This window comes from Pseudomonas sp. W22_MBD1_FP4, from assembly GCF_052113765.1.
Classification (GTDB): Bacteria; Pseudomonadota; Gammaproteobacteria; order Pseudomonadales; family Pseudomonadaceae; genus Aquipseudomonas; species Aquipseudomonas sivasensis.
The window spans coordinates 114485-229827 of record NZ_JBGQOI010000005.1 but is presented as its reverse complement, the minus strand read 5'-3'; the positions used below and the strand labels follow the sequence as shown (position 1 = coordinate 229827).

Genomic DNA, 115343 nt, shown 5'->3' with positions numbered 1-115343 from the left:
TACCAATGCCCGAACTCACGAGATCATTGCCGCGAACCTCGACCGTTCGCCGATGTATTCCGGTGTGATTGAGGGGATTGGCCCGCGCTATTGCCCATCGATCGAAGACAAGATCCACCGCTTTGCCGACAAGGAGAGCCATCAGGTCTTCATCGAACCCGAAGGCCTGACTACTCACGAGCTGTACCCGAACGGGATATCTACTTCCCTGCCGTTCGACGTGCAAATCCAGATCGTGCAATCGATTCGCGGCATGGAAAACGCACATATCGTGCGACCTGGCTATGCCATCGAGTATGACTACTTCGATCCTCGTGATCTGAAGTACAGCCTGGAGACCAAAGTGATCGGCGGGCTGTTCTTCGCCGGCCAAATCAATGGCACAACCGGTTACGAAGAAGCCGGCGCCCAAGGTTTGCTGGCTGGGACCAACGCCGCATTGCGTGCACAAGGCAAAGACAGTTGGTGCCCGCGTCGCGATGAAGCGTACATCGGTGTGTTGGTGGACGACCTGATTACCCTGGGTACCCAGGAACCGTACCGGATGTTCACTTCTCGGGCGGAATACCGTCTGATCCTGCGCGAAGACAACGCCGACCTGCGGCTGACCGAAAAAGGCCGCGAACTGGGGCTGGTCGATGACGTGCGCTGGGAAGCCTTCTGCAAAAAACGTGAAAGCATTGCGTTGGAAGAGCAGCGCCTGAAAAGCACTTGGGTTCGCCCCGGTACCGAACAAGGTGATGCAATTGCCGAGAAATTCGGCACGCCGCTGACCCACGAGTACAACTTGCTGAACCTGCTGTCACGTCCGGAAATCGACTACGCTGGCTTGGTCGAAGTGACGGGCGGCGGCGCAGAAGATCCACAGGTTGCCGAGCAGGTCGAAATCAAGACGAAGTACGCCGGTTACATTGACCGCCAGCAGGACGAGATTGCTCGTCTGCGCGCCAGTGAAGACACCAAGCTGCCTGTGGATATCGACTACACCGGGATTTCCGGGCTTTCGAAAGAAATTCAGAGCAAGCTGGGGATAACTCGACCAGAAACCCTGGGCCAGGCTTCACGTATTCCCGGCGTCACCCCGGCAGCCATTTCGCTGTTGATGATTCATTTGAAAAAACGCGGCGCGGGCCGTCAGTTGGAGCAAAGCGCTTGAGTTCGTTGGTCACCCTGCAACACGCCGAAGAGTTATCCACAGGTGCACGCCAATTGGGCGTCGATCTGACGTCCGCCCAGCATGAGTTGCTGTTGGGCTACCTAGCACTGTTGATCAAATGGAACAAGGCTTACAACCTCACGGCAGTGCGCAATCCCGATGAGATGGTGTCCCGGCATTTGCTCGACAGCTTGAGCGTGATGCCATTTATTCAAAACGGTCGCTGGTTGGATGTGGGCAGTGGTGGCGGCATGCCAGGTATCCCCTTGGCCATCCTGTTTCCCGAGTCCCAAGTGACTTGCCTGGACAGCAATGGCAAGAAAACCCGCTTCCTGACTCAGGTCAAACTCGAACTCAAGCTGGATAACCTTCACGTTATCCACAGCCGTGTCGAAGAATTCACGCCTGAACTGCCTTTCAACGGAATTGTTTCCCGGGCGTTCAGCAGCATGGAGAACTTCAGCAACTGGACACGCCACCTGGGTGACCGCGATACCCGCTGGCTGGCAATGAAGGGCGTCCATCCGAGTGATGAGCTGTTAGCATTGCCGGCAGACTTCCACCTCGATAGCGAACACGCCTTGGCCGTACCCGGTTGCCAAGGCCAACGCCATCTGCTGATACTGCGCCGCACGGCATGATTGGGAACACAAGCAAGAATGGCTAAGGTATTCGCGATAGCGAACCAGAAAGGTGGCGTGGGCAAAACCACCACCTGCATCAACCTCGCAGCATCCTTGGTCGCTACCAAGCGACGGGTGCTGTTGATCGATCTCGATCCACAGGGCAACGCCACCATGGGTAGCGGTGTGGATAAACATGGCCTGGAAAACTCGGTCTACGACTTGCTGATCGGCGAGTGTGACCTGGCCCAGGCCATGCACTATTCCGAGCATGGCGGTTATCAATTGCTGCCGGCCAACCGCGATCTGACTGCGGCGGAAGTGGTGTTGCTGGAAATGCAGATGAAAGAAAGCCGTCTGCGCAGCGCCTTGGCGCCGATCCGCGAGAACTATGATTACATTTTGATCGATTGCCCACCGTCGCTGTCGATGCTGACGCTCAATGCGTTGGTGGCTGCCGATGGGGTGATTATCCCCATGCAGTGTGAGTACTACGCACTGGAAGGTTTGAGCGACCTCGTGGATAACATCAAGCGTATCGCCGAATTGCTCAACCCAAACCTGCAGATCGAAGGCCTACTGCGGACCATGTTCGATCCGCGCCTGAGCCTGATGAACGATGTGTCGGCACAGCTCAAGGAACACTTCGGCGAGCAGCTTTACGACACCGTTATTCCGCGCAATATCCGTTTGGCCGAAGCGCCAAGCTATGGCATGCCTGCGTTGGCTTATGACAAATCGTCCCGTGGCGCCATCGCCTACCTGGCTCTGGCTGGCGAGATGGTTCGCCGCCAACGCCGCAACTCCCGCACCGCTGCAGCCCAGCCAACTTAAGGAATCCCCATGGCCGTCAAGAAACGAGGTCTCGGACGTGGACTGGATGCACTGTTGAGTGGTCCGACCGTCACATCGCTTGAAGAACAAGCGGTGCAGGCCGACGAGCGCGAGCTGCAGCACCTGCCTCTGGACTTGATCCAGCGCGGCAAATACCAGCCACGCCGTGACATGGATCCCCAGGCGTTGGAGGAACTGGCCAATTCGATCAAAGCTCAAGGCGTGATGCAGCCGATCGTGGTGCGCCCGATTGGTGGCGGTCGTTTTGAAATCATCGCCGGTGAACGCCGCTGGCGCGCCAGTCAGCAGGCCGGCAAAGAGACCATTCCCGCGATGGTGCGCGATGTGCCTGATGAAACGGCGATCGCCATGGCGTTGATCGAGAATATTCAGCGCGAAGACCTCAATCCGATCGAAGAAGCGATCGCCTTGCAGCGCCTGCAGCAAGAATTCCAGCTGACGCAGCAACAAGTGGCCGAAGCGGTGGGTAAGTCCCGCGTCACCGTGTCCAACTTGCTGCGCCTGATCGCTTTGCCGGAAGTCATCAAGACCATGTTGTCCCATGGCGATCTGGAAATGGGCCACGCCCGAGCTTTGCTCGGTTTGCCGGAAAATCAACAGGTTGAAGGGGCGCGACACGTTGTCGCACGAGGGCTTACCGTTCGTCAGACTGAGGCCTTGGTTCGCCAGTGGCTCAGCGGCAAACCTGCACCGGTCGAAACGGCCAAACCCGATCCGGATATCGCGCGTCTCGAGCAGCGCCTGGCCGAGCGCCTGGGCTCTGCGGTACAAATTCGCCACGGCAAGAAAGGCAAAGGGCAATTGGTCATCGGATATAACTCCCTTGATGAGCTTCAGGGTGTCCTTGCCCACATCCGCTGAAACATTTGCTTATGTAGCGTGTGATCGGAAATCACTACCCGGCAGTTGAATAGGGGCAGAACCGCCCCTATACTCTGCGCGCATTTTGTCGGCACAAATTATGCCAAGTTATTGATTTCCGGCAGCCGACTATTGAGGAGCAAGAGTGATGGAAACCCGCACGCCAAACACGTTGCCCTTCCATCGCTTGGCTGTTTTTCCGGTTTTATTGGCTCAATTTGTCATTTTGCTAATCGCCGCATTGGCGCTTTGGTACTGGCATGGAGTCGTAGCCGGATATTCGGGACTTTGCGGAGGCCTGATAGCCTTGCTGCCCAATATGTATTTTGCTCACAGGGCCTTTCGGTTTTCCGGCGCCCGAGCAGCCCAGGCTATCGTCCGGTCTTTTTATGCCGGCGAGGCGGGGAAACTGATTTTGACGGCAGTGCTGTTTGCACTGACCTTTGCAGGTGTGAAGCCATTGGCGCCGCTGGCTGTATTCGGCGTCTTCGTGTTGACCCAACTGGTCAGCTGGTTCGCTCCCCTGCTAATGAAAACAAGACTTTCGAAACCTTAGGGCGTTTGAGGCAACCATGGCAGAAACAACCGCTTCGGGCTATATCCAGCACCACTTGCAGAACTTGACCTTCGGTCAGCTTCCCAACGGCGGCTGGGGCTTTGCCCACTCCGCAGCAGAAGCCAAAGAAATGGGCTTCTGGGCTTTCCACCTGGATACTCTGGGCTGGTCGGTCGCTTTGGGTCTGATCTTCGTCCTAATTTTCCGCATGGCGGCGAAGAAGGCGACTTCCGGTCAGCCAGGTGCTTTGCAGAACTTCGTTGAAGTATTGGTCGAATTCGTCGATGGCAGCGTGAAAGACAGCTTCCATGGCCGTAGCCCGGTGATTGCACCGTTGGCACTGACCATCTTCGTCTGGGTGTTCCTGATGAACGCCGTCGACTTGATCCCGGTTGACTGGATTCCTCAGTTGGCCATGGCGATTTCCGGCGACCCGCACATTCCATTCCGTGCCGTATCGACTACTGACCCGAACGCTACCCTGGGCATGGCCCTGTCGGTATTCGCGCTGATCATTTTCTACAGCATCAAGATCAAGGGCATCGGCGGCTTCATCGGCGAATTGACCCTGCACCCGTTCGGCAGCAAGAACATCTTTGTTCAAGCCCTGCTGATCCCGGTGAACTTCCTGCTGGAATTCGTGACCCTGATCGCCAAGCCGATCTCCCTGGCCCTGCGACTGTTCGGCAACATGTATGCCGGCGAGCTGGTGTTCATTCTGATCGCTGTGATGTTCGGCAGCGGCCTGCTCTGGCTTAGCGGCCTGGGCATTGTTCTGCAGTGGGCGTGGGCTGTGTTCCACATCCTGATCATCACCCTGCAGGCCTTCATCTTCATGATGCTGACCATCGTCTACCTGTCGATGGCGCACGAAGAGAACCATTAAGACCAGTCTCGACTAGTCTGATGTCCTTCCCGGTGAAACGGGAAGGTGGCCCACCAGGGCTATGAAACGATTTGTTTTACCGCTTTAAAATCTAAAAAACCTAAACCATACGACGTAAAAGTCGGGAGGAAAGATGGAAACTGTAGTTGGTCTAACCGCTATCGCTGTTGCACTGTTGATCGGCCTGGGCGCCCTGGGTACTGCCATTGGTTTCGGCCTGCTGGGCGGCAAATTCCTGGAAGGCGCAGCGCGTCAGCCAGAAATGGTTCCAATGCTGCAAGTTAAAATGTTCATCGTCGCCGGCCTGCTCGACGCCGTGACCATGATCGGTGTTGGTATCGCTCTGTTCTTCACCTTCGCGAACCCTTTCGTTGGTCAACTCGCCGGTTAATCACTCGTCTTTTCGAGTGATTGGTGTGTTGTGCAACGAATGAGCGAGGTATTGGCGTGAACATTAATGCAACCATTATTGGTCAGTCCTTAGCGTTCTTGATTTTTGTCGTTTTCTGCATGAAGTTCGTATGGCCTCCGGTCATCGCAGCTCTGCACGAACGTCAGAAGAAGATCGCGGATGGACTGGACGCTGCAGCACGAGCAGCTCGCGACCTGGAGTTGGCCCAAGATAAAGCGGGTCAACAACTGCGCGAAGCGAAAGCTCAAGCAGCCGAAATCATTGAGCAAGCCAAGAAACGCGGTAACCAGATCGTTGAAGAGGCTGTTGAAAAAGCCCGTATCGACGCTGACCGTGTGAAGGTTCAGGCTCAGGCCGAGATCGAGCAGGAACTGAACGGTGTCAAAGACGCGTTGCGTGCCCAACTGGGTGCTCTGGCCGTCGGCGGTGCTGAGAAGATCCTGGGTGCCACAATCGATCAAAACGCGCACGCGGAGCTGGTTAACAAACTGGCTGCTGAAATTTAAGCGAGGGCGATCATGGCAGAATTGACCACGTTGGCCCGACCTTACGCTAAGGCAGCCTTCGAGCACGCCCAGGCCCACCAGCAGCTGGCCTCTTGGTCAGCCATGCTCGGCCTGGCTGCAGCAGTGTCGCAAGACGACACCATGCAGCGCGTGCTCAAGGCCCCGCGACTGACGAGCGCAGACAAGGCCGCCACTTTTATTGAAGTGTGCGGCGACAAGTTTGATGTGAAAGTGCAGAACTTCTTGCACGTCGTTGCCGAAAACGACCGTCTCCTGCTTCTGCCGGAGATTGCCGCTCTGTTCGACCTGTACAAGGCCGAGCAAGAGAAATCGGTAGACGTTGAAGTCACCAGTGCTTTTGCATTGAACCAAGAACAGCAAGACAAACTCGCCAAGGTTCTCAGTGCACGACTCGACCGGGAAGTGCGCCTGCAAGTTGCGGAGGATGCCACCCTTATTGGTGGTGTCATCATTCGCGCCGGCGACCTGGTTATCGATGGCTCGATTCGCGGCAAACTCGCGAATCTTGCCGAAGCATTGAAATCTTGAGTTTGAAGGGGCAGCAGAGCAATGCAGCAACTCAATCCTTCCGAAATAAGTGAAATTATCAAGGGCCGCATCGACAAGCTCGATGTGACCTCCCAAGCCCGTAACGAAGGCACTGTCGTCAGCGTATCTGACGGCATCGTGCGGATTCACGGTCTGGCCGACGTTATGTACGGCGAGATGATCGAGTTTCCGGGCGGCGTCTACGGTATGGCCCTCAACCTGGAGCAAGACTCCGTAGGTGCCGTTGTATTGGGCGCATACACCAGTCTGGCTGAAGGCATGAGCGCCAAGTGCACAGGCCGCATCCTGGAAGTTCCGGTTGGTAAGGAACTGCTGGGTCGCGTAGTCGACGCACTGGGTAACCCTGTTGACGGTAAAGGTCCACTGGGCAACACCGAGACCGACGCGGTCGAGAAAGTTGCTCCAGGCGTGATCTGGCGTAAGTCGGTAGACCAGCCTGTACAGACTGGCTACAAGGCTGTCGATGCCATGATCCCTGTCGGCCGTGGCCAGCGTGAGCTGATCATCGGTGACCGTCAGATCGGTAAAACCGCTCTGGCGATCGACGCGATCATCAACCAGAAGAACAGCGGCATTTTCTGCGTCTACGTAGCTATTGGTCAGAAGCAATCGACCATCGCCAACGTGGTTCGCAAGCTGGAAGAAAACGGCGCCCTGGCCAACACGATCATCGTGGCTGCCAGTGCTTCGGAATCTCCTGCGCTGCAATTCCTGGCACCGTACTCCGGTTGCACCATGGGTGAATTCTTCCGCGACCGCGGTGAAGACGCGCTGATCGTTTATGACGATCTGTCCAAGCAAGCAGTGGCTTACCGCCAGATTTCCCTGCTGCTGCGCCGTCCACCAGGCCGTGAAGCTTACCCAGGCGACGTGTTCTATCTCCACTCCCGTCTGCTGGAGCGTGCATCCCGCGTTTCCGAAGAGTACGTAGAGAAGTTCACCAACGGCGCAGTGACCGGCAAAACCGGCTCCCTGACCGCTCTGCCGATCATCGAAACCCAGGCTGGCGACGTTTCCGCGTTCGTTCCGACCAACGTGATTTCCATCACCGACGGTCAGATCTTCCTGGAATCGGCCATGTTCAACTCGGGCATCCGCCCTGCAGTGAACGCCGGTGTTTCGGTATCCCGTGTGGGTGGTGCCGCTCAGACCAAGATCATCAAGAAGCTCTCCGGTGGTATCCGTACCGCTCTGGCTCAGTACCGTGAATTGGCGGCATTCGCCCAGTTCGCTTCTGACCTGGACGAAGCGACCCGTAAGCAACTTGAGCATGGTCAGCGCGTTACCGAGCTGATGAAGCAGAAGCAATACGCCCCAATGTCGATCGCTGACATGGCGTTGTCGCTGTATGCCGCTGAGCGTGGGTTCCTGACCGACGTTGAAATCGCCAAGGTCGGCAGCTTTGAACAAGCGCTGATTGCTTACTTCAACCGCGATCACGCCGAATTGATGGCGAAGATCAACGTGAAGGGTGACTTCAATGACGATATCGACGCTGGCATGAAAGCCGGTATCGAGAAGTTCAAGGCCACCCAAACCTGGTAAGCCGCAGCGGGAGCCGCAAGGCTCCCGCTTGCTAACCTGATAGGTGTTACATGGCAGGCGCAAAAGAGATTCGCAGTAAGATTGCGAGCATCAAAAGCACGCAAAAAATTACCAGCGCCATGGAAAAAGTGGCGGTAAGCAAAATGCGCAAGGCACAAATGCGCATGGCTGCTAGCCGTCCTTATGCGGAGCGTATCCGCCAGGTAATTGGGCATCTGGCCAACGCCAACCCGGAATACCGCCACCCGTTCATGATCGACCGCGAAGTTAAGCGTGTGGGTTATGTGGTAGTGAGCAGTGACCGTGGTTTGTGCGGTGGTTTGAATACCAACCTGTTCAAGGCCCTGGTCAAGGACATGGCGGTAAACCGCGAAAACGGCGTCGAGATCGATCTGTGTGTTGTTGGTAGCAAGGGTGCGGCCTTTTTCCGTAACTTCGGCGGTAACGTCGTTGCAGCTATCAGCCACCTGGGTGAAGAGCCGTCGATCAATGATTTGATCGGCAGTGTGAAGGTGATGCTGGATGCGTACCTGGAAGGCCGGATTGACCGCCTCTCCGTGGTATCCAACAAGTTCATCAACACCATGACCCAGCAGCCAACCGTGGAGCAATTGATTCCACTGGTGGCGACTCCGGATCAGGAACTCAAGCACCACTGGGACTACCTCTACGAACCAGACGCCAAAGAGCTGCTTGACGGCTTGATGGTGCGCTACGTGGAGTCGCAGGTGTACCAGGCGGTGGTCGAGAACAACGCAGCTGAACAAGCGGCGCGGATGATCGCGATGAAAAACGCTACCGATAACGCCGGTGATCTGATCAGCGATTTGCAGCTGATCTACAACAAGGCGCGTCAGGCTGCGATCACCCAAGAGATCTCGGAAATCGTCGGCGGCGCTGCCGCGGTTTAACGGTTCAAATATTCAGAGGATCCAGCTATGAGTAGCGGACGTATCGTTCAAATCATCGGCGCCGTTATCGACGTGGAATTTCCACGCGACAGCGTACCGAGCATCTACAACGCGCTGAAAGTACAAGGCGCGGAAACTACTCTGGAAGTTCAGCAGCAGCTGGGCGACGGCGTAGTTCGTACCATTGCGATGGGTTCCACCGAAGGCTTGAAGCGCGGTCTGGACGTAATCGACTCTGGCGCAGCCATCTCCGTACCGGTCGGTAAAGCGACTCTGGGCCGGATCATGGACGTACTGGGCAACCCGATTGACGAAGCTGGTCCGATCGACACCGAAGAGCGCTGGGGCATTCACCGTCCAGCACCTTCGTTCGCGGAACAAGCTGGCGGCAACGACCTGCTGGAAACCGGCATCAAGGTTATCGACCTGGTTTGCCCGTTCGCCAAGGGCGGTAAAGTCGGTCTGTTCGGTGGTGCCGGTGTAGGCAAGACCGTAAACATGATGGAACTGATCCGTAACATCGCCATCGAGCACAGCGGTTATTCCGTGTTCGCCGGTGTGGGTGAGCGTACTCGTGAGGGTAACGACTTCTACCACGAGATGAAGGACTCCAACGTTCTGGACAAAGTGGCACTGGTTTACGGTCAGATGAACGAGCCGCCGGGAAACCGTCTGCGCGTAGCACTGACTGGCCTGACCATGGCCGAGAAGTTCCGTGACGAAGGTAACGACGTTCTGCTGTTCGTCGACAACATCTACCGTTACACCCTGGCCGGTACTGAAGTATCCGCACTGCTGGGCCGTATGCCTTCCGCAGTAGGTTACCAGCCGACCCTGGCTGAAGAGATGGGCGTTCTGCAAGAACGTATCACTTCGACCAAGGAAGGTTCGATCACTTCGATCCAAGCGGTATACGTACCTGCGGATGACTTGACCGACCCATCGCCTGCGACCACCTTCGCCCACTTGGACGCCACCGTCGTTTTGTCCCGTGACATCGCTTCCCTGGGTATCTACCCAGCGGTCGATCCACTCGACTCGACTTCGCGCCAGCTGGACCCGAACGTGATCGGCCAGGAGCACTACGATACCGCTCGCGGCGTTCAGTACGTGCTGCAGCGTTACAAAGAACTGAAGGACATCATTGCGATCCTGGGTATGGACGAGCTGTCGGAAGCCGACAAGCAGTTGGTAAACCGTGCTCGTAAGATCCAGCGCTTCTTGTCGCAGCCGTTCTTCGTGGCTGAAGTCTTCACCGGTGCTTCGGGTAAATACGTTTCCCTGAAAGACACCATTGCTGGCTTCAAAGGCATCCTCAACGGTGACTACGACCACCTGCCAGAACAAGCGTTCTACATGGTCGGCGGCATCGAAGAAGCGATCGAGAAAGCCAAGAAACTGTAATCCAGGCGCCCGGAAACGGGCGCTCATCAGGTTGAGGCAATCAGATGGCTATGACAGTCCATTGCGATATCGTCAGCGCGGAAGGGGAAATCTTCTCCGGTCTGGTAGAAATGGTGATTGCACACGGCGAACTCGGTGACCTGGGTATTGCCATGGGCCACGCGCCGTTGATCACCAGCTTGAAGCCAGGTCCGATCACTCTGACCAAGCAAGGCGGGGAACGTGAGGTGTTTTACATCTCCGGTGGTTTCCTTGAGGTTCAGCCGAACATGGTCAAGGTACTTGCCGACACCGTGCAACGTGCTGGCGATCTGGATGAAGCCTCCGCTCAGGAAGCCGTCAAGGCTGCTGAGAAGGCCCTGAACGAAAAGGGTGCGGACTTCGACTACAGCGCTGCTGCTGTACGTCTGGCCGAGGCTGCAGCCCAGCTGCGCACGCTCCAGCAGATCCGCAAGAAGTAAGCGGCTACGCCGTGATGCTTATGCGCGATTGATTAAAAAGGGTAGCCTCGGCTACCCTTTTTCTTTTTTAGCAAAACACATCTTTGGTCTGAAGCCGGACCGTCCAGGATTGGTAGCCATTCATGTCTCTTGAAATCGTCATTCTCGCCGCAGGCCAGGGCACCCGCATGCGCTCGGCCCTGCCCAAGGTGCTGCACCCGGTGGCCGGCAACTCCATGCTTGGTCATGTTATCCACAGCGCCCGGCAGTTGGACCCAAAACGCATCCACGTAGTGATCGGCCACGGTGCCGATGCAGTGCGTGAGCGCTTGGCTGCGGATGACCTGAATTTCGTATTGCAGGACAAACAACTGGGGACCGGCCACGCCACCGCGCAAGCTGTGCCGTTCATTACCGCTGACACCGTGCTGATCCTCTACGGCGACGTGCCGCTGATCGAAGTGGAAACCCTGCAACGCCTGCTTAAGCACGTAGTGCCTGGTCAGATGGGCCTGCTCACCGTGGAGCTGGAAGACCCCACCGGCTACGGACGCATCGTGCGCAATGCCGATGGCAAGGTCGCGGCCATCGTTGAGCACAAGGACGCCAGCGAGGCCCAACGTGCCATCACTGAAGGCAATACCGGTATTCTCGCCGTCCCTGGCAACAAGCTCGCCGACTGGATGAGCCGTCTGTCCAACAACAACGCTCAGGGTGAGTACTACCTCACCGACGTGATTGAGATGGCCGTGAGCGATGGCCTGCGGGTAGCTACCGAGCAGCCCCACGACCCTATGGAAGTGCAGGGCGCCAACGACCGCAAGCAGTTGGCCGAACTGGAGCGTCACTACCAACTGCGAGAAGGTCGCCGCCTGATGGCTGAGGGCGTGACCCTGCGCGACCCTGCGCGTTTTGACGTACGCGGTGAGGTCACCGTGGGGCGCGACGTGCTAATCGACATCAACGTGATCCTCGAAGGTCGCGTAATCATCGAAGACGACGTAGTCATCGGCCCGAACTGCGTGATCAAGGACAGCACCCTGCGCAAGGGCGTGGTGATCAAGGCCAACAGCCATATCGACGGCGCGGTGATGGGCGAGGGCAGCGATGCTGGCCCGTTTGCTCGGTTGCGTCCGGGCACTGTGATGGGGGCCAGGGCGCATGTCGGCAACTTCGTCGAACTGAAAAATGCACGAATGGGCGACGACGCAAAGGCCGGCCACCTTGCCTACCTCGGCGATGCGGTGATCGGTGCTCGCAGCAACATCGGCGCTGGCGCAATCACCTGCAACTACGACGGCGCCAACAAGTACCAGACCACTATTGGCGAGGACGTATTCATTGGCTCGAATAACTCGCTGATTGCGCCAGTGACGATCGGTGATGGTTCGAATACTGCCGCAGGCTCAACCATCAACCAGGATGTGGATAAATCCCAACTGGCCGTAGCTCGGGCCCGCCAACGCAATATCGACGGCTGGAAACGCCCGGTCAAAATCAAAAAGACCTGAGTTATCCACAGCCTCATCAGCAGTGCTATCCAAATGTGGGAGGGGGCTTGTCCCCGATGGCGGATTTTCAGTCAATGTTCTAGTCGACTGATCTACTGCAATCGGGGGCAAGCCCCCTTCCACATTTAGCCTGCGTTGTTTGAAGAATCTGTTCCAGACGCTTGACGATATAGTCCTAATAGGTTTTGATTGCCTTCGTTATCTTTCGAAACGAAACTTATCAATACCATGTCGAAACGAAATACACCCCAACGACGCCACAACATCCTGACCTTGCTCAACGAACAGGGCGAAGTCAGCGTGGACGAATTGGCCAAGCGTTTCGAAACCTCCGAAGTCACTATCCGCAAGGACTTGGCCGCCCTAGAAAGTAACGGCCTGTTGCTGCGCCGCTACGGTGGTGCGATCACCATGCCTCAGGAACTGGTAGGCGATCCTGCCCAACCGATCTCGGCCTACAAGCGTGCGATCGCCCGTGCTGCCGTGATGCGTTTGCGGGAACACGCCCGCATCATCATCGACAGCGGCAGCACCACCGCCGCCATGATCCCGGAACTGGGCCACCAGCCCGGACTCGTGGTCATGACCAACTCCCTGCACGTAGCCAGCGCCTTGAGCGAATTGGAACACGAGCCGGTGCTGTTGATGACCGGTGGCACCTGGGACCCGCATTCGGACTCGTTCCAGGGCCAGGTCGCCGAGCAGGTGTTGCGTTCCTACGACTTTGATCAATTGTTCATCGGCGCCGACGGCATCGATCTGCAGCGTGGCACCACCACCTTCAACGAATTACTGGGTCTGAGCCGTGTGATGGCCGAGGTCGCCCGTGAAGTGGTGGTGATGGTCGAATCCGACAAGATCGGCCGCAAAATTCCCAACCTGGAACTGCCCTGGAGCAGCGTCCATACCCTTATCACCGATGATCGCCTGCCGCTTGAGGCCCGCGACCAGATCCAAGCCCGCGGCATTACGCTGATATGCGCGGCAATCATCTAGGAGAAGCACCATGTGTGGAATTGTTGGCGCAGTCGCCGAACGTAACGTTACCGCCATTCTGATCGAAGGCCTCAAGCGCCTTGAATACCGTGGCTACGACAGCGCCGGCGTGGCCGTCTTCACCAACGCCGGCAAGCTTGAGCGCATGCGTCGCCCGGGCAAGGTCAGTGAGTTGGAACAGGCCCTGGCCGGCGAACCGCTGGTAGGTCGCCTGGGGATTGCCCACACCCGCTGGGCCACTCACGGCGCACCGTGCGAACGCAACGCCCACCCGCACTTCTCCGGTGACCTGGCCGTGGTGCACAACGGCATCATCGAAAACCACGAAGTGCTGCGCGAACAGCTCAAGAGCCTGGGGTACGTGTTCACCTCAGACACCGACACTGAAGTCATCGCCCACCTGCTCAATCACAAGCTCAAGGACCACAGCGACCTGACCACCGCCCTCAAGGCCACGGTCAAGGAACTGCACGGCGCCTATGGCCTGGCCGTCGTCAGTGCCAGCCAACCGGACCGTGTGGTAGCCGCCCGCAGTGGCAGCCCGCTGGTGATCGGCCTGGGCCTGGGCGAGAACTTTCTCGCTTCCGACCAACTGGCCCTGCGTCAGGTCACCGACCGATTCATGTACTTGGAAGAAGGCGATATCGCCGACATACGCCGTGAAAGCGTGGCGATCTGGGACGTTAACGGTAATTCCGTCGAACGCGAAGCCGTGCAATACCGCGACGGCGCCGAAGCGGCCGATAAAGGCGAATACCGCCATTTCATGCTCAAAGAGATCCACGAGCAACCTGCCGTGGTCCAGCGCACGTTGGAAGGTCGACTGAGCCAGAGCCAAGTGCTGGTCAACGCGTTCGGCCCCCAGGCCGCCGAGCTGTTCGCCAAAGTGCGCAATGTGCAGATCGTCGCTTGTGGTACCAGCTACCACGCCGGCATGGTTGCCCGTTATTGGCTGGAAGACCTGGCTGGCATCCCGTGCCAGGTCGAAGTCGCCAGTGAGTTCCGCTACCGCAAGGTGGTGGTGCAGCCTGATACCCTGTTCGTGACTATCTCCCAGTCCGGCGAAACCGCCGACACCCTGGCCGCGCTGCGCAACGCCAAAGAGTTGGGCTTCCTCGCCAGCCTGGCGATCTGCAACGTCAGTATCAGCTCCTTGGTACGTGAGTCCGACCTGACCCTGCTGACCCAGGCGGGTCGCGAAATCGGCGTAGCTTCCACCAAAGCCTTCACCACCCAACTGGTTGGTTTGTTGCTACTGACCCTGTCCCTGGGCCAAGTGCGAGGCACCCTGGCCGAAGGTGTTGAAGCTACCTTGGTGGAAGAATTGCGCCGCCTGCCGACTCGCCTGGGCGAAGCACTGGCCATGGACAGCGTCGTGGAAAAAGTCGCCGAGCTGTTCGCCGACAAGAACCACACCCTGTTCCTTGGCCGTGGCGCGCAGTACCCGGTGGCGATGGAAGGTGCCCTCAAGCTCAAGGAAATCTCGTACATCCACGCCGAAGCCTACCCGGCCGGCGAGCTGAAACACGGCCCGTTGGCCCTGGTGGATGACGACATGCCGGTGGTCACTGTGGCGCCGAACAACGAACTGCTGGAAAAGCTCAAATCCAACCTGCAGGAAGTACGCGCCCGTGGCGGCCAACTGGTGGTATTCGCCGACGAGAAGGCGAGCATGATCAATGGCGAAGGCACCCACGTCATCAACATGCCGCACATCAACGACACCTTGTCGCCGATCCTCTACACCATCCCGCTGCAGCTGCTGTCGTACTACGTGGCCGTGCTCAAGGGCACTGACGTAGACCAGCCGCGTAATTTGGCCAAGTCGGTGACAGTCGAGTAATACCTCGCTCACCTGGAGGCCCATCGGGTCTCCAGGTTTCAACGCAAGGACGCCACGTTGATGCCATCTTCCTTTCCCCACCTCGGCGAGCGTTTGCACAATCGCCGATTTGTGGTCGCGAATAACACCCATGGGCTTTCCGGTACCGGCACGGTGTTTCATTACCGTGTCGACGGTGATGCCCTATCCAGCACCTACCAAGGCGGCCGAATCCGCACGGGGACGCAAGTCGGTCGCGTGACCGGCGCCGATACCATTGAGCTGCTTTTTCAGTGCCTGACGCTGGACGGTGAGCTGCTGTCCGGTTGGTCGCGAGGCACAGTGAGTGTGGATACGTCTGGGCGTACCAGCCTGAGCTTTGTATGGGGTTGGTTATCGGGTGCGACCGGAGGCGGGGAATCGAATTATGTTGAGCTTGCTGAGGGTGACAACTGCTCCTAAGGCACAAACTCCACCCGCAACCCCCGACTCGTGCTGCGCCCTTGATCATCACTCACCCGCAACCGATATTCCCCTGACTTACCCGGCCTCCAGTTCAGCGTGGCTTGCGGCGGGCCTTGGCCGATCAAGGTTTGATCAGCGAACCAGTACAGCGTCGCCGCATCGCTGGCCGCATTCGCGTTCAGCGGGATGCTTTCCTGGGGTTGAGACAAGCGCAGTTGGTAGCTCACCTGAGTCAGTGGCGAGCGAATCTGCGGCGCTTCGCTCTGGTCGGTGATGCGGTTGGGTTGGCAGTTTTTCATCACGTTGGGCGGGGTTCGGCGGGGCAGGCCGGCTGCTCGGTACAGGCGTTGAACGTCGCTGGGCCAGAACTCGAAGATGTCCTCTCGTGTGTATTGCGGATCGAACGGCGGGCACGCGGCTTTGCCGGTGCGGGTGTCGATCAGCACCGGGCGGTGCAGGTTGGAAACGCGGATCGGCGAGACGCCGGGGATGTACCAGGTCTTGCGGGTTTGCGGGCACCAGCGGTTGGGCAGCTCACCGGAGGCAGCGCAGACATCAATGCGCACCAGCCCCGCGGGCGGCTTGTCGGCTTTGATCGCGACGTTGGGTAATGCCAGGGGCAAAGCGTCAGCAATGCGGAAGAATAGCGGCGCGGCGGTCTTGGCACCAATAAACGCTGGATTTGGCCGACCATCGAAGTTACCCACCCACACCACCAACACATACGGTCCGACCAGTCCGGCGCTCCACGCATCGTGAAAACCCCATGACGTACCGGTTTTCCAGGCGGTTCGCCAATGGCGGCCGGGCAGGCCATCTGGGCGTGGGTTGCGGCGCAGCATGTCGCGCACCATAAACGCGGCCTGCGGGCTGAGCAGTTGTACGCCGGTGGTTTGCGGCTGTTGCTGCAAGTAGCGCAACGGCCGTAAATGCCCGTCTCCCGCCAACATCACATACAGCCGCGCCAGCTCCTCCGGGGTCATCTCGCCGCCACCCAGTGCCAGGGCCAGGCCGTAATGGCTTTCGTCGCGCAGGCCTTTGATGCCGGCGCGTTGCAGCAAGCCGTATAGAGAAGGCGACTTGACCTGGCTGGCCAGCCACACGGCGGGGATATTGCGACTACGGATCAACGCATCCCGGGCCGTCAGTGGGCCGACAAAACTGCCGTCGAAGTTTTCCGGTTGGAAGTAGCCGAAGTTACTCGGTAAGTCCTTGAGGATGCTCATGGGGTGGATCACCCCTTGGTCCAGCGCCAGCCCATAGAGAAACGGTTTGAGCGTAGACCCCGGCGAGCGCCGTGATAGCACACCATTCACCTGTCCATGGATGTCTGTGGATAAGTAGTCCGCTGAGCCCACCAGCGCCTTGACGCTCTGATCGCGGCTGTCGACCAGGATCGCGGTGGCGTTCTCCACCCCGGTGCTGCGCCGTTCGGCGATAAACCCGGTGATCAGACGTTCCAGCAATTGTTGCAAAGGCAGATTGAGCGTGCTGTTCAACTCGTTACCGGCTTGAGCTGCCAGCAATTGCTCGCTCAAGTGTGGCGCCAAAAAAGGAATCTCCTGGCGGTTGCGCGCTTCCAAGGGCAAGTCCAGCAAACTGTCATTACGCGGGTCTTGTGGATAAGTCTCGCGCCAATCAGCCATCAAGCGCAGCCGGGCGTTTTGCAGCGAAGGCCCGAAGCGTGCTCGACGGCCGGGCTGTTGGGGGATTACCGCCAATGCCAACGCTTCGGACAGCGACAAGTGCGCCGCCGCCTTGCCAAAGTAGATGCGACTGGCCGCTTCGGCGCCTTCGATATTGCCGCCCATGGGCGCCAGGTTCAGGTAGGCCTCAAGGATGTCGTGCTTGCTGTAGCGCGCTTCCAGCCACAGCGCCAACGCCATCTGCTGCAATTTGCCGGGCACTTGGCGGGTGTTGAGATCCCACAGGCGCCGCGCCAGTTGCATGCTCAACGTCGAGCCGCCTTGGCGCTGGCCTCCGCTGTAGGTGGCCATGGCCGCCCGCAGCAACGCCGGGGGATTGATCCCCGGGTGCCAGTAGAAATTGCGGTCTTCCTTGAGCAGCAGTGCCTCAATCAATGAAGGTGAAATGCGCTCCAGTGGTAGCCATAGGCGATATTGACCGTCCTGGGCCAGCGTCATACGCAACAGCGAGCCGTCATCGGCCAATACGACCCTGGAGGAGGTAATGGCCTGTTCCAGCGGCGCATGGGGCCAAAGCCGCACGCCGGCCAGTAACGCCGCAGCTGCCAGCAGCGGCGTCAGACGTTTAAGGCTTGGTAATTTCAAGCTGGCCTACTTTGCCGCGTCCCTGCAGGGTGGTTTCGTACATGCCTTCGGCGTAGGCCGGTGGCGTATTGAACGTCCCTGCGTTGGTGGCGCGTACGCGGTAAACGAAAGTGCCTACATCACGTAGCGCAGTGCCGTACAACACCACCCGATCATCCCGCACATCCACGTAGTCTGGCTGCCAGTTGCTCAGCTCGGTTTCGCCGATGGGGGCTTGCCAGGTGTCAGCTTCCTCTTCGCTGGCTTCTACGTACTCGGATTCTTCGCCTTCGCCTTCGCTTTCCTCGCTGCTCGCGGCTTCCGGCTCTGGAGGCAAGTTATACACAGGCTCGACACCGCCGGGCAGCAAGTCGACCACGGCCACTTGCTGCACTTGGTCACGGTCGGTAGCCCGCAGGCGCAAGCGCACCAGGAACTCATCACCCACGGCTACCTTACTCACCGGCTCGCCTTTGAGGTCGAGGTATTCGTGGATGATTTCCAGGCCGTTGTTGATGGCTTTGAGCTTGGCGCCTTTATCAAAACCGGCTTCGCTGAGCATGTAGAACGCTGCCGGGCCATCGGATTTTTCCATGACCAGCTTCTGCGTGGCGCGCGGTACGGCGGCGCGCGGTGGCTGGCCGGCCATTTCCAGCAGTTGTTGCTGCTTATCGCCCAACCAGGCGGTGGTCTTGAGGGTCATGTCGCTTTGCGCGCGCTGGCCATAGTTGTCCAGGGCGCGCAGCAACAATGCCGCCGACAGCGAATTGTAGCGCTGCTCGTTGAGGCGTTTGCCGAGCTTATCCAGTAGCGCCGTGGGCACGTCATCCATCAGTTCAGGGAAATGGCGCGCCAGCAGGTGCAAGTGTTCGGCGTCGTGCACCAGCGGGTCGTAGTACAGGCCGTCGCTGTCCCACTTATCCACAAGCGAACGCCACGGGATTTTGCGGAACAGCGTATCGGCCTGCCGATCCTGCTTGAGCAGTTTGTAGCTGGCAGCCAGGTAGGCGGCGCCCAGGTCGTTCTGCCAGCTGTCCTTGAAGTAACTCTCGTAGCGTTCGCGTATATCGCTCAAGGCGCCGCTCACCAGAATCCCCTGACGGCTCAGCAGGTAACTGGCGTAGGCACGGTTGCGCAATTCCGACAGGCCTTCGCTCGGGCCGTTGGCGAGGTCTGTCAGATACGCGTTGGAACGCACCAGCAGGTCTTCCGGCACCGGCAGCCCGCGCTCCTTGGCTTCGATCAGGAAATCAGTGGCGTACAGGCTGGCGTACGGCGCCACGTCAGGGTTGGCTGCCCACAATCCAAAGCCACCGGCCTGGTTTTGACGCTGGCGCAACATGCGGACCGCGCTGCTGAAGGCTTGTTCAGCCTCGGGTGCGGTGCCGCCCCAGATCAATGCCGGCATGGCCTTGGACACCAATTGCTCGGTGCACGCATAGCCGTAGTCATCCAGGTAATGCTTGAGGCCGTTGGCCCATACCAGCGGCGAGGCGGCCACGCCCAACTGCACATCACGCAGCTGGCTGAACAGTTCACGTGTGGGCTTGAGTTCTTTGCTGGCGCTCTCGAAACGGCCCAGGCTCAGAGCGACGCGGTGTTCGCTCAAGGGGCGGATTGACGTGGTTTCCGCCACCTGGATCCGCTTGCCATCCGGCAGCACCGCGACAAAGCGCAGGTCTGCCGAACCGAGGGTGTCGCCGACCTTGATCTTGAATTCGGCAGTGCCTTCTTTGCGCGGTTGCAGTGACAAGGTGCTGCCCTTGTTGCCCTGCACCACGAGGCCTGCGCTGGTCTGCACTTCAAATTTCACATCCGCTGCCGCGTCGAGGTTGCTGAACACCCCGGCGCTGACGTTGAACACATCCCCCGGCGCCACGAAGGCCGGCACGTTGGGCGTGATCACGATCGGCCCGCGCACGTCGGTAGTGGTCTCGCTGACGCCCACGCTGTCGGTATCCACCGCGACGGCAAACAGGTGCAACTTGCCGTTGAAGCTGTCGGGTACCTGGTAATGCAGCACGGTTTCACCGACCGGCAAATCCACCAGCCCGGACCACCACGCCACTGGCGGCTGATGTTTGCGTTTGAACGGGTTGAGGAGATTGGCCAGGGCGCCTTCCGTATCGCCTCCAGGCGCCGCCCCACTGAGCAGGCGGCTGAACTCCGGCAGGATCAGGTCAAGAATCTGACTGGTGCCGACTTCCAGCGCACGCTTCTGGAAGAAGAAACCCAGCGGATCAGGCGTTTGATAGCGCGCTACTTGCAGGATGCCTTCGTCCACCGCGTAGATCACGGCGCGACCCGGGCGGTCGGTGTTGACCTTAATGTCGAGGGTCTGCCCCGGCTCGATCTTCGCCGGGCCGTCGACCTTCAGTGCCATGCGCCGCGCGTCCAGGTTGATGCTGAAGGGCACCACACCGTAGGAAAGCGGGCTCATATAAACCTCGGACGAACCGATGTCCCGCACGAACTGCACGTTGACGTAGGCATTGCCCTCAAGGCCCGCAGGCACGCGGATATGTTGCACGCTGTTGGTGCTGTCTGCCTTGAACCACTGCTGGGTGTAGACCTTGTCGCGCTCGATGGTGATCAAGCCCGCGCCGGTGTACGGCGCGCGAATGCTGATGGCGATCTCATCACCGGTGGCGTAGCTGCGTTTATCCAGGCGCAGTTGCAGCTCGGCGTTACGCTCCAGGGAGCGCGAGGTGTTGCCGCGCCCGGCCACGCTGTAGTCGATCTGGTTGAGCAGGTTGCCGTTGGCGTCCTTGAGTTGCAGAGTGAAATCCCCTGGCGTGCCGGTGTTCAGGGTCTGCTTGGCGCCGTCTTTGGTCATCACCAGCGGTGAGGCCGGTTGGCTGATGTTCTTGATACGTGACTCGTACTTGTAGGTGCCGTTGGATTGCTTCACCAGCACCGACACATAACGGTGCTCGACCACTTCGCTGGTCAAGCCATCCACCGCAAGCGGTGTGAGGTCTGGCGCGACGGCCAGCCATTGCACCTGGCGCGGGGCGTCCTTAGCGACGTATGACAGCGAATCCTGACTTTTCACACCCACCAGGTACGGCGCGGACGACACCAGCAGTGCACTTTGCGCCGCCACGTTGCGGCCACCTTCAGCCTCGAACACCTGGGTCATCACTTGCAAACGATAGGTGCTGTTGGCGAAACGTTGCAGGTTGAGGTCGAGCACGGCCTGGCCGTTATCGTCGACGGTTGTTTCGGCCAGGTCTTCGGTGCTGGCGTCTTCCAGGGAATCATTGAGGCGGAAGCGGTAATCGGGGTAACGGTCGAATGCCGCGAGCGTCGGGCTCAGTGACATTTTTGCAGTAACGCGACGGCCCGAGGCCGGGGCGCCGAACAGGTGCATGGCGGTGACTTTAGCCACCACTTGGTCCGGGGGAATCCAGCCCTGCACCGGCGTGTCGTGCAGGCTCAAACTGACCTTCATGCGGTCCGGCTCGAAATCGCGGACTTTGAAGCTGACACTGCCCAGGTCTGTGCGCGTTTGCTTCTGGCCAATCAACTGCAAGGTCGCGGTGTATTCCCCGGCTGGGGCCACTTCGCTGCTGGGGAAATCAAAGGTTTCAAACCCGCTGGCGGAGAGCTTCAGTGGCTGGCGAATCACTTCCAGACCGCGCGGGTCGGTGATTTGCAGCTCCACCGGCAGACCTTGCAAGGCGCCTTTCCAGTTGCCGCTGCGCACGATCATGCCCAGGTGGGCGGTTTCGCCGGGTCGGTACAGGCCGCGGTCGGTAAACAGGTAGGCGCTGAGGCGATCAATCGCACCGTCTTCTTCCAAACCGCCTACATCAAAGCGCGACAAATCCAGCTGCTGGGACTGACGGGCGATTGGCAGGAACGATTGGTCATTGCCGCGACTGACCACATACATAAGCGGCGTTTTCTCACGGCGCAGTTCATCCAGCTTGGCGAAATGCACATGGCCTTCGCCGTCCGTGTGACCGCTGCTCACCGGCAAGCCATTGCGACCGATGATGTCGACTTGCGCGTCGGCCACCGGCGAACCATTACCGATGGACTGCACATACACGTCGTGACTGCCGTCGCTGGAGCGTTTGGCGATGATGCCGAGGTCGGTCACTACGATAAACCGCAGGTCGCTGGTACTGCTGCGTTCATATTCGAACGTACGCTCGGCCGGTTCATCCTGTGGGCTCAGCTTGAGCACGAAAATGCCGCGACGGCCGCCGTTGGCGGTGAGGTAGTGGCTCAAATCTACGTTGTCGTAGACGGTTTTGGCCGGGTCATTGGATGACAGAGGAATGTCCAGAGACTGACGCTCGACCATACGATCGAAGTACTCATTGCCAAAGTTCGGCCGCGCAAAACTGCCGCTGCTCTGGTCCACCAAGTGTTGCAACTGGTTGGGCAACAGGCGGGCGATTTCCACGTGGGCGCCGGGCACTCCCCTGGCCATGAAGCCCAGGCGTTTCTCGCCAGTGAGGCTGAGCAGGGCGCCGTCAGACAGGAACTGCAAGGTGCGCGGATACGCCGGCATGCTGACCAGCGACGCCGTAGGATCCTTCGCCAGATAGCCGCCGATGGCCTCCAGGTTAGCGGGCACGCGTACATACAGCGCACGTCCGGCAGGGGCCTTGAACTTGAAGGCGTGCAGGGTGTTCAGCGGTTCGACGCTGGGCACGTGGGTCAGGTTGACCTTGGTGCTGCGGGCGAGCAGGGCGTCGTCGATCTCATTGGTGTTATAGGGGCGGGTGTCGTCCTGGGCTTTTTCCGGCAACAGCCAGGCTTGGACTTTACCGGCGATGGTGTCATCGGCTACAGCGCTGGAACTGCTGAACATCAGCACAGGCTCTGGCTCTGCGCGTTCGTTATCCACAAAGCTGATTTCGGCGCCCGTAAATGTCAGGCGATAGCGACCGGGTACGGTGACTTTGGCCACCAACGATGCGGCGCTGGCGTTGCCGCCATCGCGGGCCTTGATGCCTTCGTCGAGTTTGGCGCTGACCGGGGTGCTTTCCAGCGGGGTGGCCAGGGCTGCGGAGCGTACGTAGGCGTTGAGTTTTTTCTCGTCGAAGGTGATCTCCGGGCGATTTGGCAATTGGGCGTCGCGGTAGGTCAGGCCTTTGTCGAGGGTCACCGTTACGTGCTTGCGCAGGCTGTCTTCATCCACAGGGTGGGAAAAATGGAAGGTCGCCACCAGCTGCTTCAGCGTCGGGTTGGATGGATCCTGGTACAACTCGTTGGCGGCCAGGGTGGCGCGGAACGGTTGGGTGGAGAACTGGGTGCTGTACTGATCCAGCAATACGCCATCTGCCAACAGGTTTTTCTTGGCCAGATCAAGGGTGTAATGGGCGTCGATAGGCCAGTCTTTCTCCGGCACGAACAACAGGCTACGGTCATCCGCCCAGCGCCAGGTGCCTGCGACCTCGGGCTTTAGGGTAATGCCCTCGGTGACGGGTTTGCCGATGGCCGCAAGGGGCGCCACGGACTCGGCGAAGCGCACTTGCAAGTTATCCACAACTGGCGTTGGCTGGGTGTAGTCAGTCAGGTTGGGCTTGTGCAGCGAGTAGCTCGCGGTATGCGGCTGCGGCAGATTGGAATACCAGTGCCAGCCGTAGAAGCCAGCGGCCACGAGCAGTGCTAGCCCGAGCACTCCGGCACCCGTTTGACGCGGGTAAGCACGGGCTTTACTCCCAAGTTTTTCCACGCCACGGCCGATAGCACGCAGCCATAGCGGAGGATGCCATTGGCCGAAAACGGCCCCCACCACGGTCAGAAACACGCCGACAACACGACGGCTGATGGCTTTGAGCGAATCGAACATGGTGAGCATCCCTGGCTAAGTGCGGCGTATCTTACAGCGTCTTTGATACAAAAGATGACGCCGATACGCCGTATGGCGGGATGTTTATGGGGGGGTTAGTGAGCGCCCATGCATGCCAGCGAGCGGTCGACCATGAGGTTGGCCATGTCCTTCAGGTGTCCGGCGGCTTTTGTGGGAGTGGGCGAGCTCCCGATGACGGTGGATCAGTCAACATCTTCAGCGACTGACACACCGCCATCGGGAGCAAGCCCCCTCCCACATTTAGCGCTCCATTGAGCTGAGAATGCTGGTGGTCAGGTCCACCAGTAGCGTACGAGGTGGAAGAAAATCGGCGCGGCGAAGCACACCGAATCCAGCCTATCCAGCATCCCGCCGTGGCCTTCGATCATATGCCCCCAATCCTTAACGCCCCGATCCCGCTTGATGGCTGACATGACGATCCCTCCGGCAAAGCCGAGCAGGTTGATCAGCAAGGCGATCAGGAACGACTGCCACGGGTTGAACGGCGTGGTCCACCACAGCGCGGCGCCGATCAGGGAGGACAGCAGAATCCCGCCGACAAAACCTTCCACGGTTTTGGACGGTGACAGGTTGGGCGCGATCTTGTGTTTGCCGAACAGCTTGCCGCACACGTACTGCAACACGTCCGAGAGTTGCACGACGATCACTAGATAGGCGATCAGCAGCAGGTTGCGGCCTTCGTAGCCGGGGATGTCCAACGTCAGCAGGGCCGGGACGAAAGACACGCAGAACACCGCGATCATCAAGCCCCATTGCACTTTCGAGGCACGTTCGAGGAAGTGTGTGGTGTCGCCGCCCAATGAGGCGAGGATCGGCAGCAGCAAAAACACGTACACAGGGATGAAGATCGAGAACAGCCCGTACCAGTCCGAATAAATCAGCAGGTATTGCAGCGGCAGGGCGAGGTAGAACGCGGCCACCAGCGCCGGGTAGTCGCTGCGTCGGGTCGGGGTGAGGGTGAGGAACTCGCGCAGGGCGTAGAAGGACACCGCGTAGAACAACAGAATCACCGCACCGGTGCCGAGCCAGAAGGCGATACCGATCACCACCACCATCACCCACCAGGCATTGATACGGGCGTTGAGGTTGTCGATCACCGCGTTCGGCGTGCCACGGATGCGCAGTTTGAGGATCAGGCCGATCAGCGAGGCGAGTACCAGGATCGCGCCGATTCCGCCGAACAGCATCAGGGTTTGGCTATCCATGTCAGACATGCTCCGGGGCGAGGGCGAGCAGGGCGTCGCGTGTGCGGGCTAGAAATAGCGCCTTGTCTTCACCGTCTTCCAGTTGCAGCGGTGCACCGAAGCTGGTTGTGCATAACAACGGCAGCGGCAAAACGCGCCCCTTGGGCATGACCCGGTTGAGGTTGGCGATCCACACGGGGATCAATTCGGCCTGTGGGTAACTTTTTGCCAGGTGGTACAGGCCGCTTTTGAACGGCAGTAAGCCGTCCTCCGGATTGCGCGTGCCTTCAGGGAAGATGATCAGCGAATCGCCACCCTCCAGGGCAGCGAGCATAGGCTGTAGAGGGTTATCCACAGGGTCCTTGCGTTCGCGGTCGATCAGCACACCATTAAACACGCGGTTGATGATGTAACGACGCAGCGCGCTTTTATTCCAGTAATCACTGCCGGCCACCGGGCGCGTGAATTTGCGCAGGTTTTGCGGTAACGAGGCCCACAGCAGCACAAAGTCGCCGTGGCTGCTGTGGTTGGCGAAGTAGATGCGTTGCACCGGCACGGGCGCGCAACCCAGCCACAGGCTGCGGGCGCCGGTGACGGTGCGGGCCATGGAGGTAATCAGCGTGGCGACCACAGGTTCGAACATGGGGATTCCTTATCCGGCGAAAGGCAGCCAAGGGCTGGCGAGGATCACGCCCAGGGTCAGCAGCGCTTGCGCGCCCAGCAGCCAGGCTTGTTTGCGCAACAATTTGAGGGCGCCGCGACGGCGCTCGGCCCAAGGTCGGCCGGCCCGATTGGGCGATTGCAGGCCGAGGGTCTGCAGGGCTTGGTCGAGGTCGGCGGTGCGCTCAGTATCGCGGGCCAGCAGGGCGAACAGGTCGGCGTCGAAGGCCACGCGCAGCGCCCAGTACTTTTGCAGCAGGCCGAGGATAATCATCCACAGGCTGAGCAGCAGGCAGATGATCGAAATACTCGCCATCAGCAATTGGGCCAGGCCGAATAGCACACCGGCCACGGTCAGTCCTGTGGATAACTGATCCAGCGAACGGCCACGGCGCAGCAGGCTGGCCACCACCTGGAGTTCCATATCAGCGGGCATGGGGCAAACCCTCCAATGCTTCACGGTGAGCGGGGTGCAGGACCACATCGGTCCGTGCTGCACGAATAATAGTCAGCGCTTCGTCCACCGTCGTGGCGCGCCCGCTGTGCAACAGCCAGGCGGCGACGGCGGTAGCGCTGCGTGAGTAGCCGAGGGCGCAGCACACCAATAGCGGGCCGCGTGCGCGGAGGCGTTCGATGGCTTCAGCAGCTTGCCGGCATTCGGTGGGTGTCGGCGCTATCAGATCGAGCACCGGGATGCATTGATACGCGCGGCCCTGTGGATTAATCGGCAGTTCGGCGCATAGATCCACAATGGCGCTGAATGAACTCTGCTCCTTTGAGGTAGGAATCCGCCCCAGCCAAACGTTATCCACAATCACGTTGGGCTGTGGATGGTTGCGTGTCCACAGCCGGGAATTGATCCAGGCAGCCACTAGATAGGGCGCATATAACCAGCGCGCGGCGGGTGTGAGCTGACCATCAGCGCGCTTCTGGAAACCCGCCGCGCCCAGCACGAAGTAATTCGCCTTGATCAGCCCAAGGGAAACCGCTGGCCACAGCAGCCACAGCCACCAACCGCCCAGGCTTAACGCCACGATGATCAGCGCCAGGGCGCCCAAGCCGTAGCGCACGCCCAGCTGCCAGCGCTTGCGGTCTTGGGTAAGCCGCGTATTGAGCAGCGGGCTCGAATGTTCGAGCGGCCACAACCACACGCAAATCCAACCCGCGAGGGCGCCTGTGGGTAAGTCGATAAAGTGATGTTGATAAGTGGTCAGCACCGAAATTCCGATCAATGCGAACCAGCCATGCACCAGCCAGCGCCAGAAACCTTGGGTATGACGTTGGAACATGACCCACAGGATCACCAGCAGCGCGATGTGCAGCGACGGTGCCTGGTTGAATGGCTTGTCGAAGCCCGCCAACACCGCAAACAACCAGCCAAACACGCCATCCAGCTCGGGCCGCTCGAAGGTGAAACGCAGTGGCCAGATCAGGAAGCAGCTCACCGCGATCACCTGGGCACTCAGCAGGCGCAGTGCGTGTTGCTTGAGTTCATGACGGGTGCTGGGCAGCAGCAGGGAGAAACCGTAGAGCAGGTCGATGGACCAGTAAGGCACGATGGTCCAAGCCCAGAACGGCATATGGGTTTCCCAGCCGAACACCAGCGTGCCCACGTCGCTGCGCTGGCTGGTGACCCAGGTGGCAAAGCCGTAGGTGCTGAAGAACAACGGCGCTAATAGCAGCAGCCACAGGACGGCTGGTTTCAACAAACCGGGTTCGCGCATGCTCAGATCTTCTGTGCCAGGGACACGGTAAAGATGCCCCACTCATCCACACGCTGGGTGATTTTGCGGAAACCGGCGGCTTCCACCAGTTGGTCCATTTCCGCCTGGCTGCGACGGCGCATCACCCAGGCCTGGCCTTGGCGATGGCTGGTCAATGCGCGGGCAATCAGCTCCAGTTGCGGGTGCCATGGCTGGCCGGTGTACACCAAGTAGCCACCGGGTTCGACCGCTTCGGCGAGGCCGGCCAGCGAACCGCCGACCATGCTGTTATCGGCAAACAATTCATACAGCCCAGACACCACCGCCAACGTCGGCTTGGGTTCCAGCGCCGCCAGGTCCGCGCGATCAAACGCATCGCCTTTGACGAACTGCGCGATATCCCCCAGGCCTTTCTCGCGGATCAGCGCGCCACCGTCGCGCACGTTGATGTCGCTGTAGTCGCGCAACAGGATCGATTCCGGCAGCGGCGTCACGCCCTGCAAGGCCTCCAGAATGTAACGCCCGTGGCCGGCTGCGATGTCGACGATACGTACTTCACGCTGTTCATCCCGCAACTTGGCCATGGCCAGGCGCAGCAGTTCCTCGACGTTCAGCTTGCGCTGACGGATGCCGCGCCAGCCGATGGAGTTGAGGTAGTTGGTGTCGATCATCCGCCCCAGCCCGCCCTTGCCGGTGGGTTTGTTGCGGTAGACGTAGTCCAGGGTACTGCCGGAGTCGAAACCGGTGTCGAAGCCCAGTTTCACCCCATCTGACAGGTTCTTGCCCAAGCCCATGCTGGCGCGGGTCATGCGCCAGTACAGGTCACGCAGGGAGTTGCGCGGCAGCGGCGCGGCGAGGGATTCGGACTCGGCGCAGGTGGCGCCCAGTTTGTCGGCGTCGAGCAGGGAGGCGCGGTCCAGCGGGTGAGCAAAGTTTTGCAGGATAAAGCGCCTGGCACTGCTCACCGCCACGGTGCGGTCACGTTCGCCGAGGGTGTCGTGGAAAAAACCGGGCAGGATATGCAGCTCTTTTTTCAGGCTGCCTAGGCGGTCGAAAAATTGCTGCTGGGGTTTGCGATGCACCACGAAGTCGGAGCCGGAGATGAGCAACTGAGTCGGCACTTGGATGGCCTGGGCATCCGCTACAACCCGGTCGGCTGCTTCGTACAGACCCAGCAGCACATTCACTGAAATCGCCTTGGTGATCAGCGGATCGCTGTCGTAGGACGCCACCCGCTCCGGGTCATGGCTGAGGAACTTGGCCTTGACGTAGCTGTTGACGAAAAAGTTGCCGCGAAACTTGCGCATCAGCGCCAAGCCTGGACGAGCGAACGGCACGTACAGCTTGACCTTGAACGCTGGCGAGGCGAGCACCAACGCGCGGATTTTCGGCGCGTAATCGTGCACCCATGTGGCCGCGATTACCGCACCGACGCTTTGGGCGATGACAGCGAAGTTTTCCTCTTCGATGCCGTAGGTGGCGCCGATATGGTCACAAAAGGTTTGCACGTCGCGGGCGCTGGTGGCGAAGCTGGGGCTGTCACCGCGCTCGCCGGGGGATTGGCCGTGGCCGCGGGCGTCCCAGGCGAAGAAGTCGAACTGGGGCAGGTTCAGCTCATCGACCAGATGGGCGATGCGGCCCGAATGCTCGTGGCCGCGATGGAACAGCACGATCGCCTGGCGTGGCTCGCCATCCGCAGGGGAAGTGGCCGGCCAGTGTCGGTAAAAAAGCTCGACGCCATCATGGGTACTGAAGGTGTGTGCTTGCTGTTCGCGCATCGCAAAATCCTTATGCAGAAGGGGAAGGGGTTTCTTTCAGGCCTTGGCGTACGCGGTTGACCAGGGTGTAGGCGAGCAGGGCGGCGACCAGCCACATCACCGTGTCGACCCAACCTGCGCCGAGCCAGCCCAGCGCTACACCGGTGGCCAGCACGCCGAGTACAAACGCCCGATCACTTTTGCCCATCGGCCCGTCGTAGCGCCGTGAAGCGCCGACCATGGGCCCGAGCACACCGGCGTATTCGCTGAATACCGCCAGCAATGCCACCAAGAGCACCGGCGCCAGGCTCACGCCCGGGATCAGTGCAAAGGGCAGGATCAGCGCGCTGTCCGCGATCAGGTCACACAATTCATTGAGGTAGGCGCCCAAGCGCGACTGCTGGCCGAATTCACGGGCGAGCATGCCGTCGATGGCATTAAGGGCCATGCGCGCAATCATCCACAGCGGGATCAACGCAAACAGCCACAGGTGTTGGGCGAAGCTGGCAATCAGCAGGCCCACCAGCAGGGAAATCACTCCGGCCAGAACGGTGATTTGATTGGCGGTGGTGCCGTTGTCGTAGAGGCGCTGCACGAGAGGACGCAGCAGGTTTTGAAAACGCGGTTTGAGCTGATAGATCGAAATCATGGGGGGTGACGCTTCCTTGTCCGTGAGCCCGCGAAAAACTGGCTTGGAGTGTGCCGATTAATCATGAGATCTACCAGTGATGGCTCGTGTTTATGGGGGTTTAGTCACGCTCTGGAGAGCACTGAGAAACAAATGTAGGAGGGGGCTTGCTCCCGATGGCGGCGGATCAGCCAGCACAGGCACCAACTGACAGGTCGTTATCGGGAGCAAGCCCCCTTTCACAGGGGATGTGTGTCGTGTTCAAAAGCGCTTTTTGACGAACAAAAATTTCACGTCGCGTGTTATATCGTAACGAATTGTGTACAGACGGGCGTGTTGGGATGCAAGTGGATCTAGAAGCTGACGGCGCTTCTGTAGAAGGCCTCGCGCGCTTTCAACAGGGGCAGTTCCATGCCCGTCGATTGCGTCAGGCCGGTATCAGCCTGACAGTGCTGGCCGTCGCCGGTTGGGTGCTGGCGCTGTTTGTCGCCTTGTTTGCGCCGCTGTCGATCTGGCCGGTGGTATTGATCAACAGCGCCTGCGCGTTGCTGGTGCTGGTGGCGGGTTTACAGTCGGCGTGGTGGGTGGCCGATTGGCGCGCCCAGGCGCTGGAGGAACCCGCGGTTGAAGTACCGGTTGAGCAAACGGGCCGGTACGCGCGGCTGGTTGGGCGCTTTGGCAAGCAGATTGGCGCGCCGGTGTTGTGGCTTGGCGGCTGGTCGCTGCTCGCGCTGGTTAGCGTTATCGAATTCTGGAACCTGGCGTTGCCGGCTGCGGCTGTAGGTCAGTCCGCCAGTATTGGCGCCGCGTTGGCCTTGGCCCTGGCGTTTGGCTTGCTGGTGTTCGAACGTCGCCTGGCCCAGGAAACCGCCGCGCAATGGCCGGAAGCTTCGCAACTGGCGCAGTTGAGCCGAGTGGCGATCAGTTGCCTGGTGATCAGCGCGATTTGCCTGCTGTTTGCCGGTGCCGAGTCCGTGTGGCCGTTGCGTCTGGCGGTGTTGATTGGCCTGCTGCCGGCACTGGTGGCGGCGGAGTTTCTGCTCAGGGGTGCGTTGTCATTGTTCAGCCCGCGCCAACCGCATCTTGAACCCCGCCTGATGGCGCAAAGTTTTATCGCTGGTTTGCTGCGCTGGCCGCCACAACCGTTGCTGGCGTTGCAGCACGAGTTGCACAACCGCTTCGGCATTGACCTGCGTCAGATCTGGGCCTTTACCTACATGCGCCGCGCATTTTTTCCGGTGCTGCTGGTGGTGCTGGCGATCGGTTGGGCGCTGACCGGTGTGCATGAAGTGCCCCTGCAAGGCCGTGGGATCTATGAACGCTTCGGCAAACCGGTGCAAGTCTTCGGCCCCGGCCTGCATGCCGGGTTGCCTTGGCCATTGGGTCGCGTCATTAAAGTGGAAAACGGCGTGGTGCATGAATTGGCCACCAGCGTCAGCGAAACTGCTTCGCCCGAGCTGACACCTGCGGAAGGTCCGGCGCCGTTGATAGCCAATCGACTGTGGGACGCCAGCCATGTGAATGACAAATCCCAAGTCATCGCCAGCAGCAGCGGCGATAAGCAGGGCTTCCAGATCGTCAATATGGATGTGCGCTTCGTCTACCGCATTGGCCTTACCGACGAGGCCGCGCTGGCGGCGACGTATAACAGCGCGGATGTACCGACCCTGATCCGCAGCACCGCCAGCCGCATCCTCGTGCACGACTTTGCTTCGCGCACTCTCGACGAATTGCTCGGCGAACAACGCACCAGCCTGGCTGACGAAGTGGGGCGCGCGGTGCAGGCGGATCTGCAGAAACTCCACAGCGGTGTGGAAATCCTCGCCACCGTTGTGGAAGCCATCCACCCACCGGCCGGTGCCGCCAACGCCTATCACGGCGTGCAAGCTGCGCAGATCGGTGCTCAGGCCCTGATCTCCCGCGAGCGCGGAGCCGCCAGTGAGCAGACCAACCAGGCCCTGTTGCAAGCCAGCATTGCCCGCGATCAAGCCACGGCCACGGCCCATGAAGTGAATGCTGGCGCACAGGCGGCCGACCTGCGTTTCGCCGCCGAACAAAAGGCCTATGCCAGTGCAGGCCAGGCCTTCGTGTTGGAGCAGTACCTTGGCCAACTCAGCCAGGGTCTGGCCCACACCAAACTGCTGATTCTGGATCATCGCCTGGGCGCCGATGGCGCACCGACGATCGATCTGCGTTCTTTTACCTTGCCGGCCGATCCCTCGGTGCCGCGTAAAGCCGTTCAATAAGGAGTCTGTCTGTTGAGCGCTCATTCTCACGATCACGGTCATCACCATCATCACGGCCACCACCATCACGGTGATGAGCACGCTGCTGGCCCATTCCCTTGGCGGCGCATGGGCTGGGCCGTGTTGCTCGTATTGTTTGCGGTCGCTGCGGCAAGCCTGGTGCAAGTGCGGTCCGGCGAAGCCACGGTGATTACACGGTTCGGCAACCCGTCGCGGGTGTTGCTGGAGCCGGGCCTTGGTTGGCGCTGGCCGGCGCCGTTCGAAGCGGCGATCCCGGTGGACCTGCGCCTGCGCACCACCTCCAGCGGCTTGCAGGACGTGGGCACCCGCGATGGCTTGCGCATCATCGTGCAGGCCTATGTGGCGTGGCAGGTGCAGGGCGATGCCGACAATGTGCAGCGCTTTATGCGTGCGGTGCAGAACCAGCCGGATGAGGCGGCGCGGCAGATTCGCACCTTCGTCGGCTCGGCACTGGAAACCACGGCGGCCAGTTTTGACCTGTCCAGCCTGATCAACACCGACGCCAGCCAGGTACGTATCGCCGATTTCGAGGCGCAGTTGCGCCAGCAAATTGATCAACAATTGCTCACTACCTACGGCGTACGCGTGGCCCAAGTCGGTATCGAGCGGCTGACGTTGCCCTCGGTGACGCTGACCGCCACCGTCGACCGCATGCGTGCCGAGCGCGAAACCATCGCCACCGAACGCACTGCCGTGGGTAAGCGCGAAGCGGCCCAAATCCGTTCCGCCGCCGAGCGCGACGCGCGCATCGTGCAGGCCGACGCCACGGTGAAAGCCGCCGATATCGAAGCGCAATCGCGTGTCGAGGCCGCACAGATTTACGGGCGGGCCTACGCGGGTAATCCCCAGCTGTACAACTTGCTGCGCTCGCTGGATACCTTGGGCACGGTGGTGACGCCGGGCACCAAGATCATCCTGCGCACCGACGCCGCACCATTCCGTGCGCTGGTGGACGGACCGAAGGACGTCCAGCCATGACCGAGCGTGACAGCCCGGACAGCCCATGGATTCAGGCCGGGCGCCTGACGTTCATGGCGCTGTACGCGGTGACTGTGTTGGCGGCGTTGGCCTGGGCATTTTCCAATGTGCGCCAGATCGACCCGCAGAACCGCGCCGTGGTGCTGCACTTCGGCGCCCTCGACCGTATCCAGAATGCTGGCTTGCTATTGGCCTGGCCGCAGCCATTTGAGCAGGTGGTGTTGCTGCCGGCCGCCGATCGGGTGATCGAGCGGCGGGTGGAAAACCTGCTGCGTTCGGAGGCGGCGGTGCAGGCTGACCGCGTGGCCAGTTTCGCCACGCCCTTGAGCGATGCCATGGCCGGCTCCGGCTACCTGCTGACCGGGGATGCCGGAGTGGTGCAGCTGGATGTGCGGGTGTTCTACAAGGTCACCGAACCGTATTCCTTTGTATTGCAGGGCGAGCATGTGTTGCCGGCCTTGGATCGCCTGGTCACGCGCAGCGCCGTGGCCCTGACGGCGGCGCGGGACCTGGACACGATTCTGGTGGCGCGCCCGGAACTGATCGGCGCCGACAATAGCGCCGCTGAGCGTCGTGAACGGTTGCGCGGTGACCTGGTGCAAGGCATCAATAAGCGGCTGGCGGAGTTGACCTCAAGCGGCTTGGGCTTGGGGATCGAAGTCACCCGTGTCGATGTGCAGTCGAGCCTGCCGGGCCCGGCGGTGAATGCGTTCAATGCGGTGCTGACGGCCAGTCAGCAAGCCGATAAAGCGGTGGCCAATGCGCGCACCGAAGCGGAAAAGCTCACCCAAACCGCCAATCAGCAAGCTGACCGTGTGGTGCAGGTTGCCCACGCCCAGGCCAGCGAACGCTTGGCCAACGCCCAGGCGCAAACCGCCACCGTCGCCAGCCTCGCCCAGGTCAAAGACCCGGGTTTGCTTCTGCGTCTATACCGCGAGCGCTTGCCGAAGATTCTCGGCCAGGCGGGCTCCGTGACCACGGTCGACCCTAAAGACGACTCCCGCTTGATCATCCAGGGAGCCGAGCAATGAGCGCACCTATGTTGACGTCCGCCGAGCAGCGCAGCGCTGCCCGGCAATTGACCCTGGCCATGCTGGCCTTGGGATTACTCGTGCTGGGTCTGGTGTGGCGCTGGCTGGCGCCGGACCAGACTGGCGTCAGTCAGCTATTACTGGGTGTGGCATCACTGCTGGTGGCCGTGCCGGTGATGCGTTCGGCGTGGTACAGCCTGCGGTTTCCCAGCCTGCATGGCATTACCGATCAACTTATCGCCTTGGCCATGCTTGGCGCCTGGGCTACGGGGGATCTGCTGACGGCGGCGTTGCTGCCGATCATCATGATCTTTGGGCATGTGCTGGAAGAGCGCAGCGTGATCGGTTCCCAGGAAGCGATCCATGCTTTGGGCAAACTGACCCGCAGCCATGCGCGGTTGGTGCAGGCCGACGGCAGCATTGTTGAAGTGGACAACGGCACGCTGAACACCGGCGATATCGTGGAAGTGCGCGCCGGCGACCGTGTGCCCGCCGATGGTGTGGTGTTGTCGGGCCAAGCGAGTCTGGACACGGCGCCGATCACCGGTGAGTCGGTGCCGTTGGAAGCCAGCGTCGGCGTGCAGGTGTTTGGCGGGGCGATCAACCTCGACGGTCTGCTGCGTCTTGAAGTGACGCGCACCGGCAACGAGTCGACCTTGGGCAAGGTCATCGCGCTGATGCAGAACGCCGAGCGGTCCAAGCCGCCGATCACGCGACTGCTGGAGCGCTATGCGGGCAGTTATATGGTGTTGGTGCTGCTGCTGGCGGCGGTCACCTGGTTTGTGACCAATGACGCCCAGGCGATGCTCGCCGTGCTGGTGGCGGCGTGCCCCTGTGCGTTGGTGTTGTCGGCACCTGCCACGGCGATTGCCGGGATCGCCGTGGCGGCGCGCCATGGGATTCTGATTCGCAGCTCGGCGTTCCTGGAAGAGCTGGCGGACTTGACCTCGCTGGTGGTCGACAAGACCGGCACCCTGACCTTTGGCACGCTGCGATTACAGTCCATCGAAACCCTTGAGCCGGACCGGCAGGCGTTGCTGAATCTGGCGGCCAGCCTGGGCTCGGCGAGCAGTCACCCAGTCAGCCGCGCGCTGGCGGGGTTGGCTACCCAGCAACAACTGTTGATGCTGACCGACATCCGCGAACGCCAGGGCCTCGGCGTGGTGGCGCAGACCGAGCAGGGCGAAGCGGCCCTTGGGCGTCCGGAGTTGTTCGAGCAGTTGGGCATTGCCACCACGGGCGTGCCCAACCATGACGGCCCGATTGCCGGGCTGGCCCTGAACGGGCGATTTCTCGCCTGGCTGTTGCTGGCTGACAGCGTCAAGCCGGAAGCCCGCCAGGCGCTGCAAGAATTGCGTGAGCTGGGCCTGGGCCGCCAATTGCTGCTGACCGGCGACCGTCAAAGCGTGGCCGACAGCTTGGCCTTGGACGTGGGCATCAGCGATGTCGAAGCCCAGGCGTTGCCTGAGGACAAGCTCAACCGCGTGCTGGGCGAAATCGGCAGCGGCTTTCGGCCAATGGTGGTCGGCGACGGGATCAATGACTCCCTGGCGCTCAAGGCCGGCGTGGTGGGCGTGGCAATGGGGGCGGGCGGGGCGGACATCGCGCTGGCTTCGGCGGACGTGGTGCTGATCGGCAGCGACCTGCGCCGCCTCGGCACCTGTGTGCGCTTGAGTCGCCAGTGTCGGCACACGTTGCAGGTCAATGTGATCATCGGTCTGGGCTGGACGCTGGCGATTGTGGTGTTCGCCGCATTTGGCTGGTTGGGGGCCGCAGGGGCAATGATCGCGGCAGTGTTGCACAACCTCAGCACGTTGCTGGTGCTGGGTAACGCCGGGCGTTTGCTACGCTTCCACGAGCCGCTTTTGAAACTCGACGAATAATTTTCAGCAATATTTGCGCACCGCTGTAACGCCGGTGGGGGGCCTCACTCTAGTGGTGTGTCGAGACTGAACAATCCGTTCAGACCGACGCCACTACTGATCATGAGGAATACAACAATGAACATTAAATCCGCTGCTGCTGGTGCCGCTTTCGCGATGGCCGCCGCTACCATGTTTGCTGGTGTCGCCACCCAGGTACAAGCCGCAGACGCGCCAGTGCATTGCTACGGCGTAACCTCCTGCAAGGGCATGAACGACTGCAAGACCGCTGAAAACGCCTGCAAAGGCCAGGCAGAGTGCAAGGGCCACGGCTTCAAGGCTATGACCAAGGCAGCCTGTGACGCGGCTGGTGGCAAAGTCGGCGAATAACCGGCAAACGAGTGCAACCGCAGCGGCAGCCCCCCTCCGCTGCGGACACACTTTCCCCAGGAGTCAGCCATGTCCGCTTCCCTTCCAAGTCTGGGTTACGGCCTGGGTTTACGCAGTGAGTACTACCAGCAGATCCTTGAACAATCGCCGGCCGTGGATTGGTTCGAAGTGATCTCCGAGAATTATCTGGTGCAGGGCGGTAAAGCCTTGTACTTCCTGGACGCGATAGCCGAGCGCTATCCCCTGGTGATGCACGGGGTGTCCCTGTCCATCGGCGGGCCCCACGCCATCGATATCGATTACCTCAAACAGATCAAACAGCTCGCCGAGCGTATTCAACCGGCGTGGGTTTCCGATCATCTGTGCTGGAGCCGCGGCAGTGCGCACCAGTTGCACGACCTGCTGCCTCTGCCTTACACCGAAGAAAGCCTCTATCACGTCGCCAGCCGCGTTCGCCAAGTGCAGGACGTATTGCAGCGTCCGCTGGTGCTGGAAAACGTCTCCAGTTACGTGCGTTCCAAGGCGGATGAATTCACCGAGTGGGAATTCCTCAACGCCTTGGCTCATCTGTCGGGGTGCCAGTTGTTGCTGGACGTCAATAATGTGTACGTCAGCTCTCGCAACCATGGCTTTGATGCCTGGACCTTTATCCGCAACCTGCCGCCCGACAGCATTCGTCAGCTGCATTTGGCGGGGCATATGGACTATGGCGACTACGTGGTCGATACCCACGACCATCCGGTCTGTGATCCGGTGTGGGCGCTGTACCAACAGACCCTGGAGCACGTGGGGCCTGTGTCGACGCTGTTGGAGCGCGATGACCATTTTCCGCCGTTCGAAGAGCTGCTCACCGAGTTGAGCAAGGCCCGCGAACTGGGCGCCACCGCCTTGGCCAGGAGAGCGGTATGCGCCTGACCGATTGGCAGTTGGCCTTTGAACAGCATTTATTAGCCCAAACCCCCGACGCCAACAGTGGCTTTGCCGCCACTTTATTGGGCGGGCCGACGCTGGACGTAGACACGGGCCTGGCGATCTATCACAACGCCTATATCGCGCGGTTGCAGGAAGTACTGCGGCACGACTTCAGCGCCATCCTCTATTGGCTGGGGGATGATGAGTTTGCGGCGCTGACCCACGCTTATGTACGCCGTTATCCGTCGGCCCATTACAGCTTGCGCTGGTTTGGCGAACGGTTGCCGGCGTTTATCCACGAGCACCTCGTGGCCGAACAAAGTGCACCGCTGGCAGAGCTGGCTAAGTTGGAGTGGGCTTTTACCCTGGCCTTCGATGCGCCGCAGGGTCAGCCGCTGTCCCTGAATGACATGGCGCTCCTGCCGCCCGAAGATTGGCCGGGTTTGCAGGTTGCCCTGACGCCGTCCGTGCAGCAGCGACTGTGTCACTTCAACAGCGTGGGCATCTGGCGTGCCAGCAAAGATGGGGCGGATTTCCCAGGCAGCTACACCTTGGACCTGGCGCAGATCTGCCTGGTATGGCGCCTTCATCAGGTGTGCCATTACCGCAGCCTGGAACCTGCGGAAGCCTTAGCATTGGCCGGTATGGTGACGACCGGTTGGACCTTCGCAGAACTGTGTGAGCAGCTAGCAGTCACTTATGCAGAGGGTGCGCCGCTGCAGGCTGTTACATGGCTGAAACAGTGGGTCCAGGACGGTTTGCTCCAACGCCGAGCTCTATAGAAGAGGGCTATCAAATCGATAGCCTCCTACTTTTATTGGGATGGTCTACCCTCATTTCAGACGTCTGAAACAAGGGGGGACTACTCATGCTCGCGCAACTTCCACCGGCCTTACAGAATCTTCAGCTACCGCTGCGTCTGCGACTCTGGGACGGCCATGAATTCAACTTGGGCCCAGAGCCCAGTGTGACCATCGTGGTGAAGGACCCCACGGTCGTCTCGCAACTGACCCATCCCACACTCGACTCACTGGGCGAAGCCTTCGTCGAGGGCAAACTGGAGCTGGAAGGTTCCATCAGCGAAGTGATCCGTGTCTGTGATGAGCTGAGTCATGCCTTGATCGAGGGCGACGGCGACAGTCATCCAGTGCGCTCGATCCACGACAAGGCCACGGATGCAGCGGCGATTTCCTACCATTACGACCTGTCCAATGAGTTCTATCAGCTGTGGCTGGATCAGGACATGGCGTACTCCTGCGGCTATTTCGAAACCGGCAGCGAATCCATCGACCAGGCCCAACAAGACAAATTCCGCCACCTGTGCCGCAAGCTACGCTTGCAGGCGGGGGAGTATTTGCTCGACGTCGGTTGCGGATGGGGCGGGCTGGCGCGGTTTGCGGCGCGGGAGTTCGGGGTGAAAGTGTATGGCATCACCCTGAGCAAAGAGCAGTTGGTATTGGCTCGCGAGCGAGTCAAAGCCGAGGGACTGGAAGACCAGATCGACCTGCAACTGCTGGACTACCGTGATCTACCCCAGGACGGCCGATTCGACAAAGTCGTAAGCGTGGGCATGTTCGAACACGTCGGCCACGCCAACCTGGCGCAGTACTGCCAGACCCTGTTCGGTGCGGTGCGTGAAGGCGGCCTGGTGATGAACCATGGCATCACCGCCAAGCACACCGATGGCCGCCCGGTGGGCCGTGGCGCCGGGGAGTTTATCGAGCGGTACGTGTTCCCGAACGGTGAGTTGCCACACTTGGCAATGATGACCGCCGAGATCAGCGAAGTCGGGCTGGAAGTCGTCGACGTCGAAAGCCTGCGCCTGCACTACGCCCGAACCCTGGACCATTGGAGTGAGCGGCTGGAGGACAACCTGGAAGCGGCGGCCAAGATGGTGCCAGAACAGGCGTTGCGTATCTGGCGTTTGTACCTGGCCGGTTGCGCCTATGCGTTTGCACGGGGTTGGATCAACCTGCACCAGATCCTCGCGGTGAAGCCTCACGCGGATGGCAGCCATGAACTGCCGTGGACGCGGGAAGACATCTATCGCTGAGCTGATGTTCCAGAAAGGTGGAGATCCAACTGTGGGAGGGGGCTTGCTCCCGATAGCGGTATATCAGTCGCCACCCGTTGACTGACCCCCCGCTATCGGGAGCAAGCCCCCTCCCACATTTTGTTTTGTGTTGTCTGGTTAAAGGATTGGTGAGATCAAGCGCGCCACACGCATCCCAAGTTGTTGCAGGCGCCGTGTTTCGCGGCTTTCTTCCTGGCTGACTTCATGGGCCTGCGCGAAGTCATCGAGCAGCATATGCTCCACCTCCTGGGCGAAGGCTTCATCGACGGTCAGCAGCATCACTTCAAAATTCAGCCGGAACGAACGGTTGTCCATGTTGGCACTGCCAATGGCGCTGATCTCGCTGTCCACCAACACCACCTTCTGATGCAGAAAGCCCGGCGTGTAGCGGAACACCCGCACTCCGGCGCGCACGGCTTCGATGGCGTAGAGGCTGGAGGCGGCATACACAATGCGGTGATCCGGCCGCGACGGCAGCAGCAGGCGCACATCCACTCCGCGTAGTACCGCCAGGCGCAGGGCGGCAAACACCGCTTCATCGGGGACGAAATACGGGCTGGTGATCCATACCCGCTCGGTCGCTGCGTGGATGGCCTCGACGAAAAACAGCGAGCAGGTTTCATACGGATCGGCCGGACCGCTGGCGAGCAATTGGCAGAGCACGCCATCTTCGGGATAGGTGTCCGGCAAGATCAGCGGCGGTAGTTCGCGCGCGGCCCAGAACCAGTCTTCGGCAAACGACTCCTGCAGGCACGCCACCACGGGACCTGTGACCTGTACATGGGTATCGCGCCATGGCGCCAATGGCGGTTTTTTGCCCAGGTATTCATCACCCACGTTATGCCCGCCGACAAACCCGGTGATGCCATCCACCACCACGATTTTGCGATGGTTGCGAAAGTTGACCTGGAAGCGGTTGAGCCATCCACTGCGGGTGGCGAAGGCCTTGACCTGCACGCCGGCGTCGCGCAGTGATTGCACGTAGCGATGGGGCAGGGCGTGACTGCCAATGCGGTCGTAGAGCACGTAGATGGCCACGCCTTGGGCAGCCTTTTCTTTCAGCAGCGTATGTAATTGGCGGCCAAGTTCATCGTCATGAATGATGAAAAACTGAAACAACACAGCGGTTTTGGCGTTGCGAATGGCTTCAAAGATCGCGCTGAAGGTGGCGTCGCCATTGATCAGCAGGCGTACTTCATTGTTGGCCAGGCACGGCATGCGACCCAGTTTGGGCATGGCGCGCAACGAGGCGTAAGCACTGGAGTTGCGCGCAGCGAGCGCCTCCTCAACCCAAGGACGCCAGTTCAGCGCGGTGATGGCGGTGTGCATTTCCTGATTGGCCTGGCGCCGCGCCTGGATATACGCGTCGAAGGTGCTGCGGCCAAAAATCAGGTAGGGGATCAACGTGAGATAGGGCATGAACATCAGCGACAAGGCCCAGGCTATCGAGCCTTGAGCGGTCCTGACGGTCAGCACCGCGTGGATCGCGGCGAGAGTCCCGAGAAAGTGCAGCGTGGCGATGAAGTAGGCGAGCAGGTGCGGGCCAAAGAAATCCATGGACGACAGTACTCCAGACAATCCAATGCCTAACAGACCATGTTCGGCTGCGAATGTCGCTATTTTATTTGGCGTGCAACACTGGCGCCTTTGCAGCGTCTAAAGCCCACAATTGCCCAGGAGTTACCCGATGAATGCTCGTCTGCTCTGTTTATCCATGGTTGTTGGTTTGTCGTTGCCGGTGGCAGCGCAGGCGCAGATGCTGGCGCCGGGCTTGTGGGAATTGACCACCAGCAATATGAAAGTCGATAACCAGGACCTGCCGGACCTGTCGCTGATCCTCGGTCAGCTCAAGCAACAGATGACCCCCGAACAGCGCGCGATGCTCGAAAAGCAGGGCATCACCATGGCAGGTAAAGGCGTGCAGGTGTGCCTCACTCCAGCCCAGGTCGCCTCGGACTCAATCCCTTTGACCGACCCGCAATCTGGCTGCAAACAGGAAGTGACCGACAAAACCGGCAACCAGTGGAAATTCCGTTTCAGCTGCCCGAAAGCTCAGGGCACCGGAGTCGCCACTTTCCAAAGCCAGAAAGAATTCACCACGACCGTCAACGGCACCTTCAATGCCACCGGCATTCAGCAGAAGGGCAGCCTGGACACTCACGCCCAGTGGCTGGGCAACGATTGCGGTACGGTCAAACCACGCGCTTAACGCAGAAAGTGCAGCGGCAAACCCTGGCAGCTGTCGACCACCTTGCCGTTGTGCCAGGCCAGGTGGCCGGAGACCAGGGTGGTGCTGACGCTGTGGCGAAAGCTGCGCTCTGCAAAGGGCGTCCAGCCGCAGCGGGCAAGAATCGGCTCATCCCTGACCGGCTTACCTTCGGGCTCGGGTTTGATCAGCACCAGGTCGGCCCAATACCCTTCACGCAGATAACCACGGTCCGGGATAGCAAACAGGTCGGCGACCCGGTGGCTGGTCTTCGCGACCAGCGTGGCCAGCGGCAGCAGCCCGTCTGCCACCAGCTCCAGTAACGCCGGCAGCGCATGTTGCACCAGGGGCAATCCCGACGGCGCTTCGCGATAAGCCAGTTGTTTTTGCGCCCAGGTATGCGGCGCGTGGTCTGTGCCAATCACATCCAAACGATCATTCAATAACGCCTGGCGCAACGCGTCGCGGTCGGCGCGGGTCTTGATCGCCGGGTTGCATTTGATCTGATGGCCGAGGCGGTGATAGTCCCGGTCATCGAACAGCAAGTGGTGCACACAGACTTCAGCGGTGATGCGTTTTTGTGCCAGGGGCTTGTCTTCAAACAGAGCCAATTCGCGCGCGCTGGTGAGGTGCAGCACATGCAGGCGCGTGCCGTGGCGCTGGGCTAACTCCACCGCGAAAGAGGACGAGCGATAGCAGGCCTCGGCGTCGCGGATCAGGGGGTGCGCGACGGCGGGGATGTCATCGCCGAAACGCTCGCGCAAGCGCCGTTCGTTGGCCTGGATACTGGGCGTGTGTTCGCAGTGAGCCAGGAGGATGGTCGGGACTTCGGCAAACAGACGCTCCAGGATCCGTGGGTCGTCCACCAGCATATTACCGGTGGACGCACCCATGAACACTTTGACTCCCGCCACCTCGCAGGGGTCGAGGGCGGCGACGATGTCGAGATTGTCGTTACTTACCCCGAAGTGAAAGCCGTAGTTGACCACCGAGTGCAGGGCCGCGCGGCGTTTTTTATCGGCCAGCGCCTCCAGGTTCAAGGTGGCCGGGTTGGTGTTGGGCATGTCCATCACACTGGTGATGCCGCCAGCCGCGGCCGCGCGGGACTCACTGTAGAAACTGCCTTTGTCCGGCGCGCCGGGGTCACGAAAGTGCACCTGGTCGTCGATCATGCCCGGCAGTAGCCATTGCCCATTGGCGTCGATGGCCAGTGGCGCGTTACAGCCGGTGATGCTGCTGGCGATCTTTTCGATGCGGCCATTGGCGACCAGCACGTCGGCGTCGAAAATCTGGCCCTCGTTGACCAGGCGGGCGTTGCGGATCAGCAGGCGGCTCATGGCTTAGAACTCGTTTTGCAGGGCTTTGTAACCGCGCACCAAGTCGACGTTGGTAAGTGCCACGTCTTCGGAAAACTCCGAGGCGCTGACGCTCACCGGTGGGAATTGCGACAGGTCGGTATTCGGTCCGATGCGGGTGGTGGAGGGCACGTAGAACGCGGCGGGTAAATCACGACCGTCGACCACCGAGTTATGGCGCACCACGCACCCATCGCCCACGGCGCAGTTGAACAGCACGCTGTTGAAACCGATGAATACGCGGTCGCCAACTGAGCACGGGCCGTGGACGATGGAGCGGTGGGCGATGGAGGTGAACTCACCGATGGTCACTGCCGCGCCGGATTTGGAGTGGATGACCACGCCGTCCTGAATATTGGAATTGGCGCCGATGGTGATCGGATCCATGGCGCCGCTGGCGTCGACTTCGTCTGCGCGGATCACCGCATACGGGCCGACGAAGACGTTCTCGCCAATGATGACCTTGCCGCAGATGATGGCGGTCTTGTCGACGTAGGCCGATTCGGCAATCACTGGCAGATCGCCGGAAGGGTTCTTGCGGATCATGCGCTGGGCTCCGTGATGATGTGGACGTAGTCGCCATCAATGGCGTTGTAGAAACAGGTGGGCCGGCCTGTGTGGCAAGCCGGGCCGAGTTGGTTGACGATCAGCAGCACCGCGTCGCCGTCGCAATCCAGGCGTGCTTCCACCAACTGCTGCCAGTGACCGGAGCGTTCACCTTTGCGCCACAGTTGCTGGCGCGAGCGTGACCAGTAGCAAACTTGCCCGGTAGTGAGGGTTTCGGTGAGGGCCCGGCGGTTCATCCAGGCCAGCATCAACACCTCGCCGCTGCTGTGTTGCTGGGCGATGGCGGCAATCAGGCCATCGCTGTTCCATGGCAGGGCATCGAGCACCGGTTTGAGTGGGAAGCGACTGCCGTTGGCAGCCCCTTCCAGTTCGAGCATGCTCAGGTTCATGGCTTGCTCAGGGCGGCGCACAAGGTGTTGAGGTTGTATTCGAACAGCCCTGTAAACGTGCTGGCCGGGCCTTCGGCGGCGAGGGCGTCGGAGTACAGCGTGCCGCCGATCTGCGCGCCGCTTTCGTCGGCAATTTGCTTGAGCAGGCGCGAGTCTTTGATGTTTTCCATGAACACGGCTTTGACCTTGTCTTTGCGGATCTGTGTGATCAGCGCAGCGACTTCAGCGGCAGAGGGTTCACGTTCGGTAGACAGGCCTTGGGGGGCGAGGAACTGAATGCCATAGGCCTGGCCCAGGTAACCGAAAGCGTCATGGGAGGTGACGATGCGGCGGTTGCCTGGGGGCAGAGCACTGAACTTGGTCTTGGCTTCGGCCAGCAGGCGGTAGATTTCTTTCAGGTAGGTTTGGCTGTTGCGCAGGTAGTCGGCCTTGTTGGCCGGGTCGGCAGCCACCAGCGCCTTGGTGATGTTGTTCACATAGATTTCAGCGTTGGCCAGGTTATGCCAAGCGTGCGGGTCGGGGATGGTTTCGCCATCCTCTTCTATGGTGTGGGAGATCACGCCTTTGCTGGCGGTGACCACCGTGGCTTTGGTTTCGGTGCTGGTGACTAAGCGGTCCAGCCAGGGTTCGAAACCGAGGCCGTTCTTGATGATCAGCTTGGCCTTGAGCAGCGCCTTGGCATCGTCCGGTGTGGGCTCGTAGGTGTGGGCGTCGGCATCCGGGCCGACCATGTTGCTGATCTGAATGTGGTCGCCACCGATCTGGTGCGTAATGTCATTGAGAATACTGAAGCTGGTGACCACCTGGAGTTTGTCGGCGGCCTGGGCTATCGACAGCGGCAGCAGCAGGCTGAACAGCACGAGTAGAGCGCGCATCGGGAGACACCTCATTGGGATGTAAGCAGGGGCGGGCGGCGCATCAAACCGTGCACCGGACCGAAGACCACGGACAGCAGGTACCCAGCGCCAGCCACCAGCACAATCGCCGGGCCGCTGGGCAGTGAGTAGTAGAACGACAACAACAAACCAAGCCATACCGACAGGCATCCCAGCACCGCCGACACCGCAATCAACACCGGCAGGCGCCGGCTCCAGAAACGTGAAGCGATGGCGGGTAACATCATCAGACCCACCACCATCAACGCGCCGATGGCCTGGAAACCGATCACCAGATTCAGCACCACCAGGGTTAAAAACAGCCCATGGGCCAGCGGGCCAAGGCGGCTGACGGTTTGCAGGAACAGCGGGTCGAGGGTGTCCAGCAGCAGTGGTTTGTAGATCAGTCCCATGGCGATCAGGCTGAACCCGGACACCCAGAGCATTCCGGTAAGGGTGGTTGCGTCGACGGCCAAGGCAGAGCCGAACAGCAAGTGCAAAAGATCCAGGCGTTTACCGGCGAGGCCGAGGATCAGTACGCCAGCGGCAAGGGAAATGGGGTAGATAGCGGCGAGGCTGGCGTCTTCGCGCAGGCCGGTACGGCGAGTGATCCAAGCGGAGAGGCCAGCCATGCTCAGGCCGGCGCCGAGGCCGCCGATGGTCAGCGCCGGCAGGCTGAGCCCGGCGAACCAGAAACCCAGCGCAGCGCCGGGCAGGATGCCGTGGGCCACGGCGTCACCGATCAGGCTCATGCGGCGCAGGATCAGGAAGACACCCAGCGGGGCAGTGCTGCACGCGAGTACAAGTCCGCCGATCAATGCGCGGCGCATAAAGACGAAGTCGAGGAAGGGCATCCATAAGTGGGCGGCGAAGTGCATCAGGCCACCTGCATCTGGGGCTGCGGGCGGATCAGCTCTTTGCTATCGCCGAACACACAACCTGTGTTTTTGATTTGCAGCACTTGCTCGGTGTGGTGGCGTACGGACGCCAAATCGTGGCAAACGATGACCAGCGTGCGGCCTTCGGCATGCCAGGCGTGGATATGTTTCCAGCACAGCGTCTGGCCGTCCTCATCGAGGGCTGCGTGGGGTTCATCGAGCAGCAACACCGGCGAGTCGGCCAAACTCATGCGGGCGAGCAGGGCGCGTTGCAATTGGCCGCCGGACAACGCCATCAGCGGGCGCTGTTCCAGGCCACTGAGGCACCAGTCTTCCAGCACTGCTTGCAGGCGCTGATTGCGTTGTTGCGGGGGGAGTCGGGTGCCCCAGAAACCGGCGGCGACCAGTTCTTGCAGGCTAATGGGGAATTGGCGGTCAAGGTGTTGCTGCTGAGGCAGGAACGCTAGGCCGCCACGGCGTGGAACATCGACGACCACCTTGCCAGCCAGCGGCTTTTGCAGGCCAGCGATGACTTTGAGCAGGCTACTTTTGCCGCAGCCATTGGGACCAATTACGCCGGTGAGGCTACCTTTTTCCAGGATGAGATCTATGGCGGGTGTGAGTGGTTGTCCGGGGGCGCCCCAGCGCAAAGCGTTGCAGGTGATCATTCAGGGTGTCTCGTCCAGCGGCTTTCAGCCACGGCATCGTGCGCGTGCAGGCTTTCGGCGTGGATCACTTTGAGGTGGAAGGCGTTGACGGCATCCGAGCGTTTCAAGGCGAGGTTCAGGCGGCGGGCGGCGTCTTCGCAGAACATTAGGTTCTGTCCGTTGGCCAGGGCGAAGGCTTGTTCGTCTGCACGTTTCACAGCGGTTTGTACGGCGGTGCCGAGTGCAGCTTCAGCGTCGTTGATGATGTCGGTCAGCGCCAGTTGCTCGCCTCGCAGGTGTACGTGCAACTGCGCGCTGCTGCGCTGGCTGTGGGGTGTGGCGACGATGCCGTCTGCGCTACCGAGCCAGGTCAGTACGTCTTCATGCTGCAACGGCGTGTCGGCGAAGTCTTCGAGAAATTGCTGCTGAATCAACTGCCTGGCCAGGGCAGCGGAACAGGGGCAAGTTGAGGAATAAGTAACGTTAATTTTTAGTTCCACGTGGAACATCTGGTTTTCCAGGCGCGCTTCGATGCTGACTGGGTAGCCTTTCCAGCCAGCTAAGGGGCTGACCAGCGCCGGGCGTTTCAACAGCAAATTCGTGTGCAGACGCAGGTAGGCGTTCTTAGATAAATCTTCATGACTGTCGAGAAAACGCTGAAGTACATTGCGCAGAAGTGCAGGCGTGAGGGGCTGCTGGTCGAGCATCTCCAGTGCCAGGTACAGGCGTGACATATGAATGCCACGGGCGGTGCCGTCATCCAGGCTCACGCCGGCATCGGCGGTGGCGGTCAGGCGCTGACCGTCGATCAGGATTGGCAGGGCGATGCCGCACATGCCGACCCAGTCGAGTGGCAAGGCTTGGCGTGAAGCCTGCGCGGCGATATCCGGCAGAGTCAGCGCGTTCATGAGCAGGTCCATCGTTGGAAATAATTCGACATGTTATAGTATAACAATAGAGTCTACGATGAATTTTCTGTCGTAGCCTTTTTTCAGTCATGTCGAGTACGGACGCTCCTTTATCTGCGGTATTTGTCATGCACAGACGTCAGCTTCTCAATCTGCTCTTGGCCAGCCCCTTTTTTGTTTTGCCGCTCACGGCCTACGCCACGCAGATTCGTAACGCGCGTTTATGGCGCTCAGATGACAAGCTGCGGTTGGTGTTCGACCTCAGCGGTCCGGTGCAGTACAAGACCTTCTCCCTGACGGCGCCGGAGCGCCTGATCATCGACCTGAGCGGCGCGGCGCTCAGTGGCGACTTTTCTCAACTGGAGTTGAAGAACACCGGAATCACCTCGATTCGCTCGGGGCATTTCGGCAAATCGGATACGCGCATCGTGCTCGATCTGGCCGCACCGATGCGGCTCACCAGCTTTGTGTTGCCGCCTCAGGAGGGTCAGGGGCATCGCCTGGTGCTCGATCTCACTGGCGCCACTCAGGCGCCACATCAGATCGCGGCTACCCCTGCGCCTTTGGTGGCGCCAGAGGGCAAGGCGCATCCGAAGCGCGACATCATGGTGGTGGTCGACCCCGGCCACGGCGGCAAAGACCCGGGCGCTATCGGCTCCAAGGGCCAGCGCGAAAAAGACGTGGTGTTGTCCATCGCCCAACTGCTGGCTAAGCGTTTGAAGCGCGAGAAGGGCTTTGACGTGAAACTGGTGCGCAACGACGATTTCTTCGTGCCGCTGCGCAAGCGCGTGGACATCGCCCGTCAGCACAAGGCCGATATGTTTATCTCGGTGCACGCCGATGCTGCGCCGCGGCTCACCGCTTCAGGGGCGTCGGTGTATGCGCTGTCGGAGGGCGGCGCGACCTCGGCCACCGCACGCTTTATGGCCCAGCGCGAAAACGGCGCGGACCTGTTGGGCGCTACCACGTTGCTCAATCTGAAGGATAAAGACCCGATGCTGGCCGGCGTGATTCTCGACATGTCGATGAACGCCACCATCGCCTCAAGCCTGCAACTGGGCAGTTCGGTGCTCGGGAGCCTGCAAAGCATTACCAGCCTGCATCAGAAACGTGTGGAACAGGCCGCGTTTGCAGTGCTCAAGTCACCGGATGTGCCCTCGATCCTGGTGGAGACGGGCTTTATCTCCAATGCCCGAGACGCCCAGCGCTTGGTGACGGCGCGTCATCAACAGGCGGTGGCGGATGGCTTGTTCGATGGCCTGAAAAACTACTTCCAGAAGAATCCGCCGATGAACAGCTACATGGCGTGGGTGCAGGAACAAAAGAATGGTCAGGCCTAACAGCCGGTAATGCGGCTGCAGGTGAACTTGGCGCTGGCCCCGCCGGAGCTGGAGAAGCGATTGATCGTGGTCCAACCCACGCGCCGCGTGTAGCCGACCCACGCCTCCCCATCTGACGCCAAACCAGTAAAAAACGTCAGTTGCCCATAACGGCTGTTGGTCTGTGCCCAATAGCGTTTGCCGACCACCTCGAAACCGCGCAAATACGTGGTTCTGCCCTCGGTCGACACACTGTAGGCGTTGCCCAGTGGGTCGACACAGGCCAGCAGGTTGGCGCTGCGCGTGCAGTTGGCCAGCAGGCTGGGCGCTTGGGCGCAGGCATTTCCTGCCGCTGCCAGTAACAGGGCGCAAAACAGGTATTTCATAAGGTTTCTCGGGGCAAGGATGCGTTCAAGCATTGCCCTCTTTGTCGAAGCGAGCAAGGGGGGATTGGCTTATTTGTATTGTTATACTATAACATTGAAAGACAGCCTGACCCGTGAACCTCTCCCCATGACTGAACAAGACCTGCTGACCCAACCGCCTGCCGACTACATGAATGAAGCCCAGCATGGCTTCTTCCGCGAACTGTTGTTGGCTCAGCGCACTGAACTGCAAGCGCGTATCGAAGGCGAATTCCTGGTGCTGCGCGAGCAGGAAACCAACAGCGACCCGGCTGACGTGGGCAGCGCCGAAGAGCAGCGCCAATGGCAACTGCGCCTGCTGGAACGGGAGAAGAAGCTGCTGGACAAGATCGACGACGCCCTCGAACTGCTGGCCCGTGGCGAATATGGCTGGTGCCGCGAAACCGGCGAACCCATCGGCCTGCAACGTCTTCTGCTACGTCCCACCGCCACCCTGTGTATCGAAGCCAAAGAACGTGAAGAGCTGCGCGAACGCCATAAACGGGCGATTTGACCGGCCAACCCTGATGAGGATTACCTGATGCCCAATCGTCTCCCCGTTACCGTGTTGTCCGGCTTTCTCGGCGCCGGTAAAAGCACATTGCTCAACTATGTCCTGCGCAACCGCGAAAATCTGCGCGTGGCGGTGATCGTCAACGACATGAGTGAAATCAACATCGACGGCAGCGAGGTGCAGCGTGACGTCACCCTCAACCGTTCCGAAGAAAAGCTGGTGGAGATGAGCAACGGCTGTATCTGCTGCACCTTGCGTGAAGACTTGCTTGAAGAAGTCGGAAAACTCGCCAAGGAAGGTCGGTTCGATTACTTGTTGATTGAATCCACCGGTATCTCCGAACCGCTGCCGGTGGCAGAAACCTTCACCTTTCGCGATGAAAACGACCGAAGCCTGGCCGATGTTGCGCGCCTGGATACCATGGTTACCGTGGTCGATGGCATGAACTTCCTGCTCGACTACCAGGCCGCCGAAAGCCTGGCTTCGCGGGGCGAAACCCTCGGGGAAGAAGACGAGCGTTCAATCACCGACCTGTTGATCGAGCAGATCGAATTCGCCGACGTCATCTTGATCAGCAAGATCGACCTGATCAGCAGCAGCGAACGCGAAGAGCTGATGGCTATCCTTGAGCGCCTCAATGCTCAGGCGGAAATCATCCCGATGGTCATGGGCGAGGTGCCGCTGCACAAGATCCTCAACACCGGCCGCTTTGACTTCGAGCGTGCGGCCCAAGCGCCAGGCTGGTTGCAGGAGCTGCGCGGTGAGCATGTACCGGAAACCGAAGAATATGGCATCGCGTCCATGGCCTATCGCGCACGCCGCCCGTTCCATCCGCAACGCTTCTTCGACTTTATCGATCGACCTTGGGTGAACGGCAAACTGCTGCGCTCAAAGGGCTTTTTCTGGCTGGCCAGCAAGCATCAGGACGCCGGTAGCTGGTCCCAGGCAGGCGGCCTGATGCGTCACGGGTTTGCCGGACGCTGGTGGCGTTTCGTACCGAAAAGCCAATGGCCACAAGACCAAGAAAGCGTCGCGGCGATTATGGGCAACTGGCAACTGAGCACCGGCGACTGCCGCCAGGAACTGGTGTTTATCGGGCAGAACATCGACTTCGCCCACATGCGCGTCGAGTTGGATGCGTGCTTGCTCACCGATGAAGAAATGGCCCTTGGCGTGGAAGGGTGGCGCCTTTTGGCTGATCCGTTTGGTCCCTGGTATGAAGAGGCAGCCTGATGCTGGCACCGGCTATCCCCCTGCGCCCCGTGATTCGCCAGACCTGCGGTGAAACCCCGCTGGTGCTGTCCGACATCCTCGAAGACGGCGTGAACCTGGCGCTATGGCAGCGCCAGTTGCCGCTGCATATCGCTGAGTTCGGCGCCTTGCTGGTGGCACTCAACGAGCCGTTGGCTGATTCGATAGTGATCGAACTCAACAGCGAAGACGCCAAGCCGAACTTGCGAGGATTGGCGTCCAGTTGCCGCGATCTTGAAGGTTATGAAGGCTTTGTCGCCGATGTGTCGTGGCTGGTCAGTGCTTTTGCCTGTCTGCTCGGCGCCAAGCGCATAGGCGTTCGTCTGCGATTGTTGGATAAAGCCATGTGCCCGCGTTTTCACGTCGATCATGTGCCGGTGCGGCTGATCACCACCTATGCAGGTATCGGCAGCCAGTGGTTGCGTGAAGGGGTAATGGACCGGCGCAAACTCAGCCAAGCGGACGCCGAGCCCAGCGAGCGCATTGAGCAGATTCAGTGCGGTGAAGTGGCACTGCTCAAGGGCACCAAATGGCATGGCAACGAAGGCCACGGCCTGATCCACCGCTCCCCCGCGCTGAAAGCGGATGAGCGCCGATTGATTCTGACGCTGGATTGGCTCGCGTAACCGCGTAGGATCAAACGCTCTACACGGTCCGAACGATGGCACTTATGCTACAGAACATTCCCACCCACGTGATTGCCGGGCCCCTGGGCGCTGGCAAGACCAGCATGATCAAGCACCTGCTCGCCCAACGCCCGGCCAACGAGCTCTGGGCGGTGCTGATTAATGAGTTTGGGCAGATCGGCCTGGATGCTGCGTTGCTGACCCAGGACGACGACGGCATTGCCTTGGGCGAGGTCGCCGGTGGCTGCCTGTGTTGTGTGAATGGCGCACCGTTCCAGGTAGGCCTGGGCCGGTTGCTGCGTAAGGCCAAGCCGGATCGGTTGTTTATCGAACCCTCGGGCCTGGGCCATCCTGCGCAGTTGCTCCAGCAGTTGCGCGAAGCGCCGTGGCAGACGGTGCTTGCGGTTCAGCCTTGTGTGCTGGTGCTGGATGCCCAAGCGCTGGCTGCGGGCAAACCCTTGCCGCCAGCGCAGCAGGAAGCGTTGGCCAGTGCCGGACTGTTGGTGTTGAACAAGGATGAGGGGCTGGATGCTGCGCAACGCGAGGCCGTCGAACGACAGCTACCCGACCGTGGCATTTATTGGACGCGGCAGGCGTACGTGCCGCTCGGCAAACTGCCAGGTTTGAATGCGCAGGCTGAAGAGGCTGTGGATAACGTCGAGGTGCCCAGGGGGCTGGCTCAATTGCCGGCTATCTGGAGCGATCCGGCATTGCCGATCTGCCTGAGCCAGGCCCAGGATGGCGGTTGGAGTATCGGTTGGCGCTGGCACCCGAGCCAGAAATTCGATTCCGAGCGTCTGCACCTGTGGCTGACATCGCTTGAGTGGCGCCGCGCCAAACTGGTTATCCACAGCCGTGATGGGTGGATATCGGCCAACGCTGTGGATAACAGCCCGCTCGCCTGGCACCCCAGCGAATGGCGCCGCGACTCACGTATCGAATTGATCTTCAGCACACCACAGGACATGGCTGCATTGCAGGCCGCGCTGACTGCCTGCCGTTACTGACGGTTTTTAGTCGCATGGTTCTGACGCCATTGGCTCAGCTCAATGACTTCAGCACTGGGCAGCGCTTCCTTGGCCTCGAACGGGTAGGGCGCCAGTTCGATCTGCGCGCTATGGGCGCCAAACTGCGTAATGGTCCCGCTGTGACGGGTCTCGCCCGTGACGGTGAACTCGAAATTATAGATACGCGCCAGACGCCGCCGGCCATTGGCGTCCTTCACAAAACCGATGCGTTTCAACGCTACGGCACCGTCGAGCAATTCGATATCGAGCTTGGCGCAATGCTGTTTCACCCGCGCGAGCGCCCGTTCGCGCAGGCCGTGGTTGTGCCAAACCCAGGCGGCGCCGGTCGCCAGCAGCATCAACACGAAGATGTTTCCCAGGGTCAGCATGCGAAAAACTCCAACAAAGTGAGAGCAGCTTAACTGTGTCGCTGGCCTGTCGTACAGGCTGTGTTTAGTCGCATACTGCGCGGCCAGAATTTCAATGGCTTTACGGAAATCCCCTGCATGAAACGCACACCTCATCTGCTTGCGATCCAGTCTCATGTGGTCTTTGGCCACGCCGGAAACAGCGCCGCCGTGTTCCCCATGCAGCGGGTCGGGGTGAACGTCTGGCCGCTTAACACTGTGCAGTTCTCCAACCACACCCAGTATGGCCAGTGGGCGGGCGAAGTGTTGGCGCCGCAGCAAATTCCGGCGTTGGTGGAAGGGATTGCCGCCATCGGTGAGTTGGGCAACTGTGATGCGGTGCTGTCCGGCTATCTGGGCAGCGCGGCCCAGGGCCGGGCGATTCTCACCGGTGTGGCGCGTATTAAAGCGATCAATCCCAAGGCCTTGTACCTGTGCGACCCGGTAATGGGTCATCCTGAAAAAGGCTGCATCGTGCCCCAGGAAGTCAGCGATTTCCTGCTCGATGAAGCCGTCGCCATGGCCGACTTCCTGTGCCCCAACCAACTGGAATTGGACAGCTTTGCCGGGCGCAAACCGCAGTCGCTGTTCGATTGTCTGGCTATGGCCAAGGCGTTGCTGGCTCGCGGGCCTAAAGCCGTGCTGGTCAAACACTTGGATTACCCGGGCAAGTTGCCGGATGGTTTCGAGATGCTGCTGGTGACCGCCGACGGCAGCTGGCACCTGCGTCGACCGCTGCTGGCGTTCCCGCGCCAACCGGTGGGCGTGGGCGACCTGACCTCGGGGTTGTTCCTGGCGCGGGTGTTGTTAGGCGACAGCCTGCTGGCCGCGTTTGAATTCACCGCAGCGGCCGTGCATGAAGTGCTGCTGGAAACCCAGGCTTGCGCCAGTTACGAGTTGGAGTTGGTGCGGGCCCAGGATCGCATTGCCCATCCACGTGTGCGCTTTGAAGCCACCCCGATCGGACTGTAAGTACACAAAACCCAATGTAGGAGGGGGCTTGCTCCCGATGGCGGTGTATCAGCTACCTAAGTAATGGCTGACCCACTGCAATCGGGGGCAAGCCCCCCACATTTTTGATCGGGTTTGCGGCTTGGCACTTACAGCGCGTCTGCCTTGATTTCCTGGTAGCGCTTCTCCAGCTCCTGGCGAATCTGCCGGCGTTGCTGGGCCTGCACGAACCGGCGCTTGTCTTCACTGTTATGGGGTTGCAGCGGTGGTACGGCAGCGGGTTTACGCTGGTCGTCCACGGCCACCATGGTGAAGAAGCAGCTGTTGGTATGACGCACCGAGCGCTCGCGGATGTTCTCGGTCACCACCTTGATGCCCACTTCCATCGACGTATTGCCGGTGTAGTTGACCGATGCAAGGAACGTCACCAATTCGCCGACATGGATCGGTTCGCGAAAAATTACCTGATCCACCGACAACGTCACCACATAGCGACCGGCATAACGGCTCGCACAGGCGTAGGCCACTTCGTCGAGGTACTTGAGCAGGGTGCCGCCGTGGACATTGCCTGAGAAGTTGGCCATGTCAGGGGTCATCAATACCGTCATCGACAGCTGGGCGTTTCCGGGTTCCATAACACACTCACGGGTTGTTGGCATTGGTTGGGGTGCACCTCTGCGGGTGCTGGAATCTTTGCAGCGCCATCCCTTACGGGACGCCGGTGGGCGGCTTGCCGTCACGCCTGCACCGATCTGTTTCCATATATTGCACCGGCTTTCTGCTGGAAGTCGCGGTGTTAACCTTCAAAAGCCCATGTCAGGGCATTTCTTACGATCAAGGCAGACTTTTCCTTCCGCACTTTGCGCATTTTCATGTGCGTGGGCGGAAGTGGGAAAAGCGCCAGTACCCTCAAGGAGCCCCTCGCCATGCACGCCATCAGCTTTATCCAGGACTTGGCCGTGATCATGCTGGTGGCAGGGGTGGTCACCATCCTGTTTCACCGCCTCAAGCAGCCGGTGGTGCTGGGTTACATCGTCGCCGGCTTCATCATCGGTCCCCACACCCCGCCGTTCGGTCTGATCCACGACGAAGACACCATCAAGACCCTCGCCGAGCTAGGGGTGATCTTCCTGATGTTCTGCCTGGGCCTGGAGTTCAGCCTGCGCAAGTTGTTCAAGGTGGGCGCGACGGCGTTTATCGCAGCCTTCCTGGAAATCATCCTGATGATCTGGATCGGCTACGAAATCGGCCGCTGGTTCGACTGGAACACCATGGACTCACTCTTCCTCGGCGCGATCCTGGCGATTTCCTCGACCACCATCATCGTCAAGGCCCTCAATGACCTGAAAATGAAGAACCAGCGTTTTGCCCAGCTGATTTTCGGCGTGTTGATCGTTGAAGATATCCTTGGCATCGGCATCATCGCCTTGCTGTCGAGCATCGCCGTCAGCGGCACCGTGAGCTCCGGCGAGGTGTTCTCCACCGTCGGCAAGCTCTCGCTGTTCATGATCGTCGCCTTGGTGATTGGCATCTTGCTGGTGCCGCGTCTGCTGGCTTACGTAGCTAAGTTCGAAAGCAATGAGATGCTGCTGATCACCGTATTGGGCCTGTGCTTCGGCTTTTGCCTGCTGGTGGTCAAGCTGGAATACAGCATGGTGCTGGGGGCTTTCCTGATCGGCGCGATCATGGCCGAGTCCAAGCAGTTGATTAAGATAGAACGCCTGATCGAGCCGGTTCGCGACATGTTCAGCGCCATCTTTTTTGTGGCGATTGGCTTGATGATTGACCCGCAGATCCTGCTGCAATATGCCTGGCCAATCGCGGTAATCACCGTGGCCGTGGTGCTGGGCAAGATGCTGTCCTGCGGCCTGGGCGCATTTATCGCCGGTAATGACGGCCGCACCTCACTGCGCGTGGGCATGGGGCTGTCACAGATTGGCGAGTTTTCCTTCATTATCGCCGCGCTGGGTATGACCTTGCAGGTAACCAGTGACTTCCTGTATCCGGTGGCGGTGGCGGTTTCGGCGATCACTACACTGCTCACGCCCTACCTGATTCGCGGTGCTGATCCCCTGTCGCTGAAGATTGCGGCAGTGATGCCCAAGCGCATGAGTCGGGTCTTCGGGATGTACGGCGAGTGGTTGCGCAGCATTCAGCCTCAGGGCGAGGGCGCGATGCTGGCGTCGATGATCCGCAAGATCATCCTGCAAGTAGGGGTGAACCTCGCGCTGGTGATCGCGATCTTCTTCGCTGGCAGCTTTTTTGCGGTGCGCATTGGTGGGTATCTGGAGGGTTGGATCAGTGATCCGAGCTGGCAGAAGGCGTTGATCTGGGGAGGGGCGTTGTTGTTGTCGCTGCCGTTCTTGATAGCGGCTTACCGCAAGCTCAAGGCGCTGTCGATGCTGCTGGCGGAAATGAGCGTGAAGCCGGAAATGGCCGGGCGACATACCCAGCGCGTGCGAAGGGTAATCTCGGAGCTGATCCCGATTCTGTCGTTGCTGGTGATCTTTCTGCTATTGGCAGCCTTGTCGGCCAGCATTTTGCCGACCAACAAGTTGCTGGTGCTGATTGCAGTAGTCGCGGCGGCGGTAGCGGCCGTTCTGTGGCGCTGGTTCATTCGCGTGCATACGCGGATGCAGGTGGCCTTGCTGGAGACTCTGGATAATCACAAGGACACGTCGGAGCACTAAGGTGCTGCGGTGCATTCGCTTGTGGCGAGCGAGCTTGCTCGCCACAAAAACCGGTCCGCCACGGGTGACAGGACTCAGCTTTCCAGCCAAACATCCCGCGCCCAGTGCCAAACCGATTCCCACGTCTCTTCAGTGACGAGTTCTTCTTCGCCGGACCACAACACCACGGTGCCGTCTTCTTCAACGCAGTAGTAGTCGTCGCCGTCCTGGCAGATCGGGATCATGCTGCGGTCAACGCCGGCATCCCAGGCGTTGGCTGCCACATCCGGCAGGTACGTGTGGGATTGCGGGTCGGTGACGGTCACCGGTTCCAGGCTGCCGTACACCACATCGCTGACGGTCAGCAGGAATTCACGGAAGACAAACGGGATGTCGATGAACAGTTGTTCTTCGATTTCCACCAGTTGATCTTCGTCAGGCAGTTCCAGAGGAACCGGGACCGGTTCGTTGGCTTCACGCAATTGTTCGATGATTTCTTCCACGGCCGGGATCCTCTTGCTAGATGGCGCGGTTTATAGGGGCGTTTTATACAGTAGCTCGCTATAAGTGCAACCGTGAAATAGAAAACCCCGGACATGAGACATGTCCGGGGTTTTTCGTTACGGCGTGCTCAAGCGCGTGGGTATCAGCCGTTTTGGCGAATACCGGCGACCAGCCATGGCTGGTTCTCGCCTTGAGGGCGTTCCATGTTCCAGCTTTCGCTGAACACTTCGCCCTGGTCGAAACGCGAGGTCTTCGACACACCGCTGAAGGTCAGGGTAGCGATGGTCTTGTCGGCGCGATCATCCACACCGTCCAACTGAACGCGCAGGTCGTCAATGTAGGTCGACTGGAACGCGTCGCCGATCTCGGCACGTTCGCGTTTGAGGAACTCCAGCAGTTGCGGGGTCACGAACTCGGCGATCTTGTCCATTTCGTTGGCGTCCCAGTGTTGCTGCAGGGACTGGAAGTGGCTGCGGGCCGCTTCGACGAAGCGCTCTTCATTGAACCAGGCCGGTGCGTTGATCACCGGACGGGCCGCAGCAGGCGCTGCCGAACCACCAAAGATCGAGCCCATGGCTGGTTTCTGCTCGAACACTTCACGCTGCATTGGCGCGCCGGCTGGAGCCAGGTGCTCCTGCTGCTTGCGGCGACGGGCGGCGATAAAGCGGAAGACCAGGAAGGCGATGACGGCCATGATCAGGATGTCGAAGATCTGCATGCCCTCGAAGCCGCCGCCCATGAACATGGAGGCGAGCAGGCCACCGGCCGCGATACCGGCCAGAGGGCCAAGCCAGCGTGAAGCACCGCCAGCCTTGGCTGCGGCGCCAGCAGCACCGGCTGCGCCTGCGGAAGCGGCAGCACCGCCTGCACCGGCGGATGGAGCCATTTGGCTGGTCTGGTGAGTCGGTGCCGCACCCGAGCTTTTGCCGCCACCGAAGCGTTTGGCGTTGGCGTCGAGGCTCATCGTCAGGCCGATGCACAACGCCATGGCGATGCTAAGAAAACGTTTCATAAAGGGAATTCCCATTTGTGGATTGCACGCGCGCCATGTTGCACAGGTGTAGTGGCAGTGGCTAGCGGCATAATGTTTCGGGCTTTTGCGTAAGACCGATTCCGAAGGATCTGTAGGACTGATTACTGATATTGGCCCGCGCTCGTTGAATACAAGGGCGGGCCAATAAGCTTCATGTAGGCAAATGTTTCAGACTGCTTCGAGCTTCGCGTAACCCATCATCAGCCATTTGCTGCCTTCGGCGAAGTTCACCTGCACTCGTGCCTGGGCGCCAGCGCCTTCGAAATTGAGGATCACGCCCTCACCGAAGACCGCATGCCTGACCTGCTGGCCCAAGCTGAACGGAGTTTCCGGAATCTCGGAACCGGCAAACATACTGCTGGAGTTCTGTTGCTGGCCGCCACCGAACGGGCGGCTGACGCTGTTGGAAAGGCGAACTTCCTGAATCAGGCCCTTCGGTACTTCACGTACGAAGCGCGACACCTTGTTGTAGGTCTCGCTGCCGTACAGGCGTCGGGTCTCGGCGTAGGTCATGACCAGGTTCTGCATCGCCCGAGTGATACCCACGTAGGCCAGGCGACGTTCTTCTTCAAGACGGCCGGGTTCTTCCAGGCTCATCTTGTGGGGGAACAGGCCTTCTTCCATGCCCACCAGGAACACGTACGGGAATTCCAGGCCCTTGGCGCTGTGCAAGGTCATCAGCTGGATGCTGTCTTCATGCTCATCGGCCTGGGTATCACCGGCTTCCAGCGAGGCGTGCCCGAGGAATGCGGCGAGTGGGGTCAGCTCTTCGTCTTCCTCGGTGTTTTCGAACGCGCGGGCGGCGCTGACCAGTTCCTCAAGGTTTTCTACTCGGGCCTGGCCTTTTTCGCCTTTTTCCGCTTCGTGATAGGCGATCAGTCCGGACTGCTCGATCACGGTCTGGGTCATCAAGTGCAGGGGCATTTCCAGGCACTTGGCGGCCAGATTCTCGATCAGCTCTACAAACACGCCCAGCGCACCCGCTGCCCGCCCGGTCAGGCCTTTGTTGGCGATCAGCAAGCGCATGGCTTCCCACATCGACACGTCGGCGTGGCGCGCGTGGTCGCGGATTGCTTCGACGGTTTTTTCGCCGATACCGCGGGCCGGGATATTGATCACTCGCTCCAGCGCCGCATCATTGCCGCGACCTTCCAGCAAGCGCAGGTAGGCCATGGCGTTCTTGATTTCCGCACGCTCGAAGAAGCGCTGACCGCCATAGATGCGGTACGGGATGCGTTCGCGCAGCAAGGCTTCTTCCAATACCCGCGATTGGGCGTTGGAGCGGTACAGAATCGCGATATCGCTACGTGCCAGGCCGGTTTTCAGGGCGCTTTCAATGGTTTCCACCACGTAGCGCGCTTCATCGTGCTCGTTGAAGGCTGCGTACAGATTGATCGCTTCGCCTTCGCCGCCGTCGGTCCACAGCTCTTTGCCCAGGCGTCCGGTATTGTTGGCGATCAAGGCGTTGGCGGCCTTGAGGATGCCAGCGGTAGAACGGTAGTTCTGCTCCAGACGGATAGTGACCGCGTCCGGGAAGTCTTCGGAATACTGGTAGATGTTCTCGATTTTCGCGCCACGCCAGCCGTAGATGGACTGGTCGTCGTCACCCACTACCATCAGGCTGTCGCCGCCCTTGGCCAGCAGGCGCAACCAGGCGTACTGCACGGCGTTGGTGTCCTGGAACTCATCCACCAGAATGTGGCGGAAGCGTTTCTGGTAATGGGCCAGCAAGCCGGGGTTGTCGCGCCACAGGTCGAGGGCGCGCAGCAGCAGTTCGGAGAAGTCGATCACGCCGGCACGTGCGCAAGCAGCCTCATAGGCTTCATAAATGCTGCGCATGGTGGCCAAGAAAAGATCGCCGCTGGCTTGAATATGTTGCGGGCGCAGGCCTTCGTCTTTCTGGCCGTTGATAAACCACTGCGCCTGGCGCACGGGCCAACGCTGTTCGTCGAGGCCGAGTTCGCGGATCACGCGCTTGACCAGGCGTTGCTGGTCGTCGCTGTCAAGGATCTGGAAGGTCTGGGCGAGGCCAGCTTCCTGCCAATGGGCCCGCAACAGGCGGTGCGCAAGGCCGTGGAAGGTGCCGACCCACATGCCGGCCGGGCTGATGCCCATCAACTGTTCGATGCGATGGCGCATCTCGGCAGCGGCCTTGTTGGTGAACGTCACCGACAGGATTGAGTGCGGAGACACGTTTTCGACCTGGATCAACCAGGCGATACGGTGCACCAGCACTCGGGTTTTACCGGAGCCAGCACCGGCCAGGACCAACTGACGGCCAACGGGGGCCGCTACGGCCTGGCGTTGGGCATCGTTGAGGGAGTTCAGCAAAAGAGAGAGATCATCGCGCATCGGCGCATTCTAGGGTGCTGGGGGGAGTCGGGCAAATCCCAATGCCGGGTGGTCGATGGAAAATATTCAACGTGATCCGGGCCGGCTCAATATTCTGCTCAGGGTGATGACCGGTCGGTCAATGCCCACAGCCCGCGCCGGGTCTCGCTGAAGCCGTCTGGCACCGAGCTTTGCGGCGTGTGACCACGCAGTTTTTATGACGTGGAGCAGTTTGGCCCAAGCGTTTGCTTGTGTATGCTCCGTCCACGTTTCGGGCTCACCATTATAAGAACACTGCCTATGACCCTCAGCACCGACCTGCCTGGCCCCTCGATGGCGCCTGCGCAGGTTATCCGTAAACACTACGCCACTGAGATGGCGGTCGAGCGCACTCGCCTGTTGTATCAAGGTTCGCTGCTGCCGACCCTATTAATGTTGGTGAACGGCCTGGTATGCGCCTGGCTGCTGTGGAACCCCAAACAATACCTGCTCGACAGCATCTGGCTGGTGTGGCTCCTCGCCCTGGTGGCCATGCGCGTGATCCAGGTGGCGGCGTTTGATTCGGCGATGCCAAGCCGACAGGCGCAGCCGGTGTGGCGGCGCATGTTCATGCTCGGTTCGGCGGTCAGTGGCCTGACGCTGGCCACTGCGGCCATCGCCCTGGCGCCGGTCAACAGCTTCATGCAGCAAGCCTGGGTGTTCGGCCTGATCGGCGCGGCGACATTATCGGCCAGCGTGGCCTACGCCGTGAGCCTGCCGGCGTTTCTATCCTTCGCTGTGCCGTGCCTGGTGCCGTCTATTGTCTACCTGTTATGGGATGGTAGCCCGCAGCAACAAGGTTGGGGTGTGCTCGGCCTGATCCTGCTGGTGTCGCTGAACCTGGTGGCCTGGCAGGTCAACCGCCTGATCCAGCGTGAACTCCTGCGGCGTTTCCAGAACCAGGCGCTGATCGAGCATCTCCAGCAGGCGCAGCAGCGCAGCGAACAGTTGAATCAGGATTTGGTGCGTGAAGTCGAGCAGCGCCGTCAGGTCGAGCAAGAGCTGCGCGAAGCCCAGATCGGCCTGCAGGACCGTGTGGCGCAACGTAGTCAGGAGTTGGATGTCGCCAGCCTGGCCCTGAATAAAAGTGAAGCGCGTCTGGCCATGGCGTTGCAAGCCAGCGAACTGGGCTTGTGGGACTGGAACCTGCAAACCGACGAAGTCCATCACACCCAGCTCAAAGAGCTGTTCGGCCTGGAGCCGGAGTACGTCACGGCCATGCTCGGCCACCTCAAACCGCGCCTGCACCCGGATGACTTACCGTTGCTCAAACGCGCGTTGGTGGAGCACCTCAAGGGGCGCACCGAGGATTACCAGGTGGAATACCGCGTGCGCCATGGCGATGGTCACTGGGTATGGATCGAAGACCGTGGCCGCGCGGTGGAGCGCGCTGCGAGCGGGCGAGTGATTCGAATGCTCGGTACGCGGCGCGACATCAGTGCCGGCAAGGCGCTCGAAGAACAACAGCGGCTGGCCTCGACGGTGTTCGAAGCCGCCAGCGAAGGCATCGTGATCCTCGACCCGGATTACGCGCTGATCGCAGTCAACCAGGCCTTCAGTCGCGTCACCGGCTTTGACATCGATGACATGCTTGGTCGCAACGTGGTGGAGCTACCCAGCAGCCGCGATGCCCGCCGTCACTTCCCGGTGATTCGCCAAGCTTTGCTCAGTCACGGCACCTGGCAGGGTGAACTGGTGGAAACACGCAAGAACGGCGAGCTTTACCCGCAGTGGCTGCAATTGAATGTTGTGCGTGATGTTCGTGGAAAAGTCAGTCACATCGTGGGCTTTTTCGCTGATCTGTCAGCGCGGCGCGAGTCCGAGGAGCGCATGCGCTACCTCACTCACTACGATGAATTGACCGGACTGGCCAACCGCTCGCTGTTCCGCGAACGGCTGCGCGAAGCCCACCAGCGCGTGCGCCAGGGCGGGCGCAGTCTGGCGTTGCTGCATATCAACCTGGACCGCTTCAAGCTGCTCAATGACAGCTTGGGCCATGAGGTGGCCGATCAGTTGCTGCAAAAGATGGCCCGCCGGTTGATCAACGCCTTGCCCGAAGCCGACACCATTGCACGCCTGTCCGGCGATGAGTTCGCTGTCTTGTTTGACGCCTACGGTAGCTTGTCGAGCCTGGCGCGGGTGGCCACGCGGCTGCTGGCCAAGCTGCGAGTGCCGGTGACGGTGGAGGGGCATGAGCTGGTGGTTAGCGCTTCGATGGGCGTGAGTTTGCTGCCGGACAATGCGCGTGAAATTTCCGAGCTGGTCAACCAATCGAATATGGCCATGCAACACGCCAAGCACCTGGGCGGCAACAACTTCCAGTTCTACACCGACAGCCTGCAAGGCAGCACCCTTGAGCGCCTGCAGTTGGAAAACCATCTGCGTAAAGCCATCGAGGAGCGCCAGCTTTCGGTGTTCTACCAGCCGAAACTGTGCCTGGCCACCGGTAGGCTCAATGCTGCTGAAGCGTTGGTGCGTTGGGAGCATCCACAATGGGGCATGGTGCCGCCCTGCGACTTTATCGGCCTGGCCGAAGAAACGGGCCTTATCGTGCCGCTGGGCGAATTCGTGTTGCGCGAGGCTTGCTGGCAAGCCTGTGAATGGCAGCGCCAGGGGTTGGCTTCGATTCGGGTGTCGGTGAATCTCTCGGTTCACCAATTGCGCCAGGGCAAGCTGGTCAGCCTGGTGCGCCAAGTATTGGAAGAAACCGGCCTGGACCCGCAATACCTGGAGCTGGAACTGACTGAGAGCCAACTGCTCGACAGCGTTGAACACATCATCGCTACTTTCCAGCAACTGCGTGACCTGGGGGTGAAGCTTGCCATCGATGACTTTGGCACGGGTTACTCGTCCCTCAGCTACCTCAAGCGCATCCCTGTGGACTACGTGAAAATCGACCAGACCTTTATCCGTGGGCTTGGACAGGGGCGCGAGGATGCGGCCATTACCCGAGCGATTATCGCCATGGCCCACGGCTTGGCGCTCAAGGTCGTGGCCGAAGGCGTGGAAGATCAGCAGCAGCTGGATTTCCTGCGGGCGGAGCGTTGCGACGAAGTGCAGGGGTATTTGATCAGCCGGCCGATGCAGGCTGACGGGTTGGCAGAATTGTTACGGAAAAATGCAGATTATCCTTAGCGACGCCAAGGGCGCCGGAGTGGCTACAAAGCTCCTGGCCTTTGAATATGAGGGTGGCAGGGCAATTAAGTGATGCGTCGGACGGGCAAAACGACAATTCTTGTAGTATAACTACAAGCTTGCTACATCCCCTGGCCCTGCCAATAACAAGAGTCCGTCCTTTGAACCTGTTGCAACATATCGCCCAGTCGCGCCACCTGTTACGCAAATCGGAACTCAAGGTTGCCGATCACGTGCTGCTTGACCCTGCGGCTGTGATGCACAGTTCCATGGCCGACTTGGCCCACAGCGTTGGCATCAGCGAGCCGACCATCGTGCGCTTCTGCCGCGCCATCGGTTGCTCCGGGTTCCAGGACCTGAAACTCAAATTGGCCCAAAGCCTGGCCGCCGGTGCCAGTTTTGGTCAGTTTGCAATCCATGAAGACGACTCCGTCGCCGATTACAGCCTCAAGATCTTTGACACCACCTTGCACACCCTCATGGAAGTGCGCGAGAAACTCGACCCGGTGGAGCTGCAAAAAGCCGTGACTGCCATGTCCCAGGCCCAGCGTGTGGAGTTCTACGGCTTCGGTGCGTCAGGCGCGGTGGCGGCAGATGCCCAGCACAAATTCTTCCGCCTGCTGCTGACAGCAGCGGCGTACAGCGACCCGCATATGCAGGCGATGTCGGCGGTGACTTTGAAGCCGACGGATGTGGCGATCTGTATTTCCCAGTCGGGCCGCTCCAAGGACCTGCTGATCACCGCCAATCTGGTGCGTGAAAGCGGCGCGTCGTTGATTACTCTGTGCCCGAGCCAGACGCCGTTGGCCGAACTGTCCACAGTCAACCTGGCGATCGACGTGCATGAAGACACCGAGATCTACACGCCTCTGACGTCACGCATCGCCCATCTGGTGGTAATCGATGTGTTGGCGATGGGCGTGGCCATGGCGCGCGGACCGAGCCTGGTCAACCACCTCAAGAGTGTGAAGCGCAGCTTGCGTAGCCTGCGGTTGTCGCCCAAGTCCGTCAAAGCCCTCGACGACTGATCCAGGGCCATACACGCTCAAAATGTGGGAGGGGGCTTGCTCCCGATAGCAGTGGGTCAGTCAAAGAGAAATCGGCTGATGTACCGTAATCGGGAGCAAGCCCCCTCCCACATTTGGATTGTTTACCTATTCGGAAGATTCATCGTCCTGTAACCCCCGCGCCGTTAAACCGTCATCGCTACGACCCATCCTGTACTCCCCGTACTCGCTTTGGGAGACACCAAATGGCCCGTCCCTACGAAGACAGCAACAGCACCGTAAAGACCCGTCGTCAGCAGGAAGACCAGCGTCGCATGGCGTTCCGTCGCGCAATTGAAGACCGTTGCCAGGAGCGCCAACTGCTCCAGAGCATCAGTGACTACCCAGAACTCCACTGGCAGGCACCCGCGGCTGCCCAGCGAAGCGTTCAGCCAGCGCGCTGATTTGCACCCGCTCGCTGCGGATAAAGCCCAGGAACGCATGGGCCACCGGTGACAGGCGCTTGGCCTTGGCCTGCACCAGGCACCAACTGCGGTACAGCGGCAGCTCTTCCACCGGCAGCTCCTTGAGCCCGCCGGTGGCCAGTTCCATATTCACCGCATGGCGCGTCAGCAAAGCCACGCCCAAGCCTGCGCACACGCATTCACGCTGCGCCTCGGCCGAAGCCACTTCCACCGTCTGGGTGAAGTGCACGCGCTTCTCCTTGAAATATTCCTCGCAGGCCAGTCGCGTGCCGGAGCCCGGTTCGCGCACCAATAGTGTGTAAGGCTCCAGGTCTTGCAGACGCAGTGGCCCCTGCAGACTCAATGGGTGATCGGGTGGAGCCACGGCAACAATCGGATTGTTGAGAAACGGCAGGAATTCCAACCCCATGTCTTGGGGCACCATGGACATAATCACGAGGTCGTCGCGGTTGTCGGAAAGACGCCGGATCACCTGGGCGCGGTTGACCACTGTCAGGTGCAGTTGTACTTCCGGATGCTGACGCTTGAACGCGGCAAACAGGTGCGGCACGAAATACTTGGCACTGGATTCAATCGCGAGCTTTAGCTGACCTTGCAATGAACCTTGCATGTCCGACAGCTGCATATCGAGGTTTTCCAGGCGCCCGAAGATGTCACGACTGGCCCGTTGCAGCGCCTCGGCGGCCTCGGTCATGTAGAGTTTTTTACCCACATAATCGAACAGCGGCTGGCCGATCAGCTCCTCCAGCTGACGAATTTGCAGGCTGACGGCCGGTTGTGTCAGAGACATTTCCTCGGCTGCACGGCTGTAAGAGCGTAAATCGCACACTTCATTGAAAATCTGCAATTGACGCAATGTCATACGCATCAATGACTTACGCATAATTCAAATACCCATCCCGGCCGTAATGCGGTGACTATAAGTCTTTACTTATACACAACCCAATAATTATTGATTTTTGTTAATCCCTGCTGGGGCTTAGTGTGTGTCTCGCGACTGTCATGAAACATTTAGTCACGCGCCGACCCAGCTCCAGGGGTCGAAGAACGCAGCAATCGGCTCAAGGGAATTTCCAAGTGATAAAAAAGATCCTGATCGCCAACCGTGGTGAGATTGCCGTACGAATCGTGCGTGCCTGCGCCGAGATGGGCATTCGCTCGGTCGCGGTCTATTCCGACGCCGACCGCCACGCGTTGCACGTTAAACGTGCCGACGAAGCTCACAGCATTGGTGCCGAGCCTTTGGCCGGTTATCTGAACCCGCGCAAGCTGGTGAACCTGGCCGTGGAAACCGGTTGTGATGCGCTGCACCCTGGCTATGGCTTCCTGTCGGAAAATGCCGAGTTGGCAGACATCTGTGCTGAGCGTGGGATCAAGTTCATCGGCCCGTCCGCTGAAGTGATCCGCCGCATGGGCGACAAGACCGAAGCGCGCCGCAGCATGATCAAAGCCGGCGTGCCGGTCACGCCAGGCACCGAAGGCAACGTCGCCGACATCGCCGAAGCCCTCACCGAAGGCGACCGCATTGGTTACCCGGTGATGCTCAAGGCCACCTCGGGTGGTGGCGGTCGCGGGATTCGTCGTTGCAACAGTCGCGAAGAACTTGAACAAGCCTTCCCCCGTGTCATCTCCGAAGCCACCAAGGCCTTTGGTTCGGCGGAAGTGTTCCTGGAAAAATGCATCGTCAATCCCAAGCACATTGAGGCGCAGATCCTCGGTGACAGCTTCGGCAACGTGGTGCACCTGTTCGAGCGCGATTGCTCGATCCAGCGTCGCAACCAGAAGCTGATCGAGATCGCCCCAAGCCCACAGCTGACCCCTGAACAGCGCGCCTACATCGGCGACCTGTCGGTGCGCGCGGCCAAGGCCGTGGGCTACGAGAACGCCGGTACCGTGGAGTTCCTGCTCGCCGAGGGCGAGGTGTACTTCATGGAAATGAACACCCGGGTTCAGGTGGAACACACCATCACCGAAGAAATCACCGGGATCGACATCGTTCGTGAGCAGATCCGCATCGCCTCGGGCCTGCCTCTGTCGGTGAAACAGGAAGACATCCAGCACCGTGGCTTCGCGTTGCAGTTCCGCATCAACGCGGAAGACCCGAAAAACAACTTCCTCCCAAGCTTCGGCAAGATCACTCGTTATTACGCGCCCGGCGGTCCCGGCGTGCGCACTGACACGGCTATCTATACCGGCTACACCATCCCGCCGTTCTACGACTCCATGTGCCTGAAACTGGTGGTGTGGGCGTTGACCTGGGAAGAAGCCATGGACCGCGGCCTGCGTGCCCTGGACGACATGCGCCTGCAAGGCGTGAAGACCACCGCCGCCTACTACCAGGAAATCCTGCGTAACCCGGAATTCCGTAGCGGCCAGTTCAACACCAGTTTTGTGGAAAGCCACCCTGAGCTGACCAACTACTCGATCAAGCGCAAACCCGAAGAGCTGGCCCTGGCCATCGCCGCCGCCATCGCCGCCCACGCAGGCCTGTGAGGAATACAACAATGACCAAGAAAATCTTCGTAACCGACACCATCCTGCGCGACGCCCACCAATCGTTGCTGGCGACCCGCATGCGTACCGACGACATGCTGCCGATCTGCGACAAGCTCGACAAAGTCGGCTACTGGTCCCTGGAAGTCTGGGGCGGCGCGACCTTCGACGCCTGCGTACGCTTTCTGAAAGAAGACCCGTGGGAGCGCCTGCGCAAACTGCGCGCCGCGTTGCCTAACACCCGCCTGCAAATGTTGCTGCGTGGTCAGAACCTGCTGGGCTACCGCCATTACAGCGACGATGTGGTGAAAGCCTTCGTCGCCAAGGCAGCAGTGAATGGCATCGATGTGTTCCGTATCTTCGATGCGATGAACGATGTGCGTAACCTGCGCGTGGCCATCGAAGCCGTAAAAGCCGCCGGCAAACATGCCCAAGGCACCATCGCTTACACCACGAGCCCGGTGCACACCATCGAGGCGTTCGTGGCGCAGGCCAAGCAACTGGAATCCATGGGTTGCGATTCGATCGCGATCAAGGACATGGCCGGCCTGCTGACCCCATACGCCACCGGCGAGCTGGTCAAGGCGCTGAAGGCCGAGCAGAACCTGCCGATCTTCATCCACTCCCATGACACCGCCGGCTTGGCCGCGATGTGCCAACTCAAGGCCATCGAAAACGGTGCCGACCATATCGACACGGCCATCTCCAGCTTCGCCTGGGGCACCAGCCACCCGGGTACCGAGTCGATGGTCGCCGCCCTTAAAGGCAGCGAATTCGATACCGGCCTCGACTTGGAACTGCTGCAAGAGATCGGTCTGTACTTCTACGCCGTGCGCAAGAAGTACCACCAGTTCGAAAGCGAATTCACCGCCGTCGACACCCGTGTGCAAGTCAACCAGGTACCGGGCGGGATGATTTCCAACCTGGCCAACCAGTTGAAAGAGCAGGGCGCCCTCAACCGTATGAGCGAAGTACTGGCCGAAATCCCGCGTGTGCGTGAAGACCTCGGCTTCCCGCCGCTGGTCACGCCAACGTCGCAGATCGTCGGCACTCAAGCGTTCTTCAACGTGCTGGCCGGTGAGCGCTACAAGACCATCACCAATGAGGTGAAGCTCTACCTGCAAGGCGGCTACGGCAAAGCGCCGGGCACTGTGAACGAGAAGTTGCGTCGCCAGGCCATCGGCAGCGAAGAAGTGATCGACGTGCGCCCAGCCGACCTGCTTAAGCCAGAGATGACCAAGCTGCGCGGAGAAATCGGCGCATTGGCCAAATCCGAAGAAGACGTGCTGACCTACGCCATGTTCCCGGACATCGGCCGCAAGTTCCTCGAAGAACGCGACGCCGGCACCTTGGCCCCGGAAGTGTTGTTACCCATCCCTGAAGCCGGCGGCGTAGCCCGGGCCGGTGGCGAAGGTGTGCCGACCGAGTTCGTCATCGACGTACACGGCGAAAGCTACCGCGTGGACATCACCGGTGTCGGCGTGAAAGCCGAAGGTAAGCGTCATTTCTACCTGTCCATCGACGGCATGCCGGAAGAAGTGGTGTTCGAGCCGCTCAACGAGTTTGTCGGCGGCGGCAGCAGCAAGCGCAAGCAGGCCAGCGAGCCGGGCCATGTCAGCACCGCAATGCCGGGCAATATCGTTGACGTGCTGGTCAAGGAAGGCGACGTGGTCAAGGCCGGTCAGGCGGTGTTGATTACCGAAGCCATGAAGATGGAAACCGAAGTGCAGGCACCGATTGCCGGCAAGGTAACCGCTGTCCATGTGGCCAAGGGCGACCGGGTGAACCCTGGCGAAATCTTGATTGAAGTCGAAGGCTGATACAGCCTTCGACACTAACGTTTAATCCTCGGGGGGCATGTGCCCCCTTTTTTTTCGCCTTTAAAACGCCATCGCCCACTGGCCCGTCAGACCCTGGTTGCGGCTGTTGCTGCCAAATTCCGCGGTGTAGGCCAGGCCGACGCTGTGTTCCGCCGACAGCGTCAGGTCCAGGCCGGTGCGCAGCGCGAGGCTGTTGCGGTCAAGAGACGTGCCGCCGATGGTGAACTCACTGTTGAAGTCCTCGCGTTTTTCATGGACGAAGGACTGGCGCACGCGGCTGTCGACATTGCCATACAGGTGTTTCCAACTGCTGCTCAGGTGCGGTTTGAGGATCATGCGGTTGCCCAGCGCGAAGTCTTGGGAGACACGCACGCCGAGGGTATTGCTGAGGTTTTGCTGGGTTTGTGTGCCAACGTTCAGCGCGCCGTAGCCGCCTTTTTCCTCGAAACGATCACGCTGGTAGCGCTGGAAACCGACGGCGGCATAGGGCTCGGCACGCCAGCCGGCAGCGTCCAACTGATAGCCCAACTCGGCAAAAGCGTTCTGGCTGTGGGCCTTGTATTTGCTGCTGAGCTGCTCACGATAGTCGAGCAAGCCTAGATCGACCGAGCGTTTATTCTGCCCGCGATGGCTGCTGTAAAGCGCACCGAGGCGCATCGAGAGCGGCCCGTCCTGACGTGCGGCGTAGGTGCCGAGGTGCCAGCTGTCCACTTCACCCTTGAAACCCTTGGTGCTCAAGTCGCTGCCGGACTTGCCGCCCACCACACCGATTCGCCACGCGTGGTCGATTGACCAGTCGGCGCCGAGCAGCACGCCTTGGGTGCTTTGGCTCAAGCCGGCGCTGCCGTGTTGGGCGTCGAGCCTGCCGCCGCTGTCCAGGCCCTGCAGCCAAACTCGGCCTGTCTCGCGGGTGTCCATATCTAACTGACGTACTGCCGAGAGCAGGCTGGCGTTCAACTGCTTCAGGGCGTTTTGCGTGGCGGTGCCCAGATTGGCGTTTTGGCTGCCGGCCAGTTGCTCAAGCGCGGCCCCGACCTGGCCGGGTGCAAGGCTGGACAGGTACTGGCCGTAATCGTCCAGCTCGTCCTTGGCCTGTTCGCTGATTTCGTCCGACGCGTACAGTTCATCCACGGCAGCGTCGAGCACGCGGGCGACGTTCAGGCCGTTGCGACTCGTCGCCCGATCCGCGAAGTAGAAGTCATCTGGCCCTGGGACGGCCGGTTCGAACTGTCGGCTTTCATCGGGCATGACAATCCAATCAAGCCATTCGCTGTCCGGCTCCATATCGCCCCGTGCCTGCGCGTCTTGAGTACTCGCGACACCCAGCGACAGCATGATCGCCAGTGCGAGTTGTTTGTGTATGAACGGCATGTAGGCCCACCTCTTGATATTTGAGGCGGGGAATTTAGCGATGCTCAGGCGGGATAAATGTCAGGCGCAGTGCCGCTGGATTGCAGGAGACTTCCCAGGTCTTGTGCGATAAGGCGCGCGGTTTGCAGAGGGGGGGCGGGTGCGACGCCCGCTCTACTAACTTCACCCGCGCCGAACATAGCCCTTGCCAAAGTGACGTTCCATCCGCGCCTGGATCAATTCCAGGGCGAGGGACATCACCCAGTAGATGATCGCGGCGGTGGTGAGCATCTCGATGTAGCGATAGCTTGAGCGGCCGTAGGATTGCGCGAGGAACATCACTTCCCACACGCCCATCACCGAGATCAGGGACGAGTCCTTGAGCATCGAGATGAATTGGTTAGTCGCGGGCGGAACAATGGTGCGCATGGCTTGGGGCAGGGTGACGTGCCAGAAGATCGCGTTATCGCGCATGCCAAGCGCGAGGGCGGCTTCGCGTTGGCCGTGGGGCACGCCGAGGATGCCGGCGCGGAAGATTTCGCTCAGGTACGCGCCATAGTTCAGCGACAGAGCAATGATCCCAGCCGTGATCGCGCCGGGCACCAGGCCCAGTTGCGGCATGCCCAGATAGATCAGCAGGATCTGGATCAGCAACGGCGTGCCACGGAAGAACGAGGCGTAGAAGGTGGCGATGCCAAACGCCACTGCGCTGCTGGACAGGCGCCCCAGTGCCGTGACGAAGCCCAGCGCCGACGACACCAGAATCGAACACAGGCACAGGAACAGCGTTAACGCCGCGCCCTGCAGGAAACCATTGGGCGCCAGGTGCAGGCCGACCAGGTTGGGCAGCTTGTCGAGAATGATCGAGAACTTCAGGTCAAAGCTCAGGAAGAAGCTCGCAAACAGGGCGAACAGCGCCGCCCAGGTCAGGTAAAGCCGCGTGCGAAAACTCATCGGCTGATATCAGCGCCGATCCATTTTTGCGACAGCTTGCTCAAGGTGCCGTCCTGCTTGAGCTGGGCAAACACCTCACGCACTTTGCTGTCCCACGCGGCGTCGCCTTTTTCGATAGCTACCGAGTTGGGCTCCGAGTACAGCGGTTCGCCAGCAAGCTTGAAGCGTTTGTCCTGGGTCAGGCGAGGCTGTGCGGTCACCAGGTTGGTAAGGATCGCGTCCAGGCGCACGCCAGCGCCGAGACCGAGGTCCTGGAAGGCGACGTTGTCAGTGTCGTACGGCGCGATCTGCACCTCTTCGAACGGGTACTGCAGTTGTGTGTCTTCGGCGCCTTCGATCACCAGGTTCTTGTTCAGGTAGCTTTCATAGCTGGAGGCACTGGTGAGGCCGACTTTCTTGCCGCTCAAATCCTTGGCGGCGTGAATGCGGTCGTCCTTGGCATTGACCACGATCACGGCCGGCGAGGCGTAGTACTCCACCGGGAAGTCGAACACTTCGGCGCGGGCTTTGCTCGGGGTCATCGAGCAGATGCAAATATCGTAGCGCCCGCTCCAGCGGCCAGCGGCGATCACGTCCCACGATGGCGTTTCCAAACGCAGCTTCACACCCAATTTTTGCGCCACGGCCTTGGCCACATCGACGTCAAAACCATCCAACTGGTTCTGGTCATTGAGAAACGAGAACGGCGGATAGCTTTCCATCAGCACGCCCACCAGCTCTTTTTTCTGTTCGATCCGGTCCAGGGTCGTACCGCCAAACGCCTGGGTGGAGGCAGCCAGTGTCATCAGGCCCAGGGCCAGCAGGGGTTTAAGTTTCACGAAGGACACCTTTAGAAAAAAGAGTTGGTATGAAGCGAATTGAACGTATTAAATAGTTATAAGAACGACTCTCATAGTGAGTTATTTTCATAAGCTTATGAGTAAAAAGCATATGGGCGCAGAAACAGTAATTCTCGATGGCGGCATGGGCCGTGAACTGCAGCGCCGTGGCGCGCCGTTTCGCCAGCCGGAGTGGTCGGCATTGGCGCTGAGCGAAGCGCCGCAGGCGGTGGAGGCTGTGCATGCGGCCTATATCGACAGCGGTGCCAACGTGATCACCAGCAACAGCTACGCGGTGGTGCCGTTTCATATCGGTGAAGCGCGGTTTGCTGCCGAAGGCCAGGCCTTGGCGGCGTTGGCCGGCGAATTGGCGCGTCGTGCGGTAACGGCGTCGGGCAAAAACGTGCGGGTGGCCGGTTCGCTGCCGCCGCTGTTTGGCTCCTATCGTCCGGACTTGTTTGAAGCACAGCGCGTGTCTGAGTTGCTCACCCCACTGGTGCAGGGGCTCGCGCCCCACGTCGACTTGTGGCTGGCGGAAACCCAGAGTTCAATCGTCGAGGCGCGGGCGATTCATGCCGGCCTGCCTCAGGATGGCAAGCCGTTCTGGCTGTCGTTTACCTTGAAAGATGAAGACACTGACGACGTCCCGCGCCTGCGCTCCGGCGAGCCGGTGGCAGACGCGGCCGAAGTGGCGGCGCAGTTGGGTGTGCAAGTGTTGTTGTTCAATTGCAGCCAGCCGGAAGTGATTGGCGCGGCCATCGACGCGGCGCGTCAAACCTTCGAGCGTCTGGGCGTGTCGATCCAGATCGGCGCCTACGCCAATGCCTTCCCGCCGCAACCCAAGGAAGCCACGGCCAACGATGGCCTGGATCCGTTGCGCGAGGACCTCGATCCGCCGGGCTACCTGCATTGGGCCGCGGACTGGCAGAAACGCGGTGCCAGCCACCTGGGCGGTTGCTGCGGGATCGGGCCGGAGCACATTGCGGTGCTGGCCCAGAAGCTGAACTAAGGCTTAAGCCTGGCGGCACTGCGCCAGGCTTTTTACCTGACCCGAGGCGGTTTGGTTGGACTCCGACAGCCACGCCTCAAACCCCGCGCCCACCGTCGGCCATTCCGAATCCAAAATCGAATACCACGCCGTATCCCGGTTCTGCCCCTTGACCACCATATGCTGGCGGAACACCCCCTCAAAACTGAACCCCAACCGCTCAGCCGCATATTTGGAGCGGGCGTTGCCGTTGTTGCACTTCCATTCCAGGCGGCGGTAGCCCTGCTCGAACGCGTATTTGGCCAAGAGGTACACCGCTTCGGTGCTTTTGGGTGAGCGCTGCATCGGCGCGCCGAAGGTGACATGCCCGATTTCTATGCGGCCTTGGGCCGGGACGATGGACATCAGGCTGAGGATGCCCTGCACCTGGCCGGTCGCACGGTCGACGATGCTGAAGAAGTACGGGTCGGTATTGGCCGCGTGGTTGTTCAGCCACGCATCGAACGCGGCGCGCTCGGTAAACGGGCCGTACGGCAAGTAATCCCACAGCTTGGGGTCGGCGCCTGGGCCTTCGAGGGCTTGCCACAGTTGATCGGCGTGGCGCGCCGGGTCGAGTTTTTCTAGGTGGATAAAGCGCCCTTCGAGCAGTTGAGCGGTGGGCGCCGGGACGCCTTTCCAGTCGGCGAGGGAAGTAGACATGCTGCGCTCCTTAAAGACCTTTACGAAATTGAATGAAGCCAGGGCGTTCGGCGATGCGCTCGTAGAGTTGGATCGCGGTGGCGTTGGTCTCGTGGGTCAGCCAGTGCACCTTGCAGCAGCCGTCGGCCTTGGCAGTGGCGTAGACGAACTCGATCAGTTTACGGCCGACACCGGTGCCGCGTTGGGCAGGGTCCACCAGCAAATCCTGCAAATAGCAGGAGTTCTCGATGCTCCAATTAGATCGGTGATAGATGAAGTTGACCATGCCCACCGCCTTGCCGTCCTGCCAGGCCAGTGCCGAATGGGTCGGCTCGCTGGCGTCGATCAGGCGCTGCCAGGTGCTTTGGCTGACGGCGTCCGGCAGTTCGGTGTTGTAGAACGTCAAGTACGCCTGCCACAGCGGCAACCAGGCGGCGTGGTCGGCTGCGGTGACCTGGCGGATGTCGATCTGGCTCATTCTGAAACTCCTTGGGGAATAAAACGTGCGAGGGTCTGGTCGCGCACGTCCGCGCTGGCGGCGAGGCCGTCGCGCACGCCGGCGATGTCCGCCGCGCTGCGGTTCTGGCTGAGTTTGCGTTTGCCGATCAGGCGATCGATGGGCAATGCAAAGCCGACGATGGCCTTGAGCATGCCGTCGATGTAATCAGCGGGGGCGTCGCTGACTTTCCATGGTTGCGCACGGTTACCTTCGTGGCGGTCGGTGAGGGCGCTGACCAGCGCCAGCAGGCGCTCGGCATCGGTAAACACCTCGGCCTTGCCGTAGGCATGCACGGCGATGTAATTCCAGGTCGGCACCACTTTGCCGTGCTCGGCCTTGGCCGGGTAAAACGCCGGGCTGATATACGCGTCGGCGCCGGCAAAAATCAGCAGGGCGTCGTTGCCATTCTGTAAATCGCGCCACTGCGGATTGGCCTTGGCCAAGTGCCCGTAAAGCGTGCCGTTGGGGCCTTCATCGGGGTTGAGCAGCAGCGGCAAGTGGCTGGCTTGCAGGCCTTGCTCGCCAAAGGTCACCAGTTGCGCCAGGCGGGTGTGCTGGACCAATTGATGCAGTTCGGGTAAGTCGTCGAGGGCAAAGGCGCGAGGTGTGTACATGAATATTTTCCTTGGCGAATGCCAGCATCCTAGGCAGGCTAATGGTCCGTTGTAAGAGCCATCTACGGCCAATTTCATAGGTCCAATATGTCGCCGACTGCGCCGCCTCTGTCATTCAACCCCGCCGGTATCGAGCTGGATCGCGGCCAGGGCCTGACGCGCCAGCTCTATGAAGCCCTACGCCAGCGCGTACTCGATGGTCGCCTGATCAGCGGCACGCGACTGCCGGCCAGCCGTGACCTGGCCGCCGCGCTGTCGATTTCGCGCAACAGCGTGGTACGTGCCTACGATCAGCTGTATGCCGAGGGGTTTATCGAAGGGCGTGTCGGCGATGGCACTTACGTCGCTCAACTGCCCTCGACGGAAAAACTATCCACAAAAGTATCCACAGGGTTACACACAGGCTTATCCCCAGCCTTATCCACAAAATGGGAAAATTTGCCGGCGGATCTCGATGATGAAGTTATCCACAGACCGGCCCTGGGGCGACTGCAAAACCACTACCTGTCGCAGCCACCCGCAGGGCCGCCGAAGGCGTTTCGAGTCGGTGTGCCGGCTTTCGATCTGTTCCCGTTCGAGGTCTGGGCCAAGCTGAACGGGGCATTCTGGCGCAAGCCGGACCTGCAACAGCTGTGCTATGGCGACCCCGCAGGCGATGGGCGTCTGCGCGGGCTGATCGCGGCATACCTGCGCAGTTCGCGGGGGATGCAATGTACGGCTGAGCAAATAGTGATCACCAGTGGTGCACAGCAGGCGATTAGCCTTTGTGCACAGTTGCTGGTGGAGCCCGGCGATGGCGTGGCCGTGGAAAACCCTGGCTATCGCGCCGCAGGCCATGCATTCGCCCTGGCCGGTGGGTGCCTGCATGGGGTGCCGGTGGACAGTGACGGCATCGACTGCCAGGCCCTCGATCAACTGGGCGACTGTCGCCTGGCGTACGTCACGCCTTCCCATCAATACCCTTTGGGCGTGGTGATGAGCCTGGCGCGGCGCTTGGAATTGCTGGCCTGGGCCGAGCGCCGAGGCGGCTGGATCGTCGAAGATGACTACGACGGCGAATACCGATACAGCGGCGCGCCCCTGTCACCGTTGGCCGCGCTGGACCGCAGTGGTCGCGTGCTCTACGTGGGCACCTTCGGCAAAGTCGCGTTTCCGGCGCTGCGCCTGGGTTATCTGGTGTTGCCGTCGGGTCTGGTGGACGCCTTCTCACGGCGCCGCGCTGTCGACATGCGCCACTCGGAAGTCAGCACTCAGGCAGTGATGGCCGAGTTCATGGCGGCGGGCCATTTTCAACGGCACATCCGCCGCATGCGCCGCGCAGCATTAAGCCGGCGCAATGCCTTGCTGGCCGGTTGGCCCAGCGGTCTGCCGGGGGTTGGCGAGTTGCCGAGCGTAGCGGCGGGGCTGCACATGACGGTGCGCGTGGACAGCTTGGCCCGCGAACAGCAACTGCTGGATCAGGCCCGCTCGGCCGACGTGGAGGTCAATGGTCTGAGCAGCTACTGGCTGGCGCACTCCACCACACCGGCGGATCAACGCGCCGGCCTGGTATTGGGGTTTGCCGCCGTGCCTGAAGCCGCGATTGCCGACGCGCTGAAGCGTCTGCGCAAGGCCTGGGGCGCCGACAAGCAGCACGGTCAGCTGTCAAAAAACAGCGATTTGGCGAGTTTCGACCCGATCTGACTGCGGTAAATCGCGATCTGGTCGTGGTCGTTCAAGCCGGTGCGCTGCAGGCTTCCCCCTTGCTTCTGTTGTTCACGCGTCTTGAGGTGCCCGGCGATATATTCTTCGGCGGCCGCTTGCGCTGAGCTGTAGTGAAAGTGGGCATACCACAGCACGTTGTGGGTTTGATGGTCGCGTATTTCGTACTCGTCCAGAAAGTCTTTGCCCGGCCCCTTGAGGCGACGCCGGGTGATGACCTTGGCAATTTCCACCAAACCCCGGTCAAACAGCCACTCCACCCGTGCCGCTGTGGGCGGTTGCTGCTTGGTCATGCTGATCCGGGTCGTGGTGCCCAGCTCGTACAGGCGCAGCGCCGCGTCGTTGAGCTGCTTGTTAGTGGAGGCTGCGGAAGGGCGGTCGCTTTCGGTCAGATTACGTTGGGTCAACGCTTCTTCGATGCGGCTGACGGCACGCTCCAGGCGAGCGGCGTATTGGTGGAACATCTCCTCGATTTCGACCGGAATGCGCCCGGCCTTTTTTGAGTGGCCCAGGGTCCGCAAGGTCGCGGCAGGTTCGTCCTGAAGCAACTGGTCACCCTCTTCGAGGCTCACGTTCAGGTCTATCGCCTGGGGCGGTCGCGGCCCGGAAGGGCGGCTGTCGCGTTCGACCCACACCCCAGGCTCTTTCTCATGGAAGGTCGCAATGACTTTGCCCGTCAGCGGCGACTTTACATCCACCAGCCCTTCTTCGGCCGCGCGCGGTTCGCCGACCACCACGCCGTTGAAGCGTGTCTTGATGATCTTGCGCTTGGGGGGTGATGCGGTTTTCGAACTGCCGGGCTTGGGCTCCAACGCTTTGCTTTCCCTGAGCAACAGGGCCAGCTCGCGAACGACGTGCTGATTGAATTCGTTGATCTGCTTGCGCAGGGTTTCCAGGGGTTCGCGCTGTACCTGCTCGGGGTATTCGGCATGCAGGTCCAGCAGGCGCTGGTCAACGATGGAAAATTGATCGACCAGGCTGTTGAGCACGTCGATACGCTCCTCCAACGAGCGAATAGCCGTGTCGGCCAGCGCCTCCGTGCAGCTCTGTATGTGAAGATCGGCGGCATCGACGATGGTGTCGAGCAGCTCGCGCGCAGTATCGAACGCTTCGCCGTCGCCCTCTTGGACGCACAGGTGACGGGCCAGGGTGACTTGAAACGCCTTCAAGTCCCGCAATTGAAGCTTGGGCAGGGCGTGTTGCGTGCTCTGAATGACCTTGTTGCCGTCGATGCCCAACGTTTCCAGTTCATGAAAACGTGTCTCTACGTACTCCATGCGTCTGATCATTTCGCCCGTCATGTCCGACATGGCCCGGGCGGTTTGTGTCTTGGTCTTGGCATCAATGCCGGTGACCGACTCAAGGCTGGGGACGGAGCTTTCCAGGGTTTCACGGAACCGCGGTAAGCGTTGGTTGATGGCGGAGCGCGTCAACAGCAGTTGCTTGTGCAAATAGTCGATCATGGAGCTCTGGTAGTTGGGCACGTTATCGATAATGCCCAGTGACCTGAGTTGGCGGATCGGCACGTCGTAATCCAGGATTCGGGCGTCGACCTTGTCGATGAAGCTCTGGCGGCGCAATTCGGTGGAGGGGCCTGCTTCGTCGCCTATCGCCGTGTGTGCGCCGGCGATTTCCGACTGCCTGCTGCGCTCATTGGCGTCGAATTCGTCGAGCTGCCTGCGCAGGTCGCCGATTCGAGACGTATTGCGGGTTTGCACGGCCTTGCGCCGGTTTTTGAAGCCACCACCGCGCAGGCGCAGGCGTGTGTCCACAAACCATTGGCCCGCCTTGTTGTTGAGTAGCATGGGGCCCATTCGCGAGGGATTGCCTGGGTCGATGATGACCACGTTATCCGCTTCGTCTACGTTGACTTCGAACCAGCGCGTGCCGACCACGGCGTACCATTTCTGGGCGTTCGGGTAGAGGTGCAGATAGATACCAGGCTCTGTGACCTGAGGTTCCAGGCCCGCGGGCCTCTCGATTTTGAAGCTGTCCAGCGTGGCCTCCAGGCTTGGACGGTCGGTGGGGATGGCGCCGCGAATGTTCAGCAGGCCCTGATGCCGACTCGGCAGCTCGGTGCCCGTTACGTTGTCCAGCCGGGCCACGGAGGTTTTGCTGGGCGGCGGCTCGATTTTTTCGGCGGGTTCGACCGCTGACGATTCTGTTTTCAGCCTGGTTTCTTCGCTGGGTTTTTCGACCGGCGCGTGACGCAAGGCCCCGTGCAGCGCCAGGGCCATGCCAAGGTTGAGTAACAGGTCGACCTGGGCTATCCAGGCGCCTTCGGGGTCCGCTTCGGGGTTGTCCTGCTGGGCGATGTCCTGCAAGTCATCCATGATCTGCCAGATCCAGGCGGCGATACCGGCCGTGCGCCCCAGGAACGGCAACGTCGCATTGAAGATTTGCCAGCCTGCCTGGCGCAAGGTTGCCCAGCGTTTTTGCGCATTGGAGACTGACTGGCGGCCCGCCAGTTCGACCATGGCCTCGGCATTGGCTTTGAACAGTGCGGCCAGCGGGGCTGCGCCAAGCACCTGGTCGCTCAAGGTAATGGAGCCGCTCATGTAAGCCATGACCTGCGGCTCGACCAGCCCTCGAATGACCGTCCATGGCGATGGCCATTTATCGGGGAATACATACTGCGCGTAGTTGAAGCGCGCCGCCTCTGGCAGCCAGGCCAGCACCGAGTCGCGAAGTGGGCGCGTGTGTTTGATGGCGTAGATCAGGTTTTGCCGTGACGGATACTGCAGCAGCGTTGGTTCCAGCAAGGGACGGTACAGCAGGCACGGGCCCGCGGCGGCGTCTTTGGCGCCGATCACGAACATATTGGCAACCACATCCTGATCATTGCCGGGGCGCAAGGTCGGTAAGAATGCCAAGGGGCGAATGACAATCTCCTGCCCGTCGACGAGTCGCCCGTGGTCTTCGTCCTGCATTACGGCAGCGACGTAGCGCGCACCGAGTTCATCGACCCCGTACTGTTGGCGAATCTTGAGTTGCAGTGCCAGCAAAGGCAGCTGTACGCGCAAATGGTTGATGTAGAGCGTTTGTCTGCCCTTGGCCTGAACCGTATCTTCCAGCAGCGTGCGCTTGATCAGCGCCGGGTAGTGCTGGCCGATATCGATGTTTTCAATCACGCCCTTCAGGTAGGTGTAAGACAGCCACGGGGGAGCTGCGCTGCCGTTATAGAGTACGCGGGGTTGGCCGGTCGGCAGGCCTGTGAGGTTTTCCAGGGCTAGGTCGATCAGGTTACGGCGTGTGATGTCCAGCGCCGTGGGCACGATGAACGTGCTTCCCCAGACAACCGGGCTTTCGATGTGAACTTCGATCTTGTCGACGTTGATGTTTGCACCTTGGGCGTGCGCACGAATCTGGCTCTGCAACTGATCGCGGGTGTATTCGCGGATCGGCGCAATATCGTCATTGAAGGACGCGCCCTTCTGGAGGGTATGCAACTCGGCAAGATCGATCACGCGCCGACTGTAGATGGAAATATCCAAGTCCGAGGCGTGGGCCAGCCAGTCGGGCAACCGCTCATGGATGTCACGGATATTGGATAGCGAGTGATCGCTCAAGTCCTCGACCACCGGCAGGACGTTGGCAACCGCGACCAGGGGGCTGGCGTCCACGTTGATCGCTTTGCGGTCGTCTTTGTCAATCGAGCCTATTGCGTCGAGTTGCAACGCAATCAGTGCGCCGGCCAGGCTGTCGAAGAAATTGCCCGGCGGTTCGTACAGCCGCCACTGCAGGCTTAGCTCATTGTTCCGTGCGTTCATTCGGTCGGGCAGTTGTTCTCCGAATTGCTCCAGCGAGTCGAATTTTTCGTAGCCGTTGACCAGTGAGTAAACCAGGACCCGCTGGCCCTGCTCATGCTCGCCAATCACTACGGCGATGTCCATGAGGGCGGTGTGAGCGGTCTGGCTGTCTTGCAGCGCATCGACGTCGATCAGGTAGGCGTGAGTGTTGTAGCTGTCCTGGGCAGAGCGTGTGGCTCGCTCCGGAAAAAGGAACAGCGACCTGGCTATGGCGCAATCATGTTCATCCCAGCCCTCTTGCGCCGTGACATTCCATACTTTGCGCAGGGATTGTGAGAACACTTTCCAGCGGTGCCCGCTTCGGCCATCGGAGGCATTCCAGTAATTGAGGTACTGCTCCTGGAAGGCAGACAGCATCAGTTCTGACAGCTCATTGATCATGCGCGCAATGGCATCGATTTTTACCGGTAAATGCACCGGTGGCCGGGCGTCGGGTTGCAGTGTCAGGAAGTGTTCGCCATCGAGGTAGATCACCGGCTTCGGGTTCAGCATCTGGCTTGCCAGCACCGAAGTGAGCGACATGGCATAGGCCGGGGCGGATAGGACTTGATCATCGACGACGCGCCAATTCGGCGTGACGACCATGGCCAGGTCCGGGTCGATGGCCAGGGTTGGATACAGCTCCTTGAGCGCCGAGCGCAGGGTCACGGCGGCCACCTCCCGGCTGTTCGGGCCGGAGGTCAGTTGAGTCAGTAGCTCATAGGTAGTAGGGGGGCGATTGTGGCTGGTGGCCGACGGATGATCAGGAAGCGTTGCTTCAGGCATAGGCAAGTCCTTTGCAGAAATGAAGGGCGCGTGAGCGTGGGTGGCTCGGGGCCCTTTCTTGGGAAGTACGGCGCCGGGGTGCGGCGCCGTTGCAGAGGACACGGTAGTGAGGGGAGGATTGGCGCGGGCGGTAATTACTTAGCCTGAGTCTTGTGTGAGGGGCGGTCAGGTCCCCGATTTGATCTTGGTCCAGGCCCGGGTCCTGGCGCGTTCAGCTTTACTGTCCAACGGCTTCAAGGTGTACAACGTCGCCATCGCCGCCTCGGTCGGGTACAGGTTGGGGTTATTGCGGATGGTCGGGTCGACCCGTTCGGTGGCGTCCTTGTTCGGGTTGGGGTAGCCGACGAAATCGCTGATCGGCGCAATCACCTCAGGTTGCAGCAGGTAGTTGATGAAGGCGTAGGCGTCCTGCGGGTTCTTTGCGCCCTTGGGAATGGCGAGCATGTCGAACCAGATCGGCGCGCCTTCCTTGGGCAGGCGCATGTCCACGGTCACGCCGTTCCTGGCCTCCTTGGCGCGGTTGGCAGCCTGGGAGAAGCTGCCGGAATAACCGACGGCCACACAGATGTCGCCATTGGCGATATCGGCCATGTATTTGGAGGAGTGGAAGTAGGTGATGTACGGGCGGATTTTAAGCAGCAGGGCTTCGGCTTTCTCATAGTCCTTCGGGTTATTGCTGTTGGGGTCCAGGCCCAGGTACTGCAAGGCCAGCGGCAGGATTTCCGATGGCGAATCCAGCAGGGCGACGCCGCACTGCTTGAGCTTGCTGATGTTCTCTTCCTTGAAGATCAGGTCCCAGCTGTTCACGGGAGCGTTGTCGCCCAGCACGGCCTTGACCTTGGCCGGGTTGAAGCCAATCAGGATGGTGCCGTACATGTAGGGCACGGCGAATTTATTACCGGGGTCATTGGCCTCGATCAGCTTCATCAGCTTGGGGTCGAGGTGGTTCCAGTTTGGTAACTGGCTGCGGTCCAGAGGCTGGAACACGCCGGCTTCAATCTGCTTGGCCAGGAACACGTTGGACGGCACCACCACGTCATAGCCGGAGTTGCCGGTGAGTAGCTTGGCTTCCAGGGCTTCATTGGTGTCGAAGATGTCGTAGACCAGTTTGATCTGAGGGTTCTGACCCTTGAAGTCTTCCAGCGCCTTGGGGGTGATGTAGTCGAACCAGTTGTAGACCCGCAGGGTTCTTTCTTCGGCGTGGACGGCGCTGCTTAATACGGCGGCGCACAGCGCAAGCGACTTGAGCATGTTCATTGGATTGACCCCTCAAAACCTTCGAGAACGTTGACGGCATTGATGCCGATTTCTTCCACCGCGTAGCCGCCTTCCATGACGAACAGCGTGGGCTTGCCCAGCCGGGCGATACGCGCACCCATCGCCAGGTAATCCGGGCTGTCGAGCTTGAACTGCGAGATGGGATCGTCCTTGAACGTGTCTACCCCCAGGGACACCACGATGATGTCGGCGCCATAGCGCTCGATTTGCGCGCAGGCCTGATCCAGCGCGGCGCTCCAGGTATCCCAGCCGGCACCGGCCGGCAGCGGGTAATTGAAATTGAAGCCTTTGCCGGCGCCGTCGCCCAGCTCATCGGCATAGCCGAGGAAGAATGGAAACTCGGCTTCCGGATGTCCGTGGATCGAGGTGAACAGCACGTCACTGCGGTCATAGAAAATCGATTGGGTGCCGTTGCCGTGGTGGTAATCCACATCAAGGATCGCGACCTTGGCATGGCCTTGATCGAGAAAGGCCTGGGCGGCAATTGCAGCGTTATTGAGGTAGCAATAGCCGCCCATCAAGTCGCCTGCAGCGTGGTGCCCCGGTGGGCGGCAGAGGGCAAAGGCACTTTGAGCACCTTGTTGAATCGCTTGTTGCGCGGTCAGCGCCACCTGCGCTGCGCTATAGGCCGCTTGCCAGGTGCCGGCGGTGATCGGCGCGCCGCCGTCGAAGCTGTAATAGCCCAATTGACCGTGCAGGCTGGTGGGCAGCACGCGGCGCAAGGTGCGGGCTGGCCACGTGTAGGGCAGCAGGTCGCCGTCCTGGCCGAACTTAACCCAGCGTGCCCAGGCCCCTTTGAAAAAATCCAGGTAGGCGTGGCTGTGGATGCGTTGCAGCGGTGCCAATCCAAAGTCCTCGGGGGCTCGCACCGGCCCCAGATCACGGTCCTTGACCCGTTGCAGTACGTGATCAGCACGGGAGGGCATTTCGAAACAGGGCATCAGTTGCCCGTCCATCAGTTCGCATCGACCGTGGTGCAGATGATGATCGTCCGAGTAGATCGTCAGCATAGTGGTGTACTCGCAGGCGTTTGGCGGTGTCTTGCAGTGTTGCCTCGCCGGCGCGGCAAGAGAACGGCAGGAGCGGCCAAAAGGGGATGAATATGGCCAAAGACACTGTCCGTATTCGCCCCGCCTGGACGTGGGGATCAGGGGCGGAACTGGCTTGGCGCGACCCCGCTCCAGCGCACAAAGGCATGACGGAAGCTGGCGGTCTCACTGAACCCCAGGTGCTCGGCAATGCGGTGGATGGGCATTGCATCGTTGGCCAGCCACTGCTTGGCCTGCTCGAAGCGCAGTTCGTCGAGCAACTCCTGATAGCTGCTGCCCAAGTCATGCAGGTGCCGGCGTAAGGTGCGTGGCGAGCAATTCAACTGCTCCGCCAGTTTATCCAGCCCTGGCGCGGCCGGCAGTTGCGCCGCCAGCAGTTGACGCACGCGGCCCAGCCAGGCCTGGCGTCCGGTGAACTCGGTGTTTTGTTTGCGGCAGCGCTCGGTCATGGCGCGATGGGTGACGGCGTCGGCCAAGGGCAGCGGTTGATCGAGCCACTGGCGGTCGAAGGCAAAGGCGTTGCTGGTGGCGTTGAATTCCAGCGGGCAGGCGAAGCGCTCTTCGTAACGCGCCTGGTAGGTCGGCGCCGAGTATTCAAAACGCGCACCCAGCAGAGGGAGCGGGCGACCGAGCAAGTCGTCGCAGATGACGTTGAGTGAAGCCAGGCACAACTCAATATTGAACGCGGCCAGCGCAGGGTCTTCACGGTAATCGCGGGCGGTGAACCAGACGCGTTGGCCGTCCTCCTCAAGGCTCAGCTCGAAAAGTGTTCCCAACAGCGCCGGGTAGCGCAGGGCCAGGCGCAAAGCGTCACCGAAGGTGGCACTGGTGAGCAGCGCATAGCCCAACAGGCCGTAAGACGACACGCGCATGCGCTGGCCCAGTTCCAGGCCGATGGCTTGGCGCAGGGCCACCGCGTTGGCGCACACCTGCATTTCCTGGCGCGTGGTGATGCGTGTATCGGCGTGGTTCAGGTCCGCAGCTGCAATACCGCTGCCGGCCAACAGCACCTCAGGGCTGATGCCCTGGGCGCTGAAAGCCTCAAGCACCAGCGAAACGGCGTTGAGGGTAGTCAGGTGCGAGTGCAGCATGGGGATGATCCCGGCCAATGAATACCTGAGCCGAGCAATTCCCATGCCGTGCGCCGCCGGGATCGTGGCGGGAGTGACGCTCTACCGGATCGCTTGAGTCGGATCTCAAGCCAACTCGGCGCACAGGTCCAGTTCGACCAGGCGGCGAATCTCGGCGTTGGCCAGGCCTGCGCCGATCAACGCATTGAGCTTGCCGAACGCGGCCTCGCGGGTCATGCCGCCACCGGACAGCACGCCCACGCCGCGCAGGCGGCTGCCGGCTTCATACACATCCAGCTCCACGCCACCTTCATGGCATTGGGTGATTGCGACCACGACCACGCCCTGATCCTGCGCGCGCTGGAGGCTGGCGAGGAACGCCGGGTTGTCGCTGGGCCCGGTGCCGCTGCCATAGCATTCAAGCAGCAGCGCCTGGATGCCGCTGTCGACCAGCGCATCCAACTGCGCGGCGGCGATGCCCGGCACCAGCGGCAACACGCCGACGTTGGCCACGGCCTTGGGCTGGCGATAATCCAGGGCGGCGGGCAGTGCCTCGGCCTTGGCTACGCCACCGTTACGCTGCAGCGCGGCGAAGGGGTTGCGACCAAAGCTGCGCACTTTCGCGCAGCGGGTCGGCGCCATCAGCGCACCGTGGAAAAACAGGTGCACGCCGGCGTTCAGGCCTTCGCCCAGCGCGGTCAACGCGCCGCTGACGTTTTCCCAGGCATCGCTGTCAGGCACGCCGGCCGGCAGCATCGAGCCGGTAAACACCACCGGCGCCGGTAAACCCAACAGTTGGAAACTCATGGCCGCTGCGCTGTAGGCCAGGGTGTCGGTGCCGTGCAGGATCAACACCGCTTCGCAGCCCTCGTCCACGGCCTCGACCACGGCACTGCGCAGGCGCTGCCAGTAAGCGGGGGTCATGTTGGCGCTGTCGATCAGCGGCGCCATTTCGCGAAAGCGCCAGGCTGGCAATGGCGCGTCGGCCAGTTGCTCGCGCATGCGCGCTTCGAAGCCGGACGCGGGCGCCAGGCCATTCGCGCTGGCCTGCATGCCAATGGTCCCGCCGGTGTAGAGCACCATCACGTTGTTAGCTGGTTGCATGAACAAATCTCCTGAACGAAAAACGCCGCCGGGCCCAGAGCATGCCCAAGGCCAGGCGGCGTGTCATCTATCTAGCTGCGCTCAGCGTTGTACTTGAGCGTTCAGTTCAGCCGATGGGGCCGCGTCCGGTTTTGCCGGGTTGGCCGGCCAGGCCTTGCGGTCCAGATCCAGGTCCGGGAATTGGCTGGAATCGAACACCGGGGTCTTGATGCCCGCAGCGCGTTGGCGGTCGTAGTCGTCCAGCACACGCATGGCGATCTTGAACAGGAACGCCAGGGCGAACAGGTTGACGAAGGCGAGCATGGTCATGGTGATGTCGGCGAAGGCGAATACGGTGCCCAGGTTCTCGATCGAGCCCCAGAAAATCAGCACCAGCACCAGCGCGCGATAACCCATCAGCACCTTACGGTTGTTGCCCACCAGGAAGCGCAGGTTGCTCTCGCCGAGGTAGTAGTTGTACATGATCGAGGTGAACACGAACAAAGCCAGGGCCACCGAGATGAACATGCGGCCCCAGTCACCGACCACAGCGGCCAGGGAGTTCTGGGTCAGGGCAATGCCGTCGCCTTCAAAGCCTGGGGTGTAGAAACCGGAGAGCAGGATCAGCAGCGCGGTGCAGGTGCAGATCACGAAAGTGTCGAGGAAAACGCTGAACGCCTGGACCACGCCTTGGGCGATCGGGTGTTCTACGGAGGCCACCGCTGCCACGTTAGGCGCACTGCCCAGACCGGCTTCGTTGGCGAACACGCCGCGTTTCACGCCCATGATGATCGCGCTGCCTACCAGGCCACCGAAGGCTTGGTCGAGGCCGAAAGCGCTCTTGACGATGGTCGCGAGCATGGCCGGCACGTGGTCGAATTGCAGCACGATCACGTACAGGGTCACGGCGATGTACACCAGGGTTTTGACCGGGACCAGCAGGTCGGCGATGGACGCGATGCGCTTGATCCCGCCGATGAACACCAGGCCCAGCAGCACCGCCAGCGCGAGGCCGGTGTAGGTGGTGTCGAGGCCGAAAGCGTTGTTCAGCGAGTGAGTCACGGCATGGGCTTGCAGGCCGTTGAAGGCGAAGCCAAAGGTCACCAGCAGCAGGAACGCCATGACCATACCCAGCCAGCGCTTCTGCAAACCGTGCTGGATGTAATAAGCCGGGCCGCCACGGTAGGTGCCCTCTGCGTCGGTGCGCTTGTACAGCTGGCCGAGGGAGCATTCGATGAAGCTCGACGACATACCCACCAGCGCGGTGACCCACATCCAGAACACGGCACCCGGGCCGCCGAGGGTTACGGCAATACCGACACCGGCGATGTTACCGGCGCCCACGCGACCGGCGAGGCTGAGCATCAGCGCCTGGAACGAGCTGAGTTGGCCGGAGCTGCTCTTCAAGCTGTCTTTGAACACCGAGAACATGTGGAAAAAGTGACGCAACTGAACGAAACGCGAGCGGATCGTGAAATAACCGCCGAGCCCGACAATGAGCACGATCAGTACTTTCCCTGAGAGGAAGTCGTTGATGACTTCGAGCATGGAGTGTTCCTCGCTGATTTTTCTAATGGCAAACGCAGGACGGTCCGACACGTCGCATGGCACCAGGCAGTGCGCGACAGTTCGACCCCAATCCTTTTGCGGGTGTTGTTATTCATGCGGTTTCGCGCTGTACCGGGCCTCGTTACCGACGGCCGCAGACGCGAGAGGGGCGGCACTATACCTAGGAGTACGTGATACGTCTGCACAGGCCGATTAAAGGTTTCAGCGCCGCTGATTCGGGCAAGGCGGGTTTGCAGGGCGATATTGGAATTTTTATGGGCTTCATTTCACAACCTTGAGGCAAAAAAAAGGGCCTGAAGAACGAGCCTTCAGGCCCTCAAAAGGTGAGAGGTGTCTAGTCCCTCAACCTGGTGAGCGGTGCAACAAACGCTTAGGCCTTCAACGGGACCAAACGTGGAGCGATCATGTTTTCGGGGCGCAGGATGTCGTCGAGCATGGCGTCGTCGAGCAAGCCTTCTTCGCGCACCAGTTCCAGCACTCCGCGGCCGCTTTCGAGGGCGATACGCGCAATGCGGGTGGCGTTTTCATAGCCGATGTACGGGTTCAGCGCGGTGACCAGGCCGATGGAATGTTCCACCAGTTCGCGGCAGCGTGCTTCGTTGGCGGTGATACCGACGATGCAGTGCTCGCGCAGCATGTCCATGGCGCGTTGCAGCAGGCGGATCGAATCGAAGATCTTGAAAGCGATCAGCGGCTCCATCACGTTCAGTTGCAGCTGGCCGCCTTCGGCCGCCATGGTCAGGGCCAGGTCGTTGCCGATGACTTGGAACGCTACCTGGTTCACGGCTTCCGGGATGACCGGGTTGACCTTGCCGGGCATGATCGAGCTGCCTGGCTGACGCGCTGGCAGGTTGATCTCATTGATCCCTGTGCGTGGGCCGCTGGACAGCAGGCGCAGGTCGTTGCAGATCTTCGACAGCTTCACGGCGGTACGCTTGAGCATGCCGGAGAACAGCACGAAGGCGCCCATGTCGGAGGTGGCTTCGATCAGGTCGGCAGCCGGTACCAGCGGCTGGCCGCTGATGGTGGCCAGGCGTTGCACGGCCAGGGCCTGGTAACGCGGGTCGGCGTTGATGCCGGTGCCGATGGCGGTGCCGCCCAGGTTCACTTCGGTCAGCAGCTCTGGCGCCAGGGTTTTCAGGCGTGCCAGGTCTTCGCTGAGGGTGGTGGCGAAGGCGCGGAATTCCTGGCCGAGGGTCATCGGCACGGCGTCTTGCAATTGGGTGCGGCCCATTTTCAGCACGTGGCCGAACTCGACGCCTTTGGCGGCGAAGGCTTGGATCAGGCTGTCGAGGCTGGCCAGCAGCGCGTCATGGCCCAGCAGCAGACCCAGACGGATCGCGGTCGGGTAGGCGTCGTTGGTCGACTGCGCCATGTTCACGTCGTTGTTGGGGTGCAGGTATTGATATTCGCCCTTCTGGTGACCCATGGCCTCCAGCGCGATGTTGGCGATGACTTCGTTGGCATTCATGTTGGTTGAAGTGCCGGCGCCGCCTTGAATCATGTCCACCACGAACTCTTCGTGGAAATCGCCGCGGATCAGACGGGCACAGGCTTCGCTGATGGCAGCGTGCTTGGCTTCGCTAAGCTGACCCAACTCGCGGTTGGCATCAGCGGCTGCTTGCTTGACCATTGCCAGGCCGACCACCAATTTCGGGTAATGCGAAATCGGAACGCCCGAGAGGCGGAAGTTATTCACCGCTCGCAGGGTCTGGATGCCGTAATACGCTTGGGCGGGTACTTCGAGTACGCCAAGCAGGTCTTTTTCTGTGCGGAATGATGCAGCGGAGGACATGACGGAAATCATCTCAATATGGACCCGGAACAGGCCGGAACGCTGCGAATGCTAGGCCTGTAGGAAAATTTGGGCCAATGCTGTTAAGCACTGGCCTATGCATAAACGGCATAATGCAGATGTGACCCGGCTATCATGGCGGGCGTGTGTGCCAAAATGGTGCGTACCCGTGGGAGGCAGTGATGAACCTTGAGAGCAAATGGCTGGAAGACTTCAGCGCCTTGGCGGCGACGCGCAGCTTTTCCCAGGCGGCGGAGCGGCGCTTTGTCACTCAGCCAGCGTTCAGCCGACGTATCCGTAGCCTTGAGGCCGCGTTGGGCCTGACCCTGGTCAATCGCTCCCGTACACCGGTGGAATTGACGGCAGCGGGGCAGCTGTTTCTGGTCACCGCGCGCACCGTGGTCGAACAGCTCGGCGAGGTCCTGCGCCATTTGCATCACTTGGAAGGCGGGCAGGGCGAAGTCATGCAAGTGGCCGCCGCCCACTCCCTGGCGCTGGGCTTCTTCCCGCGCTGGATCGCGCAGTTGCGCAACGAAGGTTTGAACATCGCCACCCGCCTGGTCGCCACCAACGTCGGCGACGCCGTGCACGCCCTGCGCGAAGGCGGTTGCGACCTGATGCTGGCGTTCTACGATCCGGACGCGGCGATGCAGATGGACGCCGAAATCTTCCCCTCGCTGCACCTGGGTAACACCGAAATGCTCCCGGTGTGCGCGGCCGATGCTGATGGCAAGCCGCTGTTCGATCTGGAAGGCGAGGGCAGCGTGCCGTTGCTGGCCTACAGCGCCGGCGCGTTCCTTGGTCGTTCGGTGCACTTGCTGCTGCGCCAGCGCGCGCTGCGCTTTACCACCGTTTACGAAACCGCCATGGCCGACAGTCTCAAGAGCATGGCCCTGGAAGGCCTGGGCATTGCCTGGGTGCCGCAGTTGAGCGTTCGTGCCGAACTTGCCCGAGGCGAACTGGTGGTCTGCGGCGGACCGCAATGGCATGTGCCGCTGGAAATTCGGCTGTATCGCTGCGCGTTGGTGCGCAAGGCGAATGTGCGGTTGTTGTGGCGCAAGTTGGAAGGTGGCGCGGCGCAGAACACCTGAGTCCGATCTCGGACTGAATGCAGGGCAAATGTGGGAGGGGGCTTGCCCCCGATAGCGGTGTATCAGTGACAGATAAGTGCCTGGCACACCGCCATCGGGAGCAAGCCCTCTCCCACAGTATTTCGCGGTGTATGGGACTGACTCTTAAGTCAATAAAACCGCCGGTTTGCCCCGCTAGACAGATGGTCATCCGAGGGGCTGTTTATCTGGATTATTACGGTATACTGCGCGGCCTTCGGCCGGTCCAACCGGCCAAAATTCGTACAACAAGCCACGCCGGATTTCCCGCGTGGCTTGTTGTTTTTTGACGCGCCTGCGGGCGCCCAGAGAGAAGAGGCACGACGATGAGTGCATTGGTTGGCGTGATCATGGGCTCCAAGTCCGATTGGTCCACCCTTAGCCACACCGCCGATATGCTGGAAAAACTCGGCATTCCGTATGAAGTGAAAGTGGTCTCTGCCCACCGCACCCCGGATTTGCTGTTCCAGTATGCCGATGAAGCAGAATCCCGTGGCATCGAGGTGATCATCGCCGGTGCCGGCGGCGCAGCGCACCTGCCGGGCATGTGTGCAGCCAAGACTCACCTGCCAGTGCTTGGCGTACCGGTGCAGTCGGCAATGCTCTCGGGCGTCGATTCGCTGTTGTCCATCGTGCAGATGCCGGCGGGTATCCCGGTGGCCACCCTGGCCATCGGCAAGGCCGGCGCGATCAACGCAGCCCTGCTGTCCGCCAGTATCCTGGGCGCCAAGCACCCGCAGTTTCACGCGGTGCTGAAAAAATTCCGTGCTGAGCAGACAGACAGCGTGCTGGACAATCCAGACCCACGTATCGCCTGAGGTTGTTGACGATGAAAATCGGTGTAATCGGTGGCGGCCAACTGGGCCGTATGCTGGCCTTGGCGGGCACCCCGCTGGGGATGAACTTCGCTTTCCTGGACCCAGCGCCAGACGCCTGTGCGGCGGCCTTGGGTGAACACCTGCGCGCTGACTACAGCGACCCGGACCACCTGCGCCAACTGGCCGATGAAGTCGACCTGGTGACGTTCGAGTTCGAAAGCGTCCCGGCTGAAACCGTGGCCTTCCTTTCGCAGTTCGTGCCGGTGTACCCGAGCGCCGAAGCCCTGCGCATCGCTCGCGACCGTTGGTTCGAAAAGAGCATGTTCAAGGAGCTGGGCATTCCGACTCCAGCCTTCGCCGATATCCAATCGCAGGCGGACCTGGACGCCGCCGTCGCCAGCATCGGCCTGCCAGCCGTGCTGAAAACCCGCACCTTGGGTTACGACGGCAAGGGCCAGAAAGTCCTGCGCACTGCAGATGATGTGGTGGGCACCTTCGCCGAGCTGGGCAGCGTCGCTTGCCTTCTGGAAGGCTTCGTGCCGTTCACCGGTGAAGTCTCGCTGATCGCCGTGCGTGCCCGTGATGGTGAGACCCGCTTCTATCCGTTGGTGCACAACACCCACGACAGCGGCATCCTCAAGCTGTCGGTGGCCAGCACCGACCACCCGTTGCAGGCCCTGGCCGAAGACTATTCCAGCCGTGTGCTCAAGCAGCTGGATTATGTCGGCGTGATGGCGTTCGAGTTCTTTGAAGTCGACGGCGGCCTCAAGGCCAACGAAATCGCCCCGCGCGTGCACAACTCCGGGCATTGGACCACCGAAGGCACCGAGTGCAGCCAGTTCGAAAACCACCTGCGGGCGGTGGCGGGCTTGCCACTGGGCTCCACGGCCAAGGTCGGCGAGAGCGCCATGCTCAACTTCATTGGCGTTGTGCCGCCGGTGGAAAAAGTCATCGCCATCGATGACTGCCACCTGCATCACTACGGCAAGGCCTTCAAGGCCGGGCGCAAGGTCGGCCACGCCAACCTGCGCTGCAAGGACCGTGCGACGCTGCAAGCGCAGATCCTCAAGGTTGAAGCGCTGATCGCTGAGCAATAAGCCTGGTGACGGCGGGAACCATTGGTTGCCGCCGTCTCTCTGATTGCAGGATGGCAAAGCCTGACTAGGCTTTGGCATGACTCACATTCAATCAGAGGGAAATGCCATGGGCATCATCGGAACCATCTTTATCGGCTTTATCGTCGGCCTGCTGGCGCGTTTCCTCAAGCCCGGCGACGACAGCATGGGCTGGATCATGACTATCCTGCTGGGTATCGCCGGCTCCCTGGCCGCGACCTACGGTGGTCAGGCACTGGGTATCTACCAGGCTGGCCAAGGTGCAGGCTTCCTCGGTGCGTTGGTCGGTGCCATTGTGCTGCTGGTGATCTACGGCCTGATCAAAAAGAAGTAATCAGCCGACAAAGTCCTCTGCGCTGCGCAGGCGCAGAGGGCTAGAATGCTCGGCACTTGTACTTGCCGAGCCTCTCCATGCGCCGTCTTCTGTTGACTCTCCTCCTGCTGGGCTCTGGCCTGGCGCACGCCGGCGAATTGCCGGAAACCGACTGGCTCGACCTGATGCCGCTGTCGGACCAAAAGGCTCTCGAAGCCATGCCCGAGATCGATCACAACTCCCCGGAAGCCCAAGGCACCTTTACCGATAAGGGCGGCCTCAAGCAGAGCAAAGGCTTGCCGGCGGTGATGTATTCCACCAAGACCGTGGCTGCGATGAACGGCAAGGACATCCGCATCGGCGGCTACCCGGTGCCGTTGGAAACCGATGCCAAGGGCCGCAGTACGTTGTTCTTCCTGGTGCCGTATCCAGGCGCGTGCATACACGTCCCACCACCGCCGCCTAACCAGTTGGTGCTGGTGCGTTATCCCAAAGGGTTGAAGCTGGATGATATCTACACGCCGCTTTGGGTTACGGGTACGTTGAAGGTAGAGAAGGTGAATAACGACCTGGCGGATGCGGCGTATGCGCTGGATGCGGGCAAGGTGCGGGTGGTGAAGGAGTCAGATCTCTAAAACCCGGCGCATAACAATGTGGGAGGGGGGTTGCTCCCGATAGCGGTCTATCAGTAACAAATCTGCTGACTGACACTCTGCTATCGGGAGCAAGCCCCCTCCCACATTTTCGATTGGGTTTACAGGGCGATAGAGGTGATGCTCACGCCCAGTGTGTGGCTATCACCTGGGGCCAAGCTCACCACATCATCCAGCACATTCGCCGTCTCGATGCACAGCATGCCCTGCCAGCCATCGTCGGCCATGTCGTCGAAGGCCTTGGCGCGTTCGGTCCAGGGGTTCCAGATCACGGTCGATTTCGAGCCTTCACTGGTGAGTTGGATTTGGCGCTGCCAGTCTCTGTCGACAATGCTCAACTGCGCGGGCGTATCGAGGTAAATGCGGTCGGTTTCGGCACTGAAGTGCAGCAGGCCGGATTGCTTCTTCTCGCTCCAGCCATCGGCGGTATCGATGTACGCCGAGCCGTCCAGGCCGTCGACCTGCACGTTGCGCACATCGCTCACGGCGAAGTAGGTGTGCAGCGCCTGGCTCAGGGTTACGGTGTCGGTGCCACGGTTATGGCTGGTCAGGCGGATGTGCAGTTGATCGTTTAGCAGCAGACTCAAGGTCAGGTCGACCTGATGGGGCCAGCCGGGAAAGCCGCCTGCAGGAACGGGTAGTTTCAGGTCCACCCGCAGCGTTTCACCTTCAAGTATTGTCCCGGCCAATGCCCAGGTCGCGGTACGCACGAAACCGTGAGCGCCCGCAGGTTGATCACTTTGGCGCATCGCCTTCACGCTTTGCGGGTTGCGGTCGAACACCCCGAACCATGGCCAGCACACCGGTACGCCAGTGCGGATGCCTTTGCCTTGCTTGAATACCGCTTCAGGGTTCGGCCAGATCAGCGGCTGCTCGCCCTCACGCCCGTAACTGAAGATATGCGCGCCCTGCTGGGCAATCATCAGTTCAGCGCCGTTGTGGCGGATACGCCAGCAGTCCAGCTCGTCGATTTTCACGGTTTCAACGTGGGGCGTAGGCATACACAGCACTCTCAATGGCAGGCAATGGGGCAATTGACCGTCAAAACCCGGCGAGGTTTAACGCGCGCGCGACGGCACTGAGCGCGTGCGGCCGCTGCCATCGATAGCGACGAATACAAACACCGCCTCGGTCACCTTGCGCCATTCGCTGGACAGTGGGTCGTCGCTCCACACTTCGACCATCATCTGGATCGAGCTGCGGCCGATTTCCAGGGCCTGGGTATAGAAGGACAACTGCGCGCCCACGGCCACCGGCACCAGGAACGCCATGCGATCAATCGCCACGGTAGCCACGCGACCGCCCGCAACCTTGCTGGCCATGGCGGTACCGGCCAAGTCCATCTGCGCGACCAGCCAGCCGCCGAAGATATCGCCAAAGCCATTGGTTTCACGCGGGAGCGCGGTGATTTGCAGGGCGAGATCGCCTTGCGGGATAGGATCTTCTTGTTCGAGTTCGATCATGCCGTGGGGCCTCTGACCCGTGACGCTTTTATAGGTGGAGCAGGGTGGATAGCCGACTGTTAGAAAAACGTTTCAGCACAAACATACTCCGTTCGATACGTTTCTCGTAAGGCGTACTAAAGGGAAACTCTGCCAAATCGGCTGGATGGCACCCAACGACGTTTTGGCACAGCAGCCCCTCAAGGCTGCGGGTCTTGCGCTCGCAAGGGCCGAGTATATCGAGACCCTGGCGCCACGACGACCTCCCGGCGTTCATTTGGTCGGTAAATAGACGCTGTATCGCGGCTTTTGTGCACAACTGTTCTCCTGGCGCTGTGCTTTTACAAGCGATTTGCTATCTTGCCAGACCCGCCGCAAGTCCCGGGCGTGCCGTCCTTATTACGATGATTACTATAAGAGAAGCCTTGCCATGTCCTCCGTGCCCGCAAGCAGTGCGCAACCTTCGCGCCCGCTGACCCGCAACGACTACAAAACCCTGTCGCTGTCTGCCTTGGGCGGGGCGCTGGAATTTTATGATTTCATCATTTTCGTGTTTTTCGCCACCGTGGTCGGAAAGCTGTTCTTCCCTGCCGATATGCCCGAATGGCTGCGAATGATGCAGACCTTCGGCATCTTCGCCGCCGGTTACCTGGCCCGCCCGCTGGGCGGCATCATCATGGCGCACTTCGGCGACCTGCTGGGTCGCAAGAAAATGTTCACCCTGAGCATCTTCATGATGGCCGTACCGACCCTGATCATGGGCCTGCTGCCAACCTACGCGCAGATCGGCCTGTGGGCGCCGATCCTGCTGCTGCTGATGCGCGTCATCCAGGGCGCGGCGATTGGCGGTGAAGTGCCAGGCGCGTGGGTGTTCGTCTCCGAACACGTTCCGCCACGCCACATCGGCTACGCCTGCGGCACCCTGACCAGCGGCCTCACCGCCGGCATTCTGCTGGGTTCGCTGGTGGCTACCGCGATCAACACTATTTATAGCCCTGAGCAGGTCTCGGATTACGCCTGGCGTATCCCGTTCCTGCTTGGCGGCGTGTTTGGCCTGCTGTCGGTGTACCTGCGTCGCTGGCTGCATGAAACGCCGATCTTCGCCGAGATGCAGCAACGCAAAACCCTGGCCGCCGAGTTGCCATTGCGCGCGGTACTGCGCGACCACCGTGGCGCGATCGTACTGTCGATGCTGCTGACCTGGCTGCTGTCGGCCGGCGTGGTGGTGGTGATCCTGATGACTCCGACCGTGCTGCAAACCATCTACCATTTCAGCCCGACCGTTGCGCTGCAAGCCAACAGCCTGGCCATCGTGACCTTGAGCCTGGGTTGCATCGCCTCCGGCGCCCTGGCCGACCGCTTTGGTGCAGGCCGCGTGCTGATCAGTGGTTGCGCGCTGCTGCTGGCGACCTCTTGGACGCTCTACCACAGCCTGCTGACTCACCCGGACTGGCTGTTCCCGCTGTACGCCTTGACCGGCCTGTTCGTCGGCACCATTGGCGTGGTGCCGTACGTGATGGTGAAAGCCTTCCCGCCAGTGGTGCGCTTCAGCGGCTTATCGTTTTCCTACAACGTGGCCTACGCCGTGTTTGGTGGTCTCACGCCGCTGGCGGTGTCGCTGCTGATGAAGGAAAGCCCGATGGGCCCGGCTTACTACGTGGCCGCGCTGTGTGTCATGGGGATGGTGGTAGGTGGGTATCTGTGGAAGCGTGGCCGCTAAAAGCAGCCCGATCCACCCGTGGCGAGAGGGCAAGCTCCCTCGCCACGGGGCAGGTGTCCGTTCATTGATTGCAGTGTGTAGCTGATTTACCGCGTTACCTGCGCATTACCCCCGTTTCTCCGCGCCATACCTTCCTGACCTGCTTGATCTCCCAATGCTGGCCTTTCATCCAATTGTCATATTTCAGACATAGAGTGTTCACACGGCCTCTCGATACTTGGCCCCGATCCAACTATCCCTATCTGCTAGGAGCAAGGCATGAAACTGAAACGTTTGATGGCGGCAATGACTTTTGTCGCTGCTGGCGTTGCGACCGCCAACGCGGTGGCCGCAGGTGTTGATCCGGCAATCCCGGCTTACGTTAAGACCACTGGTGTGTCGGGCAACTTGTCCAGCGTCGGTTCCGATACCCTGGCTAACCTGATGACCCTGTGGGCCGAGGGTTACAAAAAGGAATACCCGAACGTCAACATCCAGATTCAAGCTGCCGGCTCCGCTACCGCACCACCTGCGCTGACTGAAGGCACCTCCAACCTGGGCCCGATGAGCCGCAAGATGAAGGACACCGAACTGGCTGCCTTCGAGCAGAAGTACGGCTACAAGCCAACCGCTATCCCGGTTGCCGTGGATGCCCTGGCCGTGTTCGTACACAAGGACAACCCGATCCAGCACCTGACCATGGAGCAAGTCGACGCGATCTTCTCCTCGACTCGCCTGTGCGGTGGCAAAGCCGACGTGAAAACCTGGGGCGACCTGGGTGTGACCGGCGACCTGGCCAACAAGCCAGTACAGCTGTTCGGTCGTAACTCGGTATCCGGCACCTACGGCTACTTCAAGGAAGAGGCCCTGTGCAAAGGCGACTACAAGCCTAACGTGAACGAACAACCAGGCTCGGCTTCGGTCGTGCAGTCGATCAGCTCCTCGCTGAACGGCATCGGTTACTCGGGCATCGGCTACAAGACCGCCAGCGTGAAGACCGTGGCCCTGGCCAAGAAAGGCAGCACTGACTTCATCGAAGACACCGAAGAAAACGCCCTGAACGGCAAATACCCGCTGTCGCGTTTCCTCTACGTTTACGTCAACAAAGCCCCGAACAAGCCTCTGGCTCCGCTGGAAGCTGAGTTCGTGAAGCTTGTGCTGTCGAAGCAAGGCCAGGAAGTTGTAGTGAAAGACGGCTACATCCCACTGCCAGCCAAAGTTGCCGCCAAGGCCCTGGCTGACCTGGGTTTGAAAGAAGGCAACTGATTGCCTCCGCGGGGCCGGCTCACCGGCCTCGCATCCGAATTTTCTAGTCCGCTGCCAGCTATGCTTCGCGGCGGATTTGTTGCGTCACTGCACTGTCATCTTTCTGTCATACAGGATCGCTAGGGTGTGCGCATGAATGATCTGGCCAATTCCACCATGACGACGACTTCTCCTCCCAAGCGCATTGATTTCAATACGCCTGAGCTGCAACGCAAGCGCCGCATTCGCGCGCTTAAAGATCGCCTGACCCGTTGGTACGTGCTGGTGGGCGGCCTCGCTGTCCTTGGCGCTATCACCCTGATCTTCTTCTTCCTTGCCTACGTCGTCGCGCCATTGTTTCAGGGCGCCTCGTTGACCAAGGAAGACGCGCTGACCCCGGCCTGGATTCAGGACGCCGGCAAGCCGCTGATGATCTCCCTCGAAGAACAGAACCAAGTCGCCATGCGGGTTTCCGACAAGGGCCAGGCGCTGTTCTTTGAAGTCGAGACCGGTGCTGAACTCAAGCGCGTCGACCTGCCGCTTCCAGCCGGCACCAGCGTTGCTTCTATTGGTGAAGATCAGCCGGGCAGCCCGCTGGTTATCCTCGGTTTGTCCAATGGGCAGTCCCTGGTGTTCCGCCACACCTATAAGGTGTCTTACCCGGACGGAAAGAAAACCATCACCCCGGCGATTGAATACCCTTACGGTGAAACGCCGATCGTGCTGGATGACGCCGGCCGCCCGCTGGAGCATGTCGCCCTCAACGCCACTGATAGCTCGTTGGTGATCGCAGGCTCGGCCGGTTCGCACTTGAACGTGCTGACCCTGAGCCGCGAAGAAAACATGATGACCGGCGAAGTCACCAGTGAGCAGAAGCGTGTCGAGCTGCCGCAAATGACCGAGCCGGTGAAGGCGATCTTCATCGACCCGCGCCAGCAATGGCTGTATGTGATCAACGGCCGTGCCCTGGCGGATGTGTTTAGCCTGCGCGACAAGAGCCTCAACGGTCGCTACAAATTGTTGGAAGACGGCAACGCTGAAATCACGGCCAGCACCCAACTGGTGGGCGGTATCTCGCTGATCATCGGTAACTCCAAAGGCGGCCTGGCCCAGTGGTTCATGGCCCGCGACCCGGATGGCGAACAGCGCTTCAAGCAGATCCGCACCTTCCAGATGGGCACTGCGCCTATCGTCGAAATCACTGCCGAAGAGCGCCGCAAAGGCTTCACTGCCCTGGACGCATCCGGCAAGTTCGGCGTGTTCCACAGCACCGCCCACCGCACCCTGCTGGTGGACCCAGTGGTCGACGGCCAGGGTGTGTTCGGCCTGTCGCCGCGGGCCAACCGCGTGATCGTCGAAGCCGGCGGCAAGCTGCAACCGCTGCTGCTCGACAACCCGCACCCGGAAGTGTCATGGAGCGCGCTGTGGAGCAAGGTCTGGTACGAAAACTACGACGAGCCTAAATACGTGTGGCAGTCGACCGCCGCCAACACCGATTTTGAACCCAAAATGAGTCTGGCCCCGCTGACCTTCGGTACCTTGAAGGCCGCGTTCTACGCCATGCTGCTGGCCGCACCGCTGGCCGTTGCCGCTGCGATCTACACCGCCTACTTCATGGCCCCGAGCCTGCGCCGCAAGGTCAAGCCGGTGATCGAATTGATGGAAGCGATGCCGACGGTGATCCTCGGTTTCTTCGCCGGCCTGTTCCTGGCGCCGTATGTCGAAGGGCATCTGCCGGGGATTTTCAGCCTGCTGATGCTGTTGCCGATTGGCATCCTGGTGGCCGGGTTTGTCTTCAGCCGCCTGCCTGAATCCATCCGCCTGCGCGTTCCCGATGGTTGGGAAAGCGCGATCCTGATTCCGGTGATCCTGTTTGTGGGCTGGCTCTCGCTGTACATGAGCCCGTACCTGGAAACCTGGTTCTTCGGCGGCGACATGCGTATGTGGATCTCCCACGACTTAGGCATTACCTACGACCAGCGCAACGCCCTGGTAGTCGGCCTGGCCATGGGTTTTGCGGTGATTCCGAACATCTACTCCATCGCCGAAGACGCCGTATTCAGCGTGCCGCGCGGCCTGACCCTGGGCTCCCTGGCGCTGGGCGCCACGCCGTGGCAGACCATGACGCGCGTGGTGATCCTGACCGCCAGCCCGGGCATCTTCTCCGCACTGATGATCGGCATGGGCCGTGCAGTAGGCGAGACCATGATCGTGCTGATGGCCACCGGTAACACGCCGGTGATGGAGATGAACCTGTTCGAAGGCCTGCGAACGCTCGCGGCCAACGTCGCGGTGGAAATGCCGGAGTCGGAAGTGGGCGGCAGTCACTACCGCGTGCTGTTCCTCTCGGCGCTGGTGCTGCTGCTGTTCACCTTCGTCATGAACACCCTCGCCGAGCTGATCCGTCAGCGTCTGCGCAAGAAATACTCGTCGCTTTAAGAAAGGTAGAAGTCTGTGAAACAGAACTCCCTGAATGGATGGTTCAAGAGCGGCGCCCCCGGCGTCTGGATCAGCGGTGGCGCGGTGTCCATCGCGGTCATCATGACCATTGGTTTGCTGGCCGTGATTGCCGTACGTGGTTTGGGCCACTTCTGGCCAGCTGACCTGATCCAGGCCAACTACAACGTGCCGGGCCAGGAAAACCATATCGTCATCGGCGAAGTGGTGCAGAAAGAAGAAGTGCCCCGCGAGCGCCTGAAAAGTGCTGGCCTGCCGGTGCCTGATGAAGGCCCGGAGTTCATGACCCGCGAGCTGATCAAGGTCGGCAACCGAGATTTGAATGGCAACGACTTCACCTGGATCGTTGGCGAGTGGTTGAAAGACCAGAGCACACCGAAAAACCTCATGGCCATCGAGCGTCGTGAGTGGGGCAATTTCTACGGCACCCTGGTCAACGTCAAGCAGGATGGCAAGGTCATCGCCGAAGGCGAGGCCGCTTGGCCGGAGCTGCAAGCCCGTGTCGATCGCGTCAACAAGCTCGCCGCACAGCTTAAAAGCCTGGAAAAAACTGATATCGGCGCGATCAACGCCGGACTCGAACGCATTCGTCTGCACGGTCGCAAACTGGAGCTGGAAGGCAAGCTTGATGCCGCCGCCCAGGCCGATATGGATGCTGACCGCGCCGAGCTGAATGCCCGTTACCAGGACATCGAAGCGCGCCTGGCCGACCTGCACGCCCAGTTCAACCGCGATGCCTTGACTGCTCGCGATGGCAACGGCAAGGAAATTGAAATCGGCATCGGCAAAGTGGTCCACGCCTACCAGCCGAACGCCATGGGCACGATGACCAAGATCGGCTTCTACTTCAGCAAGGTCTGGGAATTCTTGAGCGATGACCCACGGGAAGCCAACACCGAAGGCGGGATTTTCCCGGCGATCTTCGGCACGGTGATGATGACCCTGATCATGGCGATGATCGTGACCCCGTTCGGCGTGCTGGCGGCCGTGTACCTGCGTGAATACGCCAAGCAGAACACCCTGACTCGAATCATCCGCATCGCCGTGAACAACTTGGCCGGTGTACCGGCCATCGTCTACGGCGTGTTCGGCCTGGGCTTCTTCGTGTATGTACTGGGTGGCTCAGTTGACCGCCTGTTCTTCGCCGAAGCCCTGCCGGCACCGACCTTCGGTACGCCGGGCCTGCTGTGGGCCTCGCTGACCCTGGCGCTGCTGGCGGTGCCGGTGGTGATCGTGGCCACCGAAGAAGGCCTGGCGCGGATTCCCCGCACCGTGCGTGAAGGCTCCCTGGCTCTGGGCGCGACCAAGGCGGAAACGCTGTGGAAGATCGTGCTGCCGATGGCCAGCCCGGCGATGATGACCGGCATGATCCTGGCCGTGGCCCGTGCCGCCGGTGAAGTGGCGCCGCTGATGCTGGTCGGCGTGGTGAAACTGGCCCCGTCGCTGCCGCTGGACGGCAACTACCCGTACCTGCACCTGGACCAGAAGATCATGCACTTGGGCTTCCATATTTATGACGTCGGCTTCCAGAGCCCCAACGTCGAAGCCGCACGGCCACTGGTGTACGCCACCGCCTTGCTGCTGGTGCTGGTGATCGCCACGCTCAACTTGTCGGCGGTGTGGATTCGTAACCACTTGCGCGAGAAGTACAAGGCGCTGGACAGCTGATCTGAATTGAACGCGGACTTATTTGTGGGAGGGGGCTTGCTCCCGAGCGGTGTGCCAGCCGGCACACATGTTCCTGAAACATCGCTATCGGGGGCAAGCCCCCTCCCACACAACAGCACAGGGAGCATCCCATGCAACACGACACCCATTCCCATGGCATCAACATGTCTGCCCTGGGTCGCGACAAGCAGAGCCTGAGCCTGGCCCAGGAAACCGTGGCCATCGAAGTACCGGGCTTGAGCCTTTACTACGGTGACAAGCAGGCGCTGTTCGACGTCAGCATGAACATTCCCAAGCAGCGCGTGACCGCCTTTATCGGCCCGTCGGGCTGCGGTAAGTCCACGCTGTTGCGCACGTTCAACCGCATGAACGACCTGGTCGACGGTTGCCGTGTGGAAGGTGCGATCAACCTCTACGGCACCAACATTTACCGCAAGGGCGAAGACGTGGCCGAGCTGCGTCGCCGCGTGGGCATGGTGTTCCAGAAGCCGAACCCGTTCCCCAAGACCATTTACGAAAACGTGGTCTATGGCCTGCGTATCCAGGGCATCAACAAGAAGCGCATCCTCGACGAAGCCGTGGAGTGGGCCCTTAAAGGCGCGGCGCTGTGGGACGAGGTCAAAGACCGTCTGCATGAGTCGGCACTCGGCTTGTCCGGTGGTCAGCAGCAACGTCTGGTGATCGCCCGCACCATCGCCGTGGAGCCGGAAGTGTTGCTGCTCGACGAGCCGTGTTCGGCACTCGACCCGATCTCGACCCTGAAAGTGGAAGAGCTGATCTACGAGCTCAAGTCCAAGTTCACCATCGTTATCGTGACCCACAACATGCAACAGGCGGCGCGGGTTTCCGACTACACCGCCTTCATGTACATGGGCAAGCTGGTGGAGTTCGGCGATACCGACACCCTGTTCACCAATCCGGCGAAGAAGCAGACCGAAGACTACATTACCGGTCGCTACGGCTAGGAAGCTGTGGTTCTGTTTGCATTGACGCTGCGGTTCTCCGCACCTTACCGGACGCTCCAAGGACGCCAACATGATTAGCAAAGAAGGCCTTACCCATCACATCTCCGCGCAGTTCAACGCCGAGCTTGAGGAAGTGCGCAGCCACCTCCTGGCGATGGGCGGCTTGGTGGAGAAGCAAGTCAACGACGCCGTGACCGCGCTGATCGAGGCCGACTCGGGCCTGGCCCAGCAGGTGCGTGAGATCGATGACCAGATCAACCAGATGGAACGCAATATCGACGAAGAATGCCTGCGCATTCTGGCCCGTCGCCAGCCAGCGGCCTCGGACCTGCGTTTGATCATCAGCATCTCCAAGTCGGTAATCGACCTGGAGCGCATCGGCGATGAGGCCACCAAGATCGCCCGTCGCGCCATCCAGCTGTGCGAAGAAGGCGAAGCGCCGCGCGGCTACGTGGAGGTTCGCCACATCGGCGACCAGGTGCGCAACATGGTGCGCGATGCGCTTGACGCGTTTGCCCGTTTCGACGCCGATCTGGCGTTGTCGGTGGCGCAGTACGACAAAGTCATCGACCGCGAATACAAGACAGCCCTGCGTGAACTGGCCACCTACATGATGGAAGACCCGCGCTCTATCTCGCGGGTCTTGAGCATCATCTGGGTGCTGCGTTCCCTGGAGCGGATCGGCGATCACGCGCGCAATATCTCGGAACTGGTGATCTATTTGGTTCGCGGTACTGACGTACGGCACATGGGCCTTAAGCGCATGAAGGCTGAAGTTGAAGGTTCCGCCGATCAAATCCCTAATGTTCCGGGCGAATCTGACGATAAGTAAGGTTGCCCGAGAAATTAACGCCCGGCCTTTGGCCGGGCGTTTTCGTTTCTGGTGTCTGAATTTTTTGCGCAGCGGAATAAATAAAGTCCAGCTGTGACTACCGAGTTTTGGCAAAATGCCATCAGTCAGGCGTTCTGCGTGCCGAAGTTTTTATAGGATGAAGGGTCGATGAGTAAAGTCAGTGTATTGGTGGTGGATGACGCCTCGTTTATCCGCGATCTGGTGAAGAAGTGCCTGCGCAACTACTTCCCCGGGATCAAGCTTGAAGATGCGGTAAACGGCAAGAAGGCCCAGACCATACTGATGCGCGAGAGCTTCGACCTGGTGCTGTGCGACTGGGAAATGCCGGAAATGTCCGGCCTGGAGCTGTTGACCTGGTGCCGTGAGCAACCGCACCTCAAGGCCATGCCGTTTGTGATGGTGACCAGCCGGGGCGATAAAGAGAACGTAGTGCAGGCGATCCAGGCCGGGGTTTCTGGTTACGTCAGCAAACCGTTCACTAACGAGCAACTGCTGAACAAGGTCAAACAGGCCCTGCACAAGGTCGGTCGCCTCGACGCCCTGGTTGCCAGCGCGCCGACCAAAATGAACTCGGCCTTCGGCAACGATTCCCTGAGCGCCCTGACGGGCGGCAAGCCTGAAGCGTTGCGTTCGGCCCCCGTTGCAGCTGCGGCGTCAGCGCCCAGCAAAGGCCTGCTCAACAGCCCGCCAGTGCAAGCCCCTTCCGCCGCGCCGGCCGCCGGTCGTGGCCAGGGTCAACTGCGGCTGTCCAGTGGCACCCAGCAATGTGTCATCAAAGCACTGAGCATCAAGGAGGCGCTGCTGGTAGTGCGTCGCACTGAAGTCCTGCCTCAGGTGCTGGAAAGTGCGGTGCTCGACCTTGAGCAAGGCGACAACGCCGAGGTGGCCCGTCTCAACGGCTACCTGCACGCCATTGTCGCCTTCGAGCCCAAGCCCGACAGCGACTGGCTGCAACTGACCTTCCGGTTTATTGACCAGGATGCGCAGAAACTCGACTACATCTCCCGCCTGATTGCGCGCGGTACGGCTCAGAAGCATTTTGTGCCGGGTGCCTGATCCTTTAAGGTTCAGCTCACCACAAGATTGTCATTAACCCTTGCTAACCTGCCGCTCAGTCATCCCGGCAGGTTCGCGCCATGCTCCTTCGTCTTTTGATCTGCTGCGGGTTGGCCACGGTCACCACCTCGACCTTGGCCATGACCCTCTACAAATCCACTGACGCCAATGGCGTGGTGTTTTTCAGCGACCGGCAAACCCCCGGCGCCCAGGCGTTTGTGATCCAGGAGCGCAAGGTCGAGCGTCCAATGCTCGACAGGCCAACCCCCCGTTATCGACCCCAAGCCTACCGCTACCCCTTGCCCTGGCGCGGCGGTCCGTTCCGCTTGACCCAAGGTCCCAGCGGCAGCTTCAGCCACACCGACGTCAAGAGCCGCTACGCCATGGACATCGCCATGCCCGAAGGCACGCCGATCATCGCCGCGCGCAGTGGCGTGGTGGTGAAGACCGAGAACGAGCAGGCCGGGCGGGGCAATGATGCATCGGGGAATTTTGTGCGGGTGCAGCATGATGACGGCACCGAGGGGGTCTACCTGCATCTGAAGCAAGGGTCGGTCAGTGTGAGGGTAGGGCAGCGCGTGGCGGTGGGGAGTCCGCTGGCGTTGTCGGGCAATACCGGCAACAGCAGCGGGCCGCACCTGCACTTTGTGGTACAGCGCGCCACCGAGGCAGGGCTGGTGTCGATCCCGTATGAGTTCAACCAGCCGGTGGGCGCATTGCCCAACTTTGCGTTGGGCAATTGAGGGTTAATCGAGCATCAGTACCTTGGCCAGTACGATCTTCGGTCCTTTCATCTTCTTGATGATGATCCGCAGGCCTTCAACCTCCAGCACTTCTTCCTCTTCCGGCACCCGTTTCAGGGTTTCGTAGACCAGGCCGGCCAGGGTTTCGGCTTCGATATGATCCAGGTCGATGCCGAGCAGGCGTTCTACCTTGAACAACGGGGTATCGCCACGTACCAGCAGCTTGCCCGGCTGGTAGGCCAGGATGCCGCGTTCGGCCTTGCGGTGTTCGTCCTGGATATCGCCGACCAGCACTTCCAGCACGTCTTCCATGGTCAGGTAGCCGATGATGTTGCCGTCGGCCTCTTCGACCACGGCGAAGTGCGAGCCGCCTTTACGGAACTGCTCCAGCAACTGCGACAGCGGCATGTGGCGCGACACGCGCTCCAGCGGGCGAGTCAGCTCGGCCAGGTTGAACGACTCGGGGATATGGTCGAGTTCGGCCAGCTCCAGCAGCAAATCCTTGATGTGCAGCAGGCCGACGAACTCCTGGCGGACGCTGTCGTACACCGGGTAGCGGCTGAACTTGTGGCGGCGGAACAGCGCGAGGATTTCCTTGAGCGGTGCGTTGAATTCCAGTGTCACTAGGTCTTCGCGGGAGTTGGCCCAGTCGACCACTTCCAGTTCGCCCATTTCCACGGCCGAGGCCAATACGCGCATGCCTTGGTCGCTAGGGTCCTGGCCACGGCTGGAGTGCAGGATCAACTTGAGTTCTTCGCGGCTGTAATGGTGCTCATGGTGCGGGCCAGGCTCGCCTTGGCCGGCGATGCGCAGGATCGCGTTGGCGCTGGCGTTGAGCAGGTAGATGGCCGGGTACATGGCCCAGTAGAACAAGTACAGCGGCACCGCCGTCCACAGCGACAGCAACTCGGGTTTGCGAATGGCCCAGGATTTGGGCGCCAGCTCACCGACCACGATGTGCAGGTAGGAAATCACGAAGAACGCCGCAAAGAACGACACGCCCTTGATCACTTCCGGCGATTCGACGCCCACGGCGGCCAACATCGGTTCAAGGATGTGCGCAAACGCCGGCTCACCGACCCAACCCAGGCCCAGGGAGGCGAGGGTGATACCCAGCTGGCAGGCCGACAGGTAAGCGTCGAGCTGGCTGTGTACGGTACGCAGGATCTGTCCACGCCAGCCGTTGGTGTGGGCGATGGCCTCGACTCGGGTGGAGCGCAACTTGACCATGGCAAATTCCGCCGCAACGAAAAAACCGTTGAGCAGTACCAGGATCAGAGCAAAAAGAATCATGCCGAAGTCGGCGAAGAGTGTAGAGAGGGTGATACCAGGGGAAGGGTCCATGATTGGGTTTTGCAGGTTCCATGTGTTCAATAAGGGGTGACAGGCAGGCCCGAGAGGCAGGCGCAAGTCGGCCAATGTAGCGGCTGGCGGGGCGCTTGCCTAGTGGTTACCGCCGGGTGGGGCCTGGAATGCCTTATTCGAAACAGCACAATTCCAATTGTGGGAGGGGGCTTGCTCCCGATAGCAGTGTGTCAGTCAGCATATCTGATACTGATGCACCGCCATCGGGAGCAAGCCCCCTCCCACATTTGGTTTTGTGCTGTGTTTGAGTTATTCGTCATTTCCGACAAGCCGCGAACGGGTCATCTGCGCTGGTGGAAAATGGCAGGTGAACGTACTGCCATGTCCCAGCACGCTGCTGATTTCCAGGCGCGCTCGGTGGCGCAGCAGCACATGCTTGACGATGGCAAGGCCCAGCCCGGTGCCGCCGGTGTTGGAGTTGCGGCTGGAGTCGACACGGTAGAAACGCTCGGTCAGGCGAGGCAAGTGCTTGGCGTCGATGCCGATGCCGGAGTCCTGCACGCTCAGGTGCGCGCCTTGCTCGTCGGCCCACCAGCGGATGCGGATGGCGCCTTTGTCCTGCGTGTACTTCACGGCGTTGAACACCAGATTGGAGAACGCGCTACGCAATTCGCCTTCGCTGCCCTTGAGCAACACCTGTGGATCGGCTTCCAGGCTGATCTGTTGCCCGCGCTCGCCGGAAAGGGCCTGCGCGTCATTCTTGATGGTCTGCAACAGGCTTTGCACCGCCACCGGATGATTGTCCGAGGGGTAATCGGTGGCTTCAAGCTTGGCCAGCAACAGCAGGTCGTTGAGCAGGGTCTGCATGCGCGAGCCTTGTTGCTGCATCTGCTGCAGGGCACGGCTCCAGCGTGGGTTGATCTCGTCGACGTTATCCAGCAGCGTCTCCAGATAGCCGCAGATCACCGTCAACGGCGTGCGCAGTTCATGGGAGACGTTGGCGACGAAGTCTTTGCGCATCTGCTCCAGTTGGTGGATGCGCGTTACGTCGCGAACCAGCATCAGGTGCTCGTTGTTGCCATAGCGCGTCAGGTACAGCTGGATGCGCACACGGTCGTTGGTCGGCGAGGGGATTTCCAAGGCTTCTTCGTAGTTGTCCTGCTCGAAGTATTCCTTGAAGCGCGGGTGGCGTACCAAGTTGGTCACCGGCTGGCCGCTGTCCTGGGGCGTTTTGAGGCCCAGCAAGGTCTCGGCGGCACGGTTCCACCATTCCAGGTTGCCGTCGCTGTCGAGCATGATCACCGCGTCCTTGAGCGCGGCGGTGGACTCCTGCACCCGGTCGATCACCGCTTGCAGGCGACCGCGTACCCGTTGGTCGCGGCGTTGCAGGTGGTAAATACTGTCGAACACCTCGCCCCACAGGCCGTAGCCGTCGGGTGGTGCTTCGTCGGGTTTGTGCTGGCGCAGCCATTCGTGCAGACGCAGCAGTTGCTTGAGGGTCCAACCCAAGTACAGGCCGATGCCGATGGCCAGGCTCCAGCCGTAGTAGCCGCTGATCAGCCCGACCAACAGGCAGCCGGTGATCAAAAGAAGCATGTGGCGGATCAGGGTGCCATGCCAGTTCTGGTTCACTTAAACATGCGTCCTTGTCAGCTGTTAAGGAAGTAGAAGGGTTGGCTCAGCTTTTGGTGGAGAACCGGTAGCCAGTGCCGCGCACGGTTTGTACCAGATTCTCGTAGGCGTCGCCCAAGGCTTTGCGCAGGCGGCGGATATGCACGTCAACGGTGCGCTCCTCCACATACACATTGCCGCCCCACACCTGGTCCAGCAGCTGGCCACGGGTGTAGGCGCGTTCCTGGTGGGTCATGAAAAATTGCAGCAGGCGGTATTCGGTCGGGCCCATCTCGGCCGGTGTGCCGTCGATGGTGACGCGGTGGCTGATCGGGTCGAGAATCAGACCGCCGACTTCAATCGGCGCTTCGCCATCGGTCGGGCCGGCGCGGCGCAATACCGCCTTCAGGCGCGCTACCAACTCCCGTGGGGAAAAGGGTTTGGTGATGTAGTCATCAGCGCCCACTTCCAGGCCCTGAATCTTGTTGTCCTCTTCGCCCTTGGCGGTGAGCATGATGATCGGAATATCCCCGGTCAGTTCATCACGCTTGAGGCGGCGGGCCAGTTCGATGCCGGAAGTGCCAGGCAGCATCCAATCCAGCAGGATCAGGTCCGGCTTACGGTCGACGATAATGGCATGGGCCTGCTGGGAGTTCTCAGCCTCCAGGCAGTCATAGCCGGCCATTTCCAACGCAACGGCGATCATCTCGCGGATGGGCGCTTCGTCGTCAACAATCAGAATGCTCCTGCCAACCATGCTCAAAAATCCTCTTGTCATTTAACTGTCTTGCGCCGCATTAGATAACGGAATTATTGCAGTCGTGTGACAGTAATTTAGTCGCTTGGGCAAATCACGGCACTCTGGACTACCCTTTGGGTCCGAATCCTGACAACCACAAAAGGAAGGTTCCTATGACTTACCGTACTGTTTCCTGGAAAGCCCTGCTGGTAACGGCCGCGTTGACGCTGCCGACCCTGGCGTTCGCGGCGGAGCCGGCGATGACCAAAGACGGGATGCTGGTGGATCACAAGGAAATGACGCTCTATACCTTTGCCAAGGATGCCGATGGCAAATCCATGTGCAACGACAAGTGCGCGACTAACTGGCCGCCGTTGATGGCCGAGTCCACCGACAAGCCAATGGGCAAATGGACTGTGATCACCCGTGATGACCAAAAGAGCCAGTGGGCCTACAACGGTAAGCCGCTCTATACCTTCGTCATGGATAAAAAGGCCGGCGACATGACCGGCGACGGCAAAATGGACGGCGCCTGGCAAGTCGCCAAGCCCTGATTCAGGCCACTCTCGGTGAGGGGCCTGGCCCCTCATCGAAACCCGTAATCCGCCACAATCCCAACAAAAATTGCCAACCCGGCCCAGTGGTTGTGCAAAAACGCCTTGAAGCATTTCAGGCGGTCCCGGTCGCGGGTGTACCAGAACTCCCAAGCGAAACACCCCGCCGCAGCTAGCAGCCCCAGATGGAACCATCCGCCCAACTCAAACCGCGTCCCCGCCAGCAACAGGCACACCAGCGCCAGGCTTTGCAGGGTCAGGATGATCACGCGGTCGGCATCGCCAAACAGGATCGCGGTGGATTTCACGCCAATCTTCAGGTCGTCGTCACGGTCGGTCATCGCGTAATACGTGTCGTAGCCTACCGTCCACAGCAGGTTGGCGATGTACAACAGCCACGCAGCAGCGGGCAGGCTGCCGGTCTCGGCGGTGAAGGCCATCGGCATCCCCCAGGAGAACGCCGCGCCCAGCACCACCTGCGGGTAATAGGTGTAGCGCTTCATGAACGGGTAGCTCGCCGCCAGCGCCAATCCACCAAGGGATAACAGGATCGTGGTGGCGTTGGTCAGCAGCACCAGCAGGAAACTGATACCCATCAGCACCGCAAAAAAAACCAGCGCCTCTTTGGAGCTGATCTTTCCGCTCACCAGCGGGCGCTGCTCGGTGCGCTTCACATGGCCATCGACCTTGCGGTCAGCCCAGTCATTGATCACACAGCCGCCCGCCCGGGTCAGCACCACGCCCAACACGAAAATCACAATATTGATGAAAGAGGGCGAACCCTTGCCCGCAATCCACAACGCCCAGAGTGTCGGCCACAGCAGCAAGTAAATGCCGATGGGCTTGTCCATCCGGGTCAACTGAATGAAGTCCCAGGCCCTCGGGTTCAGGCGGTTCAGGGATTTGAGCAGACGTTGGTACATCAGCAGTTCTCCGGATGTTCATGCAGCACGTGCCAGAAGTCCGGCAGGAAGATTTCCGCTACCAACACGCTTAGCGATCCACGATCAAAACGTGAGCGGCGTGCCCATAGCCCATCCGCCTGATCGGCTGTCGGCAGCCATTGCCGTGGGTAATAGCACACCTCGATTGCCTGGCGCGTGAAGGCTTGATCGCAGAACAGCAACTCGCCCAGGGAGCGGCTGCCCAGTTCATCCATGTGCAGCCCATCGCCCTGCAAGGCACTGCGCGCCGCCACGCTGCGGGCAAACACCCACGGCTGACCGTGCCCACGCAAGTACACCTCGCGCACCCAGCCGACAGTGGCCGGGGCCAAGTTCAGGGCGGCGCACTCGTCGTCTCGCAGCGGCTGCCAGCCTTCGAACAGTGGCGTTACGCTGAAACCGTCGTTGGACAGCCCTGTCAGCCGCCGTGTCAGCGAGCCGTCATCGAACAGCCAATTGAGGGTCAAAGGTGTAGGCAGAGGGCTCAAACGGCTCTGGATCAGCCATTGGCAAGCATCGGGGAGGGCGATTGAGTGCGGCACGGTGAGTCAGTATTGGCAGCAAAAGAGGCGGCGAGCTTACCATGGCACCCTGGGCTTTTGCCGGGCTCAACCGGCACCTTGCGTCGATCGCGCTTGCATCTGCCGGCCCCGATCAGTACAAAACGCCCTGAGCCGCGCGGCAACGCTGGATCCAACGACCGCCGGCCAAGACGCCTGAACCTGAGGAAGCAAGTAATGAAGAAGTGGCAATGTATCGTCTGTGGCCTTATCTACAACGAAGCCGACGGCTGGCCGGATGACGGCATTGCGCCCGGCACTCGTTGGGAAGATGTCCCTGCAGACTGGCTGTGCCCGGATTGCGGCGTGGGCAAAATGGATTTCGAAATGATCGAAATCGCTTAATCCCGAATTTAAGAAACGTATTACAAGGAGAAAGGAATGAACGCACCTGTCGTGATCATCGGCACAGGATTGGCCGGTTATAACGTGGCCCGGGAGTTTCGCAAGCTCGACAGCGAAACCCCCTTGCTGCTGATCACCGCAGATGACGGGCGCTCCTACTCCAAGCCCATGCTCTCCACCGGCTTTGGCAAAAACAAGGAGGCCGACGGCCTTAGCATGGCTGAGCCGGGCGCCATGGCCGAGCAACTCAAGGCCGAAGTGCGAACTCACACCCGTGTCAGCGGCATCGACCCGGGCCACAAACGCCTGTGGATCGGCGAGGAAGCGGTGGTTTACCGTGACCTCATCCTGGCCTGGGGTGCAGAAACCGTCCGCGTCCCGGTTGAAGGCGACGCGGCGGAACTGATTTTCCCGATCAACGACCTCGAAGACTACGCACGCTTTCGCGCTGCCGCTGCTGGTAAACGCCGCGTGCTGCTGCTCGGCGCCGGCTTGATCGGCTGTGAATTCGCCAATGACCTGATCCTTGGCGGTTATGAAATCGACCTGGTCGCTCCGTGCGAGCAAGTGATGCCAACCCTGCTGCACCCGGCAGCCGCTGCCGCTGTACAAGCTGGCTTGGAAGGCCTGGGGGCGCGTTTCCACCTGGGGCCGGTGCTCAACCGCCTGCAGCGCACGGCGGACGGGCTGGAAGCGCACCTTTCTGACGGTGAAGTGATTCTGTGCGATCTGGTCGTTTCGGCCATCGGCCTGCGCCCACGTATCGACCTGGCTGCCGCCGCGGGCCTGCAAATCAACCGTGGGATCATGGTGGACCGTCACCTCAAGACCTCCCACGCCAACATCTACGCCCTGGGCGACTGCGCTGAGGTCGACGGCCTGAACCTGCTGTACGTCATGCCTCTGATGACCTGCGCCCGCGCTCTGGCCCAAACCCTGGCCGGCAATGCCACGGCCGTTAGCTACGGCCCGATGCCCGTCACCGTGAAAACCCCGGTCTGCCCGCTGGTGGTTTCGCCGCCGCCAAGGGGCTCCGAAGGCGTCTGGAGCGTCGAAGGCCAGGGCGCCGACATCAAGGCCCTGTGCCGCGACGCCAGCGGTCGCCTGCTGGGTTATGCGCTGACGGGCACGGCGGTGATGGAAAAACTGGCCCTCAACAAAGAACTTCCGCCTTTACTGGCGTAAATGCCGGTCGTTCTGTCGGAATTAGCACATTTCTACCCTCAGAAAGGTCGCCGCGAGACTGGCGGAGCGTGCGAGGGCATGCCATCCTCACTCCCGTCTGCCGCAGAGTAGAGCCTGCGGCGCTTTGGGCGCTGCTCCAGAAGAGAGCAGCACGGACATAACAACAAAAAACCGTCAAAGAGGCTTCACACATGCGTAAACCAGAACTCGCAGCCGCCATCGCTGAAAAAGCAGATCTCACCAAAGAACAGGCCAACCGCGTCCTCAACGCCGTTCTCGAAGAAATCACCGGCGCCCTGCACCGCAAGGACAGCGTCACCCTGGTTGGCTTCGGCACCTTCCTGCAACGCCATCGTGGCGCCCGCACCGGCAAAAACCCGCAAACCGGTGAGCCTGTGAAAATCAAGGCGAGCAATACCGTTGCATTCAAACCGGGTAAATCGCTGAAAGACACTGTTAACGCGTAATTGCAGTACCGTCTCGACAGGGGGCGGGGTGGTAGGAAAAATGGGCACGCCGACTGGGTTGGGTGCCCATTTTTTAATGCTTCAAACCACCTAAACACTGCTTGTCTATCTCAACGGCAAAGGCAGTCGTCGGGTTAAAGGCCTGAGGCTTTCACGATCGTTCCAGAGCCCCGGAAAGACTTCAAATTTCAAATCATCCCGGTTAACACCGGTATCGAAGTAGCGACACAGTCTGTCGCTGAGGTCCTCATCTCCCCACATGTTGGTCAACTCATACTTTTCGATGATGTCGCGACTGTCCGAAAGTTGCAGATCTTCCTTTAGTGCAGGTACCAGGCTGTAGTCAGCATCGCAGCCGATGCCGAGGTCAACAAGATCAGCATCTCGAAACGGAAAGCCACCCTCAAAGCTGACGTGGGGCCTGAGCCAATAACGCTCATGATCCGAAAGGCTAAATGGCGTGACGGAAATTAGTTTTTCCGTTGCCAATCTCTGGGTCACCACCTTGCCGACAAAACCACTGAACAGGATCATACTGTTGTCCAGCGCGAGATCGGTCCAGACGCCGTCCACGCTTCTCACATCGTAGAAGCGCATGACGGAGTTCTTGATCATCTGGCCTACGGTGTATAAGTCATCTCGCAATTTGAGGCTGACTAGATCGCCTTCCTTCCAGAGGATGCGCTTGGCCATGGGCCCACTCCATTTTCAATAGTCATTGATGATATTCACGAGCAGCGGCCTGCTCGCGCACCTCTGCTTTTGCCGGCGACTTTGACAGGGGCTTTGCCCTTGGTTTTATTCGCGGCTTTTATGCGTTTATCCAGTGCTTTGCCTGAGTCTGTCTGAGACAAATGTTTATCCGCCGCAGCCAGGTATTCTTTCCTTCGGCCATTTCCTTTGCCGACCGGGTTTTGTGCGTTGGCGGTTCCATCTTTTCCTCCCAAGCCTTCATACACTCGTTGTTCCAGCCCTCGTGTAGTGTCCTTGCCATCCTGGCCGTAGGCGGTATGCAGGACTTGAGGTGCTTGGCCGCCAAAGCGATCGAAATTTGACCCGTAGCGATAGTTCAATACGTCTGAACCTACCTGTTTGCCTTGCATGCTGGCATAACCGACATAAGGTTTGCCGGTCGCTTTGTCGACGCCCAGGTAGGTGATATGAGTCGCTGTGGTTGGACTGCCTGCCAGCCCCCACGCATCACACCAGCCCATCGGATTAGGCCCGTACTGATAGAGGTTCAAGCCACCGGCGAGTCCTATGGGGTCCGGCGTGATAAACCGACCTATATCGGGGTCGTAAAACCTGAACGTGTTGTAGTGCAAACCGGTTTCCCGGTCCAAGTATTGCCCCTGAAACCTCAAGTTCTGTTCTTCGATGTAAGAAGACTCTCTGGTTTCCTCGGCAGTATTACCCCAAGCGTAATAACTGGCCTGCCATACGCGGTGCCCATCGTGGTCCGTCAATTCGTGCGGCAGTCCGTTAGGATCGTTGTGGTAGTACCTGATTCTTTGCAGTGGGCCGAGGCCATCAACACGTGCCAGTGCTTCATAGCTCCCATCTTCATAAAGATAAAGGCTGGTCTGGTTATTACGGTGCTCTTGTATCAGTTGCAACCCGTCCCAGACAAAACGAGTGGTACCAAGCGTATTACCGTTGCTGTTTTGTTCGGTTTTTGTAATCCGACGACCTAAAGGGTCGTAGGTCATTGTGATGACAGTTTCATTGGCGGCGTGCTGATTTCGTATTTCGACCACTCTGCTTTCAGCGTCGTACTTGAATAGTTGAACGGCGCGACGAGCACTACGTTTTTCAACCAGGCGACCGAAACTGTCATACCGGTAACGCTTGTCTTGGTAGGTTATTAATTTGTTATGTACCACCAGGCCTACACCCGGCCGGGGACCATCCAGAAGGTTGGCCGCTGCGTCATAAGCAAAGCTTTCCTGCGTCCCATGTATTGGATTCTGGCTGGCAATGATGCGATCAGTGGCGTCGTAGTGAAACGACTTTTGGTGTGCAATTCCTGCTTTTTGTTCGTGGCGGGCGATCAGGTTGTCGCTGGGATCAAAGTCGAAGTATGTCGAGCTCATTCCCGTCAGTGGTCGCGGCAGGGTACTTGGATACCGTACACGAGCGCGCAACCGCCCGCCCCGATCATATTCAGTGCGGGTGCTGATCTGACCTTGTGTGCGAAGTACTTCACGATGCAGGCGGTCCCGCTCGAAGTCACTGATGACTTGGCCATCGAGGTTGATCTGGTGCAAATGACCACTGCCGTAGTACAGACGGTTGATCCAGCGACCATCGGGTAATTGGGTCTGGGTCAGATTGCCCAATTCGTCATAGCGATGTTTCAAACTGCCGGCCGAGCTTTGCTCTTCGAGTGGCTGGCCGAGGGCGTCATAGCGATAACTCAATTTTTGTTCGTTGCCCTGGGCGTCCTTGAACGTGATTGCGATCAATTGATCCAGGAGATCGTATAAATAATCCGTGCGGCCATCGTCGGTGATTTTGACAACCAGGCGCCCGGCAGCGTCACGCTCCAAACAGTGAACAATAGGCTGTTCAGGGAGACCTGGCGCATTGCTGTCGTGAGTTGGTAAAGCA

The 115343-nt window shown here is 60.3% G+C and carries 102 protein-coding genes (2 of these 102 running past the window's edge); 57 read left to right on the top strand and 45 right to left on the bottom strand.

The window, feature by feature from the left end:
• The 17 genes from mnmG to ACEN2T_RS09510 form a co-directional block, all read left to right on the top strand.
• Positions 1-1156, top strand: partial view of a tRNA uridine-5-carboxymethylaminomethyl(34) synthesis enzyme MnmG gene (gene mnmG, locus ACEN2T_RS09590; RefSeq protein WP_442116608.1) — the 3' portion only. The gene continues 737 nt to the left of window position 1, outside the view; 1156 of the gene's 1893 nt are visible here — the last part of the coding sequence; its start codon lies off the left edge, out of view; it ends in the stop codon at positions 1154-1156.
• Positions 1153-1797 (top strand): 16S rRNA (guanine(527)-N(7))-methyltransferase RsmG, encoded by a 645-nt coding sequence (rsmG, locus tag ACEN2T_RS09585; protein ID WP_032885159.1) that lies wholly within the window; start codon positions 1153-1155, stop codon positions 1795-1797. Before mnmG ends, rsmG begins: the two co-directional genes overlap by 4 nt.
• An 18-nt stretch (positions 1798-1815) precedes the next feature.
• Entirely contained in the window at positions 1816-2613 is a 798-nt protein-coding gene (locus ACEN2T_RS09580; RefSeq protein ID WP_032885161.1) for a ParA family protein, read from the top strand.
• 9 nt (positions 2614-2622) lie between these two features.
• Positions 2623-3495, top strand: coding sequence for a ParB/RepB/Spo0J family partition protein (locus ACEN2T_RS09575; RefSeq protein WP_016970690.1), 873 nt, complete (start codon positions 2623-2625; stop codon positions 3493-3495).
• A 148-nt stretch (positions 3496-3643) separates the two neighbouring features.
• Positions 3644-4051: a F0F1 ATP synthase subunit I gene (locus ACEN2T_RS09570; RefSeq protein ID WP_010565865.1), complete on the top strand. Its 408-nt coding sequence runs from the start codon at positions 3644-3646 to the stop codon at positions 4049-4051.
• Between the two features lie 16 nt (positions 4052-4067).
• Positions 4068-4937 (top strand): F0F1 ATP synthase subunit A, encoded by an 870-nt coding sequence (gene atpB / locus ACEN2T_RS09565; RefSeq protein ID WP_017736231.1) that lies wholly within the window; start codon positions 4068-4070, stop codon positions 4935-4937.
• Positions 4938-5070: 133 nt separating this feature from the next.
• Positions 5071-5328, top strand: a complete 258-nt coding sequence (gene atpE, locus ACEN2T_RS09560; protein ID WP_002555987.1) for a F0F1 ATP synthase subunit C — start codon at positions 5071-5073, stop codon at positions 5326-5328.
• 56 nt (positions 5329-5384) lie between these two features.
• A complete protein-coding gene (locus tag ACEN2T_RS09555) occupies positions 5385-5855 on the top strand; it encodes a F0F1 ATP synthase subunit B (RefSeq protein ID WP_008439543.1) in 471 nt (156 codons plus the stop codon).
• Positions 5856-5867: 12 nt separating this feature from the next.
• Positions 5868-6404 carry a F0F1 ATP synthase subunit delta gene (locus ACEN2T_RS09550; RefSeq protein WP_032885165.1) on the top strand — a complete coding sequence of 179 codons (537 nt, stop codon included), beginning with the start codon at positions 5868-5870 and terminating at the stop codon, positions 6402-6404.
• A gap of 21 nt (positions 6405-6425) precedes the next feature.
• Positions 6426-7970, top strand: a complete 1545-nt coding sequence (atpA, locus tag ACEN2T_RS09545) for a F0F1 ATP synthase subunit alpha (RefSeq protein WP_003177064.1) — start codon at positions 6426-6428, stop codon at positions 7968-7970.
• 50 nt (positions 7971-8020) lie between these two features.
• On the top strand, positions 8021-8881 hold the full coding sequence (gene atpG, locus ACEN2T_RS09540) for a F0F1 ATP synthase subunit gamma (protein WP_010565870.1): 861 nt from the start codon (positions 8021-8023) through the stop codon (positions 8879-8881).
• A 27-nt stretch (positions 8882-8908) separates the two neighbouring features.
• Positions 8909-10285, top strand: a complete 1377-nt coding sequence (atpD, locus tag ACEN2T_RS09535; RefSeq protein ID WP_003177062.1) for a F0F1 ATP synthase subunit beta — start codon at positions 8909-8911, stop codon at positions 10283-10285.
• Between the two features lie 44 nt (positions 10286-10329).
• The gene (locus ACEN2T_RS09530) at positions 10330-10746 is read left to right on the top strand and encodes a F0F1 ATP synthase subunit epsilon (protein ID WP_032885166.1); all 417 of its coding nucleotides are present in this window, start codon (positions 10330-10332) and stop codon (positions 10744-10746) included.
• A gap of 122 nt (positions 10747-10868) precedes the next feature.
• On the top strand, positions 10869-12236 hold the full coding sequence (gene glmU, locus ACEN2T_RS09525; protein WP_442116607.1) for a bifunctional UDP-N-acetylglucosamine diphosphorylase/glucosamine-1-phosphate N-acetyltransferase GlmU: 1368 nt from the start codon (positions 10869-10871) through the stop codon (positions 12234-12236).
• Between the two features lie 228 nt (positions 12237-12464).
• The gene (locus ACEN2T_RS09520) at positions 12465-13232 is read left to right on the top strand and encodes a DeoR/GlpR family DNA-binding transcription regulator (protein ID WP_024078249.1); all 768 of its coding nucleotides are present in this window, start codon (positions 12465-12467) and stop codon (positions 13230-13232) included.
• A gap of 10 nt (positions 13233-13242) precedes the next feature.
• A complete protein-coding gene (gene glmS / locus ACEN2T_RS09515; RefSeq protein WP_032885169.1) occupies positions 13243-15075 on the top strand; it encodes a glutamine--fructose-6-phosphate transaminase (isomerizing) in 1833 nt (610 codons plus the stop codon).
• A 60-nt stretch (positions 15076-15135) separates the two neighbouring features.
• Complete coding sequence (locus tag ACEN2T_RS09510; protein WP_095185265.1) at positions 15136-15516, top strand: hypothetical protein; 381 nt, start codon at positions 15136-15138, stop codon at positions 15514-15516.
• Here ACEN2T_RS09510 and pbpC read toward each other — a convergent pair.
• From pbpC to ACEN2T_RS09470, 8 genes are all read right to left on the bottom strand, one after another.
• The gene (pbpC, locus tag ACEN2T_RS09505) at positions 15513-17810 is read right to left on the bottom strand and encodes a penicillin-binding protein 1C (protein ID WP_442116606.1); all 2298 of its coding nucleotides are present in this window, start codon (positions 17808-17810) and stop codon (positions 15513-15515) included. The two genes, ACEN2T_RS09510 and pbpC, sit on opposite strands and share 4 nt — an antisense overlap.
• A complete protein-coding gene (locus ACEN2T_RS09500; RefSeq protein ID WP_442116605.1) occupies positions 17791-23601 on the bottom strand; it encodes an alpha-2-macroglobulin in 5811 nt (1936 codons plus the stop codon). Before ACEN2T_RS09500 ends, pbpC begins: the two co-directional genes overlap by 20 nt.
• Before the next feature lie 293 nt (positions 23602-23894).
• Positions 23895-24827 carry a phosphatidate cytidylyltransferase gene (locus tag ACEN2T_RS09495; RefSeq protein WP_442116604.1) on the bottom strand — a complete coding sequence of 311 codons (933 nt, stop codon included), beginning with the start codon at positions 24825-24827 and terminating at the stop codon, positions 23895-23897.
• A gap of 1 nt (position 24828) precedes the next feature.
• Positions 24829-25449, bottom strand: a complete 621-nt coding sequence (locus ACEN2T_RS09490; RefSeq protein ID WP_032885179.1) for a lysophospholipid acyltransferase family protein — start codon at positions 25447-25449, stop codon at positions 24829-24831.
• A gap of 9 nt (positions 25450-25458) precedes the next feature.
• A complete protein-coding gene (locus ACEN2T_RS09485) occupies positions 25459-25902 on the bottom strand; it encodes a hypothetical protein (RefSeq protein WP_181639345.1) in 444 nt (147 codons plus the stop codon).
• Positions 25892-27190, bottom strand: a complete 1299-nt coding sequence (locus ACEN2T_RS09480) for a phosphatase PAP2/dual specificity phosphatase family protein (protein ID WP_442116603.1) — start codon at positions 27188-27190, stop codon at positions 25892-25894. The genes ACEN2T_RS09485 and ACEN2T_RS09480 overlap by 11 nt, the downstream gene beginning before the upstream one ends.
• Before the next feature lie 2 nt (positions 27191-27192).
• Positions 27193-28947 (bottom strand): bifunctional alpha/beta hydrolase/class I SAM-dependent methyltransferase, encoded by a 1755-nt coding sequence (locus ACEN2T_RS09475; protein ID WP_442116602.1) that lies wholly within the window; start codon positions 28945-28947, stop codon positions 27193-27195.
• A 10-nt stretch (positions 28948-28957) separates the two neighbouring features.
• On the bottom strand, positions 28958-29575 hold the full coding sequence (locus tag ACEN2T_RS09470; protein ID WP_442116601.1) for a CDP-alcohol phosphatidyltransferase family protein: 618 nt from the start codon (positions 29573-29575) through the stop codon (positions 28958-28960).
• Positions 29576-29895: 320 nt separating this feature from the next.
• Between ACEN2T_RS09470 and hflK (ACEN2T_RS09465) the strand changes: the two genes are divergently transcribed.
• The 8 genes from hflK (ACEN2T_RS09465) (at position 29896) to cfaB (ending at position 39047) form a co-directional block, all read left to right on the top strand.
• Positions 29896-31800 (top strand): protease modulator HflK, encoded by a 1905-nt coding sequence (gene hflK / locus ACEN2T_RS09465; RefSeq protein ID WP_442116600.1) that lies wholly within the window; start codon positions 29896-29898, stop codon positions 31798-31800.
• A 9-nt stretch (positions 31801-31809) separates the two neighbouring features.
• Complete coding sequence (gene hflC / locus ACEN2T_RS09460; RefSeq protein WP_371260679.1) at positions 31810-32799, top strand: protease modulator HflC; 990 nt, start codon at positions 31810-31812, stop codon at positions 32797-32799.
• The gene (gene hflK / locus ACEN2T_RS09455) at positions 32796-33830 is read left to right on the top strand and encodes a protease modulator HflK (protein ID WP_095185259.1); all 1035 of its coding nucleotides are present in this window, start codon (positions 32796-32798) and stop codon (positions 33828-33830) included. Before hflC ends, hflK (ACEN2T_RS09455) begins: the two co-directional genes overlap by 4 nt.
• Positions 33827-35713 (top strand): cation-translocating P-type ATPase, encoded by a 1887-nt coding sequence (locus tag ACEN2T_RS09450; RefSeq protein WP_095185258.1) that lies wholly within the window; start codon positions 33827-33829, stop codon positions 35711-35713. Before hflK (ACEN2T_RS09455) ends, ACEN2T_RS09450 begins: the two co-directional genes overlap by 4 nt.
• A 117-nt stretch (positions 35714-35830) precedes the next feature.
• Positions 35831-36082: a BufA2 family periplasmic bufferin-type metallophore gene (gene bufA2, locus ACEN2T_RS09445; protein ID WP_032884507.1), complete on the top strand. Its 252-nt coding sequence runs from the start codon at positions 35831-35833 to the stop codon at positions 36080-36082.
• Between the two features lie 69 nt (positions 36083-36151).
• Positions 36152-36997 (top strand): MNIO family bufferin maturase, encoded by an 846-nt coding sequence (gene bufB, locus ACEN2T_RS09440; protein WP_122681878.1) that lies wholly within the window; start codon positions 36152-36154, stop codon positions 36995-36997.
• Entirely contained in the window at positions 36988-37776 is a 789-nt protein-coding gene (locus tag ACEN2T_RS09435; protein WP_442116599.1) for an HvfC/BufC family peptide modification chaperone, read from the top strand. Before bufB ends, ACEN2T_RS09435 begins: the two co-directional genes overlap by 10 nt.
• A gap of 86 nt (positions 37777-37862) precedes the next feature.
• Positions 37863-39047, top strand: a complete 1185-nt coding sequence (gene cfaB / locus ACEN2T_RS09430; protein WP_442116598.1) for a C17 cyclopropane fatty acid synthase CfaB — start codon at positions 37863-37865, stop codon at positions 39045-39047.
• A gap of 138 nt (positions 39048-39185) precedes the next feature.
• Here cfaB and cls read toward each other — a convergent pair whose 3' ends face one another.
• Positions 39186-40625, bottom strand: coding sequence for a cardiolipin synthase (gene cls, locus ACEN2T_RS09425; RefSeq protein WP_095185255.1), 1440 nt, complete (start codon positions 40623-40625; stop codon positions 39186-39188).
• Positions 40626-40755: 130 nt separating this feature from the next.
• Here cls and ACEN2T_RS09420 point away from each other — a divergent pair, with 130 nt between their 5' ends.
• The gene (locus tag ACEN2T_RS09420) at positions 40756-41277 is read left to right on the top strand and encodes a DUF3617 domain-containing protein (protein ID WP_032884502.1); all 522 of its coding nucleotides are present in this window, start codon (positions 40756-40758) and stop codon (positions 41275-41277) included.
• Here the strand turns inward: ACEN2T_RS09420 and ACEN2T_RS09415 are convergent.
• From ACEN2T_RS09415 to folE2, 7 genes are read right to left on the bottom strand one after another with little or no spacing between them, the layout of a single operon-like run.
• Complete coding sequence (locus ACEN2T_RS09415; protein WP_442116597.1) at positions 41274-42611, bottom strand: dihydroorotase; 1338 nt, start codon at positions 42609-42611, stop codon at positions 41274-41276. The two genes, ACEN2T_RS09420 and ACEN2T_RS09415, sit on opposite strands and share 4 nt — an antisense overlap.
• Before the next feature lie 3 nt (positions 42612-42614).
• Positions 42615-43175 carry a gamma carbonic anhydrase family protein gene (locus ACEN2T_RS09410; protein WP_032884500.1) on the bottom strand — a complete coding sequence of 187 codons (561 nt, stop codon included), beginning with the start codon at positions 43173-43175 and terminating at the stop codon, positions 42615-42617.
• A complete protein-coding gene (gene hisI / locus ACEN2T_RS09405; RefSeq protein WP_442116596.1) occupies positions 43172-43585 on the bottom strand; it encodes a phosphoribosyl-AMP cyclohydrolase in 414 nt (137 codons plus the stop codon). Before hisI ends, ACEN2T_RS09410 begins: the two co-directional genes overlap by 4 nt.
• Entirely contained in the window at positions 43582-44460 is an 879-nt protein-coding gene (locus ACEN2T_RS09400) for a metal ABC transporter substrate-binding protein (protein WP_442116595.1), read from the bottom strand. The genes hisI and ACEN2T_RS09400 overlap by 4 nt, the downstream gene beginning before the upstream one ends.
• A gap of 11 nt (positions 44461-44471) precedes the next feature.
• On the bottom strand, positions 44472-45338 hold the full coding sequence (locus ACEN2T_RS09395; RefSeq protein WP_122754163.1) for a metal ABC transporter permease: 867 nt from the start codon (positions 45336-45338) through the stop codon (positions 44472-44474).
• Positions 45338-46006, bottom strand: a complete 669-nt coding sequence (locus ACEN2T_RS09390) for a metal ABC transporter ATP-binding protein (RefSeq protein ID WP_032884496.1) — start codon at positions 46004-46006, stop codon at positions 45338-45340. Before ACEN2T_RS09390 ends, ACEN2T_RS09395 begins: the two co-directional genes overlap by 1 nt.
• Entirely contained in the window at positions 46003-46893 is an 891-nt protein-coding gene (gene folE2 / locus ACEN2T_RS09385; protein WP_032884495.1) for a GTP cyclohydrolase FolE2, read from the bottom strand. The genes ACEN2T_RS09390 and folE2 overlap by 4 nt, the downstream gene beginning before the upstream one ends.
• A gap of 128 nt (positions 46894-47021) precedes the next feature.
• Between folE2 and ACEN2T_RS09380 the strand changes: the two genes are divergently transcribed.
• Positions 47022-48233, top strand: coding sequence for an N-acetylmuramoyl-L-alanine amidase (locus ACEN2T_RS09380; RefSeq protein ID WP_442116594.1), 1212 nt, complete (start codon positions 47022-47024; stop codon positions 48231-48233).
• Here the strand turns inward: ACEN2T_RS09380 and ACEN2T_RS09375 are convergent.
• Complete coding sequence (locus ACEN2T_RS09375) at positions 48230-48598, bottom strand: glutamine synthetase (RefSeq protein ID WP_442116593.1); 369 nt, start codon at positions 48596-48598, stop codon at positions 48230-48232. The genes ACEN2T_RS09380 and ACEN2T_RS09375 overlap by 4 nt on opposite strands.
• Positions 48599-48725: 127 nt before the next feature.
• On the opposite strand from ACEN2T_RS09375, the gene dksA reads away from it, so the two are divergent.
• The 4 genes from dksA to ACEN2T_RS09355 are packed head-to-tail and all read left to right on the top strand — an operon-like array spanning position 48726 to position 52014.
• Positions 48726-49130 carry an RNA polymerase-binding protein DksA gene (gene dksA / locus ACEN2T_RS09370; RefSeq protein WP_032884492.1) on the top strand — a complete coding sequence of 135 codons (405 nt, stop codon included), beginning with the start codon at positions 48726-48728 and terminating at the stop codon, positions 49128-49130.
• A gap of 27 nt (positions 49131-49157) precedes the next feature.
• A complete protein-coding gene (gene zigA, locus ACEN2T_RS09365) occupies positions 49158-50363 on the top strand; it encodes a zinc metallochaperone GTPase ZigA (protein ID WP_032884491.1) in 1206 nt (401 codons plus the stop codon).
• A complete protein-coding gene (locus tag ACEN2T_RS09360) occupies positions 50363-51007 on the top strand; it encodes a DUF1826 domain-containing protein (RefSeq protein ID WP_442116592.1) in 645 nt (214 codons plus the stop codon). The genes zigA and ACEN2T_RS09360 overlap by 1 nt, the downstream gene beginning before the upstream one ends.
• Before the next feature lie 44 nt (positions 51008-51051).
• Positions 51052-52014 (top strand): CobW family GTP-binding protein, encoded by a 963-nt coding sequence (locus tag ACEN2T_RS09355; protein ID WP_442116621.1) that lies wholly within the window; start codon positions 51052-51054, stop codon positions 52012-52014.
• On the opposite strand, the gene ACEN2T_RS09350 is transcribed toward ACEN2T_RS09355, so the two are convergent.
• Positions 52008-52403 carry a DUF3301 domain-containing protein gene (locus ACEN2T_RS09350; RefSeq protein WP_032884488.1) on the bottom strand — a complete coding sequence of 132 codons (396 nt, stop codon included), beginning with the start codon at positions 52401-52403 and terminating at the stop codon, positions 52008-52010. The genes ACEN2T_RS09355 and ACEN2T_RS09350 overlap by 7 nt on opposite strands.
• A gap of 117 nt (positions 52404-52520) precedes the next feature.
• Between ACEN2T_RS09350 and pdxY the strand changes: the two genes are divergently transcribed.
• On the top strand, positions 52521-53393 hold the full coding sequence (gene pdxY / locus ACEN2T_RS09345) for a pyridoxal kinase PdxY (protein WP_032884487.1): 873 nt from the start codon (positions 52521-52523) through the stop codon (positions 53391-53393).
• A 128-nt stretch (positions 53394-53521) separates the two neighbouring features.
• Here pdxY and ACEN2T_RS09340 read toward each other — a convergent pair whose 3' ends face one another.
• Positions 53522-54007 carry an acyl-CoA thioesterase gene (locus tag ACEN2T_RS09340; protein WP_003177014.1) on the bottom strand — a complete coding sequence of 162 codons (486 nt, stop codon included), beginning with the start codon at positions 54005-54007 and terminating at the stop codon, positions 53522-53524.
• Positions 54008-54298: 291 nt separating this feature from the next.
• On the opposite strand from ACEN2T_RS09340, the gene ACEN2T_RS09335 reads away from it, so the two are divergent.
• Positions 54299-56062 carry a cation:proton antiporter gene (locus tag ACEN2T_RS09335; RefSeq protein WP_032884486.1) on the top strand — a complete coding sequence of 588 codons (1764 nt, stop codon included), beginning with the start codon at positions 54299-54301 and terminating at the stop codon, positions 56060-56062.
• 74 nt (positions 56063-56136) lie between these two features.
• On the opposite strand, the gene ACEN2T_RS09330 is transcribed toward ACEN2T_RS09335, so the two are convergent.
• The 3 genes from ACEN2T_RS09330 to uvrD all read right to left on the bottom strand — a co-directional run bounded on the left by ACEN2T_RS09330 (position 56137) and on the right by uvrD (position 59930).
• Complete coding sequence (locus ACEN2T_RS09330; protein WP_017739032.1) at positions 56137-56544, bottom strand: SMI1/KNR4 family protein; 408 nt, start codon at positions 56542-56544, stop codon at positions 56137-56139.
• Between the two features lie 143 nt (positions 56545-56687).
• Positions 56688-57557, bottom strand: coding sequence for a Tim44 domain-containing protein (locus ACEN2T_RS09325; protein WP_032884485.1), 870 nt, complete (start codon positions 57555-57557; stop codon positions 56688-56690).
• 189 nt (positions 57558-57746) lie between these two features.
• On the bottom strand, positions 57747-59930 hold the full coding sequence (gene uvrD / locus ACEN2T_RS09320; RefSeq protein WP_442116591.1) for a DNA helicase II: 2184 nt from the start codon (positions 59928-59930) through the stop codon (positions 57747-57749).
• A 279-nt stretch (positions 59931-60209) separates the two neighbouring features.
• Here uvrD and ACEN2T_RS09315 point away from each other — a divergent pair, with 279 nt between their 5' ends.
• The 3 genes from ACEN2T_RS09315 (at position 60210) to ACEN2T_RS09305 (ending at position 64533) form a co-directional block, all read left to right on the top strand.
• Entirely contained in the window at positions 60210-63083 is a 2874-nt protein-coding gene (locus tag ACEN2T_RS09315; RefSeq protein ID WP_122763996.1) for an EAL domain-containing protein, read from the top strand.
• A gap of 161 nt (positions 63084-63244) precedes the next feature.
• Positions 63245-64111 carry a transcriptional regulator HexR gene (hexR, locus tag ACEN2T_RS09310; RefSeq protein ID WP_003177007.1) on the top strand — a complete coding sequence of 289 codons (867 nt, stop codon included), beginning with the start codon at positions 63245-63247 and terminating at the stop codon, positions 64109-64111.
• A 224-nt stretch (positions 64112-64335) separates the two neighbouring features.
• Positions 64336-64533: a PA3496 family putative envelope integrity protein gene (locus tag ACEN2T_RS09305; RefSeq protein ID WP_081797576.1), complete on the top strand. Its 198-nt coding sequence runs from the start codon at positions 64336-64338 to the stop codon at positions 64531-64533.
• Here the strand turns inward: ACEN2T_RS09305 and ACEN2T_RS09300 are convergent.
• Complete coding sequence (locus ACEN2T_RS09300; protein ID WP_032884482.1) at positions 64463-65437, bottom strand: LysR family transcriptional regulator; 975 nt, start codon at positions 65435-65437, stop codon at positions 64463-64465. The two genes, ACEN2T_RS09305 and ACEN2T_RS09300, sit on opposite strands and share 71 nt — an antisense overlap.
• 194 nt (positions 65438-65631) lie before the next feature.
• Between ACEN2T_RS09300 and ACEN2T_RS09295 the strand changes: the two genes are divergently transcribed.
• Positions 65632-67047: an acetyl-CoA carboxylase biotin carboxylase subunit gene (locus ACEN2T_RS09295; RefSeq protein WP_003213442.1), complete on the top strand. Its 1416-nt coding sequence runs from the start codon at positions 65632-65634 to the stop codon at positions 67045-67047.
• 11 nt (positions 67048-67058) lie between these two features.
• Positions 67059-68867 carry a sodium-extruding oxaloacetate decarboxylase subunit alpha gene (oadA, locus tag ACEN2T_RS09290; protein WP_442116590.1) on the top strand — a complete coding sequence of 603 codons (1809 nt, stop codon included), beginning with the start codon at positions 67059-67061 and terminating at the stop codon, positions 68865-68867.
• Between the two features lie 60 nt (positions 68868-68927).
• Here oadA and ACEN2T_RS09285 read toward each other — a convergent pair whose 3' ends face one another.
• The 3 genes from ACEN2T_RS09285 to ACEN2T_RS09275 form a co-directional block, all read right to left on the bottom strand.
• Entirely contained in the window at positions 68928-70238 is a 1311-nt protein-coding gene (locus ACEN2T_RS09285) for an autotransporter outer membrane beta-barrel domain-containing protein (RefSeq protein ID WP_442116589.1), read from the bottom strand.
• Between the two features lie 162 nt (positions 70239-70400).
• Positions 70401-71171 carry an amino acid ABC transporter permease gene (locus ACEN2T_RS09280; protein ID WP_032884479.1) on the bottom strand — a complete coding sequence of 257 codons (771 nt, stop codon included), beginning with the start codon at positions 71169-71171 and terminating at the stop codon, positions 70401-70403.
• Positions 71168-71989 carry an ABC transporter substrate-binding protein gene (locus tag ACEN2T_RS09275; protein ID WP_032884478.1) on the bottom strand — a complete coding sequence of 274 codons (822 nt, stop codon included), beginning with the start codon at positions 71987-71989 and terminating at the stop codon, positions 71168-71170. Before ACEN2T_RS09275 ends, ACEN2T_RS09280 begins: the two co-directional genes overlap by 4 nt.
• 112 nt (positions 71990-72101) lie before the next feature.
• On the opposite strand from ACEN2T_RS09275, the gene ACEN2T_RS09270 reads away from it, so the two are divergent.
• Complete coding sequence (locus ACEN2T_RS09270; RefSeq protein ID WP_095185240.1) at positions 72102-72998, top strand: homocysteine S-methyltransferase family protein; 897 nt, start codon at positions 72102-72104, stop codon at positions 72996-72998.
• Between the two features lie 3 nt (positions 72999-73001).
• On the opposite strand, the gene ACEN2T_RS09265 is transcribed toward ACEN2T_RS09270, so the two are convergent.
• The 3 genes from ACEN2T_RS09265 to ACEN2T_RS09255 are packed head-to-tail and all read right to left on the bottom strand — an operon-like array spanning position 73002 to position 74768.
• Positions 73002-73676, bottom strand: a complete 675-nt coding sequence (locus ACEN2T_RS09265) for a GNAT family N-acetyltransferase (protein ID WP_032884476.1) — start codon at positions 73674-73676, stop codon at positions 73002-73004.
• Positions 73677-73686: 10 nt separating this feature from the next.
• Positions 73687-74133, bottom strand: a complete 447-nt coding sequence (locus ACEN2T_RS09260; protein ID WP_032884475.1) for a GNAT family N-acetyltransferase — start codon at positions 74131-74133, stop codon at positions 73687-73689.
• Positions 74130-74768: an FMN-binding negative transcriptional regulator gene (locus tag ACEN2T_RS09255; RefSeq protein ID WP_181639326.1), complete on the bottom strand. Its 639-nt coding sequence runs from the start codon at positions 74766-74768 to the stop codon at positions 74130-74132. Before ACEN2T_RS09255 ends, ACEN2T_RS09260 begins: the two co-directional genes overlap by 4 nt.
• Before the next feature lie 87 nt (positions 74769-74855).
• Here ACEN2T_RS09255 and pdxR point away from each other — a divergent pair, with 87 nt between their 5' ends.
• The gene (pdxR, locus tag ACEN2T_RS09250; protein WP_442116588.1) at positions 74856-76451 is read left to right on the top strand and encodes a MocR-like pyridoxine biosynthesis transcription factor PdxR; all 1596 of its coding nucleotides are present in this window, start codon (positions 74856-74858) and stop codon (positions 76449-76451) included.
• On the opposite strand, the gene ACEN2T_RS09245 is transcribed toward pdxR, so the two are convergent.
• From ACEN2T_RS09245 to aspA, 7 genes are all read right to left on the bottom strand, one after another.
• Complete coding sequence (locus ACEN2T_RS09245) at positions 76406-81043, bottom strand: dermonecrotic toxin domain-containing protein (RefSeq protein ID WP_442116587.1); 4638 nt, start codon at positions 81041-81043, stop codon at positions 76406-76408. The genes pdxR and ACEN2T_RS09245 overlap by 46 nt on opposite strands.
• 165 nt (positions 81044-81208) lie before the next feature.
• The gene (locus ACEN2T_RS09240; RefSeq protein WP_032884471.1) at positions 81209-82300 is read right to left on the bottom strand and encodes a polyamine ABC transporter substrate-binding protein; all 1092 of its coding nucleotides are present in this window, start codon (positions 82298-82300) and stop codon (positions 81209-81211) included.
• Positions 82297-83331 (bottom strand): histone deacetylase family protein, encoded by a 1035-nt coding sequence (locus ACEN2T_RS09235; RefSeq protein ID WP_122681897.1) that lies wholly within the window; start codon positions 83329-83331, stop codon positions 82297-82299. The genes ACEN2T_RS09240 and ACEN2T_RS09235 overlap by 4 nt, the downstream gene beginning before the upstream one ends.
• Before the next feature lie 137 nt (positions 83332-83468).
• Positions 83469-84461, bottom strand: coding sequence for an AraC family transcriptional regulator ligand-binding domain-containing protein (locus ACEN2T_RS09230; protein ID WP_122754176.1), 993 nt, complete (start codon positions 84459-84461; stop codon positions 83469-83471).
• Between the two features lie 105 nt (positions 84462-84566).
• Complete coding sequence (locus ACEN2T_RS09225; protein WP_442116586.1) at positions 84567-85544, bottom strand: asparaginase; 978 nt, start codon at positions 85542-85544, stop codon at positions 84567-84569.
• Between the two features lie 81 nt (positions 85545-85625).
• Positions 85626-87071, bottom strand: a complete 1446-nt coding sequence (locus ACEN2T_RS09220) for an alanine/glycine:cation symporter family protein (protein ID WP_095185233.1) — start codon at positions 87069-87071, stop codon at positions 85626-85628.
• Positions 87072-87462: 391 nt separating this feature from the next.
• Positions 87463-88887, bottom strand: coding sequence for an aspartate ammonia-lyase (gene aspA / locus ACEN2T_RS09215; RefSeq protein ID WP_032884466.1), 1425 nt, complete (start codon positions 88885-88887; stop codon positions 87463-87465).
• Positions 88888-89069: 182 nt separating this feature from the next.
• On the opposite strand from aspA, the gene ACEN2T_RS09210 reads away from it, so the two are divergent.
• The 5 genes from ACEN2T_RS09210 (at position 89070) to ACEN2T_RS09190 (ending at position 92877) form a co-directional block, all read left to right on the top strand.
• Positions 89070-89978 carry a LysR substrate-binding domain-containing protein gene (locus tag ACEN2T_RS09210; protein WP_010566930.1) on the top strand — a complete coding sequence of 303 codons (909 nt, stop codon included), beginning with the start codon at positions 89070-89072 and terminating at the stop codon, positions 89976-89978.
• Positions 89979-90322: 344 nt separating this feature from the next.
• Positions 90323-90814, top strand: coding sequence for a 5-(carboxyamino)imidazole ribonucleotide mutase (gene purE, locus ACEN2T_RS09205; RefSeq protein ID WP_003176980.1), 492 nt, complete (start codon positions 90323-90325; stop codon positions 90812-90814).
• 11 nt (positions 90815-90825) lie between these two features.
• Positions 90826-91911: a 5-(carboxyamino)imidazole ribonucleotide synthase gene (locus ACEN2T_RS09200; protein ID WP_442116585.1), complete on the top strand. Its 1086-nt coding sequence runs from the start codon at positions 90826-90828 to the stop codon at positions 91909-91911.
• Between the two features lie 106 nt (positions 91912-92017).
• Complete coding sequence (locus ACEN2T_RS09195; RefSeq protein ID WP_032884464.1) at positions 92018-92263, top strand: GlsB/YeaQ/YmgE family stress response membrane protein; 246 nt, start codon at positions 92018-92020, stop codon at positions 92261-92263.
• Positions 92264-92340: 77 nt separating this feature from the next.
• Positions 92341-92877 carry a DUF3299 domain-containing protein gene (locus tag ACEN2T_RS09190; protein WP_032884463.1) on the top strand — a complete coding sequence of 179 codons (537 nt, stop codon included), beginning with the start codon at positions 92341-92343 and terminating at the stop codon, positions 92875-92877.
• A gap of 119 nt (positions 92878-92996) precedes the next feature.
• On the opposite strand, the gene ACEN2T_RS09185 is transcribed toward ACEN2T_RS09190, so the two are convergent.
• Together ACEN2T_RS09185 and ACEN2T_RS09180 are read right to left on the bottom strand one after the other, a co-directional pair.
• On the bottom strand, positions 92997-93896 hold the full coding sequence (locus ACEN2T_RS09185; RefSeq protein WP_442116584.1) for a D-hexose-6-phosphate mutarotase: 900 nt from the start codon (positions 93894-93896) through the stop codon (positions 92997-92999).
• A 57-nt stretch (positions 93897-93953) separates the two neighbouring features.
• Positions 93954-94358: an acyl-CoA thioesterase gene (locus ACEN2T_RS09180; RefSeq protein WP_003176975.1), complete on the bottom strand. Its 405-nt coding sequence runs from the start codon at positions 94356-94358 to the stop codon at positions 93954-93956.
• Positions 94359-94767: 409 nt separating this feature from the next.
• Here ACEN2T_RS09180 and ACEN2T_RS09175 point away from each other — a divergent pair, with 409 nt between their 5' ends.
• From ACEN2T_RS09175 to ACEN2T_RS09140, 8 genes are all read left to right on the top strand, one after another.
• On the top strand, positions 94768-96057 hold the full coding sequence (locus ACEN2T_RS09175; protein ID WP_032884461.1) for an MFS transporter: 1290 nt from the start codon (positions 94768-94770) through the stop codon (positions 96055-96057).
• 258 nt (positions 96058-96315) lie between these two features.
• A complete protein-coding gene (locus ACEN2T_RS09170) occupies positions 96316-97302 on the top strand; it encodes a phosphate ABC transporter substrate-binding protein PstS (protein WP_032884460.1) in 987 nt (328 codons plus the stop codon).
• A gap of 384 nt (positions 97303-97686) precedes the next feature.
• Positions 97687-99720, top strand: coding sequence for an ABC transporter permease subunit (locus ACEN2T_RS09165; RefSeq protein ID WP_177326410.1), 2034 nt, complete (start codon positions 97687-97689; stop codon positions 99718-99720).
• Between the two features lie 15 nt (positions 99721-99735).
• Positions 99736-101406 (top strand): phosphate ABC transporter permease PstA, encoded by a 1671-nt coding sequence (gene pstA, locus ACEN2T_RS09160; RefSeq protein WP_032884458.1) that lies wholly within the window; start codon positions 99736-99738, stop codon positions 101404-101406.
• Between the two features lie 131 nt (positions 101407-101537).
• Positions 101538-102371 carry a phosphate ABC transporter ATP-binding protein PstB gene (gene pstB / locus ACEN2T_RS09155; protein ID WP_032884457.1) on the top strand — a complete coding sequence of 278 codons (834 nt, stop codon included), beginning with the start codon at positions 101538-101540 and terminating at the stop codon, positions 102369-102371.
• 70 nt (positions 102372-102441) lie between these two features.
• Positions 102442-103203, top strand: coding sequence for a phosphate signaling complex protein PhoU (gene phoU, locus ACEN2T_RS09150; RefSeq protein WP_032884456.1), 762 nt, complete (start codon positions 102442-102444; stop codon positions 103201-103203).
• A 168-nt stretch (positions 103204-103371) separates the two neighbouring features.
• On the top strand, positions 103372-104280 hold the full coding sequence (locus ACEN2T_RS09145) for a response regulator (RefSeq protein WP_032884455.1): 909 nt from the start codon (positions 103372-103374) through the stop codon (positions 104278-104280).
• A gap of 80 nt (positions 104281-104360) precedes the next feature.
• Entirely contained in the window at positions 104361-105023 is a 663-nt protein-coding gene (locus ACEN2T_RS09140; protein WP_032884454.1) for a M23 family metallopeptidase, read from the top strand.
• 3 nt (positions 105024-105026) lie between these two features.
• Here the strand turns inward: ACEN2T_RS09140 and ACEN2T_RS09135 are convergent, their stop codons facing one another.
• From ACEN2T_RS09135 to phoB, 3 genes are all read right to left on the bottom strand, one after another.
• A complete protein-coding gene (locus ACEN2T_RS09135) occupies positions 105027-106367 on the bottom strand; it encodes a hemolysin family protein (protein WP_032884453.1) in 1341 nt (446 codons plus the stop codon).
• A 270-nt stretch (positions 106368-106637) separates the two neighbouring features.
• On the bottom strand, positions 106638-107924 hold the full coding sequence (phoR, locus tag ACEN2T_RS09130) for a phosphate regulon sensor histidine kinase PhoR (protein ID WP_185168236.1): 1287 nt from the start codon (positions 107922-107924) through the stop codon (positions 106638-106640).
• A gap of 82 nt (positions 107925-108006) precedes the next feature.
• Complete coding sequence (gene phoB / locus ACEN2T_RS09125; protein WP_032884451.1) at positions 108007-108696, bottom strand: phosphate regulon transcriptional regulator PhoB; 690 nt, start codon at positions 108694-108696, stop codon at positions 108007-108009.
• 155 nt (positions 108697-108851) lie between these two features.
• On the opposite strand from phoB, the gene ACEN2T_RS09120 reads away from it, so the two are divergent.
• The gene (locus ACEN2T_RS09120; RefSeq protein WP_095185229.1) at positions 108852-109232 is read left to right on the top strand and encodes a COG4315 family predicted lipoprotein; all 381 of its coding nucleotides are present in this window, start codon (positions 108852-108854) and stop codon (positions 109230-109232) included.
• Positions 109233-109264: 32 nt separating this feature from the next.
• On the opposite strand, the gene ubiA is transcribed toward ACEN2T_RS09120, so the two are convergent.
• Complete coding sequence (gene ubiA / locus ACEN2T_RS09115; protein WP_032884449.1) at positions 109265-110155, bottom strand: 4-hydroxybenzoate octaprenyltransferase; 891 nt, start codon at positions 110153-110155, stop codon at positions 109265-109267.
• Entirely contained in the window at positions 110155-110718 is a 564-nt protein-coding gene (locus ACEN2T_RS09110; RefSeq protein WP_442116583.1) for a chorismate--pyruvate lyase family protein, read from the bottom strand. The genes ubiA and ACEN2T_RS09110 overlap by 1 nt, the downstream gene beginning before the upstream one ends.
• 195 nt (positions 110719-110913) lie before the next feature.
• Between ACEN2T_RS09110 and ACEN2T_RS09105 the strand changes: the two genes are divergently transcribed.
• The 3 genes from ACEN2T_RS09105 (at position 110914) to ACEN2T_RS09095 (ending at position 112733) form a co-directional block, all read left to right on the top strand.
• Positions 110914-111081: a rubredoxin gene (locus ACEN2T_RS09105; RefSeq protein ID WP_032884447.1), complete on the top strand. Its 168-nt coding sequence runs from the start codon at positions 110914-110916 to the stop codon at positions 111079-111081.
• 36 nt (positions 111082-111117) lie between these two features.
• Positions 111118-112266: an NAD(P)/FAD-dependent oxidoreductase gene (locus ACEN2T_RS09100; protein ID WP_442116582.1), complete on the top strand. Its 1149-nt coding sequence runs from the start codon at positions 111118-111120 to the stop codon at positions 112264-112266.
• Between the two features lie 191 nt (positions 112267-112457).
• Positions 112458-112733, top strand: coding sequence for an HU family DNA-binding protein (locus tag ACEN2T_RS09095; RefSeq protein ID WP_003176958.1), 276 nt, complete (start codon positions 112458-112460; stop codon positions 112731-112733).
• 105 nt (positions 112734-112838) lie between these two features.
• On the opposite strand, the gene ACEN2T_RS09090 is transcribed toward ACEN2T_RS09095, so the two are convergent.
• Complete coding sequence (locus tag ACEN2T_RS09090; RefSeq protein ID WP_442116581.1) at positions 112839-113426, bottom strand: hypothetical protein; 588 nt, start codon at positions 113424-113426, stop codon at positions 112839-112841.
• A gap of 35 nt (positions 113427-113461) precedes the next feature.
• Positions 113462-115343, bottom strand: the 3' portion of a protein-coding gene (locus ACEN2T_RS09085; RefSeq protein WP_442116580.1) for an RHS repeat-associated core domain-containing protein. The gene runs 2582 nt beyond the window's last position; only the last 1882 of its 4464 coding nucleotides appear in the window; its start codon lies off the right edge, out of view; it ends in the stop codon at positions 113462-113464.

Coding starts and splice junctions, on each gene's coding strand:
- ACEN2T_RS09580 (WP_032885161.1), top strand. CDS start 1,816: ATGGCTAAGGTATTCGCGATAGCGAACCAGAAAGGTGGCGTGGGCAAA.
- ACEN2T_RS09575 (WP_016970690.1), top strand. CDS start 2,623: ATGGCCGTCAAGAAACGAGGTCTCGGACGTGGACTGGATGCACTGTTG.
- ACEN2T_RS09570 (WP_010565865.1), top strand. CDS start 3,644: ATGGAAACCCGCACGCCAAACACGTTGCCCTTCCATCGCTTGGCTGTT.
- atpB (WP_017736231.1), top strand. CDS start 4,068: ATGGCAGAAACAACCGCTTCGGGCTATATCCAGCACCACTTGCAGAAC.
- atpE (WP_002555987.1), top strand. CDS start 5,071: ATGGAAACTGTAGTTGGTCTAACCGCTATCGCTGTTGCACTGTTGATC.
- ACEN2T_RS09550 (WP_032885165.1), top strand. CDS start 5,868: ATGGCAGAATTGACCACGTTGGCCCGACCTTACGCTAAGGCAGCCTTC.
- atpA (WP_003177064.1), top strand. CDS start 6,426: ATGCAGCAACTCAATCCTTCCGAAATAAGTGAAATTATCAAGGGCCGC.
- atpG (WP_010565870.1), top strand. CDS start 8,021: ATGGCAGGCGCAAAAGAGATTCGCAGTAAGATTGCGAGCATCAAAAGC.
- atpD (WP_003177062.1), top strand. CDS start 8,909: ATGAGTAGCGGACGTATCGTTCAAATCATCGGCGCCGTTATCGACGTG.
- ACEN2T_RS09530 (WP_032885166.1), top strand. CDS start 10,330: ATGGCTATGACAGTCCATTGCGATATCGTCAGCGCGGAAGGGGAAATC.
- glmU (WP_442116607.1), top strand. CDS start 10,869: ATGTCTCTTGAAATCGTCATTCTCGCCGCAGGCCAGGGCACCCGCATG.
- ACEN2T_RS09520 (WP_024078249.1), top strand. CDS start 12,465: ATGTCGAAACGAAATACACCCCAACGACGCCACAACATCCTGACCTTG.
- glmS (WP_032885169.1), top strand. CDS start 13,243: ATGTGTGGAATTGTTGGCGCAGTCGCCGAACGTAACGTTACCGCCATT.
- ACEN2T_RS09510 (WP_095185265.1), top strand. CDS start 15,136: ATGCCATCTTCCTTTCCCCACCTCGGCGAGCGTTTGCACAATCGCCGA.
- ACEN2T_RS09500 (WP_442116605.1), bottom strand. CDS start 23,601: ATGTTCGATTCGCTCAAAGCCATCAGCCGTCGTGTTGTCGGCGTGTTT.
- ACEN2T_RS09495 (WP_442116604.1), bottom strand. CDS start 24,827: ATGGATAGCCAAACCCTGATGCTGTTCGGCGGAATCGGCGCGATCCTG.
- ACEN2T_RS09490 (WP_032885179.1), bottom strand. CDS start 25,449: ATGTTCGAACCTGTGGTCGCCACGCTGATTACCTCCATGGCCCGCACC.
- ACEN2T_RS09485 (WP_181639345.1), bottom strand. CDS start 25,902: ATGCCCGCTGATATGGAACTCCAGGTGGTGGCCAGCCTGCTGCGCCGT.
- ACEN2T_RS09480 (WP_442116603.1), bottom strand. CDS start 27,190: ATGCGCGAACCCGGTTTGTTGAAACCAGCCGTCCTGTGGCTGCTGCTA.
- ACEN2T_RS09475 (WP_442116602.1), bottom strand. CDS start 28,947: ATGCGCGAACAGCAAGCACACACCTTCAGTACCCATGATGGCGTCGAG.
- ACEN2T_RS09470 (WP_442116601.1), bottom strand. CDS start 29,575: ATGATTTCGATCTATCAGCTCAAACCGCGTTTTCAAAACCTGCTGCGT.
- hflK (WP_442116600.1), top strand. CDS start 29,896: ATGCAAGTGGATCTAGAAGCTGACGGCGCTTCTGTAGAAGGCCTCGCG.
- hflK (WP_095185259.1), top strand. CDS start 32,796: ATGACCGAGCGTGACAGCCCGGACAGCCCATGGATTCAGGCCGGGCGC.
- ACEN2T_RS09450 (WP_095185258.1), top strand. CDS start 33,827: ATGAGCGCACCTATGTTGACGTCCGCCGAGCAGCGCAGCGCTGCCCGG.
- bufA2 (WP_032884507.1), top strand. CDS start 35,831: ATGAACATTAAATCCGCTGCTGCTGGTGCCGCTTTCGCGATGGCCGCC.
- bufB (WP_122681878.1), top strand. CDS start 36,152: ATGTCCGCTTCCCTTCCAAGTCTGGGTTACGGCCTGGGTTTACGCAGT.
- ACEN2T_RS09435 (WP_442116599.1), top strand. CDS start 36,988: ATGCGCCTGACCGATTGGCAGTTGGCCTTTGAACAGCATTTATTAGCC.
- cfaB (WP_442116598.1), top strand. CDS start 37,863: ATGCTCGCGCAACTTCCACCGGCCTTACAGAATCTTCAGCTACCGCTG.
- cls (WP_095185255.1), bottom strand. CDS start 40,625: ATGGATTTCTTTGGCCCGCACCTGCTCGCCTACTTCATCGCCACGCTG.
- ACEN2T_RS09420 (WP_032884502.1), top strand. CDS start 40,756: ATGAATGCTCGTCTGCTCTGTTTATCCATGGTTGTTGGTTTGTCGTTG.
- ACEN2T_RS09415 (WP_442116597.1), bottom strand. CDS start 42,611: ATGAGCCGCCTGCTGATCCGCAACGCCCGCCTGGTCAACGAGGGCCAG.
- ACEN2T_RS09410 (WP_032884500.1), bottom strand. CDS start 43,175: ATGATCCGCAAGAACCCTTCCGGCGATCTGCCAGTGATTGCCGAATCG.
- hisI (WP_442116596.1), bottom strand. CDS start 43,585: ATGAACCTGAGCATGCTCGAACTGGAAGGGGCTGCCAACGGCAGTCGC.
- ACEN2T_RS09400 (WP_442116595.1), bottom strand. CDS start 44,460: ATGCGCGCTCTACTCGTGCTGTTCAGCCTGCTGCTGCCGCTGTCGATA.
- ACEN2T_RS09395 (WP_122754163.1), bottom strand. CDS start 45,338: ATGCACTTCGCCGCCCACTTATGGATGCCCTTCCTCGACTTCGTCTTT.
- ACEN2T_RS09390 (WP_032884496.1), bottom strand. CDS start 46,006: ATGATCACCTGCAACGCTTTGCGCTGGGGCGCCCCCGGACAACCACTC.
- folE2 (WP_032884495.1), bottom strand. CDS start 46,893: ATGAACGCGCTGACTCTGCCGGATATCGCCGCGCAGGCTTCACGCCAA.
- ACEN2T_RS09380 (WP_442116594.1), top strand. CDS start 47,022: ATGCACAGACGTCAGCTTCTCAATCTGCTCTTGGCCAGCCCCTTTTTT.
- ACEN2T_RS09375 (WP_442116593.1), bottom strand. CDS start 48,598: ATGAAATACCTGTTTTGCGCCCTGTTACTGGCAGCGGCAGGAAATGCC.
- dksA (WP_032884492.1), top strand. CDS start 48,726: ATGACTGAACAAGACCTGCTGACCCAACCGCCTGCCGACTACATGAAT.
- zigA (WP_032884491.1), top strand. CDS start 49,158: ATGCCCAATCGTCTCCCCGTTACCGTGTTGTCCGGCTTTCTCGGCGCC.
- ACEN2T_RS09360 (WP_442116592.1), top strand. CDS start 50,363: ATGCTGGCACCGGCTATCCCCCTGCGCCCCGTGATTCGCCAGACCTGC.
- ACEN2T_RS09355 (WP_442116621.1), top strand. CDS start 51,052: ATGCTACAGAACATTCCCACCCACGTGATTGCCGGGCCCCTGGGCGCT.
- ACEN2T_RS09350 (WP_032884488.1), bottom strand. CDS start 52,403: ATGCTGACCCTGGGAAACATCTTCGTGTTGATGCTGCTGGCGACCGGC.
- pdxY (WP_032884487.1), top strand. CDS start 52,521: ATGAAACGCACACCTCATCTGCTTGCGATCCAGTCTCATGTGGTCTTT.
- ACEN2T_RS09340 (WP_003177014.1), bottom strand. CDS start 54,007: ATGGAACCCGGAAACGCCCAGCTGTCGATGACGGTATTGATGACCCCT.
- ACEN2T_RS09335 (WP_032884486.1), top strand. CDS start 54,299: ATGCACGCCATCAGCTTTATCCAGGACTTGGCCGTGATCATGCTGGTG.
- ACEN2T_RS09325 (WP_032884485.1), bottom strand. CDS start 57,557: ATGAAACGTTTTCTTAGCATCGCCATGGCGTTGTGCATCGGCCTGACG.
- uvrD (WP_442116591.1), bottom strand. CDS start 59,930: ATGCGCGATGATCTCTCTCTTTTGCTGAACTCCCTCAACGATGCCCAA.
- ACEN2T_RS09315 (WP_122763996.1), top strand. CDS start 60,210: ATGACCCTCAGCACCGACCTGCCTGGCCCCTCGATGGCGCCTGCGCAG.
- ACEN2T_RS09305 (WP_081797576.1), top strand. CDS start 64,336: ATGGCCCGTCCCTACGAAGACAGCAACAGCACCGTAAAGACCCGTCGT.
- ACEN2T_RS09300 (WP_032884482.1), bottom strand. CDS start 65,437: ATGCGTAAGTCATTGATGCGTATGACATTGCGTCAATTGCAGATTTTC.
- oadA (WP_442116590.1), top strand. CDS start 67,059: ATGACCAAGAAAATCTTCGTAACCGACACCATCCTGCGCGACGCCCAC.
- ACEN2T_RS09285 (WP_442116589.1), bottom strand. CDS start 70,238: ATGCCGTTCATACACAAACAACTCGCACTGGCGATCATGCTGTCGCTG.
- ACEN2T_RS09280 (WP_032884479.1), bottom strand. CDS start 71,171: ATGAGTTTTCGCACGCGGCTTTACCTGACCTGGGCGGCGCTGTTCGCC.
- ACEN2T_RS09270 (WP_095185240.1), top strand. CDS start 72,102: ATGGGCGCAGAAACAGTAATTCTCGATGGCGGCATGGGCCGTGAACTG.
- ACEN2T_RS09265 (WP_032884476.1), bottom strand. CDS start 73,676: ATGTCTACTTCCCTCGCCGACTGGAAAGGCGTCCCGGCGCCCACCGCT.
- ACEN2T_RS09260 (WP_032884475.1), bottom strand. CDS start 74,133: ATGAGCCAGATCGACATCCGCCAGGTCACCGCAGCCGACCACGCCGCC.
- ACEN2T_RS09255 (WP_181639326.1), bottom strand. CDS start 74,768: ATGTACACACCTCGCGCCTTTGCCCTCGACGACTTACCCGAACTGCAT.
- pdxR (WP_442116588.1), top strand. CDS start 74,856: ATGTCGCCGACTGCGCCGCCTCTGTCATTCAACCCCGCCGGTATCGAG.
- ACEN2T_RS09245 (WP_442116587.1), bottom strand. CDS start 81,043: ATGCCTGAAGCAACGCTTCCTGATCATCCGTCGGCCACCAGCCACAAT.
- ACEN2T_RS09240 (WP_032884471.1), bottom strand. CDS start 82,300: ATGAACATGCTCAAGTCGCTTGCGCTGTGCGCCGCCGTATTAAGCAGC.
- ACEN2T_RS09235 (WP_122681897.1), bottom strand. CDS start 83,331: ATGCTGACGATCTACTCGGACGATCATCATCTGCACCACGGTCGATGC.
- ACEN2T_RS09230 (WP_122754176.1), bottom strand. CDS start 84,461: ATGCTGCACTCGCACCTGACTACCCTCAACGCCGTTTCGCTGGTGCTT.
- ACEN2T_RS09225 (WP_442116586.1), bottom strand. CDS start 85,544: ATGCAACCAGCTAACAACGTGATGGTGCTCTACACCGGCGGGACCATT.
- ACEN2T_RS09220 (WP_095185233.1), bottom strand. CDS start 87,071: ATGCTCGAAGTCATCAACGACTTCCTCTCAGGGAAAGTACTGATCGTG.
- aspA (WP_032884466.1), bottom strand. CDS start 88,887: ATGTCCTCCGCTGCATCATTCCGCACAGAAAAAGACCTGCTTGGCGTA.
- ACEN2T_RS09210 (WP_010566930.1), top strand. CDS start 89,070: ATGAACCTTGAGAGCAAATGGCTGGAAGACTTCAGCGCCTTGGCGGCG.
- purE (WP_003176980.1), top strand. CDS start 90,323: ATGAGTGCATTGGTTGGCGTGATCATGGGCTCCAAGTCCGATTGGTCC.
- ACEN2T_RS09200 (WP_442116585.1), top strand. CDS start 90,826: ATGAAAATCGGTGTAATCGGTGGCGGCCAACTGGGCCGTATGCTGGCC.
- ACEN2T_RS09195 (WP_032884464.1), top strand. CDS start 92,018: ATGGGCATCATCGGAACCATCTTTATCGGCTTTATCGTCGGCCTGCTG.
- ACEN2T_RS09190 (WP_032884463.1), top strand. CDS start 92,341: ATGCGCCGTCTTCTGTTGACTCTCCTCCTGCTGGGCTCTGGCCTGGCG.
- ACEN2T_RS09185 (WP_442116584.1), bottom strand. CDS start 93,896: ATGCCTACGCCCCACGTTGAAACCGTGAAAATCGACGAGCTGGACTGC.
- ACEN2T_RS09180 (WP_003176975.1), bottom strand. CDS start 94,358: ATGATCGAACTCGAACAAGAAGATCCTATCCCGCAAGGCGATCTCGCC.
- ACEN2T_RS09175 (WP_032884461.1), top strand. CDS start 94,768: ATGTCCTCCGTGCCCGCAAGCAGTGCGCAACCTTCGCGCCCGCTGACC.
- ACEN2T_RS09170 (WP_032884460.1), top strand. CDS start 96,316: ATGAAACTGAAACGTTTGATGGCGGCAATGACTTTTGTCGCTGCTGGC.
- pstB (WP_032884457.1), top strand. CDS start 101,538: ATGCAACACGACACCCATTCCCATGGCATCAACATGTCTGCCCTGGGT.
- phoU (WP_032884456.1), top strand. CDS start 102,442: ATGATTAGCAAAGAAGGCCTTACCCATCACATCTCCGCGCAGTTCAAC.
- ACEN2T_RS09145 (WP_032884455.1), top strand. CDS start 103,372: ATGAGTAAAGTCAGTGTATTGGTGGTGGATGACGCCTCGTTTATCCGC.
- ACEN2T_RS09140 (WP_032884454.1), top strand. CDS start 104,361: ATGCTCCTTCGTCTTTTGATCTGCTGCGGGTTGGCCACGGTCACCACC.
- ACEN2T_RS09135 (WP_032884453.1), bottom strand. CDS start 106,367: ATGGACCCTTCCCCTGGTATCACCCTCTCTACACTCTTCGCCGACTTC.
- phoR (WP_185168236.1), bottom strand. CDS start 107,924: ATGCTTCTTTTGATCACCGGCTGCCTGTTGGTCGGGCTGATCAGCGGC.
- phoB (WP_032884451.1), bottom strand. CDS start 108,696: ATGGTTGGCAGGAGCATTCTGATTGTTGACGACGAAGCGCCCATCCGC.
- ACEN2T_RS09120 (WP_095185229.1), top strand. CDS start 108,852: ATGACTTACCGTACTGTTTCCTGGAAAGCCCTGCTGGTAACGGCCGCG.
- ubiA (WP_032884449.1), bottom strand. CDS start 110,155: ATGTACCAACGTCTGCTCAAATCCCTGAACCGCCTGAACCCGAGGGCC.
- ACEN2T_RS09105 (WP_032884447.1), top strand. CDS start 110,914: ATGAAGAAGTGGCAATGTATCGTCTGTGGCCTTATCTACAACGAAGCC.
- ACEN2T_RS09100 (WP_442116582.1), top strand. CDS start 111,118: ATGAACGCACCTGTCGTGATCATCGGCACAGGATTGGCCGGTTATAAC.
- ACEN2T_RS09095 (WP_003176958.1), top strand. CDS start 112,458: ATGCGTAAACCAGAACTCGCAGCCGCCATCGCTGAAAAAGCAGATCTC.
- ACEN2T_RS09090 (WP_442116581.1), bottom strand. CDS start 113,426: ATGGCCAAGCGCATCCTCTGGAAGGAAGGCGATCTAGTCAGCCTCAAA.